The 109,680-nt window shown below is 68.2% G+C and carries 111 protein-coding genes, 4 tRNA genes and 3 rRNA genes (2 of these 118 running past the window's edge); 53 read left to right on the top strand and 65 right to left on the bottom strand.

Annotated elements, in window-relative coordinates; all coding sequences use genetic code 11:
* On the bottom strand, positions 1-25 hold the 5' portion of the coding sequence (locus CyaNS01_RS04525; RefSeq protein WP_186699203.1) for an AbrB family transcriptional regulator. Its footprint begins 341 nt before the window's first position; 25 of the gene's 366 nt are visible here — the first part of the coding sequence; its start codon is at positions 23-25; its stop codon lies beyond the left edge, outside the window.
* A 236-nt stretch (positions 26-261) separates the two neighbouring features.
* On the opposite strand from CyaNS01_RS04525, the gene CyaNS01_RS04520 reads away from it, so the two are divergent.
* Both CyaNS01_RS04520 and CyaNS01_RS04515 read left to right on the top strand, forming a co-directional pair.
* Complete coding sequence (locus tag CyaNS01_RS04520; protein WP_225875804.1) at positions 262-729, top strand: GNAT family N-acetyltransferase; 468 nt, start codon at positions 262-264, stop codon at positions 727-729.
* On the top strand, positions 722-1,252 hold the full coding sequence (locus CyaNS01_RS04515; protein WP_186699199.1) for a Nif11 domain/cupin domain-containing protein: 531 nt from the start codon (positions 722-724) through the stop codon (positions 1,250-1,252). The genes CyaNS01_RS04520 and CyaNS01_RS04515 overlap by 8 nt, the downstream gene beginning before the upstream one ends.
* Here the strand turns inward: CyaNS01_RS04515 and CyaNS01_RS04510 are convergent.
* The 5 genes from CyaNS01_RS04510 to CyaNS01_RS04490 form a co-directional block, all read right to left on the bottom strand.
* Positions 1,188-1,703: a phosphate-starvation-inducible PsiE family protein gene (locus CyaNS01_RS04510; protein ID WP_225875803.1), complete on the bottom strand. Its 516-nt coding sequence runs from the start codon at positions 1,701-1,703 to the stop codon at positions 1,188-1,190. The genes CyaNS01_RS04515 and CyaNS01_RS04510 overlap by 65 nt on opposite strands.
* An 82-nt stretch (positions 1,704-1,785) precedes the next feature.
* A complete protein-coding gene (locus tag CyaNS01_RS04505) occupies positions 1,786-2,034 on the bottom strand; it encodes a hypothetical protein (RefSeq protein ID WP_186699197.1) in 249 nt (82 codons plus the stop codon).
* 39 nt (positions 2,035-2,073) lie between these two features.
* On the bottom strand, positions 2,074-2,403 hold the full coding sequence (locus CyaNS01_RS04500; RefSeq protein ID WP_186699195.1) for a hypothetical protein: 330 nt from the start codon (positions 2,401-2,403) through the stop codon (positions 2,074-2,076).
* A 59-nt stretch (positions 2,404-2,462) separates the two neighbouring features.
* A complete protein-coding gene (locus CyaNS01_RS04495; protein WP_186699193.1) occupies positions 2,463-2,813 on the bottom strand; it encodes a YkvA family protein in 351 nt (116 codons plus the stop codon).
* Positions 2,814-2,852: 39 nt separating this feature from the next.
* On the bottom strand, positions 2,853-3,773 hold the full coding sequence (locus CyaNS01_RS04490) for a sigma-70 family RNA polymerase sigma factor (RefSeq protein ID WP_186699191.1): 921 nt from the start codon (positions 3,771-3,773) through the stop codon (positions 2,853-2,855).
* Positions 3,774-3,968: 195 nt separating this feature from the next.
* On the opposite strand from CyaNS01_RS04490, the gene CyaNS01_RS04485 reads away from it, so the two are divergent.
* Positions 3,969-4,469 carry a DUF2214 family protein gene (locus tag CyaNS01_RS04485; protein WP_186699189.1) on the top strand — a complete coding sequence of 167 codons (501 nt, stop codon included), beginning with the start codon at positions 3,969-3,971 and terminating at the stop codon, positions 4,467-4,469.
* A gap of 212 nt (positions 4,470-4,681) precedes the next feature.
* Positions 4,682-5,326 carry a peptidase gene (locus tag CyaNS01_RS04480; RefSeq protein WP_186699187.1) on the top strand — a complete coding sequence of 215 codons (645 nt, stop codon included), beginning with the start codon at positions 4,682-4,684 and terminating at the stop codon, positions 5,324-5,326.
* 90 nt (positions 5,327-5,416) lie between these two features.
* Here CyaNS01_RS04480 and hisIE read toward each other — a convergent pair whose 3' ends face one another.
* Complete coding sequence (hisIE, locus tag CyaNS01_RS04475; RefSeq protein ID WP_225875802.1) at positions 5,417-6,112, bottom strand: bifunctional phosphoribosyl-AMP cyclohydrolase/phosphoribosyl-ATP diphosphatase HisIE; 696 nt, start codon at positions 6,110-6,112, stop codon at positions 5,417-5,419.
* Positions 6,113-6,146: 34 nt separating this feature from the next.
* Between hisIE and CyaNS01_RS04470 the strand changes: the two genes are divergently transcribed.
* The 10 genes from CyaNS01_RS04470 to CyaNS01_RS04425 all read left to right on the top strand — a co-directional run bounded on the left by CyaNS01_RS04470 (position 6,147) and on the right by CyaNS01_RS04425 (position 14,841).
* Entirely contained in the window at positions 6,147-6,638 is a 492-nt protein-coding gene (locus CyaNS01_RS04470) for a 6-carboxytetrahydropterin synthase (protein WP_186699183.1), read from the top strand.
* Positions 6,635-7,597, top strand: a complete 963-nt coding sequence (locus CyaNS01_RS04465) for a permease (protein ID WP_186699181.1) — start codon at positions 6,635-6,637, stop codon at positions 7,595-7,597. Before CyaNS01_RS04470 ends, CyaNS01_RS04465 begins: the two co-directional genes overlap by 4 nt.
* Position 7,598: 1 nt before the next feature.
* Complete coding sequence (locus tag CyaNS01_RS04460; RefSeq protein WP_186699180.1) at positions 7,599-8,279, top strand: TIGR03943 family protein; 681 nt, start codon at positions 7,599-7,601, stop codon at positions 8,277-8,279.
* Entirely contained in the window at positions 8,276-9,658 is a 1,383-nt protein-coding gene (locus CyaNS01_RS04455) for a hypothetical protein (RefSeq protein WP_225875801.1), read from the top strand. The genes CyaNS01_RS04460 and CyaNS01_RS04455 overlap by 4 nt, the downstream gene beginning before the upstream one ends.
* A 24-nt stretch (positions 9,659-9,682) precedes the next feature.
* Positions 9,683-10,129 carry a transcriptional repressor gene (locus CyaNS01_RS04450; protein ID WP_186699178.1) on the top strand — a complete coding sequence of 149 codons (447 nt, stop codon included), beginning with the start codon at positions 9,683-9,685 and terminating at the stop codon, positions 10,127-10,129.
* A gap of 52 nt (positions 10,130-10,181) precedes the next feature.
* The gene (locus CyaNS01_RS04445; protein ID WP_186699176.1) at positions 10,182-10,643 is read left to right on the top strand and encodes a lectin-like protein; all 462 of its coding nucleotides are present in this window, start codon (positions 10,182-10,184) and stop codon (positions 10,641-10,643) included.
* Between the two features lie 11 nt (positions 10,644-10,654).
* On the top strand, positions 10,655-11,791 hold the full coding sequence (locus CyaNS01_RS04440; RefSeq protein WP_225875800.1) for a GTP-binding protein: 1,137 nt from the start codon (positions 10,655-10,657) through the stop codon (positions 11,789-11,791).
* A 152-nt stretch (positions 11,792-11,943) separates the two neighbouring features.
* Positions 11,944-12,087: a hypothetical protein gene (locus CyaNS01_RS04435; RefSeq protein WP_186699175.1), complete on the top strand. Its 144-nt coding sequence runs from the start codon at positions 11,944-11,946 to the stop codon at positions 12,085-12,087.
* Positions 12,088-12,307: 220 nt separating this feature from the next.
* Entirely contained in the window at positions 12,308-13,267 is a 960-nt protein-coding gene (locus CyaNS01_RS04430) for an extracellular solute-binding protein (protein WP_225875799.1), read from the top strand.
* Positions 13,268-13,356: 89 nt separating this feature from the next.
* Entirely contained in the window at positions 13,357-14,841 is a 1,485-nt protein-coding gene (locus CyaNS01_RS04425) for an iron ABC transporter permease (protein WP_186700246.1), read from the top strand.
* On the opposite strand, the gene CyaNS01_RS04420 is transcribed toward CyaNS01_RS04425, so the two are convergent.
* The gene (locus CyaNS01_RS04420) at positions 14,838-14,978 is read right to left on the bottom strand and encodes a hypothetical protein (RefSeq protein WP_186699172.1); all 141 of its coding nucleotides are present in this window, start codon (positions 14,976-14,978) and stop codon (positions 14,838-14,840) included. The genes CyaNS01_RS04425 and CyaNS01_RS04420 overlap by 4 nt on opposite strands.
* Positions 14,979-15,029: 51 nt before the next feature.
* On the bottom strand, positions 15,030-15,626 hold the full coding sequence (locus tag CyaNS01_RS04415) for a Crp/Fnr family transcriptional regulator (protein WP_186699171.1): 597 nt from the start codon (positions 15,624-15,626) through the stop codon (positions 15,030-15,032).
* A gap of 187 nt (positions 15,627-15,813) precedes the next feature.
* Between CyaNS01_RS04415 and CyaNS01_RS04410 the strand changes: the two genes are divergently transcribed.
* The 5 genes from CyaNS01_RS04410 to CyaNS01_RS04390 all read left to right on the top strand — a co-directional run bounded on the left by CyaNS01_RS04410 (position 15,814) and on the right by CyaNS01_RS04390 (position 20,052).
* Positions 15,814-16,365: a hypothetical protein gene (locus CyaNS01_RS04410; RefSeq protein WP_186699169.1), complete on the top strand. Its 552-nt coding sequence runs from the start codon at positions 15,814-15,816 to the stop codon at positions 16,363-16,365.
* A complete protein-coding gene (locus tag CyaNS01_RS04405; RefSeq protein WP_186699167.1) occupies positions 16,362-17,423 on the top strand; it encodes a hypothetical protein in 1,062 nt (353 codons plus the stop codon). Before CyaNS01_RS04410 ends, CyaNS01_RS04405 begins: the two co-directional genes overlap by 4 nt.
* A gap of 170 nt (positions 17,424-17,593) precedes the next feature.
* Positions 17,594-18,094, top strand: a complete 501-nt coding sequence (locus CyaNS01_RS04400; protein WP_186699165.1) for a hypothetical protein — start codon at positions 17,594-17,596, stop codon at positions 18,092-18,094.
* Entirely contained in the window at positions 18,094-19,086 is a 993-nt protein-coding gene (locus tag CyaNS01_RS04395; RefSeq protein ID WP_186699163.1) for a hypothetical protein, read from the top strand. Before CyaNS01_RS04400 ends, CyaNS01_RS04395 begins: the two co-directional genes overlap by 1 nt.
* Before the next feature lie 198 nt (positions 19,087-19,284).
* Positions 19,285-20,052 carry a hypothetical protein gene (locus CyaNS01_RS04390; protein ID WP_225875798.1) on the top strand — a complete coding sequence of 256 codons (768 nt, stop codon included), beginning with the start codon at positions 19,285-19,287 and terminating at the stop codon, positions 20,050-20,052.
* A gap of 6 nt (positions 20,053-20,058) precedes the next feature.
* Here CyaNS01_RS04390 and CyaNS01_RS04385 read toward each other — a convergent pair whose 3' ends face one another.
* From CyaNS01_RS04385 to CyaNS01_RS04370, 4 genes are read right to left on the bottom strand one after another with little or no spacing between them, the layout of a single operon-like run.
* Positions 20,059-20,949 carry a bile acid:sodium symporter family protein gene (locus tag CyaNS01_RS04385; protein ID WP_186699161.1) on the bottom strand — a complete coding sequence of 297 codons (891 nt, stop codon included), beginning with the start codon at positions 20,947-20,949 and terminating at the stop codon, positions 20,059-20,061.
* Positions 20,950-20,954: 5 nt separating this feature from the next.
* Positions 20,955-21,341 carry a YidH family protein gene (locus CyaNS01_RS04380; protein ID WP_186699159.1) on the bottom strand — a complete coding sequence of 129 codons (387 nt, stop codon included), beginning with the start codon at positions 21,339-21,341 and terminating at the stop codon, positions 20,955-20,957.
* A gap of 15 nt (positions 21,342-21,356) precedes the next feature.
* On the bottom strand, positions 21,357-21,794 hold the full coding sequence (locus tag CyaNS01_RS04375; RefSeq protein ID WP_186699157.1) for a DUF1622 domain-containing protein: 438 nt from the start codon (positions 21,792-21,794) through the stop codon (positions 21,357-21,359).
* A gap of 3 nt (positions 21,795-21,797) precedes the next feature.
* Entirely contained in the window at positions 21,798-22,721 is a 924-nt protein-coding gene (locus tag CyaNS01_RS04370) for a formylglycine-generating enzyme family protein (RefSeq protein ID WP_186700242.1), read from the bottom strand.
* Positions 22,722-22,864: 143 nt separating this feature from the next.
* Here CyaNS01_RS04370 and CyaNS01_RS04365 point away from each other — a divergent pair, with 143 nt between their 5' ends.
* Positions 22,865-24,718, top strand: a complete 1,854-nt coding sequence (locus CyaNS01_RS04365) for a mechanosensitive ion channel family protein (protein WP_186699155.1) — start codon at positions 22,865-22,867, stop codon at positions 24,716-24,718.
* Positions 24,719-24,748: 30 nt separating this feature from the next.
* Here CyaNS01_RS04365 and CyaNS01_RS04360 read toward each other — a convergent pair whose 3' ends face one another.
* From CyaNS01_RS04360 to CyaNS01_RS04315, 10 genes are all read right to left on the bottom strand, one after another.
* Complete coding sequence (locus tag CyaNS01_RS04360; RefSeq protein WP_186699153.1) at positions 24,749-26,251, bottom strand: arylsulfatase; 1,503 nt, start codon at positions 26,249-26,251, stop codon at positions 24,749-24,751.
* 72 nt (positions 26,252-26,323) lie between these two features.
* Positions 26,324-27,199, bottom strand: a complete 876-nt coding sequence (locus CyaNS01_RS04355; protein WP_225875796.1) for a bile acid:sodium symporter — start codon at positions 27,197-27,199, stop codon at positions 26,324-26,326.
* 57 nt (positions 27,200-27,256) lie between these two features.
* Complete coding sequence (locus CyaNS01_RS04350; protein WP_186699152.1) at positions 27,257-28,282, bottom strand: HAD family phosphatase; 1,026 nt, start codon at positions 28,280-28,282, stop codon at positions 27,257-27,259.
* 41 nt (positions 28,283-28,323) lie between these two features.
* Positions 28,324-30,018 (bottom strand): SulP family inorganic anion transporter, encoded by a 1,695-nt coding sequence (locus tag CyaNS01_RS04345; RefSeq protein ID WP_186699150.1) that lies wholly within the window; start codon positions 30,016-30,018, stop codon positions 28,324-28,326.
* A gap of 11 nt (positions 30,019-30,029) precedes the next feature.
* The gene (locus CyaNS01_RS04340; protein WP_370561667.1) at positions 30,030-30,536 is read right to left on the bottom strand and encodes a Fur family transcriptional regulator; all 507 of its coding nucleotides are present in this window, start codon (positions 30,534-30,536) and stop codon (positions 30,030-30,032) included.
* Positions 30,537-30,619: 83 nt separating this feature from the next.
* Positions 30,620-31,657, bottom strand: a complete 1,038-nt coding sequence (locus CyaNS01_RS04335; protein ID WP_225875795.1) for a UPF0104 family protein — start codon at positions 31,655-31,657, stop codon at positions 30,620-30,622.
* Positions 31,654-32,919, bottom strand: coding sequence for a LarC family nickel insertion protein (locus tag CyaNS01_RS04330; RefSeq protein WP_186699146.1), 1,266 nt, complete (start codon positions 32,917-32,919; stop codon positions 31,654-31,656). Before CyaNS01_RS04330 ends, CyaNS01_RS04335 begins: the two co-directional genes overlap by 4 nt.
* On the bottom strand, positions 32,916-33,623 hold the full coding sequence (locus tag CyaNS01_RS04325) for a hypothetical protein (RefSeq protein WP_225875794.1): 708 nt from the start codon (positions 33,621-33,623) through the stop codon (positions 32,916-32,918). Before CyaNS01_RS04325 ends, CyaNS01_RS04330 begins: the two co-directional genes overlap by 4 nt.
* On the bottom strand, positions 33,620-34,357 hold the full coding sequence (locus CyaNS01_RS04320) for a DUF554 family protein (protein ID WP_186699144.1): 738 nt from the start codon (positions 34,355-34,357) through the stop codon (positions 33,620-33,622). The genes CyaNS01_RS04325 and CyaNS01_RS04320 overlap by 4 nt, the downstream gene beginning before the upstream one ends.
* A 1-nt stretch (position 34,358) precedes the next feature.
* Positions 34,359-35,072, bottom strand: a complete 714-nt coding sequence (locus CyaNS01_RS04315) for a hypothetical protein (RefSeq protein ID WP_186700237.1) — start codon at positions 35,070-35,072, stop codon at positions 34,359-34,361.
* A 98-nt stretch (positions 35,073-35,170) separates the two neighbouring features.
* On the opposite strand from CyaNS01_RS04315, the gene CyaNS01_RS04310 reads away from it, so the two are divergent.
* A complete protein-coding gene (locus tag CyaNS01_RS04310) occupies positions 35,171-36,025 on the top strand; it encodes a lipopolysaccharide assembly protein LapB (protein ID WP_186699142.1) in 855 nt (284 codons plus the stop codon).
* On the opposite strand, the gene CyaNS01_RS04305 is transcribed toward CyaNS01_RS04310, so the two are convergent.
* Positions 35,979-36,335 carry a hypothetical protein gene (locus tag CyaNS01_RS04305; protein ID WP_370561666.1) on the bottom strand — a complete coding sequence of 119 codons (357 nt, stop codon included), beginning with the start codon at positions 36,333-36,335 and terminating at the stop codon, positions 35,979-35,981. The genes CyaNS01_RS04310 and CyaNS01_RS04305 overlap by 47 nt on opposite strands.
* Before the next feature lie 69 nt (positions 36,336-36,404).
* Between CyaNS01_RS04305 and xth the strand changes: the two genes are divergently transcribed.
* Positions 36,405-37,235 carry an exodeoxyribonuclease III gene (gene xth / locus CyaNS01_RS04300; protein ID WP_186699140.1) on the top strand — a complete coding sequence of 277 codons (831 nt, stop codon included), beginning with the start codon at positions 36,405-36,407 and terminating at the stop codon, positions 37,233-37,235.
* A gap of 87 nt (positions 37,236-37,322) precedes the next feature.
* A complete protein-coding gene (locus CyaNS01_RS04295; protein ID WP_222934200.1) occupies positions 37,323-38,966 on the top strand; it encodes an alpha/beta hydrolase in 1,644 nt (547 codons plus the stop codon).
* Positions 38,967-38,998: 32 nt separating this feature from the next.
* Here CyaNS01_RS04295 and CyaNS01_RS04290 read toward each other — a convergent pair whose 3' ends face one another.
* The gene (locus CyaNS01_RS04290) at positions 38,999-40,465 is read right to left on the bottom strand and encodes an FAD-linked oxidase C-terminal domain-containing protein (RefSeq protein WP_186700231.1); all 1,467 of its coding nucleotides are present in this window, start codon (positions 40,463-40,465) and stop codon (positions 38,999-39,001) included.
* 286 nt (positions 40,466-40,751) lie between these two features.
* On the opposite strand from CyaNS01_RS04290, the gene hemL reads away from it, so the two are divergent.
* Positions 40,752-42,038: a glutamate-1-semialdehyde 2,1-aminomutase gene (gene hemL / locus CyaNS01_RS04285; RefSeq protein WP_186700227.1), complete on the top strand. Its 1,287-nt coding sequence runs from the start codon at positions 40,752-40,754 to the stop codon at positions 42,036-42,038.
* A 7-nt stretch (positions 42,039-42,045) separates the two neighbouring features.
* Positions 42,046-43,332: an NRAMP family divalent metal transporter gene (locus CyaNS01_RS04280; RefSeq protein WP_186699139.1), complete on the top strand. Its 1,287-nt coding sequence runs from the start codon at positions 42,046-42,048 to the stop codon at positions 43,330-43,332.
* On the opposite strand, the gene CyaNS01_RS04275 is transcribed toward CyaNS01_RS04280, so the two are convergent.
* The 11 genes from CyaNS01_RS04275 to CyaNS01_RS04225 form a co-directional block, all read right to left on the bottom strand.
* A complete protein-coding gene (locus CyaNS01_RS04275) occupies positions 43,319-44,848 on the bottom strand; it encodes a GMC oxidoreductase (protein WP_186699137.1) in 1,530 nt (509 codons plus the stop codon). The genes CyaNS01_RS04280 and CyaNS01_RS04275 overlap by 14 nt on opposite strands.
* 28 nt (positions 44,849-44,876) lie before the next feature.
* The gene (locus CyaNS01_RS04270; protein WP_186699135.1) at positions 44,877-45,476 is read right to left on the bottom strand and encodes a heme-copper oxidase subunit III; all 600 of its coding nucleotides are present in this window, start codon (positions 45,474-45,476) and stop codon (positions 44,877-44,879) included.
* Complete coding sequence (locus CyaNS01_RS04265) at positions 45,473-47,179, bottom strand: cbb3-type cytochrome c oxidase subunit I (RefSeq protein ID WP_186699133.1); 1,707 nt, start codon at positions 47,177-47,179, stop codon at positions 45,473-45,475. The genes CyaNS01_RS04270 and CyaNS01_RS04265 overlap by 4 nt, the downstream gene beginning before the upstream one ends.
* Before the next feature lies 1 nt (position 47,180).
* A complete protein-coding gene (locus CyaNS01_RS04260; RefSeq protein ID WP_186699131.1) occupies positions 47,181-48,137 on the bottom strand; it encodes a cytochrome c oxidase subunit II in 957 nt (318 codons plus the stop codon).
* On the bottom strand, positions 48,134-48,709 hold the full coding sequence (locus CyaNS01_RS04255) for a DUF2231 domain-containing protein (protein WP_186699129.1): 576 nt from the start codon (positions 48,707-48,709) through the stop codon (positions 48,134-48,136). The genes CyaNS01_RS04260 and CyaNS01_RS04255 overlap by 4 nt, the downstream gene beginning before the upstream one ends.
* The gene (locus CyaNS01_RS04250; RefSeq protein ID WP_186699127.1) at positions 48,709-49,206 is read right to left on the bottom strand and encodes a DUF2231 domain-containing protein; all 498 of its coding nucleotides are present in this window, start codon (positions 49,204-49,206) and stop codon (positions 48,709-48,711) included. Before CyaNS01_RS04250 ends, CyaNS01_RS04255 begins: the two co-directional genes overlap by 1 nt.
* Before the next feature lie 115 nt (positions 49,207-49,321).
* A complete protein-coding gene (ggt, locus tag CyaNS01_RS04245) occupies positions 49,322-51,208 on the bottom strand; it encodes a gamma-glutamyltransferase (RefSeq protein ID WP_186699125.1) in 1,887 nt (628 codons plus the stop codon).
* Positions 51,192-55,037 (bottom strand): hydantoinase B/oxoprolinase family protein, encoded by a 3,846-nt coding sequence (locus CyaNS01_RS04240; protein ID WP_225875793.1) that lies wholly within the window; start codon positions 55,035-55,037, stop codon positions 51,192-51,194. Before CyaNS01_RS04240 ends, ggt begins: the two co-directional genes overlap by 17 nt.
* A 121-nt stretch (positions 55,038-55,158) precedes the next feature.
* Positions 55,159-55,605: a hypothetical protein gene (locus tag CyaNS01_RS04235; protein ID WP_186699123.1), complete on the bottom strand. Its 447-nt coding sequence runs from the start codon at positions 55,603-55,605 to the stop codon at positions 55,159-55,161.
* 498 nt (positions 55,606-56,103) lie between these two features.
* Positions 56,104-56,595 carry a YajQ family cyclic di-GMP-binding protein gene (locus tag CyaNS01_RS04230; RefSeq protein WP_186699121.1) on the bottom strand — a complete coding sequence of 164 codons (492 nt, stop codon included), beginning with the start codon at positions 56,593-56,595 and terminating at the stop codon, positions 56,104-56,106.
* Between the two features lie 52 nt (positions 56,596-56,647).
* On the bottom strand, positions 56,648-57,625 hold the full coding sequence (locus CyaNS01_RS04225; protein WP_186699119.1) for a class I SAM-dependent methyltransferase: 978 nt from the start codon (positions 57,623-57,625) through the stop codon (positions 56,648-56,650).
* An 80-nt stretch (positions 57,626-57,705) separates the two neighbouring features.
* Between CyaNS01_RS04225 and CyaNS01_RS04220 the strand changes: the two genes are divergently transcribed.
* The gene (locus CyaNS01_RS04220; protein WP_186699117.1) at positions 57,706-58,137 is read left to right on the top strand and encodes an MAPEG family protein; all 432 of its coding nucleotides are present in this window, start codon (positions 57,706-57,708) and stop codon (positions 58,135-58,137) included.
* A gap of 20 nt (positions 58,138-58,157) precedes the next feature.
* Here the strand turns inward: CyaNS01_RS04220 and CyaNS01_RS04215 are convergent, their stop codons facing one another.
* Both CyaNS01_RS04215 and CyaNS01_RS04210 read right to left on the bottom strand, forming a co-directional pair.
* Positions 58,158-58,670, bottom strand: a complete 513-nt coding sequence (locus tag CyaNS01_RS04215) for a DNA-processing protein DprA (protein ID WP_186699115.1) — start codon at positions 58,668-58,670, stop codon at positions 58,158-58,160.
* Positions 58,671-58,706: 36 nt separating this feature from the next.
* Positions 58,707-59,804 (bottom strand): phosphotransacetylase family protein, encoded by a 1,098-nt coding sequence (locus CyaNS01_RS04210; RefSeq protein WP_186699113.1) that lies wholly within the window; start codon positions 59,802-59,804, stop codon positions 58,707-58,709.
* Positions 59,805-59,896: 92 nt separating this feature from the next.
* On the opposite strand from CyaNS01_RS04210, the gene CyaNS01_RS04205 reads away from it, so the two are divergent.
* A complete protein-coding gene (locus CyaNS01_RS04205) occupies positions 59,897-60,649 on the top strand; it encodes an NAD-dependent epimerase/dehydratase family protein (protein ID WP_186699111.1) in 753 nt (250 codons plus the stop codon).
* Between the two features lie 3 nt (positions 60,650-60,652).
* Here the strand turns inward: CyaNS01_RS04205 and map are convergent, their stop codons facing one another.
* The gene (gene map / locus CyaNS01_RS04200) at positions 60,653-61,510 is read right to left on the bottom strand and encodes a type I methionyl aminopeptidase (protein ID WP_186699109.1); all 858 of its coding nucleotides are present in this window, start codon (positions 61,508-61,510) and stop codon (positions 60,653-60,655) included.
* A 228-nt stretch (positions 61,511-61,738) separates the two neighbouring features.
* Here map and CyaNS01_RS04195 point away from each other — a divergent pair, with 228 nt between their 5' ends.
* The 6 genes from CyaNS01_RS04195 (at position 61,739) to gltX (ending at position 64,716) form a co-directional block, all read left to right on the top strand.
* Entirely contained in the window at positions 61,739-62,041 is a 303-nt protein-coding gene (locus CyaNS01_RS04195; RefSeq protein WP_186700225.1) for a peptidase, read from the top strand.
* A 47-nt stretch (positions 62,042-62,088) separates the two neighbouring features.
* Positions 62,089-62,577, top strand: coding sequence for a 50S ribosomal protein L19 (rplS, locus tag CyaNS01_RS04190; RefSeq protein ID WP_225875792.1), 489 nt, complete (start codon positions 62,089-62,091; stop codon positions 62,575-62,577).
* A 62-nt stretch (positions 62,578-62,639) separates the two neighbouring features.
* Positions 62,640-62,712 (top strand) — tRNA-Trp (locus tag CyaNS01_RS04185).
* Positions 62,713-62,748: 36 nt separating this feature from the next.
* Positions 62,749-62,937: a hyperconserved protein Hcp gene (locus CyaNS01_RS04180; protein ID WP_006043540.1), complete on the top strand. Its 189-nt coding sequence runs from the start codon at positions 62,749-62,751 to the stop codon at positions 62,935-62,937.
* Positions 62,938-63,126: 189 nt separating this feature from the next.
* A tRNA-Asp gene (locus CyaNS01_RS04175) sits at positions 63,127-63,200 on the top strand.
* 52 nt (positions 63,201-63,252) lie between these two features.
* Positions 63,253-64,716 carry a glutamate--tRNA ligase gene (gene gltX / locus CyaNS01_RS04170; protein WP_186699107.1) on the top strand — a complete coding sequence of 488 codons (1,464 nt, stop codon included), beginning with the start codon at positions 63,253-63,255 and terminating at the stop codon, positions 64,714-64,716.
* Here the strand turns inward: gltX and CyaNS01_RS04165 are convergent.
* Positions 64,648-65,940 (bottom strand): cation:proton antiporter, encoded by a 1,293-nt coding sequence (locus CyaNS01_RS04165; protein WP_186699105.1) that lies wholly within the window; start codon positions 65,938-65,940, stop codon positions 64,648-64,650. The genes gltX and CyaNS01_RS04165 overlap by 69 nt on opposite strands.
* Entirely contained in the window at positions 65,937-66,182 is a 246-nt protein-coding gene (locus CyaNS01_RS04160) for a hypothetical protein (RefSeq protein ID WP_186699104.1), read from the bottom strand. Before CyaNS01_RS04160 ends, CyaNS01_RS04165 begins: the two co-directional genes overlap by 4 nt.
* 89 nt (positions 66,183-66,271) lie before the next feature.
* Between CyaNS01_RS04160 and polA the strand changes: the two genes are divergently transcribed.
* Entirely contained in the window at positions 66,272-69,346 is a 3,075-nt protein-coding gene (polA, locus tag CyaNS01_RS04155; protein ID WP_186699102.1) for a DNA polymerase I, read from the top strand.
* Here the strand turns inward: polA and CyaNS01_RS04150 are convergent.
* From CyaNS01_RS04150 to CyaNS01_RS04125, 6 genes are all read right to left on the bottom strand, one after another.
* Positions 69,288-69,749 (bottom strand): DUF6165 family protein, encoded by a 462-nt coding sequence (locus tag CyaNS01_RS04150; RefSeq protein ID WP_222934199.1) that lies wholly within the window; start codon positions 69,747-69,749, stop codon positions 69,288-69,290. The two genes, polA and CyaNS01_RS04150, sit on opposite strands and share 59 nt — an antisense overlap.
* Positions 69,750-69,828: 79 nt before the next feature.
* Positions 69,829-69,945, bottom strand: a 5S ribosomal RNA gene (gene rrf / locus CyaNS01_RS04145).
* Between the two features lie 146 nt (positions 69,946-70,091).
* Positions 70,092-72,979 (bottom strand): 23S ribosomal RNA (locus CyaNS01_RS04140).
* A 495-nt stretch (positions 72,980-73,474) separates the two neighbouring features.
* Positions 73,475-73,547 (bottom strand) — tRNA-Ala (locus tag CyaNS01_RS04135).
* Between the two features lie 9 nt (positions 73,548-73,556).
* Positions 73,557-73,630: transfer RNA gene (locus CyaNS01_RS04130), tRNA-Ile, on the bottom strand.
* A 331-nt stretch (positions 73,631-73,961) separates the two neighbouring features.
* Positions 73,962-75,447, bottom strand: a 16S ribosomal RNA gene (locus CyaNS01_RS04125).
* Together the 16S, 23S and 5S rRNA genes with 2 tRNA genes alongside form the textbook arrangement of a ribosomal RNA operon.
* Positions 75,448-77,004: 1,557 nt before the next feature.
* Between CyaNS01_RS04125 and CyaNS01_RS04120 the strand changes: the two genes are divergently transcribed.
* On the top strand, positions 77,005-77,214 hold the full coding sequence (locus CyaNS01_RS04120) for a hypothetical protein (protein ID WP_186699100.1): 210 nt from the start codon (positions 77,005-77,007) through the stop codon (positions 77,212-77,214).
* 54 nt (positions 77,215-77,268) lie between these two features.
* Positions 77,269-78,753 carry a cysteine--tRNA ligase gene (gene cysS, locus CyaNS01_RS04115; RefSeq protein WP_186699098.1) on the top strand — a complete coding sequence of 495 codons (1,485 nt, stop codon included), beginning with the start codon at positions 77,269-77,271 and terminating at the stop codon, positions 78,751-78,753.
* Between the two features lie 25 nt (positions 78,754-78,778).
* Here the strand turns inward: cysS and CyaNS01_RS04110 are convergent, their stop codons facing one another.
* The 3 genes from CyaNS01_RS04110 to CyaNS01_RS04100 are packed head-to-tail and all read right to left on the bottom strand — an operon-like array spanning position 78,779 to position 81,387.
* Positions 78,779-79,018, bottom strand: coding sequence for a hypothetical protein (locus CyaNS01_RS04110; RefSeq protein ID WP_186699096.1), 240 nt, complete (start codon positions 79,016-79,018; stop codon positions 78,779-78,781).
* Between the two features lie 46 nt (positions 79,019-79,064).
* Entirely contained in the window at positions 79,065-80,423 is a 1,359-nt protein-coding gene (locus CyaNS01_RS04105) for a sodium-dependent transporter (RefSeq protein WP_186699094.1), read from the bottom strand.
* A gap of 40 nt (positions 80,424-80,463) precedes the next feature.
* Positions 80,464-81,387, bottom strand: a complete 924-nt coding sequence (locus CyaNS01_RS04100) for a DUF368 domain-containing protein (protein WP_225875791.1) — start codon at positions 81,385-81,387, stop codon at positions 80,464-80,466.
* Between the two features lie 50 nt (positions 81,388-81,437).
* On the opposite strand from CyaNS01_RS04100, the gene CyaNS01_RS04095 reads away from it, so the two are divergent.
* Together CyaNS01_RS04095 and CyaNS01_RS04090 are read left to right on the top strand one after the other, a co-directional pair.
* Complete coding sequence (locus tag CyaNS01_RS04095) at positions 81,438-82,688, top strand: 1-deoxy-D-xylulose-5-phosphate reductoisomerase (protein ID WP_186699092.1); 1,251 nt, start codon at positions 81,438-81,440, stop codon at positions 82,686-82,688.
* 14 nt (positions 82,689-82,702) lie between these two features.
* Positions 82,703-83,071: a ferredoxin gene (locus CyaNS01_RS04090; RefSeq protein WP_225875790.1), complete on the top strand. Its 369-nt coding sequence runs from the start codon at positions 82,703-82,705 to the stop codon at positions 83,069-83,071.
* Here CyaNS01_RS04090 and CyaNS01_RS04085 read toward each other — a convergent pair.
* The 5 genes from CyaNS01_RS04085 to CyaNS01_RS04065 all read right to left on the bottom strand — a co-directional run bounded on the left by CyaNS01_RS04085 (position 83,037) and on the right by CyaNS01_RS04065 (position 87,374).
* The gene (locus CyaNS01_RS04085; RefSeq protein ID WP_186699089.1) at positions 83,037-84,089 is read right to left on the bottom strand and encodes an alpha/beta fold hydrolase; all 1,053 of its coding nucleotides are present in this window, start codon (positions 84,087-84,089) and stop codon (positions 83,037-83,039) included. The genes CyaNS01_RS04090 and CyaNS01_RS04085 overlap by 35 nt on opposite strands.
* 49 nt (positions 84,090-84,138) lie before the next feature.
* Entirely contained in the window at positions 84,139-85,566 is a 1,428-nt protein-coding gene (locus tag CyaNS01_RS04080) for an NAD(P)(+) transhydrogenase (Re/Si-specific) subunit beta (protein ID WP_186699087.1), read from the bottom strand.
* Between the two features lie 31 nt (positions 85,567-85,597).
* Positions 85,598-85,885 (bottom strand): NAD(P) transhydrogenase subunit alpha, encoded by a 288-nt coding sequence (locus CyaNS01_RS04075; protein WP_186699085.1) that lies wholly within the window; start codon positions 85,883-85,885, stop codon positions 85,598-85,600.
* Positions 85,885-87,072, bottom strand: a complete 1,188-nt coding sequence (locus tag CyaNS01_RS04070; RefSeq protein ID WP_186699083.1) for an NAD(P) transhydrogenase subunit alpha — start codon at positions 87,070-87,072, stop codon at positions 85,885-85,887. The genes CyaNS01_RS04075 and CyaNS01_RS04070 overlap by 1 nt, the downstream gene beginning before the upstream one ends.
* A 122-nt stretch (positions 87,073-87,194) precedes the next feature.
* Positions 87,195-87,374: a hypothetical protein gene (locus CyaNS01_RS04065; protein WP_186700903.1), complete on the bottom strand. Its 180-nt coding sequence runs from the start codon at positions 87,372-87,374 to the stop codon at positions 87,195-87,197.
* Between the two features lie 140 nt (positions 87,375-87,514).
* Here CyaNS01_RS04065 and CyaNS01_RS04060 point away from each other — a divergent pair, with 140 nt between their 5' ends.
* From CyaNS01_RS04060 to trxB, 3 genes are all read left to right on the top strand, one after another.
* Positions 87,515-89,023 (top strand): DEAD/DEAH box helicase, encoded by a 1,509-nt coding sequence (locus CyaNS01_RS04060; RefSeq protein ID WP_186699081.1) that lies wholly within the window; start codon positions 87,515-87,517, stop codon positions 89,021-89,023.
* Positions 89,024-89,190: 167 nt separating this feature from the next.
* The gene (locus tag CyaNS01_RS04055; RefSeq protein WP_186699080.1) at positions 89,191-89,427 is read left to right on the top strand and encodes a hypothetical protein; all 237 of its coding nucleotides are present in this window, start codon (positions 89,191-89,193) and stop codon (positions 89,425-89,427) included.
* Between the two features lie 56 nt (positions 89,428-89,483).
* Positions 89,484-90,884, top strand: a complete 1,401-nt coding sequence (gene trxB / locus CyaNS01_RS04050) for a thioredoxin-disulfide reductase (RefSeq protein WP_225875789.1) — start codon at positions 89,484-89,486, stop codon at positions 90,882-90,884.
* A 26-nt stretch (positions 90,885-90,910) separates the two neighbouring features.
* Here the strand turns inward: trxB and infA are convergent, their stop codons facing one another.
* Positions 90,911-91,180, bottom strand: a complete 270-nt coding sequence (infA, locus tag CyaNS01_RS04045) for a translation initiation factor IF-1 (protein WP_186699078.1) — start codon at positions 91,178-91,180, stop codon at positions 90,911-90,913.
* A 217-nt stretch (positions 91,181-91,397) separates the two neighbouring features.
* Here infA and CyaNS01_RS04040 point away from each other — a divergent pair, with 217 nt between their 5' ends.
* Entirely contained in the window at positions 91,398-92,060 is a 663-nt protein-coding gene (locus tag CyaNS01_RS04040) for a pseudouridine synthase (RefSeq protein ID WP_186700216.1), read from the top strand.
* Positions 92,061-92,102: 42 nt separating this feature from the next.
* Here CyaNS01_RS04040 and CyaNS01_RS04035 read toward each other — a convergent pair whose 3' ends face one another.
* The 4 genes from CyaNS01_RS04035 to CyaNS01_RS04020 all read right to left on the bottom strand — a co-directional run bounded on the left by CyaNS01_RS04035 (position 92,103) and on the right by CyaNS01_RS04020 (position 94,763).
* Complete coding sequence (locus tag CyaNS01_RS04035; RefSeq protein WP_186699076.1) at positions 92,103-92,318, bottom strand: hypothetical protein; 216 nt, start codon at positions 92,316-92,318, stop codon at positions 92,103-92,105.
* Positions 92,319-92,377: 59 nt separating this feature from the next.
* Positions 92,378-93,340 carry an NAD(P)H-binding protein gene (locus CyaNS01_RS04030; RefSeq protein ID WP_186699074.1) on the bottom strand — a complete coding sequence of 321 codons (963 nt, stop codon included), beginning with the start codon at positions 93,338-93,340 and terminating at the stop codon, positions 92,378-92,380.
* A 79-nt stretch (positions 93,341-93,419) separates the two neighbouring features.
* Entirely contained in the window at positions 93,420-93,521 is a 102-nt protein-coding gene (gene petM, locus CyaNS01_RS04025; RefSeq protein WP_186700214.1) for a cytochrome b6-f complex subunit PetM, read from the bottom strand.
* Positions 93,522-93,563: 42 nt separating this feature from the next.
* Positions 93,564-94,763 (bottom strand): N2,N2-dimethylguanosine tRNA methyltransferase, encoded by a 1,200-nt coding sequence (locus tag CyaNS01_RS04020; protein ID WP_186699072.1) that lies wholly within the window; start codon positions 94,761-94,763, stop codon positions 93,564-93,566.
* A 60-nt stretch (positions 94,764-94,823) separates the two neighbouring features.
* Here CyaNS01_RS04020 and CyaNS01_RS04015 point away from each other — a divergent pair, with 60 nt between their 5' ends.
* On the top strand, positions 94,824-95,972 hold the full coding sequence (locus CyaNS01_RS04015) for an alpha/beta fold hydrolase (protein ID WP_225875788.1): 1,149 nt from the start codon (positions 94,824-94,826) through the stop codon (positions 95,970-95,972).
* 67 nt (positions 95,973-96,039) lie between these two features.
* Entirely contained in the window at positions 96,040-96,570 is a 531-nt protein-coding gene (ilvN, locus tag CyaNS01_RS04010; RefSeq protein WP_186699070.1) for an acetolactate synthase small subunit, read from the top strand.
* 5 nt (positions 96,571-96,575) lie between these two features.
* Here ilvN and CyaNS01_RS04005 read toward each other — a convergent pair whose 3' ends face one another.
* Positions 96,576-97,301: a peptidylprolyl isomerase gene (locus CyaNS01_RS04005; RefSeq protein WP_186699068.1), complete on the bottom strand. Its 726-nt coding sequence runs from the start codon at positions 97,299-97,301 to the stop codon at positions 96,576-96,578.
* Positions 97,298-97,870, bottom strand: coding sequence for a photosystem I assembly protein Ycf4 (locus tag CyaNS01_RS04000; protein ID WP_186699066.1), 573 nt, complete (start codon positions 97,868-97,870; stop codon positions 97,298-97,300). Before CyaNS01_RS04000 ends, CyaNS01_RS04005 begins: the two co-directional genes overlap by 4 nt.
* A 245-nt stretch (positions 97,871-98,115) precedes the next feature.
* Here CyaNS01_RS04000 and psbD point away from each other — a divergent pair, with 245 nt between their 5' ends.
* The 3 genes from psbD to CyaNS01_RS03985 all read left to right on the top strand — a co-directional run bounded on the left by psbD (position 98,116) and on the right by CyaNS01_RS03985 (position 101,469).
* Positions 98,116-99,171 (top strand): photosystem II D2 protein (photosystem q(a) protein), encoded by a 1,056-nt coding sequence (gene psbD, locus CyaNS01_RS03995; protein WP_186698428.1) that lies wholly within the window; start codon positions 98,116-98,118, stop codon positions 99,169-99,171.
* Positions 99,155-100,543: a photosystem II reaction center protein CP43 gene (gene psbC / locus CyaNS01_RS03990; RefSeq protein ID WP_186699064.1), complete on the top strand. Its 1,389-nt coding sequence runs from the start codon at positions 99,155-99,157 to the stop codon at positions 100,541-100,543. Before psbD ends, psbC begins: the two co-directional genes overlap by 17 nt.
* 191 nt (positions 100,544-100,734) lie before the next feature.
* Positions 100,735-101,469: a YcgJ family protein gene (locus CyaNS01_RS03985; protein WP_186699062.1), complete on the top strand. Its 735-nt coding sequence runs from the start codon at positions 100,735-100,737 to the stop codon at positions 101,467-101,469.
* Here CyaNS01_RS03985 and CyaNS01_RS03980 read toward each other — a convergent pair.
* Positions 101,456-102,073: a nucleoside triphosphate pyrophosphatase gene (locus CyaNS01_RS03980; RefSeq protein WP_186699060.1), complete on the bottom strand. Its 618-nt coding sequence runs from the start codon at positions 102,071-102,073 to the stop codon at positions 101,456-101,458. The two genes, CyaNS01_RS03985 and CyaNS01_RS03980, sit on opposite strands and share 14 nt — an antisense overlap.
* A gap of 30 nt (positions 102,074-102,103) precedes the next feature.
* On the opposite strand from CyaNS01_RS03980, the gene CyaNS01_RS03975 reads away from it, so the two are divergent.
* Genes CyaNS01_RS03975 through CyaNS01_RS03965 form a run of 3 tightly spaced genes read left to right on the top strand, consistent with a single transcriptional unit; the run spans position 102,104 to position 104,276 of the window.
* Entirely contained in the window at positions 102,104-102,478 is a 375-nt protein-coding gene (locus tag CyaNS01_RS03975; RefSeq protein ID WP_186699058.1) for an Npun_F0494 family protein, read from the top strand.
* A 29-nt stretch (positions 102,479-102,507) separates the two neighbouring features.
* Positions 102,508-104,031 (top strand): cobyric acid synthase, encoded by a 1,524-nt coding sequence (locus tag CyaNS01_RS03970; protein ID WP_186699057.1) that lies wholly within the window; start codon positions 102,508-102,510, stop codon positions 104,029-104,031.
* Positions 104,031-104,276 (top strand): 2Fe-2S iron-sulfur cluster-binding protein, encoded by a 246-nt coding sequence (locus CyaNS01_RS03965; protein ID WP_186699055.1) that lies wholly within the window; start codon positions 104,031-104,033, stop codon positions 104,274-104,276. Before CyaNS01_RS03970 ends, CyaNS01_RS03965 begins: the two co-directional genes overlap by 1 nt.
* Before the next feature lie 22 nt (positions 104,277-104,298).
* On the opposite strand, the gene mnmA is transcribed toward CyaNS01_RS03965, so the two are convergent.
* Entirely contained in the window at positions 104,299-105,456 is a 1,158-nt protein-coding gene (mnmA, locus tag CyaNS01_RS03960; RefSeq protein WP_186700206.1) for a tRNA 2-thiouridine(34) synthase MnmA, read from the bottom strand.
* 58 nt (positions 105,457-105,514) lie between these two features.
* Between mnmA and CyaNS01_RS03955 the strand changes: the two genes are divergently transcribed.
* From CyaNS01_RS03955 to CyaNS01_RS03945, 3 genes are all read left to right on the top strand, one after another.
* Positions 105,515-107,167, top strand: coding sequence for an NAD(P)H-hydrate epimerase (locus CyaNS01_RS03955; protein ID WP_225875787.1), 1,653 nt, complete (start codon positions 105,515-105,517; stop codon positions 107,165-107,167).
* 120 nt (positions 107,168-107,287) lie between these two features.
* Positions 107,288-108,214: a sigma-70 family RNA polymerase sigma factor gene (locus CyaNS01_RS03950; RefSeq protein WP_186699053.1), complete on the top strand. Its 927-nt coding sequence runs from the start codon at positions 107,288-107,290 to the stop codon at positions 108,212-108,214.
* Positions 108,215-108,246: 32 nt separating this feature from the next.
* Positions 108,247-109,161, top strand: coding sequence for a histone deacetylase (locus CyaNS01_RS03945; protein ID WP_186699051.1), 915 nt, complete (start codon positions 108,247-108,249; stop codon positions 109,159-109,161).
* A 21-nt stretch (positions 109,162-109,182) separates the two neighbouring features.
* Here the strand turns inward: CyaNS01_RS03945 and pdhA are convergent, their stop codons facing one another.
* Positions 109,183-109,680 carry the 3' end of a pyruvate dehydrogenase (acetyl-transferring) E1 component subunit alpha gene (pdhA, locus tag CyaNS01_RS03940; RefSeq protein WP_186699049.1) on the bottom strand. It continues 633 nt past the right edge of the window, so 498 of the gene's 1,131 nt are visible here — the last part of the coding sequence; its start codon lies beyond the right edge, outside the window; it ends in the stop codon at positions 109,183-109,185.

The raw sequence follows: 109,680 nt of genomic DNA, 5'->3' as shown, positions 1-109,680 counted from the left end.
CGAGCAGTTCAGATCCAGTGAGCATCGGTCAGGGAGGTGGTAGGGGGAGGTGATAGGGGGAAACTTCCCTCTAAGACTTCTTAAATTTACACCACCGGATGCTGTTGACAAGCTTGCAACTTGAGAATGGTGATCCCAAGCCAATTGGGCGGCCCTCTGTGCCACGGCCACCGCCACCATCAACGAGGTGATAGAACATGCCTTGGGAGGATCGGGTGGATGAACCGCTTACGCATCCTGCGGCCTAGCGACCTGGAACAGTTGCTCCTGCTCTATCGGGACGCCGTGGTCAGCCAGGCTGTTCGGCTCTACAGCCCCGCACAGATTGCAGCCTGGGTTGAGCATGCCTCCCGCAGCAATGGCGTGGCGATCGCCCTGCAGCAGGGCTACGGCTTGGGCAGCCACCCAGTGGATCAACCCAATGAGCTCGAGGCTTTCGGGATTCTCGAACCAGCCGATCGCCTCTCCCTGCTCTACTGCCGCGGCGTGGCCAGCCGACGCGGGCTGGCGAGCACCATTCTCGAACAGTTGGAGGCCCACGCCCGGCGGCATGGCGTCCCCCAGCTGCGCACGGAGGCCAGCCAGCTGTCCCGGCCCCTGCTGCTGAGGCGCGGCTGGCAGGTGGAGGCGGCCGAAACGGTGCAGCTGCAAGGCGTGAGCTTCGAGCGCTGGCGGATGATCAAACCGCTGACCACCGCGCACCTCGGTGCCGCTGCCGCCCGTGGCTGAAGCCCAACTGCAACAGTTTCTGGAGAAGGTGAGGCAACTGAATGCCTTTGTAGAGCTCGCCGAGACAGACCCAGCCCTGCGCCAGACCTTGAGGGACTGTGAGCACCATCACCAGGTCGTGGACCTGGCAAGCCGTTGCGGTTTTGAGATTGGGCGCCGCTGGGGAGAGCCGCCCCAACCCGGAGCTGTGAGCACCAACCTGCTGAGCCAGCCCTGCCCACCGCAGGGGGCTGAATCCTGCAGCGTGCTGGTGAGGGGTGAGGGCTGGAGGCTGGAGCGGATTCACTCCTGCGCGGCCACTACGCCGGGCGATCAGTGGTACGACCAGACGGAGCATGAGTGGATCACCCTGGTGCAGGGTTCAGCCCTGCTGCAGTTCGCCGATGAGCCCGGCGCCAGGGCTCTTCAGCAGGGCGACTGGATGCTGATCGCGCCCCACCGACGCCATCGCGTCGTCGCTACAGATCCTGCCCCCGGCTCCGTCTGGCTCGCACTTTTCTGGAGCGCTTCCTGCGCAGGGTGAGCGAACGCACCAACCAGTAGGCCCCGGCCAGGGCGAGCACGGCGATGCCGAGCCCGGCCAGCAGTTGGGGCTTGCTCTCGGCACCGGCGGGCAACACGATCACCTTCCGGGCCACAGCGGTCATGGCCGTGAGCAGAACCAGCTCGATCTGAACCACGTGGCGGCGCAGATAGGAGGTGATGTTCTGCAGCACCTCCACGGCGATCAGCAGGTTGAGCAGATCGCCTAGCACCCGGTTCAGCTTGTCGCCCAGCCAGGGGGTCTCGGAAACGCTCAGGGCCAACGCCACCTGCCAGATCAACTGCAGGGTGGCCGCCGCCATCACCACGACCAGCACGATGCCGAGCAGCTTGGCCAGCTGCCGCTCGGCGCGGTCGATCACGGACAGGTAGTAGACGTCGTCGAGCAGACGCTGCAGACGCAACACGAGGGGCCGGGACAGGGTTGGCATCCATCAGGCGCCCAACTCTTGCACCACAGGTGGGCCTGGGGCCTGAACACCCCCAAGAACGATGCAGCTCCCGTGGGGAGGCTCAGTTCTCAAACAACTCGAACTGCGGCCTGGCCGGGGTGTCGCCGGCAGGATTTTCCAACTCGGTGTCACAGGTCACCGCTCCATCGGGTGCGGTGACACAGTTGGTGGGCTTCACCCTGGTCGCAGGGCCGACGGAACTGCCTGGACCGAGCAGATAGCCCTCCCGTTGGGCCAGGGCTGCTGGCAGCTCCACCGCTCCCCACGCCAGGCAGAACAGGGCCAGGACCCGGACCAAGGACGTGATCATGCGGATGTGACGCGTTGCGCCCACTCTGGCGACAACGACTCAATCGCGCCGTTCAGAGCGGATCTCCTGCAACAACAGATCCAGCTGGCCGAGGGAAGCACTGCCGTCCTGGGCCGTTGGCGCAGGAACGGTGTCGATGGCCTGATCTTCCAGCTGCCAGCGCTCCTCAATGCCGCAGAGCTGGCCAGCCAGACCCGTGAGCCCCTCACCCGCGTAGGTGTGCTGCAGGGCCTCGAGCAGCACCGGCATCCGGATCGAGCTCGCCTGCAGCGCCCGCCGCAGGTCGGCCTGGGTGCGGCCGCTGTGCCGCAGCCAGTCCTTGAGGAAGGCCTGAAGCCCCTCGAGCTGCTCAGGGCTCAGCGCGGACATGGCAACAGCGAATCACGGCAGGAACGGGACAGCGGGGAACGGGCCAGAAGCTTGACCGATCAGCGTCCCAGCGGGAACCAGCGGTCCAGTCTGCGCTGCGCCCGCATCCTGATGGTTTCGGTGCGGTGGCGACCGCAGATGCCCAGAAGGGCGGTGATGGCCACCAGATCATCACTGAAGCCTGCCACCGGAATGAAATCTGGAATCAGATCCAGGGGCACCAGGAGATAGGTGAGGGCAGCGAGCACCGTGAGCTTGGCCGGCGTGGGGGTGTCCCCATCCAGAAGCATCTCCAGGCATTCCAGAGCCGGCCTGGCAATGCCCCGCCCAGCACGGCGCAGCAGTCTCAGCAGCAGGGCTTCGTCAACGACGGTGCTCTCCAGCACCTCAGCATCAACGGAATTTGACACGTGACATTCAACAGGCCGACCTTGCCATTCTTGACCGAGTCAGGCTTCGACCAGGCCCGTTTCAATGCCGGTTTTCCGCAGTTTGCGCAGGGCGCGCTGCACAACCTGCCGGCAATATTCGCGGCTGCAATCCAGCTGTCGCGCCACTTCCGCCAGGGTGCGCCACTCGTGGCTGCCATCCAGCCCGAAGCGCAGCATCAACACCGTTCGTTCCTTGGGAGTGAGGTTGGAGCGCTCCAGCAACACCCACACCGAGGCACTGCGCTCGGCCAGTTCGGCCCGCTCCATCGGCGCGAGATCCTGGCTTGGCAGCACATCCACCAGCTCGGAGGGGTCTGACTTGGACTTCACCACCCCCTGCAGGCTGACGGTGATGCTGCGCAGTTCGCAGCCCAGCAGCTCCTCCACTTCAGACAGCGGCAGGTTCATCGCCCTGGCCAGGGCTGGGGCGCCAGGGTTGACGCCATGGCATTGCAGGTAGCGGGCCTTGGCGGCCCTCAGGCGGGTGAGCTTCTCATTCACATTGACGGGGATCCGGATCGTGCGGCTCTGGGTGGAGAGCGCCCGGTTCAGACCCTGCCGGATCCACCAGTAGGCGTAGGTGCTGAAGCGGTGGCCGCGGGTGGGGTCGTACTTCTCCACGGCACGGGTCAGGCCCAGGGTGCCCTCCTGAATCAGATCCAGCAGATCAAGCCCCTTGTTCTGGTAGCGCTTGGCCAGGTTCACCACCAGCCGCAGGTTGGCCGTGATCATCTGGTTCTTGGCCCGCTCACCCAGGCGCAGGGCGCGGCGCTCCTGGTCGCTGTACTCACAGGCGGGGCCCTGACCGCCGGCCTCCCGGCAGCGCTCCTGCAACCCGGCCATGGCCTGCACCTTGCGGCCCAGGGTGAGCTCCTGCTCCGGCGAGAGCAGTTGATGGCGACCGATTTCGGCCAGATAGGCGCTCAGGGAGCTTGGCATCAATCGCGGTTTCAGTTCAATGAACCTAAGGAGTTTTTCGGCCAAATGAAGAACCAACGGAAAAGCTTCCAACCTTCCAACTTGCTACACATTTTCAGGAACACTTCATCTTCATCTCCAGCCCCCCTGGCTCGCAGCCTGCGGGATGTCACCGTTAAACTCCCGCGGCTGAACAACCCTGGAGTTCACCCCCACATGCCACTGCTGGACTCGCTTCCCGCTGAAGTGCTGCCCCGGGCCGGGGTGGCTTATCTGCATTACCTGAGCTTCATGGTGTGTTTCGGGGCTCTTGTGCTGGAGCGTCGCCTGATCGCCCCAAACCCCAGCCGGGAGAACGCCACCTTGATGGTGATCACGGACATCGTCTACGGCCTGGCGGCCCTGGCGCTCCTGGGCAGCGGCATCCTGCGTGTGTTGTATTACGGACAGGGAAGCGGCTTCTACACCGAGAATCCCCTCTTCTGGTGGAAGGTCGGGGTCTACCTCTCCGTGGGCGCCCTGTCCCTGTATCCAACAGTCACCTACATCCTCTGGGCGATTCCGCTGCGCAAGGGCGAACTGCCCCAGGTGAGTGAGGCCCTGGCCCAACGGCTGTCCTGGATCCTGAACATTGAACTGGCCGGGTTCGCCCTGATCCCCCTGCTGGCCACCCTCATGGCCCGGGGCGTCGGTCTACCCAGCCAGGGGTTGGGCTGAGACCGCTGAGCAGGATGCATCGCTTGCCGCAACGGCTGCTCCCAGCTGTCCCTGGCGCTCTGGGCCTGGGCCTGCTTGGGCTGGCGATCTCAGCCCCCTTAACCAGCCCCCTCAAGGCCCCGCCCCTGGGCGGCCCCCTCCAGGCCCAGCCGCTACCGGCCGCCAGGCCAGCCGGCCCACGAGCCTGTCCCGTCGCTGAAGCCAGGCGCCTGGTGCCCCGCCCTTCGCCCACTGAGCGCACCCCGCCCCCAACAGCTCCTGCGGTGGCCAGCGATTACCGCCACCTGCTGAAGCCCACCCCCTGGGGCTGGCCCCGGCGCGACCACTGGTGCCTCTGGATCGAGCCGGGCGCCATCGCAGGGCCGGCAGCACGTTGGGATGGCCGCTGGCGCCAGGCGGTGCAGGCCGCCCTCAACACCTGGAGCGCGGAGCTGCCGATCACCCTGGTGGACGATCCCCGCCAGGCCCAGATTCAGCTGCTGCGCCGCCGGCCTCCCCTCAGGGGTGGGCGCGCCAGCCATGGCCGCGCCGAGTTGCAGCTCGTGGCCGTGTTGCGGCAGGGCAGCTGGCAGCTGGAGCCCGAGGTGCTGGTGAGCATCAGTCCAGGGCAGCGGCTGGAGGCCACCCAGGCGACGGCCCTGCATGAGCTGGGCCACGCCTTCGGGATCTGGGGCCACAGCGATGTTGCCGGCGACGCCCTGGCCGCCATTCCCGGACCGGTGCCGGTGCTGGAGCTGAGCGCGCGGGATCGGGCCACCCTGGGCTGGCTTCAGTCCCAGCCTGGGCTCAGCCAGCCGCCGCCCGCAGCCCCGGCGCCAGCCGCAGGATCAGCGCAGACGGTGCTGAGGGCCGATTGAGCGGGCCTGCGATCGGGGCATCGCGGCTCCCGCAACCTCCTGCTGCCTGCGGCCTGAACGAGCCGCGTGCCCATGGATGGCGGAGGGCTCTCATCCCCGGCGTGGGGCGCCCCGGCGAGCCGCCAGAACCTGCTGCACCTGACGCCAGCTGACACCGTGGAAGGCCAGGGCCACCTGCAGGTGATACACGAGATCGGCGGCCTCCCCAGCGATCTCGGCCGGCTGACCGTCTTTGCAGGCCATCACGAACTCGGCACTCTCCTCGCCGATTTTCTTGAGGATGCGATTGTCACCACCCTCCAGCAGAGTGTTGGTGTAGCTGCCGGGCTCGGGCTGGTCCCGCCTCCCCTCAATCACCCGCATCAGCTCCGTGCAGGCATCGGCGGGTGGAGGCGGCGCGGCGGCTCCGCCGGCGCTGGGCTCGGGCCCGTCGTCATAGAAGCAGCTGCGGGCGCCGGTGTGGCAGGCCACATCGCCCACCTGCTCGATGCTGAGCAGCAGCACATCGGCGTCGCAGTCGTAACGCAGACCGCGCAGGTGCTGGATGTGGCCGCTGGTGGCCCCCTTGTGCCAGAGCTCCTGCCGCGAACGACTCCAGTAGTGCACTTCGCCGCTCTCAAGGGTGCGTTGCAGCGACTCCCGGTTCATCCAGGCCAGCATCAGCACCGCCCCGTCCAGCCAGTCCTGGGCCACGGCGGGAATCAGGCCCTCGCCATTGAAGCGCAGCGCCTCAATGAAGCCGGGCTCCGGCCGCTGCCCCGCTCCACGCTGAAATAGACCTTGCAAGGCCACCGCTCTGCCGCTGACCCGATTCTCTCCCATGCCCGCGCCGGCGACCTACACCTGCAGCAAGCACTTCGAGGGCTATCCGTGTTGCCATCGCCAGTGGCGCCATCAGGGCCACTGCCGCTTCGTGCACGGGTACAGCCGCAGCTTCACCTTCTGGTTCAGCGCCACCGCCCTCGATGCCTGCGGTTTCGTGGTGGACTTCTCCAGCCTCAGGCCCCTGGAGGCCCAGCTGAGCCATCAGTTCGACCACACCTTTCTGGCCAATGCCGACGATCCCCTGCTGGAGCAGTGGCAGACCCTGCACAACGCCGGCGCCCTGGATCTGCGGGTGATGGAGAACGTGGGCATGGAGGCCAGCGCCGCTCTGGTGTGGAGCTGGGCCAACGACCTTCTGCAGCGCCGCGACGGCGGCCGCAGTTGCTGCTGGAAGACCGAAGCCCGCGAGAACAGCCACAACGCCGCTGCTTTCGCCGCAACGCCCTCCTGGTTTGACGCCAGCCTCCCTGCGGGGCCGCAAGCGTGAGTCTCACCCGCCTGGCCACGGCCTGGGCCCTGTTTCAGGGGTTGCTGGTGGAGGCGCTGCCCTTTCTGCTGATCGGCGTGGCGATCGCCGCCCTGGCCAGGCGCTTCGCGCCGGGGGGGCGCTGGCTGCGGCGGCTGCCGGCCCACCCCGTCTGGGGGCCCCTCACCGGCGCCGCCCTGGGCTTCGCTTTGCCCGCCTGCGAGTGCGGCAATGTGCCGGTGGCGCGGCGGCTGCTGGTGGGGGGGGCACCGGTGGGCACGGGCCTGGGCTTTCTGTTCGCGGCGCCGGTGCTCAACCCGATCGTGCTGGCCAGCACCTGGGCGGCCTTCCCGGACCGTCCCTGGATGCTGCTGGCCCGGCCCCTCGGGGCCGTGGTGCTCGCCCTGGGGCTGGCCCTGGTGCTGCGGCAGCTGCCGGAGGCGGATCTGTTCCGCACCGACCTGCTGGAGGAGCGGCGCCTGAACCAGCCCCTCAGCAGCGTCAGCCTGCTGGAGCGCCGCACCGGGCTGGTGGGCCTCACCGAACCCGTGGCGCCACCGGAGCCGGTGGCGCGGCCAAGCTGGGCCACCGTGCTGCAGCACGGCAGCCGCGAGTTCATCGACCTGGCCCTGCTGCTGGTGCTCGGCTGCGCCATCGCCGCCCTGGTGCAGAGCCTCCTGCCGCGCCAGTGGCTGCTGGCCGTGGGGGGCGCCCCCACCCTCTCGATCCTGGCGCTGATGGCCCTGAGCCTGGTGGTGTCGGTGTGCTCGAGCGTGGATGCCTTCCTGGCCCTGGGCTTCGCGGCCCAGGTCACGCCTGGGGCCCTGCTCGCCTTCCTGTTGCTGGGGCCCGTGATCGACCTCAAACTGATCGGCCTGCTGGGCCTGTTGTTCCGCCCCAAGGGCCTGCTGGTGACGGCCGCCGGCGCCAGCCTGCTGGTGCTGGTGATCGGCCAGTGGGTGAACCTGTGGAAGCTCTGAGATGGTGAACCTGAGGCACCGCCACCTGCTCCGCCTGCGCCAGGCCATGCCCCTGGCCCTCTGGGCCGCCGTGATGCTGCGCAGCAGCGTGGACGGCCGGCTGGATCTGCTGCTGCGGGCGGTGTTCCACCCGCTGGTGTGGGTCGCCGGGGTGCTGCTGCTCGGCCTGGCCGTGGCCCTGCTGCGCTGCCGGCCGGAACGCCCCCTGACTGGCAGCCACTGGCGCGACCTGCTCACCGTGGCCATCGCCATCGGCCTGCTGCTGCTGCCGCCCAACCCCTCCTTTGCCGATCTGGCCAGCCAGCGTCCCAGCGACGAGACTGCCGATGCCGAGCTCAGCTTCGTGCTGCCCCCGGCCCAGCGCAGCCTCACGGACTGGGTGCGGCTGCTGCGCAGCCAGCCCGACCCGCAGCTGTTCGAGGGTGATCCGGTGCGGATCAGCGGCTTCGTGTTGCCCATGGAGGGGGAGTCCCCCCAGCTGGCGCGGCTGCTGGTGCGCTGCTGCCTGGCCGATGCCACGCCGGTGGGGCTGCCGGTGCGCTGGCCCAGCGACGGACCCAGCCCCCAGACCGACCAGTGGCTGGCCATCCAAGGCCGCATGGCCGTGAGCGAGGGTCGGCTGGAGGTGGTGCCCAGCTCGATTCAGCCGATTCCGCGGCCGGCCCGGCCGCTGGAGCCATGAAACCCAGGCTGGAGGCGCTGCGTTCCCCCGGCAGCCGCGGGCTGTTCGGGGCCCTGGGCGCGCTGGCTGCTGTGGCCACGGTGCAGCAACAGCTGCTGCTGCACCTGCCACCGCGTCTGGAGCGCCTCAGCACGGCCCCGGCCAGCTCCGGCCCCGCGGCGCTGCAGGCGCGCTTCAGCCGACCGATCACGGCCGAGAGCCTGCAGCAAGGCAGCCACCTGGAGCCAGCCCTGGAGCATCGCTGGCTGGGTAGGGGCGACAACCTGCTGCTCAGCCTCAGCGATGGCCAGCGGCTGACCCAGCCCCTGCAACTCGATCTCACCGGCCGCGATGGCCGCGGCCTGGCCCTGCCGCCCAGCCGCTGGCTGTGGGATCCACGCCCCAGGGTGATGGCGGTGGTTCCTGAGGGGGACGGGGAGCAGCTGCAGCTGCGCCACCACGACGGCAGCTGGAGCGCCATCAGCCCGGTGTGGCCCTCGATTCCCGTGGTGATCCCACTCGGCAATGGCTCCGGCGTGGCTGCCGCCAGCCGCGAAACCTCCGGGCAGCTGCGGCTCTGGACCATCGCCCTGCAGCAGCGCAACCTGGCGCCCGCTGAGCGCGGGCTGGCGTCCGTGCAGGCGGCCGCCCCCCAGCCCCTGGGGGAGGAGCCGGTGACCTTCGCCCACCTCAGCAGCAACCGGCTGGGGGAACTGCTGGTGCAGAGCGGCGACCTCGACGCCTCGGGCACCCGCGCCGAGCTGATCGCACCGCGCCGGGATGGCACCCCCCAGGGGTCGCGCTCGCGCCTGCGCTGGCAGGCCACCGGACCGATGCTGCTCCTGCCCGGCGGCGGCGCTGTGGTGGTGCCCGACAGCGAGGGGCTGCATCTGGAAACCCTGCCGCCCCGTCAGCCCCGCCACCAGACCCTGCCGGGAAGCCGCGACCTGAGCAGCTTCTGCCCCCAGGCGGGGCGGGCCCTGCTGCTGCGGCACTGGCCCGACTTCCGCCGCTCCCTGGAGCTGGTGGAACCGGGCCAGGCCCCCCGCCAGCTGTGGCTGGGCCCGGAGGCCCTGGTGGCCAGCGCCTGCAGCCGGGGCGGCGACCGCTCCTGGGCACTGCTGGTGGAGGGTCGCGGCCAGCCCGAACTCTCCCTGCTCGTGCTCGACCGGCAGGGCCGGGAGCTGAGGCGCCGGCGCCTGGGCGGCTGGGAACTGGAGCCGGGCACAGGCCTCTACTACGACCCCAGCAGCGAGCAGTTGCTGGCCGCCCTGCGGCCCCTCTCCCCGATCAACGAGCCGCCGCCGCCGGCCCAACCCGTGCTGATTGACGCGGTGAGCCTGGCCTTGACTCCGCTGCCGCTGGCCGTGAGCCAGGTGCACTGGCTCCCCCCCGGCTAGAACACCAGCATCGACCATGCGCCTGTGGGTCCCACACTCAACGCCAGGCAGACGCGCCTGCTGGACACCCTGCGGCAGACGCCCCAGGAGCTCTCCGGCCAGGATCTGCATGCGCGGCTGAAGGCCGAGGCCGCCCCCATGGGCCTGGCCACGGTCTACCGGCACCTGCGCCAGCTGCAGCAATGGGGCCTGGTGCGCTGCCGCCATCTGCCCAGTGGCGAGGCCCTGTTCGCCCCCACCGAGCGCGACGACCACCACCTCACCTGTGTGGACTGTGGCCACACCCACAGGCTGCAGTGCTGCCCGGTGCACGGCCTGGAGCCACCCCGCCACGAACTGGCCGGCTTCCTGCCCCTGTTCCACACCCTGGAGTTCTTCGGGCTGTGCCAGGCCTGCCAGCAGCGTCAGCAACAGCAAGCCCAGGAAGGGGTGCAGCGAGCGGCGCAGGGAGGAGGCGCAGGCCCCGCCTAGGTTTGGGCTGGGCTTCCTGGCCCATCAGCTCACTCCCACACCGCCTGCGCCCATGAGCGAGACCGTCGACCGCCTGACCGGCCTTGGCTTCCGGGTGTTCCGCCGCAAGCGCAGCGCCTACGTGATGCTCGAAGGACCGCTCAGCTGGAAACGGGCCCGCAAGCGGGCGCGCAGGCTCGGCGGCGACCTGGCCACCGTGAACAACCGCAAGGAAAACCGCTTTCTCACCCGCCGCTTCGCCCCCATCGCCGCCGATGAGTGCGGGCTCTGGATCGGTCTGAAACGCAGCAACAAGACCGGCGGCTACAGCTGGTCCTCAGGCCAGCGGGCCAAGTACCGAAACTGGCTGCCGGCAGGCACTCCCGGCTACCGCCGGCCCGAGCCCAGCCCGGAACGCAACCAGCGGTTCGTGCACCTCTATTTCAACCCGAATGCCCGTGGGCGCTGGAAGAATTCCGACAACACCTACCGCGAGGTGCTGATCAGTGGCGGCATCGCCGAATTCCAGATCTGAGCCCTCCCCCCATGTCCCCGCAAGCCATGAGCACCTCCAGCCCCACAGCCCCCGCCGCCCTGCCGGTGACGATCCTCTCCGGCTTCCTGGGCGCCGGTAAAACCACCCTGCTGAACCACATCCTCACCAACCAGCAGGGGCTCAAGACCGCCGTGCTGGTGAATGAGTTCGGCGAGATCGGCATCGACAACGAACTGGTGATCGCCACCGGCGATGACATGGTGGAGCTCAGCAACGGCTGCATCTGCTGCTCGATCAACGGTGAGCTGCTGGATGCCGTGTACCGCATCCTCGAGCGCCCCGAGCCGGTGGACTACCTGGTGGTGGAGACCACCGGCCTGGCCGATCCGCTGCCGGTGGCCATGACCTTCCTGGGCAGCGACCTGCGCGACACCACCCGCCTGGATTCGATCATCACCCTGGTGGACGCCGAGAACTTCAGCGCCGATCTGCTGGAGGGGGAGGTGGCCCGGGCCCAGATCGTCTATGGCGACATGCTGCTGCTCAACAAGTGCGATCTGGTGGAGGAGGAGAAACTCCAGGCCCTGGAGCGGCAGTTGCGCGAGATCAAGACCGATGCCCGCATCCTGCGCTCGGTGAAGGGGGAGGTGCCGCTGCCGCTGCTGCTCAGCGTGGGGCTGTTCGAGAGCGATCGCCTCGTGGCCCAGCCCGCGGCGGCACCGGCCGCCGAAGACCACAGCCACTGCGACCACGACCACGGCCACTGCGAACACGAACCCCACCAAGAGCACGGGCATCACGACCACAGCCATAACCACAGCCACAGCCATAACCACGACCACGACCACGACCACGGCAGCAATCCCGACCATGCCGCCATCGAGGGCTACACGTCGCTCTCGTTCGAGAGCGAGGGGCCCTTCTCGCTGCGGAAGTTTCAGAACTTCCTCGACAACCAGCTTCCTGCCGGCGTGTTCCGGGCCAAGGGGATTCTCTGGTTCAACGAGAGTGAGCGGCGCCACGTGTTCCATCTGGCGGGCAAGCGCTTTTCAATCGATGACAGCGACTGGCCCACGGCGAAGCGGCAGAACCAGATCGTGCTGATCGGCAAGGAGCTCAACCACGACCAGCTGCGCCGCCAACTGCAGGCCTGCGTGGCCAAGGATGCCGGCAAGGGCTTTGGCTGATCAAGCGCTGCCCCCACCGGGCCGGCCCGCGCCTGATCGCCAGCTTCCGTTTCCGAGCAGCCGGTGTCGGGATCACCGTCCCTGGGAACGGTGATCCCCGTTACACCCGCACCAGACAGCCTGGCTAGCATCCCCACATTCCTGAGAACAACATGGCTGAATTGCTGTTGTGCATCGGCGTTCTGGGCGTTCTCGGTCTGGCGTTCTGGCTCACCACGGATTCCGACGACGACAACGGCGGCGGCGGCCTGATGCAGCCGGCCCTCGTGCCGGTGCGCGTTCGCCGCAACGGCTGATCCCAGGGCCGTATCAATGGTCACGCGCCCTTGCCTCTTAGGCACGGATCCACGCCTGGGCTGATCCCTAGGTTCTGGAGGTTGTTGACGCCAAGCGTCCCGAATGATCTCTTCAACCCTGAGCGGACGTGCCGTTGGCAAACTGGCTCTGGCTCTGGTCGTCTCCCTTGGTGCCATCGGATGCGCCAACCAGAAGCAGGATGCAGCCGATTCCTCCGCCGTGCCGCCTGAGCTGGCTGGTACCGAGGTGGGCGTGTATTCCGGCCGCCACTACAACACCGACAAGGAGCTCTACAAGGAATTCACCGAGCGCACGGGCATCGAGGTGAAGCTGCTGGAGGCCAAGGACGACGCCCTGATCGAGCGCCTGCGCAGCGAGGGTGAGAACAGCCCCGCCGACCTGCTGGTGCTCGTGGATGCGGCCCGGCTGGACAAGGCCACCCGCATGGATCTGTTCCAGCCCACCGAGTCGCCAGCGTTGCAGCAGGACGTACCCGCCGAGCTGCGCGACTCCAAGGGCCGCTGGTTCGGCCTCACCCGCCGGGTGCGGGCCGTGATCGTGAATCCCGAGTTGGTGGATCCCGCCACGATCACCACCTACGCCGATCTCACCAAGCCGGAGCTCAAGGGCCAGCTCTGCCTGCGCAACAGCAAGAGCGTCTACAACCAGTCCCTGGTGGCAGACCAGATGATCCAGCAGGGCGACGACGCCACCAAGGGCTGGGTGCAGGGCATGGTGGCCAACGTCGAGCAGCCCTTCTTCACGTCGGACACCCCCATGTCCCGGGCCGTGGCCAAGGGCGACTGTGGTGTGGCGGTGGTCAACACCTACTACGTGGCGCGCATGCTCTCGGGCGAGAACGGCGCGGAGGACAAGGAGCTGGCTGGCAAGCTCAAGGTGGTGTTCCCCGATCCCTCCCACGTGAACATCAGCGGTGCCGGCGTGACCCGCCACGCCAGCAATCCAGAAGGAGCCCGGCTGCTGCTTGAGTTCCTGGCCTCTCCCACCGGTGGCAAGGGCTACGCCGAAGCCAACAATGAGTACCCCCTCAGCGGCTACGGCGATAATGAGGTGCTCAAGACCTTCGGCACCTTCAAGGCCAACGGCGTCTCAGCTGAACAGATGGGCACCAAGAACCAGGACGCCGTGGCGTTGATGCAGGCCAGCGGCTGGAAGTGATCGCCCATTCCGCAGACGTCCAGGGGCCGGGGGGGCGTCCAGCCCCCTGGCCCCGTTGGCCCACATCCACCCACCTGCCCCAGCGGTCGCTGCTGGGGGCGGGCGTGGTGCTGGTGTCGGGCCTGGCCCTGCTGCCGGTGCTGGCCCTGCTGGTCTTCGCCGTCCAGGAGGGAGGCCTCGAGCAGCTTGGCCTGGGCTACGAAGGTGGCGAGCAGGTGGCCAACACGGTGGCGCTGGTGCTGGGGGTGGGCCTGGCCGGGGCCGTGCTGGGCACCGCCAACGGCTGGCTCACCGCCAACTGTCAGTTCCCCGGCCGGCGTTGGCTGCGCATCGCCCAGCTGTTGCCCCTGGCCACCCCCACCTACCTGCTGGCGGCCACCGCCATCGACCTCGGCAGCCGCCTGAGCTGGCGGGTGCATGGGCTCGGCTGGGCCCTGGTGGTGCTCACCCTGGGCACCTACAGCTATGTGTTCCTGCTCAGCACCGAGAGCTTCGCCGTCAGTGGGCGGCGCCAGCTCGAGGCCTGCCGCTCTCTGGGCGCCGGCCCCTGGGGATCCTTCCGGCGGGTGGCCCTGCCGATGGCCCTGCCCGCGATCGGCGCCGGCGTGGCCCTGAGCGGCATGGAGGTGGTGAACGAGCTGGGAGCGGTGGAGTTGCTGGGGGTTCCCACCCTCTCCACCGGCATCCTGCGCCGCTGGCAGGACCAGGGAGATCCCCAGGGTGCGGTGGCCCTGGCCCTTGTGGCCCTGGCGATTGTGAGCCTGTTGGTGGCTGTGGAGGGTCAACTGCGCCGCCGCAGTCGCCGCTGGCTGATGGGCAGCAGCGGCGACAGCCTCAAGCCCTGGCGGCTGAAGGGCTGGCGGGCCAGCCTCAGCCAGCTGCTCACGGCCCTGCCCCCCCTGCTCACCCTGGGCCTGCCCCTGGTGTGGACGGCGATGAGCTGGGACCAGCTGCGGGGCGAAACCGCGGCGGAGCTGGCCGGACTCACCGGGCGCACCCTGGGTCTGGGCCTGATGGCGGCGGGGCTCACCATGGTTCTGGCGCTGCTGCTCGCCATCGCCCGGCGCTGGATTCACCAGCCACTGCTGCAACAGCTCACCTTCGTGGCCGGAATGGGCTACGCAGTACCCGGCACCGTGCTGGCCCTCGCCCTGATGCTGCTGGGCGGGCCCTGGCTGCTGAGCCCGCTGCTGCTGTTGGTGTGGGGGTACAGCGACCGCTTTCTGGCCGTGGGCAAAGGCGGCCTCGACGCTGGCCTGGAGAGAATCCCCCCCTGCGTGGATGAGGCCGCCACCGGGCTGGGCTGCAGCTGGCCCCAGGTGCTGCGGAGGGTGCATCTGCCGCTGCTGCGTGGGCCCCTGTTGGTGGGAGGTCTCCTGGTGTTCGTCGACACCGTCAAGGAGCTGCCCCTCACCTTTGCCCTGAGGCCCTTTGATTTCGACACCCTGTCGGTGCGGGTGTACCAGTACGCCAGTGACGAGCGGGTGGGGGCCGCCCTGATTCCAGCGCTGCTGATTCTGCTGCTGGGCCTGGTGGCCTCCCTGGCCCTGGTGCCCAGCCTCAAGGAGGACTAGGCCTTGCCGCAGCGGCACTTGCCGCCCTTCCAGTTGGAGCACTTGCTGGTCTTGCAGCCCTTTTTCTTGGGTTCGCTGGGGCCCCGGCGGTTGGCGGAGTCTGGGCTGTCGTTGGCGGGTCCGATCGGCTGAGCCATGGTGCGGATTGACGGGCGAAGAGAGGAAAGAAACGGGGGGATGGGAGCCGGCTAGGCGTTGGCCAGGGGGGCTGACTCCACCAGGGAAGGAGCCAGGCGCATCCCGGCAGACCCAGGGGGCACTTCGATCAACTGGGCCTGGCGGATCCTCGAGATCAGCCGGGTGGTGGTGACCCGGGTGGTGCCGATCAGTTCGCCGATGCGCTCGTGGGTGAGGCGGAAGGGCAGATCACACCAGGGGCCGCAGCGGCGTCCCATGCGGCGCACCAGCATGGCCAGCAGGGCATGGAGGCGCTGCTCCGCACTGCCGAGGTGGCGGATCCGCAGCAGCTGCAGGGTCCACTCGTTCACCGGGTCGAGCCCGGCCTCGGGGTCGAGGGCAGCGCTGCTGCTGAAACAGAGCGGCGTGAGGGCCTCCACGCAGGCGCCCTCGCTGCAGAGGCGTGAGGCGTCGAGCTGATCGCCGGCCTGCAGGAAGGCCAGGGTCATGCCCTCGGTTTCCTCACAGGGGCAGTACACCCGGGCCACACCGTCGAGCACTTCGATGCAGCCAATGCCGGCGCGGCGGGCCGGATCAAGCAGCACCGAGTGCCCGGCCGGCAGCCGCACAGCGCTGAGGGGCGTATCGGAGAGCAATCGGAAGGCCATTGCCTGAGGGGCCTAGTTGCGAATGACTCGCAACCTAAACAAGACCGGCGGATTTTGCAAGCGATTCTCAATAGCGAGTGGCAGCTGCGATTCAGGCCGCCCGCCCTCTGCAACAAAGCCGTGCCGTTTCCGGGCAGCGTCGCCAATCTGCGGAGGTATCCCGCCATTCACAGGGGATTGACCATCCATGCTCACCCGCACACCGCGTCTGCACCGCGGCCCCCTGGGCTTCCTGGCCCGCACCGGGCTCCTGGCCACGGTCGCTGTCGCCTCCACCTGGGCGATGGCCTCCGCAATGGGAAGCCCCGCGGCCCGGGCCGCCGAAGAAACCCTCCATTACCAGCTCGAGACCACCTGCACCGTTCGGGGCGGGGCACCCCTGCCCTGCACGGTGGAAGCCGTCGATGAAGCCAGTGGGGATGTCACCATCTACCGCCACACGATCGGCAAGAACGTCACCTCGATCCGGGTGACCGACGACCCGCTGACGATGAGCGTGATGGCCCCAGGCAGCCAGGACTGGGTGGACATCAGCTCCGCCGGTGCCCGCTTCTCCACCAACACGATCTGCTTCAACGACCGCGATCTCTGCGTGGTGAACCCCAACTACCTCAACAGCGTGCGCGAGGAGCGGCCCCAATCCACCGCCGGCCGTGACCTCGTGGTGGTGCTGTTCGACGACGACGGCCGCGTCAACCTCACCTGTTACGACGACGGCTGTGAGGGGGTGCTGGAATGAAAGGCCTACGTTCCGGCTTCGGTCTGCTGCTGGCCGGCGTCCTGGTGCTGCCCAGCCTGCCGGCAACAGCCAGCTTCGGTTCGCCGAGCCCGGCCCAGCTTGAGTCTGGGGCCAGTGGCGAGCTGATCGCCCGCAAAGGTGGCGGTGGTGGCCGCAAAGGTGGGGGCGGCCACAGAAGCGGCGGCCACAAAAGCGGGGGCCACCGCAGCGGAGGCAGCAAGCACCGTGCCTCCAAGGGACACGGCGGCTTCAGCTCCTCGGGCTCCAGCCTCAACCGCGGCTCCAGGAAGCCCAGTGGTGGCTGGAGCAAGAAGGCCAAGAGCAGCGGCGGCCCTTCCTTGAACCACGGCAAGAGCTCCAAGGCCAAGGGCAGCAAGGGCTCCGGCACCAACCGCAAGGCCAGCAACAACAACCGCGACCGCAACCGCGCCACCGCCAGCAACGACCGCAACCGCAACGGCAACCGCGATCGCAACGGCAATCGTGACCGCAACCGCGACAATCGCGACGACCGGCGGGATCAACGGGGCGACCGGGCGGAAAACAGGCGCGACTGGAAAGATGATCGCCGCGAGGATCGCTGGGACCGGCGCGACAACATCCGCGAGGACCGCTGGGACCGGCGCGACGACCGTTGGAACGACCGCTGGGATCGCCATCCCGGTTGGGCCCGGCCCGGCTGGGGTTACGCCCGGCCGTGGAACACAGGCTGGTATGGCGGCTGGTCCAGTCCCAGCTGGGGCTGGTGGGGCGCCAGTGCGGCGGCCTGGGGGGTGAGCACCCTGGCCACGGCAGCGATCATCAACTCCGCCGTGGACAACGCCGTGAGCAACCAGTCCACCTACATCGTGGTGCCCAACAGCGACTACCGGCTGCTGTACGGCACCGTGGAGCCCGTGGGTGATCAATCGGTCTCGTTCGAGGCGATCAGCGGCGACAACTCGATCACGATGCAGGCCGACTGCGACCGCGGCACCCTCAACGGCAGCACCCCCAACAGTGCCTCCGAAGCGGAACTGCTCAATGCCGCCTGCCAGGTGGCCTACGGGTCGGTCTGAGGTCATCGGCCGCCATCAACGCCTGCCCTCTCAACGAGGGCAGGTTTTTCATGCGACTGCATTCAGGGACGGCAACACCCAATGTGGCCAACTGCTAAGGCACAGCTCCCAGGCGCGGCCAACGGCAGAAGATGACCAGTAGGCCTTCACGGACAGGGAGTAACGACACCATGCCTTTTCGTGTCCCATCCCCCCGTCAGCTGCTTCCCGTCGCACTCACCGCAGCCACGGCGCTGACCTGGGCTCTGCTGCCGGCGCCGGCCCGATCGGAGGTGCTCTACACGCTCGAGACCCAGTGCAGCCTCAAGCAGGGGGCAGCCCAGGCCTGCACGGTGGAAGCCACGGAACAAGACGGCACCACCCTCTACCGCCACACCATCGGCGACCGCGTGGTGCTGATCCGGATCGAGGCTGAACCCAGCCGCATGAGCCTCTGGAATCCAAGCAACAACCTGTGGACCTATCTGACCTCCGCCGGAGCCCTGCTGTCCAGCAACACCGTCTGCTTCAACGGGATGGATCTCTGCGTGGTGAACCCCAACTACCTCAACAGCCTCGTGGAGGAGAAACCTGCGCTGTACGAAGGGCGGGATCTGGTGCGGGTCAAGTTCGGCATCGATGGCCGGGTCGACCTGAGCTGCTTTGACACCGCCTGCGCCGAGGTGAACTGATGAAACGGCCCCTTTCAGCCTTCGGCCTGCTGCTGGCCGCCGTGATGGCCCTGCCGGCCGCACCCTCCTTGGCGGCCTTCAGCTCAGCAGCCGAGGTCCAGGACTCCAGTGAGCTGCTGGCCCGCAAAGGTGGTGGTGGGCGACGGGGTGGCAGCCGCCATGGAGGCAGTCGCAAGCGCGCCTCATCCCGGGGCCACACCGGCTTCAAGCACTCCGGTTCAAAGATGAACCGCGGCTCCAAGCAGCCCAGGAGCGGCTGGAGCAAGTCATCGAAGAGCAAGCGCGGCCCCTCCATGGACCGCTCCAGCCGAAACAGCTCCAAACGCAACAGCAAACGCAACGGAAACAGAACCACAAACAGAAACACCAACCGCAACGTCAACCGCAATGCATCTAGAAACACAACCCGGAATGTGAACCGGAATGTGAACCGCAACAGCAACCGGACTGGCCATCGCGGCCGTGACTACAACCGCGCTGGCAACCGCGGCAGAGCCTATGACCGCGGCTACAACAGGGGCTACCGCCGGGGCTATAACCGAGCCAACAACAATTGGCGGCGCTACGACAGCCGCTATCGCTACAGGGGTGGCTGGGCCCGGCCGGGCTGGGGCTATGCCCGCCCTTGGAATTATGGATGGTATGGCGGTCGGTACAGCTCCAGCTGGGGCTGGTGGGGCGCCAGTGCGGCCACCTGGGGGATCACCACCCTGGCCACGGCAGCGATCATCAATTCAGCCGTGGATAACGCCGTATCCACCAAAACCGAAGTCATCGTGGTGCCAAACACCGACTACGAGCTCTACTACGGCTCGATTCAGCCCACCAATGACGATGATGTGACCTTCCTGGTCAAGGCCGACGACGGGGACTACCAGATCAGCGCCGATTGCAAGGCCGGCACCATTGATGGCCAGTCCCCCAGCAACGCCTCCGAAGCGGAGCTGCTCAATGCGGCCTGCCAGGTGGCCTTTGGCTCCGCGGAGGCCTGACGGCCGATGTGGCCGCAGGCACAGCTGCAATAGACCACCCGCCCCTGCCCCAAGGGCGGATGAGACAGTGGAGCGCCATGCCATCGACTTCGCGTGCGAGCCCCTTGCAGAGCCATGGCACCCATCCCCTTTTGCCTGGCAGCCGGCCTCTTAGTCGCCTCCACGATGGTGGGAGTGAGCGCGGCCCGGGCTGAGGAGATGGCCGACAGCCCTGAACCAGAACAGGCTCCCGACTGGTCGGGCACCCTCGAGATCTACGGCTTTACGCCACTGAGAACCACGGGCACCACCACCATCAACGGGTTCGAGAGCGATGTGGATCTCGATCTCGGCGACATCCTCTCCGCCCTGGACTGGGCCACCTTTGTGCGGGGAAGCGTGGAGCGGGGCCGCTGGGGCCTGCTCACGGATCTGAGCTACGTGAAGCTGGGCGCCCAGAACGGCAGAACGACCCCCCGGGGCCGCATCACCGCCAAGACAGACATCAGCTCAACCCAGGGGATCTACGACCTGGCCGTGCGCTATCGCTTCGGTGACCCCGAATCGGCCGTGGCCAAACCCGGCAGCTTCAGCCTGATCCCGTACATGGGGGTGCGGGTGATTGATGTGGGCCTCGATGTACGGGCCCAACTGCAGAGCAACGGGCCTGAGCAGATTGTGCTCGGCGCCGAGCGGTCGTTTGATCGCACCTGGGCCCAGCCCCTGGCGGGAATCCAGGGCACCTATTTCCTCTCGCCCAAGCTGCGGGCCTTTGCCCGGGCCGATATCGGCGGCTTCGATTTCAGCGGCGCCAAGAATGTGTCCGGCAATGCCCAGATCGGCCTGGGCTACGCGGTGGGAAACAACACCGATCTCACCCTGTCCTGGCGCTACCTGGGACTGCAGTATGGCAATGGCAACACCCCTGCCAGTGGATTCACCAGCTACCAGAATGGCATCGAGGCTGGCGTGAAGTTCTTCTTCTGAATCTGTTCAGCCGGCCCTGACCAGGTCCCGCTTCTGCCAGCGGAGAAACACGGTGGACATGATCACTGTGATCAACACGTAGCTGAGGATGGCCGGAATCAAGTCCGGCAGCACCTCGGGTGGCGCATAGGTGAAGGCCAGTTCCGCCGCCAGGCCCGTGTTGCGCATGCCACTCACCAGGGCAACCGTGCGCCGCTCCAGGGGATCCCGCCCTGCCAGGCCATAGCCGATCGCCAGGGAGAGCACGCTGAGGCCAGCCATGGCAGCCAGGCCAGCGAGGTTCTGCTGCAGGAATGGCAGCAGCTGGCGGGCGCTCAGCCCCAGCAGGGCGATCATCACCAACGCCAGCAGCAGGGTGGCCAGCTTGCCGAGCACCGCACTGCAGCGCTGAGCCAGGAGCGGCCGCCACTGGGCCAGGAGCACCCCGGCGATCACAGGCAGCACCTGCACCTTCAGCACCTGCACCGCCACGGCGATCGGGCTCACCTCCCAACCGCTCACTGGCCAGCCACTCTGGCCCGCACTGGCCTTGAACACGATGGCCAGCAGCGGAATGGACACGGTGGCCAGCAGCGCCGCAGCGATCTGCAGGCGTGCCGCCAGCTCTGCGGTACCGCCACTACTACGCACCCGGAAGAGAATGAGTGGAGCGCTGGGGCAGGCCAGCATCAGGGCCATGGCCACCCAGGCCGGCCGTGAGAACAGGGCTTGCAGGGGCAGCAGCACCAGCGCCAGGCCGGCCAGGGGCACCAGCAGGCAGGTGCCGAGCAGCACCCGCCAGAGGAAGCCGGGCCGATCCCTGAGCAGCACGAAGGGATAGTCCTTCAGGCCCAGGCCGAGGCTGAGCATGAGCGTCACGATCGTGGCCGTGACCAGAAGGCCTGCGGATTGGGGCATGGGAGTTAGATCGCCACAGAGCCAGTGACCAACAGCGCGAAGGCGGCAATGCCGATGATCGTGAGGGCAATGGCCGTGAACGTGGTGATCGAGCGCTGATCCACATACACGAAGTCGTCGCGTCGAATCAATCTGAGCGTGTGCAGGTGCTGCCGGGTGGCAGCGGCCATCGCCAGGATGCCGGTGAGCACGAAGCCCATCGCCACCAGCCGCACACTCAGGCCGGCATGGCCACTGCCTTCGAAGCGGCTTCTGTTGATCGCCCCGATGATCTTGTCGAGGCCGAAACCGAAGCTGATCAGCGAGAGGCAGGTACGAATCCAGGCCATCATCGTGCGCTCCGCCGCCGCTCGGTTGCGCTCCTTGGCCAGTTCGTTGTTGAGGTTTCCCATCGTGGTTGGAGCCCGTTAACCCGGAGAGGTTGGTGTGCTGGGGATACCCCCAATGGCCTTTGCCGATGCAACCTCCTGGCTGGAGAGGGCATCTTCTAGTTTCTGCTCGGCCTCCACTTCCCGGGCCAGGAAGACATTCAGGAAGGTGCGGATCACGGCCACCACCGCCAGCTGAATCAGATTTTCGTTGGAGGGGGCAGTGGTGGTGGCCACGATGTCGGCAGCGAGCTGGAACTCCAGCGCCAGCGAGAGCCAGCTGCCGAAGGTGAGCCGCAGGCTGTTGAACGGGCGGGGATGACGACGGCGGTAGCCCCCTCGGCGCCTCAAGCGCAGGGCCTGGCCCAGGGTCACCGCCAGCCCCAGCGCCACCGTCACCACCGATAGACCTTCCAGCAACAGCCGCAGGCCACCGGACAGACCCTCCAGGGCGGACTCCAGCAGCGCCTGCTCCATTGCTCAGGCCCCTGCCACGCACCGGAAGCCAAGATGACAGGTGGAGGTGTCGATGCCCTGGGCCATGCGGGCCGCTGGCCGGTAGCGGCGGCAGTAGCTGGGGGCGCACAGGAACGAGCCGCCCTTCACCACCTTGCGGGGAATCGAGCCGTGCTGGGAGGTGATGTCGATGCTGGCCTCACGGCCCAGGCCGCGGGGATTCTCGATCGTGCAGCAACCGCCCGCGGCCTTGTGGGCCGACACCAGGGCGGCATGGTCGCCGTACCAGTCGTCGGTCCACTCCCACACGTTGCCGATCATGTCAAGCAAGCCGTAGCCGTTGGGCGGAAACGAGCCCACCGGCGAGGTGCGCTCAAAGCCGTCAAGGTGGCTGTTGTAGTGGGGGAAGGCGCCCTGGAAGGTGTTGGCCATGGGGCGTCCACCGGGGTGGAGCTCATCGCCCCAGGCGAATTCCCAGCCCTCCTGGCCGCCTCGGGCGGCGCGCTCCCACTGGGCTTCGCTGGGCAGGGCCTTACCGGCCCAGGCGGCGTAGGCGAGGGCATCGGCATGGGCGATGTGTACCACCGGGTGGTGGTCGCGGCCCTTGATCGAGCTGCCGGGGCCCTCGGGGTGGCGCCAGCTGGCGCCGGCCACGTACTGCCACCAGCGGTAGGGATCGCCTGTGCTGATCGGGCCCGGAGGCGGCACGAACACGATCGAGGCGGGGGCCAGCAGCTCCGGGAGCGCGTCGGGGTAGTCGGCGGGATCGGCGGGTCGCTCGGCCTCGGTGGTGTGGCCCGTGGCCTTCACGAACTTGAGGAACTGGGCATTGGTGACCGGCGCCCGATCAATCCAGAAGCCCTCCACCTGCACCCGGTGGGCCGGGGCCTCCTCGGGGTAATGGGCATCGGAGCCCATGGTGAAGCTGCCCGCGGGGATCCACACCATCTGCCGCGCCGGCGGCCGGCCGGGCGAGCCCTGAGGAGCGGGTGCGGGCAGCGTGTCGGCAGTGGAAGGGGCCAAGCGGGAGCAGGGGCACTGCCCGCAGTGTGGGAACCGGAGCCGCGGAAGGCAACGCCCCAGGGGTGACCATGGAGCGACAGCGCTTCCGCACGCCGCAGACCATGCTGGACACTCTGCTTCAGCTGACACGTCGTCGCCTGCCAGCCGCAGCGGTGGCCTTCGCCATGGGCCTGGCCACGGTCCTCAGCCTGGGGCCAGGCCTGACCATGGAGGCTACCGCCGCTCTGGATCTCGGCGAGAGCAGCAGAGGCGATGGGCCGCCCCCGCTGGCCAGCAAACAGTGGTGGGATCTGGACCGAGCCAGATCCTGCGGCCGGCTGAAGTGCAGCCAGGTGGTGAATCCCCACATTCCCCTCGGCCCCGGTGAACCGAAGATCACAGTGGCGGTGCTGGCCAGCGACGCCGAAGGGGGAGCGGCGGCGGCAGCGGCGCGGGTGGAGGCGCGGGCGACGGCCGTGGCGACCAGCTTGAAGCGGATCGCCTCCCTGCGGGAGAACCAGGTGGAGCCCGGTTCGGTCCCATCGAGCCGGCGGGGGGGAGGGTTCTGGCTGGACCGCCGCGGCAAGCCTCGCCATCCACTCACCCCCTCGCTGGCGGTGGGCGTTCAGAACCGCAGCCCGGTGATCTATCTCCCCGCTGACGAAGACAGGAACACGCCGCAGGTCACCCTGGTGACCCTGACCGGGCCCGACAGCATCGCCAACGGGCTGGACCGCCAGGCCCTCGCCCAGCAGTGGAAGGCGATCTTCGAGCGCACCCTGAGCGAAGCGCTCTGGGGGGCCAGTTTCGATCGGCACTTCCCCTGGGCCCGCTGGAGCGGTGCCCTGCTCACCCTGGTGCTCGGGTCGCTGGGCGTTGGGCTCAGTACCCGGGCCCTGGGGCAGCTGCGCCGGATCAGCCACAGCTGCGCCCAGGCCATGGAGGAGCTGAAATCGGCGCTGCCTGAGGTGGGACAGGACCTGCAGCTGCGCAGGCTGCAGGGGCTCGAGCAACGCCAGCGGCGCTCCCGCTTCCGCCTGAAGATCCTGCAGGTGGTACGCATCGCCCTGGCGGTGATGGCGGTCACGATCACCCTGTTCATCTTCCCGGAAACACGCCTGGCGGCGATGGCACTGCTGCAGCAATCGGCAGGGATTCCACTGATCTGGATCGGGGTGATCCTGCTGGAAGGGCTGCTGATCTGGGCCGTGATGCGGCGTCTGAATCGCTGGGCCGAAGAAGCCCAGATGGCCCAGCCCAATTCCCTGCGCCCCCAGATCCGCCTGGAGACCAATGCCCGGGTGATCCGGGGCGGCATCGTGATCGGCACCACACTCCTGGGCCTGTATTTCACGGTGCTGCTGTTCGGGATCAACCCCGAGGTGCTGGCTGGGGCAGGGATCGTGGCCGTGGCGGTGGGCTTTCTGGCCCGCGGCCTGGTGGAAGACCTGATCGGCGGCGTGCGCATCCTGGCCACAGACCGCTTTGCCATCGGTGATTCGATCGCCGTGAACGGCCACAGCGGCCTTGTGGAGGAAATGAACCTGGTGCAGACGCAACTGCGAGGGGCTCAGGGGGAGGTGATCACCATCCCCAACGGCATGATCCGGGTGAGCGAGAACCGCAGCAAGGAATGGTCGCGGATCAACTTCGAGATCGACATCGCCTGGGATAGTGATCTGGAGCAGGCCTGCGCGGTGCTGGAAGGGGTGGCCTGCGCGCTTGCGGAGGACCCGGCCTGGCAAGAGCAGATCCTCGAGCAGCCCTCCTTGCTGGGAGTGGACCGGCTCGACCAGAGCGGCGTGCGGCTCAAGCTCTGGATCCGCACCCTGCCCTTGAAGCAATGGGGAGTGGCCCGCGAATTGCGCCGGCGGCTCAAGGGAGCCTTTGATGCGGCGGGCATCGAGCCGGGCAGACCGCAGCAGGTGCTGCGGCGCCCGTGATGGCGTTGTCCCCCCGCTGGGGGGACCAACTCAGGAATGCCCTGTGGTGCTGAGCATCTTCTCCATCACCTCCTCCAGTGAGAAACTGGCCGCCTTCTGACGGGGCGGGAACTCCTGGAAGGTGGCCAGGAAGCGGGCCACGTAGGTCTGGGCAGGCACCAGCATGAAGGCGTGGTCGAGCATCCAGTCCCAGTAGGTGTTGGAGGTGATGTCGGCCCGTTCGTAGGGGTCGGTCTTGAGGTTGAAGATCTTCGGCACCCGCAGGGCCGTGAAGGGTTCCGCCCACACTTGGAGGGTGCCGGTGGCCCGCTGCTCCATGAACACCATCTTCCAGTTGTCGTAGCGCAGACCGGTGAGGTCGCCGTCATCGGAGAAGTAGAAGAACTCCACCCGGGGACTCTTCTCGGTTTTGCCCGTCCAGTAGTCGAGCATGTTGTAGCCGTCGAGATGCACGTGGTAGTGGCGGCTGCCGGCCTGGTATCCGGCCTTGAGCTTCTCCTTGACCTCGGGCTCCCCGGCGGCGGCCACCAGGGTGGGTAGCCAGTCGAGATGGCTCACGATCTCGGTGAACAGGGTGCCGGGCGCAATTTTGCCCGGCCAGCGCACCAGGGCGGGCACGCGGTAGGCCCCTTCCCAGTTGGAGTTCTTCTCGTTGCGGAAGGGAGTCATGCCGGCGTCAGGCCAGCTGTTCATGTGGGGCCCGTTGTCGGTGCTGTACATCACGATCGTGTCATCGGTGACGCCCAGCTCGTCGAGCAGGTTGAGCATCTCGCCGATGCATTCGTCGTGATAGATCATCACGTCGTGGTATTCCGACTGCCAGCGACCGCTGCGGCCCAGATCCTGGGGTCGGGCATGGGTGCGGAAGTGCATGTGGGTGGTGTTGAACCACACGAAGAAGGGCTCACCGGAAGCCACCGCATCACGGATGAAGCGCTTGGCCTCCTTCAGGAACTCCTCGTCGCAGGTTTCCATCCGCTTCTTGGTCAGCGGGCCGGTGTCCTCGATCCGTTGGCTGCCGTCAGGGTTGGCCCAGGAGTGCAGCACCCCCCGGGGGCCGAAATTCTTGCGGAAGTCGGGCAGCTCCTCCGCCGTGGGGTAGTCGCGCAGTTCCGGCTCCTCCTCGGCGTTGAGGTGGTAGAGGTTGCCGAAGAACTCGTCGAAGCCCTGGTTGGTGGGCAGGTGCTCGTCGCGGTCGCCGAAGTGGTTCTTGCCGAACTGGCCGGTGCGGTAGCCCAGCGGCTTCAGCAGCGAGGCGATGGTGGGATCCTCGGTGCTGTAGCCGAGCTCGGCGCCGGGCAGGCCCACCTTGCTGAGGCCGGTGCGGAACACGCTCTGCCCGGAGATGAAGGCCGCCCGGCCGGCGGTGCAGCTCTGCTCGGCGTAGTAGTGGATGAAGCGGCCGCCCTCGTTGGCGACGCGGTCGATGTTGGGGGTGTGGTAGCCCATCAGCCCATCGCTGTAGCAGCTGAGGTTGCTCTGGCCGATGTCGTCGCCCCAGAGGATGAGGATGTTGGGTTGGCCGTTCGGCATGGTGGGTTGGTGCTTGAACCTGCCCTGCATTCTGCGCGCTGCAGCCCCAGGGCTCATGAGCCGTTGCGGTTCTCAAACCCGCGCCAGCAGGCCCTTCTGCCAGCGCAGAAAGGGAGCCGACAGCAGCACGGTGACCAGCAGGTAAGCCAGCACGGCCAGCTTGATGGCGGGCATCCCAGCCCCGTAGGTGGTGGCAAACACCAGGGCCAGGCCGGGATTGCGCATCGAGGTGACCAGAGCCACGGTGAGGCTCTCCCCGGGCGCTGGACCAGCAGCCAGGGAACCGATCACGAGCGCCGTGGCCACCATGACCGCCATGAAACCCAGGGCCGGCAGGTTGGCCCCCACGAAGGGCAGCAACGCAGGGCCAACCCTGATCAGCACCACCAGCACCAGCAGGAGGAACAGACCATTGGCCAGCTTGTTGAGGGGCCCCTCCAGCCGCTCCACCAGGCCCCGCCGCCAACGCCGCAGCAGCAGTCCGGCCAGCAGGGGCAGCACCTGGGCCAGGCTCACCTGCATGGCCACCTGCCTGGGGCCGATGTCCCAGCCCTCGATGCCGAACGAGGCCCGAAACAGATCGGCCAGCAGGGGAATCGACACAATCGCCGCCACCGCCGCGCAGGCCTGCAGCACTGCCGCCAGCTGGTGATCGCCCCCCTGCTTTCCTGCCTTGCGCAAGGTGAGCGGTGCACTCGGCGAGATGGCCATCAGGGCGATGCCGAAGCGCACTGGCGGCGAGAGGGCGGCGCTCAGCGGCAGCTTCAACAGCACCAGCGCCACCAGCGGCACCAGCGGCACCAGCACACAGGAGCCGATCAGCACCCGCAGCACCAAGGCGGGTCGGCGGCGGATCTGCCCCAGGGCCTGGGGCTGCAGGCCAAGCCCCAGGGCAAACATGATCGCGAACAGGGTGAGCCCGGGGAGGGCGGCCGCGAGCTGGGCCAAGGAAGGGAGTCTTGAGCAGGACCTGAACCTATGACCGCCGGCCCAGGCGCGACTGCGTCAGGGGCACTCAGCCTCCAGAGGTCGGGCTGGATGATCGGCAAACACCCGGGCCCAGTCGTCGCGCATCGACACCACCATCCAGCCCCTCCGGGGCGCTTCCTTGAGGGCCCGATCGAGGCGGCCAATGGACGATGGGCTGTCGTAGGCCACCTCCCGCTCCGGGTCGTCGTGGTGCACGATCAGCCCCAGGCTCGCCCCAGGCTGGCTGGTGGTCCACTCCAGCATTTCGAAGTCGCCATCGGAATTGCCGAAGGCGGCAATGGGCTGACGGCCGATCACCTGCTCGATCATCACGGGCTTGATGGCCCCGTCATTGATCAGCTGCACTTCCGCCTGGCGGACGATGGTCGGCAGCCCGTCCTGGAGGGCATAGCGGCTGGCCACGAACGAACCGATCACCTGCTCGGGGGGAATGCCGTAGAGCTCCTCGCTCACGACCCGAACGAACTCCACGCCACCAGCGGAGACGATGTAGGTCTGGAAACCGTGGCTCCTCAGGTAGTCGAGCAACTCCCGCATCGGCTGGTAGGTGAGCGAGCGATAGGAACGCTTCCAGGTGGGATGGCAGGCGCTGGCGAACCAGTTGCCGACCAGCTCCCGGAACGCCTCGGCATCCATACCCGCATGGGTGAGGGCCACCAGCTCCAGCAGCTCTGGGATGCCCATGCTGGGCATTGCTTCTCCGTGACGTGCCGCAGCGGCCGCAGCGAGCACCGGATGGGCGGCCAGCTCAGGTTGCTGACTCACCAGCGTGCGGGCTCGATCGATGGCGAAGGCCAGCTGCACATACATCGGTTGCTCCGCCCAGAGCGTGCCGTCGTTGTCAAACACGGCGATGCGCTCCACCGGCGCCACGTAGTCAGGGCCACCCGGTGTCGTCACCGCCGCCACGAACTGAAGGATGCGCTGGCGCGCAGCGCCCTCGTTCCAGGAGGGCAGGGGTTGGATCTGGGCCGCAGCTGGAACAGCCGGCAGCCAGTACAGCGGGGCCAGCAGCAGGCCTGAAACCAGGGAACGCCACATCCTTCGTGATCTCAGCAGGGCTGGCGCCCATGATGCCCCGCTCAGCAGCCGTCGCCGGCCTCGTGCTGCAGGAAACGCTCCACGGCGCGCTCCACCGTGAGGTGGAGCCGGCCCGGCCCGAGGCGGCTGCCCAGCTCGGAGCGGCGCACCACCTTCAGCACATCCGGATTCAACCCAGCCATCCACAGCTGGGTGCCATCGCGGCGCAACCGGCGCTCGGCCTCCACCAGGGCCTTGAGCGCCGAGTACTCCAGGTCGATCACCGCGCTGCCATCCAGCACCACCACCCTGGGCCTGTCGCGATGGATCCGTTGCCGCATGCGGCTGGACACGGCCTCCGCATTGGCAAAGAAGAGCCGACCTTCGGGATGGAGGATCAACAGCCCTGGCCAGGTTTCATCCTCTGGGTGCTGGGGCGAGACAGGGCGAAACCCATCCGTGCCCGGCTTACGACCCATCTCATACACGGCAGGGTTGACCTCCTGCTGCGCCAGCGACAGCAGCGACAACACCACCGCCACCAGGATGCCCTCCAGGGTGCCGAGGAACACCACTCCCAGAAAGGCCACCACCGCCCAGCGGAACTCCGGGGCCCGCACGCGGCGGATCGCCAGGAATTCAGCCGGCGCGATCATCGCCAGGGCATAGGCGATCACCACCACGGCCAGGGCGGCCTGGGGCATCAGGGCGATCAGGGGCGCCAGCACCAACAGGGTGGCCACCGTGGCGGCCGCCGTGACTATCGCGGCCAGCTGGGTGCGGGCGCCGGCGTTGCGGTTCACAGCGGTCTGGGAGGTGCCGCCGCCCGCCGCCATCGCGCCGAAGCAGGCCCCCAGCAGGTTGGCGGCGCCGAGGGCCAGCAGATCCTGATTGGCATTCGGCGCCGGTTCGTCCATCTCGCGGAAGGCCCGCGAGGCCGCGACGCTCTCGGTGAAACTCATCACGGCGATGCCGGCCGCGGCCGGCCACAGCTGGTTGGCCAGGGCCAGGGGGGATGGGCCTGCGCTGTTGAGGAAAGGCAGTTGAAAGGCGGGCAACCCACTGGGGATGGCCCCCACCACGGCCACGCCGCGCTCCGGCAGACCCAGCGCAGCGGTGAGCAGGATCGCCACCACCACCACCAGCAGCGGCGCCGGCAGACGGGGCCAGCGGCGCTCCAGGCCGATCAGCAGGGCCACCAGCCCAAGGGAGAGGGCCACGGTGGCCATAGACGCCTGGGGCAACGCCGCCACCAGCGCCGCCAGGTCCCGGAACAGCCCCAGCTTGTCGATCGACACCCCCAGCAGTTTGGGCAGCTGGTCGACCACGATCACGACGCCGATGGCGCTCTTGAACCCCACCAGCACTGACTCGGAGATGAAGCTGGCGACGAAGCCCAGCCGCAGCAGCGAGGCAACCAGCAGCATCAGGCCCACCAGCAGGGCCAGCAGGCTGCTGCTCGCCAGCGCCTGAGCCGGATCCTGGGCCACACCGAGCCGGTCCAGCTCGCTGCCCACCAGGATGGCCAGGGTGGTGGTGGTGCTCACGCTCAGGGGCCGAGAGCTGCCCAGCAGCGCATACACCAGCATCGGCACCAGGGCCGTGTAGAGCCCCACTTCCACTGGCAGGCCGGCGATCGTGGCAAAGGCCAGGGCCTTGGGCAGCACCACTGCCGCCGCCGTGAGCCCCGCCACCAGGTCGAAGCGGAGCCATTCAGGCCTGTAGGAACGCCACCAGACCGGGAAGGGGAGAGCCAACGGGACGGGGTTCAGGACTGTTCGGCACAGCGGGGGCAGAGGGCCCGCACCGTGAGCACACAGTCGAGCAGACGAAAGGCGTGGGCCTTGGCCGCCTCGTCGCCGGCAACCAGCACCGCGGTGTTCTCGAATTCCTCGGTGCGACCGCAGCGCACGCACACCAGATGGTGGTGATCGCGGGTGGTGTCACCGGCCAGCTCAAAGCGCCGCCCCTCCGGCAGTTCCAGCTCCTGCAGGCGACCCATCGAGCTGAGCAGCCTCAAGGTGCGGTAGACGGTGGCCAGGGACACCCGCTCGCTGGCTCTGAGCAGGCGTTGATGCACCTCTTCGGCGCTGAGGTGGGTGCCCTCACCGCTCTGCTCAAACAAAGCCAGCACCCGCTGGCGTTGAGGCGTGAGCCGCTGACCGCGGTCATGAAGGCTGTTGCGCAGCCCCTCGCTGTCGCTGAGCAGGCCCTCAGGGCCCCCCGTGGGCCCTGCGGCGGCAGCCCTGGAACCAGGGGTGGGGGGGGAAGGCACCACAGCGAGCCCAGGCTTCTCAACAATAGGCGCAATTGCGAAGCATGGCCATGGCGGCATGGCTCGCAGCTCAGGGGCGCAACTCAGACCACAGGTCGAGCTCCTGGGCCGCTCCTGCCCGTGGGGCGATCCAGGCGCTGGTCCAGGCGAGCCGTGAGGGCCGCCAGCAGATCGGCCAGGGTCACCGCGAGCCGGTAGCTGATGGCGATGGCCAGCAGCGGCGCTTCGGCGATCTGGCCGCCGAGCCGCAGCAGCAGCACCGCCTCGAACACGCCAATGCCCCCGGGAGCGCCTGGCACCACCAGGCCGGCGGTCCAGGCGAGGGCGAAGGCCGCCAGCCAGCCGCCCCACCCCAGGGACCCCTGCAGCTCAAAGGCGAGCACGCAGCAAGCGAAGCCGCCGAAGCGCAGCAGCACGAAACCCAGCTGGGCCAGCAGCGGGGCCACGGGATAGACACCGGGCAGGGGAACGTCGCTCTGGCCCACAGCCAGCGTCTCGGAGCCACTTGCCAGATCCAGCTGGGGGCCCCGGCGCCGTTCGAGGGCCAGCAGCAGGGGCCTCAACCAGCGGGGCAGCAACAGCAACAGGGGCAGCAGCGCCACCAGGGCCACCCCACTGCGCCAGCCATCGGCCGCCACCAGGGCCAGGGCTGCCACGGCGGCAATCATCGGGTCAAGCAGCACGGCCGCCAGGGCCTGGGGCAAAGCCGCAGGGCTGAGCAGCGGACCGGCCGGGTCCCGCAGCAGGGCCAGCCGGCTGGTGAGGTGCCAGATCCCTCCCGGCAGAAACTTGCGCAGGTTGGTGTCGAGATACATCCGCACCAGGGCGGCCCAGCGGGGACGCTGCCCCAGCCAGAGCAACACCGCGCCAAAGCCGAGCCCATTGGCCACCAGGCTGAGCAGGCTTGCCCCCACCGCCAGCAGCAGCCAGAGCCAGCCCTGCAGGTCCAGACTCAGTTGCAGCATCTGGCGGCCGTGGTTGACCAGGGCCGCCAGCAGAAACCCGAAGCTCAGCAGCGTGAACCAGAGCCCCAGCCCGCCGGGCGGGGCAGGCAGGCGGGCCAGCCTGGCCTGAAACTGCCGCTTCAGGCCACTCGCCAGGCCGCCCAGACGCCCGCTCATCGGGCCTCCTCAATGGCGCCAGGCTGCCCCTGATCACACTGGCTGCGCAGGGCCTCCTCAACCACGGCTCGCACCTGCTCAATGCTGAGATTGTGGCTGCGGGCGAGCCCCACCAAGGCATCGTGTTCTGGTTTGCTGCGCCAGCGGCCGTCGGGCAGCAGGGCCTGCTTGATCGGCACCTCCCCCAGTGGGGTGGGGAGCAGCCGCTGGCGCCGGGGCAGCACCCAGCGGGGCTGGCTGCGTTCGCGCAGACCCAGGCTGGTGCTGTGCTGCCACCACACACCCCGCAGACTGACCGCCATGACCGGGTGGGCCAGGGCCGTGACCAGCCAGCCGGGGCGTCCCTTCTTCATCTGGATCGGCGTGCAGAACACCTCCAGGGCGCCGGCCTGGCGCAGGGCCTCCTGCAGCACGGCCAGGTCTTCGGGGGTGGCGTCGTCGATCTGGGCCTGCTGCTCCAGCACGGTTTCCACAGCGGGCCCCAGCTCCTGCTCGCCCTGGGAGGGCCCTGGGGAGGCCCCGGGCCCCTCCACCGGATCGGCCAGCACCAGCCGCAGCAGGTTGGGACGGTCGAGCTGACGGCTGCCCAGGCCGATGCCCACCTGGCGCGGCCGATGGGCCGGGGGCAGGCCGAAGTTCTCCGCCCATGCCGCCATCAGGGCCAGACCCGTGGGAGTGGTGAGTTCGCCGGCGGGGAAGCCGGCCGCGGAGGCCAGGGGAATGCCATGGCAGCGGGCGATCTCCAGCACCGCGGGGGCCGGCAGCGGCAGGAGGCCGTGGGCCGTGGCCACGGTGCCGTGCCCCGCCGGCGGCGGGGTGCACTCCAGCCGGCTGATGCCCAGGTGCAGCAGGGCGGCGCAGACCCCCACCACATCCACCAGGGCATCGAGGGCCCCCACTTCATGGAAGTGCACCTGCTCGGGTGCATGGCCATGAACGCTGGCTTCGGCCTCCGCCAGCAGCTCGAACACGGAGAGCACCCTGGCCCGCAGCGCCTCGGGCCAGGGGGCCGCCAGCAGGGTGCGACGCAGGGATTGCCAGGTGCGCGCCGGGGGGTCGGCGTCCTGGTCCACGACCTCCAGGTGCAGGCCCCGCAGCCCGCCGCTGCGGCGCTCGCTGATCTCGAGCGCGTAAGTGCCCCCAAGACCCAGATCGGCCAGGGGGGCGTGGACCACCGCTGGCGGCACGCCGAGATCGAGCAGGGCCGCCAGCAGCATGTTGCCCGCCAGGCCGGTGGGGCAATCCAGCAGGGCCAGCGTCATCGGCCCGGCTCGGCGCCGGAGTCTTCCGTCGGCGCCGCGGCGCCCGAGGGCGGTTGGTGTGAGCTGTCGGGCGGGGAGCCCCGGCCCAGGCGCGGTGCCGCCGCCAGCAGGGTCTGGGCCTGGCAGTCCAGATCCTCGCGCCGCTTCCGCAGGCACTGCTCCACCTCGCGGCGGGCTCGGCGCTGTTCGCGCTGGGCCGTGTCCACGTCGTGGCCCGAGAGGCCCCAGAGCCGGCCCAGCAGGGCGCGATCATCGGCGCCGCCGACGTTGTCGCCGAAGATCACCTGCTCGGCAACCATGCCCGCCTGCAGCACCCGGCTCCAGCGGCGCAGGTCTTCAAGGGCCAGTTTGGCGCTGGCCGGAGGCTCCAGCTCGGTGGTGCCGCCGGCGCTGAGGCCCACGCGCAGACAGGCGAGGCTGCCCACCAGCACCTGGCGCACCACCATCCCCTCCTGTGCGGCGATCAGCACATGGCCGGCCTCATGGGTGGCGATGCGCCGCAGCCGCAACTGACCGCCTGGCATGGCCTCGGCCAGCAGATGGCCGCCCCGGCCCCCGAAGCGGAAGGCATCCAGGCTCAGACCACCGAGGCAGAGCGCCACCGCCAGGGCGATCCACCAGGGTGAGAGCCCGAGCAGGGGCCCCAGCACCGCCAGCAGACTGATCAGGGCGACCACCACCCCTGCGGCCAGGGGAGAGGTCATGGTTGCATCAGCAAGCCCGCAGCGGGGGCCAGCAGCAGGGCCGCCAGGCCGTTCACCACCGAAGGATGGGGCAGCTGCAACAGATCAAGGGCCAGGGCCAGCACCAGAAGCCCACCCACGGCCGCCGTGAACAGCACCGCCGGCGCCTGGGAGGGATCGCCCACACCAGTGGCCAGCAGGGCGCCGACGCCGGAGAGGCCGAACTGCAACACACCGAGCGGCAGCAGCACCCAGAGCACCACCAGACCCACCCCGGCGGCCAGCACCGCCGCGCTGAGGCCGTCGAGGCCGGCCTTCACCAGCAGGAGATCGGGATCCCCCAAGGCGCCATTGCGCAGACAGCCCAGCAAGGTCATCGGACCGATGCAGAAGAGCACGAAGGCACCGCTCACCACCTCCGCAGCGCCGCGGGATGGGTCAGCCGCGTGGGGGCGGTTGAAGCTGGCCAGCCAGGCCTCAAGCCTGCGCTCAAGGGCCAGGCAGTGACCGAGCCAGGAGCCCAGCACCAGCACCAGCAGGGCCGCCAGCACGGCCGGGAAGGGCCCGAGCCGCAGGCTCCAGAGAGGCTGAACCATTTCGATGGCCAGCAGCAGAGTGATCACGCCGAGCCACTGCTGCCACTGCCCCCTGAGATCGGCGGGCAGACGGCTGCCGAGGCGCGAGCCCAGCAGGCCACCGCTGAACACCGCCAGCAGGTTGATCCAGGTGCCGCCGGTGGCCGCCCAGAAGGCCATCTCAGCCCACCGGGCGACTCACCGCCGTGCGACCACCGCCCCGCTTGGGGGAGGGCTTGCCACCGCCGTCACGGCGGCCCTTGCCACCACGGCTGCCCCGTTGCGCCACCGGTGCCAGCACCTCAAAGCTCTCGAGCTGCAGCTGTTCTCCATGGCGCCGCATGGCCAGCGACACGAAATGGCGCAGATGGTCGAGGGGAACTTCTCCCTTGAGCTGCAGCTTGAACGGAATCGGCCTGCTGCCATCGGAGCGGGGCATCTGCCGCACCTTGACCACCAGATCCCCCGTTTCAGGGCGGGTGTAGATCAGCTCGCCCCGCACCGAGAAGTAGTCATCGCCCTCGGGCAGATCGTCGCTGGCCACAGGGGCCACTGAAGCCTCGCTGACCGCAAGCTCAGGGACCGCAGGCTCGCTGGCCGGCGGCTCAGCAAGGGTGCTGGGTTCCCAGATGCCCACCATCTGCAGGTGCAGACCCTGCTCCTCCCGGGAGCGCGGGTACACCACCCAGAGATGGGGCTGGGAGAGATCGAGGTGCCGACGCATCAGGGTGAGCAGACGGCCGAGCACCACGGCCTCCACCGCCTGGCCATCAGCCGTGTGGATCGCTCCGCGGGTGAGCTGCTCGGGGTCGGTGGGCACATAGGTGCCGCGCACCACGCCGATGGCCCGGTACTGCAGCGGTTCTGTGACCGGTGGGATGGGGTGGTCGCGCATGTCGACCAATGTAAAGGCCATGGCCAGCCGTGCTGCCGGGGCCCCGGGGCGGAGAACCAGGGCAGACTGGGCACCATCTGCAGCGGATGTCCGGCGCCATGCCACCAGCCCCCCGATGGCAGGGTCCCTGGCTCGCCGTTGCCGCCGTGGCCCTCGCCGGCACGTCTCTGACGGCGGGCTGGTGGCTGGGGCAGCAGCGGGGCGGCAGTGGCCCCGTCTCCTCAGCATCGCGGCCGGGGCTGCAGCGCGAGGCCGCCCAGCTGCGGCGCCGCTTCGACAGTGGCCAGGCCAACGATGCCGAGCAGCAACGCCTGCTGGAGTTGCTGGTGGCCCTCGACCGCCGGGCTGAGGCCACACCCCTGGTGGAGCGGCTGGCCGACCAGCAGCCCCAGCGCTGGTCCCTGCGGCTGCTGTTGGCTGAACTGCGCCGCGACCAGAACGACCGGGCTGGAGCCGAGCGGGAACTGCGTCAGGTGCTGAACCAACGCCCCGACCAGGTGGAGGCCCTCCAGTTGATGGCCCTGATCCAGCTGGAAACCGGACGTGCCGCCCAGGCCAGCAGCCAGCTGGAAGCGGCCCTGAAGCGGGCCAGCACGCCCACAGCCAAGCCCAGCGCCGTGCCGATCGGCCTGCTGCTGGCCAACGTGCTGCAACGCAGCGGCCAGGCCGGCCAGGCCGAAGCGGCGTTGATCAAGCTCTCCGCGGCCTTCCCGGACGACCCACGGCCCCTGCTGGCCGTGGCCCTGATTCAGCAGGAGCGCGGCGACACGAAGGCCGCCCACGAGACCTTTGCCAAGGCCCGTCAGCAGGGCGGCAAGGGCGATGATTCCCGGCTGGACAGAGTGGCCGCTGCCTGGGGCCTGGAATCGATCCGGGGCAAGGGACCGGCCGAGCCGCGACCGGAGGTCAGGGAGGGGGCAGCTGGGAGCCAGGAGACGCCGGCTGGGAATTGAAGTCCTGCAGCGCGGCGTCCACGGCATCCCCGGGAGACGTGGCGTCATCCAGTGCGGTGGCCCGCCGCAACCGGTTCATCAGGTCCATGGGGTTGGTGGCATCGAGGATGTTGCCGCCGCTGCTACGGGGGGCGCCGGTGCCGAAGTCCTCGTCGTTGGTGCCCAGCGGGCCGCCGAGGGTCTGGCCGTAGCCAGCCTGCTGAGCCCGGGAGGGTGAGGCCACCAGTCCGGCGGAAGCCCCCGCCAGAGCTGCGGCGACAGCCAGCCCGAGAACCAGGGACGCCGGGCGATTCAGAGCCGTCAGGGCCATGGGGAACGCTCGCGAAGCCGACCTCTGGATGCTAATGGGGTTGGAGCCGCTGCTGAGCCGAACCCGCCGATGCGCATCGCCACCTGGAACGTGAACTCGGTGCGGACCCGCCTGGAGCAGATCCAGGCCTGGCTGCAGCAGGAGCGCCCCGAGGTGCTCTGCCTGCAGGAGACCAAGGTGGCCGATGAGCTCTTCCCCCACCAAGCCTTCGGTGAGCTGGGCTACGGCAGTGCCATCAGCGGCCAGAAGGCCTACAACGGCGTGGCCATCCTCAGCCGGCTACCGCTTGAGGACGTGCAGATCGGCTTTGCGGCCCTGCTGCCAGGGCAGGTGCAGGCCGAGCGGCTCGGCGAGCAGAAGCGGGTGATCAGTGCCCTGGTGGATGGACTCAGGGTGCTCAACCTGTACGTGCCCAACGGCAGCGCCCTCAGCAGCGACAAGTACCAGTACAAGCTTGAGTGGCTGGACTGTCTGGGGCAGTACCTCAGCATCCAGGCACAGCAGGGCGACCCCCTCTGCATGGTGGGCGACTTCAACATCGGCCCCGAAGCCCGCGACCTGCATGATCCCCAGCGGCTCACGGGGGGAATCATGGCCAGCGAGGCCGAGCGCCAGGCCCTGGCCACAGCGCTGGACAACAGGTTCAGCGATGCCTTCCGCCTGTTCGAGGCGGAGAGCGGCCACTGGAGCTGGTGGGACTACCGCAGCGGCGCCTGGGACCGGGACCGGGGCTGGCGGATCGATCACATCTATCTCTGCCAAGAGCTGGTGGCCTGTGCCACCGGCTGTCAGATCCACAAGCACACCCGGGGCAACGAGCAACCCAGCGACCACGCACCGGTGGTGGTGAACCTGGCCTGGCCACCCGAGGAGGAGGACGACGAAGACGGGGAAGGGTGAGTTCAGTAGCCTTCGCCCACCTCTTTTTCATCCTTCATGGCACGGCGTCAGGTCATCTCCAGGGGGATGAAGCGTTGCAGCAGGATCTTGAAGGGACAGCTGGTTGGCCTGGCTCTGCTCGCGGTCGCCGGTTCAGGGCTGCTCAGCCAACCCGCCAGGGCGGAAGAAACGCTCTCCTTCTCCTATGGGCCGCTGATCCGTTCGCTGAAGCTGAGCTCACTGGAGGCCTTTGCCAAGGATGGAACAGTTGAAGAGGATCTCGGTTTTTTCCTGGCGGCGGTGAAGCCCGAGCAGTACCCCCTGCTGCGCAAAGCCCTCACCACGAAGGCCAACGTTGACCCCCTGATCGTTTCGCGATTCTTCAACACGGGAATCGGAGAAGACATTCTCGAGCGCCTCGGCAAAGCGATCACGGTGCTGCGCGGTGAGAACGGGAAACTGGTGCTGCGGGCCGCCTTGGTGAATGCAGCCTTCTCCGAAGAGGGGCTCAGCTTGCTGTCGGTGCTCGACCAACTCCCCACCAACATCCAGATCCATGGCGAAAAGGTGCTGGGAGCTGAAAAGGCCACGGAGCGCGTGATCGCTGCCACCGAGCGCCTGAACACGGTGATGAGCAGCCTCACGGCTGCTGAAGCCGAGGCTCAGCCCGTGGAGGACTACGCCGCCATGGCGAATCCGCGCCAACCGGGTCCGTACACGGTGAGCAAGGACGTCTGGACCCTGACGGATGCCACGCGGGACCGTTCATTCTACGTGAATGTCTACACACCGAAGATCAAGGGATCAACAACGATTCCCGTGATCGTGTTGTCCCATGGCCTGGCCTCCCGTCCGGAAGATTTCGCTGAGGTCATGCAGCAGATTGCCTCCCATGGCTATCTGATTGCCGCCCCCCAACACCCCGGCAGTGATGCGATCTGGCTGCAGGAGATGCTGCGGGGCCTGCACCAGGACATCTTTGACGTCAACGACTTTGCCAACCGGCCCAAGGATGTCAGCTTCGTCATCGATGAGCTGGAGCGCCGTAATGCAGACCAGTTCAACGGCAGACTCGATCTCGAAAGAGTCGGCGTGGCTGGCCATTCCTTCGGCGGCTACACCGCGCTGGCCCTGGGTGGCGCCCAGGTTGATCTCGCCTACCTGAAGCAAGACTGCGAACGTCCCTATGCGGCCCTGAATGTCTCCCTGCTGCTGCAATGCCAGGCCCTGAAGCTGCCGGCCCAGGAGCTCACCGGCCTCCAGGACGGGCGCACCGCAGCGGTGTTCGCCGCCAACCCGGTGAATCGAAGCATCTTCGGCAAGGAGGGCATCGGCCAGCTCAAGGTGCCGGTGGTGATGGCCTCAGGGAGCTATGACCCCGCCACGCCCCCGGCCCTGGAGCAGGCCGCCTCGTTCACCTGGCTCACGGCCCCCGACAAGTACTGGTTGATCGTGCAGGGACAGGCCCATGTGAACTTCACCAAGATTGACCCGGGCATCAAGGACGCCATCCAATCCATGACGGATCTGACCCTGCCCAGCCAGGGCCTGATCGGCGGCTACATGCAAGGCATGGCCTTGCCCTTCTTCGAGGTGCATCTGCAGGGGAACGACACCTACAAGCCCTACCTGCGGTCCTCCTATGCCGACTATCTCAGCAGGGATGAGAGGTTCAAGCTCTTCATGGTGAGCGGCGCCTCCTCAGAGAAACTCAGCGAGGCCATCGAAGCGTTCCGCAAGGAGTATCCATGAGCAAGAACAATCCGTTGGGAAAGCCCAGCGGATCAGAACACCACAGCCTCCTCGGGCAAGCTGACCCCTTCCTGCTTCAGCACCTGCACCCGACGGGCTGATTCCGCGCAGGTGCGCGGGGTGGGAAAGATCTTGCCGGGGTTGGCCCTGCCCAGGGGATCGAAGCAGCGGCGCACCAGCTGCATCGTGGCCAGGTCGTCCGGGCTGAACATCCAGCTGAGGTAGCAGCGCTTGTCGCTGCCCACACCGTGCTCACCGGTGATGCTGCCGCCCGCCTCCACACAGAGCCGCAGGATCTCCGCCCCCAGCTCCTGCACCCGCTCAGCGATGCCCGGCTCACCGGCCCGATAGAGGATCAGGGGGTGGAGATTGCCATCGCCGGCGTGGAACACATTGGCCACCGGCAGATCAAAGCGCTCGCCGAGGCCCTCGATCGCCGCCAGCACCCGGGGCAGGGCGCTGCGGGGCACCACCCCATCCTGGAGGTAGTAGCTGGGGAAGCGTCGGCCCAGGGCCGAGATCGCCGACTTGCGGCCCTTCCAGAGCAGGGCCCGCTCCTCGGGATCCCAGGCTTCGCGCACCCGCCTGGCCCCCGCCTGGCGGCAGAGGGCGGTGGCCAGCTCAGCGGCGGCGGCCACCTCCCGCTGCTGGCCATCCAGCTCGATCAGCAGCACGGCGGCGGCGTCGCGAGGGTATTCGTCGTGGCCGAAGTAGTCGTCCACCGCCTCGATCGTGAGGCGGTCCATCATTTCCATCCCCGCCGGCATCACCCCGGCCGCCGTCACCTGGCGCACGGCTTCACCGGCGGCCTCCATGGAGGTGAAGTCCGCCAGCAGCACGGCCACGCTCTGGGGCGCCTGCAGCAGCCGCAGGGTGATGGCGGTGGCGATGCCGAGGGTGCCCTCGCTGCCGATGAAGGCGCCGCGCAGATCGATCTCGGCCATCTCATCGAGCTGACCACCCAGGGTGGTCACTGTGCCATCCGGCAGCACCACCTCCAGGGCCAGCACGTGGTTGCTGGTGACGCCGTACTTGAGGCAGTGCACGCCGCCCGAGTTCTCGGCCACGTTGCCGCCGATGCTGCAGGCCACCTGGCTGGAGGGATCGGGGGCGTAATAGAAGCCATCTCCGGACACCGCCCGGGTCACCCAGCTGTTGATCACGCCGGGCTGCACCACCACCCGCCGGTTGGCGAGGTCGAGCTCGATCAGCTTGCGCATGCGGCTGGTGGCCACCACGAGGGCCTCGGTTTCGGCCACGGCCCCACCGGAGAGGCCGGTGCCACTGCCCCGGGCCACGAAGGGCACCCCCTCGCGGTGGCAGAGCGCCAGCACATCCGACACCTGCTGGGTGGTCTCGGGCAGCACCACCAGGGGCGGCTGGTGACGGTTCAGGGTGAGGCCGTCGGAGTCATAGGCGAGCAGCTCCTGGGCCGCCGCCACCACGGCACGAGCAGGCAGCAGCCGCAGCAGATCGCGCTCCAGGGCGGGCCAGTCGATGCGCCCGGCGGCAGAGCTGGCCGAGCCGGATCTCAGGGTGCCGGAGCTCACAGTGCCGGAAGATTCACAGGGCCGGAAGGCTTCCAGGGCCGGTTGAACGTGACCCGAAGCTACCCACAAACCGTTCTGCCGGGTCTTGGGCCAGGATGGGAAGCGGTCGTTCCGTAATGCTCCACCGTTACGGCGCACTGCACCGGGCTCTCCCCGGCGGTTGCTCCCCGGCCTCCGACACCCTTCACCCCCCGCGGAATCCGCTTTGACCTCGGCTCCCGTATCGGCCCCCGCCCTGAACACCGCCCGCTCCCAGGAGATCTTCACTGCCGCCCAGGCCCTGATGCCCGGTGGTGTGAGTTCGCCGGTACGGGCATTCCGTTCCGTGGGGGGCAATCCGATCGTGTACGACCGGGTCAAGGGGGCCTACGCCTGGGACGTGGATGGCAACCGCTTCATCGACTACATCGGCAGCTGGGGGCCGGCCATCTGCGGCCACGCCCACCCCGAAGTGATCGCCGCCCTGCACAGCGCCCTCGACAACGGCACCAGCTTCGGCGCCCCCTGTGAGCTGGAGAACGAGCTGGCCCAGCGGGTGATCGAGGCCGTGCCCTCCGTGGAGATGGTGCGCTTCGTGAACAGCGGCACCGAGGCCTGCATGTCCGTGCTGCGCCTGATGCGCGCCTTCACCGGCCGCGAGAAGGTGATCAAGTTCGAGGGCTGCTATCACGGCCACGCCGACATGTTTCTGGTCAAGGCCGGCTCCGGCGTGGCCACCCTCGGCCTGCCGGATTCACCGGGGGTGCCCCGGGCCACCACCGCCAGCACCCTCACCGCCCCCTACAACGACCTGGAGGCCGTGAAGCAGCTGTTCGCCGAAAACCCCGGCGAAATCTCCGGCGTGATCCTCGAACCGGTGGTGGGCAATGCCGGCTTCATCCCGCCGGTGCCGGGCTTCCTGGAGGGCATCCGCGAGCTCACCAAGGAAAACGGCGCCCTGCTGGTGTTCGACGAGGTGATGACCGGCTTCCGCATCAGCTACGGCGGCGCCCAGGCCCGCTTCGGGGTGACCCCCGACCTCACCACCATGGGCAAGGTGATCGGCGGTGGCCTGCCGGTGGGGGCCTACGGCGGCAGGGCCGACATCATGGCGATGGTGGCGCCGGCCGGGCCGATGTATCAGGCGGGCACCCTCAGCGGCAACCCCCTGGCGATGACCGCCGGCATCAAGACCCTCGATCTGCTGCGCCAGCCGGGCAGCTACGAGCGGCTGGAAGCCACCACCCAGCGCCTGATCAAGGGCATTCTCGAGGCCGGCAAAGCGGCGGGCCTGCCGATCTGCGGCGGCTCGATCAGCGCCATGTTCGGCTTCTTCCTCTGCGATGGGCCGGTGCGCAACTTCGAGGAGGCCAAGGCCGCCGATGCGGCCCGCTTCGGCAAGCTGCACCGGGCCATGCTCGAGCGCGGCGTGTATCTCGCCCCCAGCGCCTTCGAGGCCGGCTTCACCTCCCTGGCCCACAGCGACGCCGACGTGGACGCCACCCTCACCGCCTTCCAGGAGAGCTTCGCTGCCATCGCCTGAGGTCCTGATGGACCCCACGCCTGCGGTCAGAGCCCCCGCCACAGACCAGCCGCTCAGCTTCACCAGCCTGCGCCAGGCCCTGGGGCCGGGGGTGCTGCTGGCCGGCGCCGCCATCGGCGGCTCCCATCTGGTGGCCTCCACCCAGGCCGGTGCCCGCTATGGCCTGGGGCTGCTGGCCCTGGTGCTGCTGGCCAACCTGGTGAAATATCCCTTTCTGCTGGTGGGCACACGCTTCACGGCGGTCACCGGCCTCAGCCTGCTGGAGGGCTACCAGCGCCAGCGCCCCTGGTATCTGCCCCTGTTTCTGCTGATCACCCTCGCCACCGGCGTGGCCAACATCGCCGCCGTGACGGCGGTGGCCGGCAGCCTGGCCACCAGCTTCCTGCCCTTCAGCCCGGTGCTGCTCTCCCTGGCCCTGCTGGGCCTGGGGCTGGCCCTGCTGCTGCTGGGGCATTACCGCAGCCTCGATCGGTTCAGCAAGGTGATCGTGCTGCTGCTGGTGCTGTTCACGCTGCTGGCCACGGGGGCCGTGCTGCTGCGGGGGCGCCTGGGCAGTGGGGCCAGCCTGTTCAGCCCCAGCCCCTGGAGCCTCACGTCCCTGCCCTTTCTGGTGGCCCTGATCGGCTGGATGCCCTGTCCGCTGGATCTGGCGGCCTGGTCATCCCTGTGGATCTTCGCGCGGGAGGACGACACCGGCGCCCGCAGCAGCCGTGCGGCCGTGGAGGCCGACTTCAACCTCGGCTACGCCCTCACCACCGTGATGGCCGTGCTGTTCCTGCTGCTGGGCGCCTGGGTGATGCACGGCACGGGCCGGGAGTTCTCGCAGGCCGGAGCCGCCTTTGCCCAGCAGCTGGTGCAGCTCTATACCGCCAGCCTGGGGAGCTGGGCCTACCCCCTGATCGCTGCTGCGGCCTTCATCACGATGCTGAGCACCAGCCTCACCTGCCTGGATGGCTACCCCCGCTCGGCCTCAGCCGGCCTGCGGCTGCTGCGCGGCCACCGGGGCCGCCAGGTGCACGATCGCCGCGATCAGCAGCTCTGGATCGGCCTGCACGCGCTGCTGGCGGCTGCCGTGGTGGGCCTCTGGCCCGGCTCCATGGGCACCCTGGTGCAGCTGGCCATGCTGGTGTCCTTCCTCACCACACCCGTGCTGGCGGCGATGAACCTGAAGGTGATGCAGGGCCGCCAGGTGGCCCCGCAGGATCGCTTCCACGGCGGCCTGCTGCTGCTGGCACGGCTCGGCCTGGGGCTGCTGTCGGCGTTTCTGCTGGTGTTCCTGCTCAGCCTGGGCTGAGTTCCCGGCGCAGGCGTTCGCCCAGCCGCAGGGCCAGGGCGATCACAGTGAGGCCCGGCCCCACCGCCGGACAGCTGGGAAACACGCTGGCATCGGCCACGCTCAGGTTGGCCAGGCCATGGCAGCGACCCTCCAGGTCCACCACGGCCTGGGCCGGATCTGAGCCCATGCGGCAGGTGCCGCTGGCATAGCCCATCACCGCCAGCGGCGCCTCGCCACGGGGGTAGATCGGGGCGGCGCGCACCACCTGGGTGAGGGGGTCGGCCTCCAGCTTCTGGATGGTGTCCAGCCAGCGGTAGACGAGCCGGTCGTGGGCCTCACGGTTGTTGGGCAGGTAGTTGATCTGGATGCTCTCCCCGCGCAGGGTGACGCGGTTCTCGGGCTCGGGCAGCACGCCGCTCATCGCCCACCAGCTCACGGAGCGATCGGCCAGCCATTCCACGGCGCGATCGGGCAGCAACCGGGTGATCAGCGACAGGATGGGCGGCGATTCGGCGAACAGCGGATCCTGCAGCACACCCCCACCGCTCTGGATCGAGCCGAGCGGGAAGCTCACATTGCGGTCGCCCCAGTAGTAGTCGCTGATGCCGAGGCTGCGGGCATAGCGACCCGAGTTGGGTTCGCTGGCCAGCTGCAGCATGGCGGTGAGCTGGGGCTTCATCAGGTTGCGGCCCACCTGGCCGGAGCCGTTGGCCAGGCCCTCGGGATGGCCGTCGCTGGCGGAGCGCAGCAGGATGGCGGCGGAGTTCACGGCGCCGGCAGAGAGCACCACCTGGTGGGCCCGGAACAGCCAGCGCTGGGAGCCGATCTCCGCCTCCACCCCCTTCACTTCAGTGCCTGCGGGGTTCACGTGCAGGCGCCGCACCTCAGCGCCCGTGCGCAGCACACAGGATCCCGGCCCTTCCTCACAGGCGGGCCACACGCCGAACAGCTCAGCATCGCCGGTGGGGTCATCCGGATCGCTCGACCAGCTCAGGGGCAGGGGATAGGGATGGAGGCCCCGCCGCTGCAGGCCAGCCTCAATCGCCTCCATCAACGGCTCGAAGCGCCGCGGCGGATGGGGGTAGGCCGTGCTGCGGGTTGGCTCCGTGGGATCGATGCCGGCACGGCCATGCACCCGGTAGAGCTGCTCAGCGCGGTCGTACCAGGGGGCCAGATCGCCATAGCGGAGGCCCCAGTCGGGGCTGCGGCCCTCCTGCAGGGCCAGGCCGCTGAACTCCGCTTCGCGCATGCGCTCCAGCACACCGCCCCAGATCTTGGAGTTGCCGCCGGGGGCATAGAGCATCTGCGGCAGAAAGGGATCCCCATCGGGGCCAAACCAGCTGCCCGAGGGGTGGTAGCGGCGGCGGCGGAACAGATCCACATCAGCCACGTTCTGATCGGCGAGCGGCAGGGAGATGCCGCGCTCCAGCAACAGCACTGAGCAGCCGGCCCGCACCAGCTCAGCGGCGAGGGTGGCACCGGCTGCGCCGGCGCCGACGATCAGAACGTCGTAATCGCGGTCGTCAATGATCATGGCTCCGGGTCCCAACTCAGCCACCGCGTCAGACCTGCCACACGTAGAGGAGCAGGAACAGCACGATCCAGATCACATCCACGAAGTGCCAGAACAGCGACACGGCCACCACGCCCACCTCGCCGTCGTCGTAATTGCCGGGCCGAAAGGAGCGGGCCAGCATCAGGCCCATCAACAGGATGCCGCTGATCACATGCAGGCCATGGAAGCCCGTGAGCAGATAGAACCCCGCCCCGAACACCCCATCACCGAGGCCGAAGGGCAGCCGCAGCCACTCCATCACCTGGCCATAGATGAACACGCTGCCCATCAGCATGGTGAGCAGCCACCAGGCGCGGAAGCTCCAGAGACGGCGGCGGTGCAGGGCGCGTTCGGCCAGCCAGGCCACACCGCTGCTGCTCACCAGCACCGCGGTGTAGGCCAGCGGTTCACGCACCTCCAGGCCCGTCACCCCCGGCGGCAGCCACAGCGGCGAGGAGGCCTTGAGCACCGCATAGCCGGCAAAGAAGGCCAGGAAGATCACGCTCTCCGAGAGCAGGAAGATCACGAAGCCCGTGAGCGTGTGGTTGGCGTGGCCGTGGCCATGGCTGGCGGCGGCGGCCGTGGTCTGGGAGGAGAAGTCCGTCATGGCTCGATCCGGCCGGCGGCCTCGGCCCAGTCCACGTAGCGCTGCTGGTCTTCCACGAGCGGTCGGTTCAGGCCGTAGCCGTAGGGACCGCTGATCACGGTGGGCACGTGGTCTTCGAAGTTCTCCACGGGCGGTGGTGAGGGCAGCAGCCACTCCAGACCGATCGCCTGCCAGGGGTTGGGCGGCGCCTTGGCGCCCCGGGCCCAGGAGCTCACCACGTTGAGCAGGAAGGGGATCGTGGCCACCCCCAGCAGGAAGGCGCCGAGGCTGGCCAGCACATTGGCCAGGGCGAATTCGGGGTCGTAGGAGGCCACCCGGCGTGGCATGCCCATCAGGCCGGCCCAGTGCATCGGCAGGAAGTTGAGGGTGCTGCCCACGAAGGTGAGCACGAAGTGCAGCTTGCCGAGGCTCTCCACCATCATCCGGCCCGTGAATTTGGGGAACCAGTGGTAGATGGCGGCAAACACGCCGAAGGTGAGGGTGGAGAAGATCACGTAGTGAAAATGGCCCACCACGAAATAGGTGTTGCCCACGTGGATGTCCACCGGCACGGTGGCCAGCATCACGCCGGTGATACCGGCGAAGATGAAGTTCACGATGCCGCCCAGGCAGAACAGCATCGGCGTGCTGAGCCGGATGCGGCCGCGCCAGAGGGTGCCGATCCAGGCAAACACCTTGATGCCGGTGGGCACTGCGATCAGCATGGTGGTGACCATGAACACATTGCGCATCCACTGCGGCGTACCGCTGTAGAACATGTGGTGTACCCACACGATCAGGCTGAGGCCAGTGATCGCGAACGAGGCCACGGCCACCACCGAATAGCCGAACAGGGGCTTGCGGGCGTACACCGGCAGGATCTCCGAAAAGATGCCGAACACCGGCAGGGCCATCACATAGACGGCCGGGTGGGAATAGAACCAGAAGAAGTGCTGATAGAGCATCGGGTCGCCACCGCCTTCAGGGCGGTAGAAGCTGGTGCCGAAGCTGAGGTCGAACAGCAGCATCACGGCGCCGCCGGTGAGCACCGGCAGGCCGATCAGCTGGATGATCTGGGCGGCGGCGGCAGTCCAGCAGAAGATCGGCATCCGAAACCAGCCCATCCCAGGCGCCCGCATGCGGATGATGGTGGTCACGAAGTTCACCGCCCCCAGGATCGAGGAGATGCCGGAGAGGGCCACCGCCAGAATCCACAGAAACTGGCCGTTGAGGAGCAGCCCCAGGGGGTTCTGCAGACTCAGGGGCGGGTAGGCCCACCAGCCCGAACTGGACGGACCACCGGGCACCAGGAAGCTGGCCATCAGGATCACCCCGAACACCGGGAACATCCAGAAGGCCAGGGCATTGAGCCGGGGAAAGGCCATGTCCGGCGCCCCGATCATCACCGGAATCAACAGGTTGTTGAAACCATTGAGGATCGGGAACAGAAACAGGAACAGCATCACTGTTCCATGCATGGTGTAGAGGCCGTTGTACACGGTGGGATCCACCAGATCGGCCGGCGGAGTGATCAGCTCACCGCGCATGATCATGGCCAGCACACCGCCCACCAGCAGGAAGAGCAGGGCCACGGCGATGTACTGAATGCCGATCACCTTGGCATCGGTGTTGAAGCTGAAGAAGCGCCGCCAGTTGTCCGGAGCGCCGGGAACCGGGTGGGAGGCCTTCAGCACCCGGGGATCAAAGGGGGAGGTGGAGGTCATCTCAGGCGTCGTGGGGGGCGGAGGGGTCGGCGCTCACGTTCACCTGCGGCGCTGGAGCCGGTGGCACCGTGGCCCAGCCGCGGTCGCCGCGGGCCTGACGCTGCTTGTAGAGCTCCACGGCAGGGTTGGCACCGGGTCGCAGTGGCTCGCGGCTGGCTGCCTCCAGCCAGGCCTGGAAGCGCTGCGGCGTTTCCACCACCACGTCGGTCTGGTTGGCAGCGAAATAGGCACCGCTGAACATCGAATCGCGCAGCCGGTAGCGGCCGGGGCGGGTGGGGATGAGGCTGTAGTCGATCACGCTGCCGGGGATGAGGTCCTGCTTGAGGCGAAACGCCGGCACGTAGAACCCATGGATCACATCCAGCGACTGCAGCCGGAAGTGGGCCCGTTCATCCACCGGCAGATGCAGCTCGGTGCTGCGCACGCCGTTGGGGTAGATGAACTCCCACGACCACTGGCGCGCCAGCACGGTGATCGGCTCGGGGGCCGCGGCCGGATCGCTGGCGGCCAGGCCAGCGGCCTGGGCCGTGCGGGGGCCGGCCTCCAGCACCGGTGCAGCGGCGGTGGGAAGGCGGAGCTTGCCACCCAGGGTGGCCAGGGTGCGGTTGACGCCGATCGCGTGCCAGCTGATCGCCATCACCACCAGCAGGGGGATCACGGTCCACACCAGCTCCAGCTTGAGGTTGCCTTCGATCGGTGCGCCGTCCTCCATGTCGTACTTCGGCGCCCGGTTGAACAGCAGCGTCCAGCCGATCACGCCGAGGCAGCCGAAGAAGATGAAACTGCCGATGCCCGTCTCCAGGGCGAAGAGGTTGTCCACATGGGGGGCCGCGGCCGAGGCTTGCACCGGCAGCCAGCGGTGCGAGAGCCGGGCCATGCCCAGGCTGAGCCAGCCGTCCAGGAGCACGGCGGCGCCGAGGCCCAGGCCGAGAGGCATCAGACGGCTGCTGCTGGTCATGGCAGGGCCTCGCGCAGATCGAAGCCCCTGGCCAGCAGCTGGTCGGCGGTGACGTGCACGCCGAACTCAGCCGCCAGCTCGGCGCCGAGGGTGCCGTGCAGACCGATCACCCCGAACAGCACCAGGCCGGAGAGCAGGTAGCTCCACTGCACCTGGCGGCCCAGGTCGCGCCGCCAGCGGAAGCGCTGGAAGCCGCGCCAGAGCGTCATCGCCACGATCAGCAGCAGGATCAGCACCCCGCCCACGCCATGCCAGAGCAGGGTGGCGGAGGCCCCCAGGCCCAGGCTGCTGGTGACCCCCTCGATCGGCTGGGCCAGCAGCATCTCGTAGAGGCCCGCAGCCACCGTGAAGAAACTCACCAGAGCGCAGGCGAGCAGGTTGTACCAGCCCACGGCGTGAAAGCCGGAGCGGGTCACCGGCAGGGCCAGAAAGCGGAACAGCCGCTTCTCCAGGGGAAACAGGGCGCCGGCGACGTCGAAGACGATCGCAATCACGAACAGGCCGATCGTGAAGTGCACCAGGTTGGGGTGGATCGGCAGGGCGTAGGGAAGATCGTTGGGGCCGAGGGCCATCAGACCAGGCCTCCACGCACCGCTTCCACCACGGGCACCGTGTGCAGGCCGTAGATCCACACGAGCTGGTTGCCCAGCCCCACCTGCACCACGATCAAGGCGCTGAGCAGGGCGCCGGCGGCCAGGAAGGCCAGGGGCAGGCGCTCGGGGTCCCGGCCCCGGATCACGTAACGCCAGCCGGAGAGCAGCGACAGCACGGCCGCCAACGACCAGCCGATGGTGCTGTGCAGGCTGAGGATGTCGCGGGACTGGCCGTAGGGGTTGGCCAGCCCGGCCTCCACCTGGCCGAAGATGATCGCCACGAAGATCGCCGCGGTGGCGAACAGCAGGTTCCAGAAACTGACCTCAAACAGGGCCGGCTTGCGGGCCACCACGCCGATCAGATCGAACACGAACATCACCAGGCCCATGGCGATCACGAAGTGCACCACGATCGGGTGAATCGTGTCGATCCAGGGGAGGTTGTGGTCGTTGAGGGGGGGCAACAGCTCAAACATGGGGCTGGCTCCACCGAACAGTTCCAGCCTGCTGGCTCGATCGGCGGCGTCGCTGCGGTTGTGATGGATTGCGACAGCCGTGTGGGCAATCCCCCATCTGCACTCGGCTCTGGCCTCACTCCGGCAGGGCCTTGGCCTCGGAGCGGCGCGGATCCACCGCGCCGAGGCTGCCCTCCGCCGTGATTTCCACACTGTTGGCGGAACCCATGGCGCGGCTGCGCCGCAGGCTGTGGCCGCGGGCCGCCAGCAGCCTCAGGGTGTCGGGGCTGAAGCCCTCCTCGTGGGAGAGGCGATCGGGCAGCAGCTGGGCATGGATGCGGGGGGCGGCAACGGCCCCGGCCAGGTTGAGGCCGTGGTCGATGCGGTTGAGCAGCACCTGCAGCACGGTGGTGAGGATGCGGCTGCCGCCGGGGCTGCCTGTGGCCAGCCAGGGACTGCCATCGGGCCGGAACACCAGGGTGGGGCTCATCGAGCTGAGGGGCCGGCGGCCGGGGGCGATCGTGTTGGCGGCGCCCTGCACCAGGCCGAAGGCATTGGGGCTGCCGATCCGCGCCGTGAAGTCGTCCATCTCGTTGTTGAGCAGGAAGCCGGCGCCTGGCACGGCGATGCCGTTGCCGAAGGGGAAGTTCAAGGTGGTGGTGAGGGCCACCAGGCCTCCCTGGCGATCGGCCACGGAAAAGTGCAGGGTGTCCTCGCTCTCCGGCAGGGGAGGCGGGCCCTGCTGCACCGCCGCCGCCGGGCGATGGCGCTCCAGATCCAGGGCCTGGCGCTGGGCCTCCACATAGGCCGGATCCAGCAGCCGCTCCAGTGGCATGGCCACCTGGTCGGGATCGCCCAGCAGGGCGTTGCGGTCGCGGTAGGCCAGGTGCATCGCCTCAGCCATCCGGTGCAGGCTGGCGGCACTGTGATGACCCAGGCCGGCCAGGTCCATGGGCTCCAGGATCGCCAGCAACTGCAGGATCGTCACGGCGCTGCTGGGGGGCGGCGGCACCAGCACGGTGTGACCGCGGTAGCGGCCCACCAGAGGGCGCACCAGCACGGCCCGGTAGGCGGCCAGATCGGCCGCCGTGATCAGGCCGCCGCCCTGGCGCATCAAGGCGGTGAGGGCTTCAGCAGTGGGGCCGGCGTAGAAGCCCAGCTCCCCCTCGGCGGCGATGCGCCGCAGGCTGGTGGCCAGCTCGGGCTGGCGCAGCCGGGCGCCGGCGCGGGCCGCCGGCAGAAAGAGGCGACTGGCGGTGGGATCGGCCTGCAGCCGGGCGGCACTGCGGCTCAGGTCCTCAGCCAGGGCACGACTCACCACGAAGCCCCCCTCGGCCAGGGCGATGGCGGGGGCCATCACCTGCTCCAGGGGCAGGCGGCCGTAGCAGCGTTGGGCCAGCGCCAGGCCCGCCACCGACCCCGGCACGCCGGTGCTGAGCAGGCTGGCCGTGGCGCGCTGGCGGTCCACGCTGCCGTCGGGGCGCAGAAACAGGTCGGGGCCGGCGGCCTGGGGGGCCTTTTCCCGGAAGTTCACGGCCACGGCCGTGCCGCCGCCGATGCGCAGCTCCACTCCCGGCTCGCCGCCAGGCCCAGGGGTGGACCCAGGGGCGCTGCGGCCATCCAGGCAGCCGCGGCCCTCAGCCGGCGATGGACCCGGCAGCCACAGCACCAGAAAACCGCCGCCGCCAAGGTTGCCCGCCTGGGGTTCGGTCACCGCCAGAGCGAAGGCCACGGCCACGGCCGCATCCACGGCATTGCCCCCCTGGCGCAGCACCCGCACGCCAACAGCCCCGGCGATGGGCTCCTGGGCGGCCACCATGCCCCGGGCTGACCACACCGGCTGGAAGCGCTGGCCCCGCTCCTGCAGCACATTGGACGGTGCCACCGAGGCGCCACCCTGGGCTCCAGCCGCAAGGGGAACAGCCGCCAGCAGCGCTGCTGCCACGGGCGCCACGGCCAGCAGCGCCGCTCCCAGCAAGCCGCTCAGCCAGCCCTCGCGGCCGCGATCAGTCCGGTGCGCCATAGCCCCCACCTCCAGGTGTTTCGATCACCAGTCGATCACCGGGCTCCACCGCCACTTCGCAGATCCCGGCAAGCATCACCACTGTGCCGTCCTCCCGCTCCAGGCGGTTGCAGCCCACCCGGCCCGGCTGCCCGCCGGCCAGCCCCGCCGGCGCCACCCGCCGCGCGCCCGAGAGCAGCGACACCGTCATCGGGGCCAGGAAGCGCAGCTCCCGCACCACCCCGTCGCCGCCGGGCCAACGGCCGTGGCCACCGCTGCCGCGCCGGATCGCAAAGCGCTCGATCCGGATCGGCAGACGCTCCTCCATCACCTCGGGGTCCGTGAGGCGGGAGTTGGTCATATGGCTCTGCACGGCGCTGGCGCCGGCAAATCCCTGGCCCTGCAGGTCCCTGCCGCCGCCGGTGCCGCCGCAGATCGTCTCGTAGTACTGAATCTGGGCGGTGCCGAAGCTGAGGTTGTTCATCGTGCCCTGGGCCGAGGCCTGCACGCCCAGGGCCGCGAACAGGGCATTGGCCAGGGCCTGGGAGGTTTCCACATTGCCGGCCACCACGGCCGCCGGCGGGGCGGGATTGAGCAGGCAGCCTGGCGGCACCAGCAGTTCCAGGGGTTCGAAACAGCCGGCGTTGAGCGGAATCGGCTCGCCCACCAGGCAGCGGAACACGTAGAGCGCCACGGCTCGGGTGATCGCCAGCGGAGCGTTCAGGTTGCCGGGGTGCTGGGGGGAGGTGCCCCGGAAATCCAGCAGGGCCAGGCGCCGCTGCCGATCAAGGCGCACGCCAACCACGATGCGGCTGCCGTCATCGAGTTCGACGCAAGCCGAGCCATCCTTGAGGCGATCGATCACCCGGCGCACGGCCTCGGCGGCATGGGCCTGGCCATGGGCCATGTAGGCCCGCACTTCGGCCAGGCCCTTGGCCCGGATCAGGCCCGTGAGCTCCTCCACCCCCAGGCGGTTGGCGGCCACCTGGGCCTGCAGGTCGGCGAGCAGCTGGTCGGGCTGGCGCACCGGATGGGGCCCCTGATCAAAGCGCCGGCGCCAGGCCGTGATGTCGATCTCACCGCGGTGCAGAAACAGCAGGTTGTCGAGCCTGAGCCCCTCCTGCTCGATCGTGCGGCTGAAGGCTGGCATCGAGCCGGGGGTGATGCCGCCCACGTCGGCATGGTGGCCGCGGCAGGCCACGAAACAGCTGGGCGTCAGCGGGTCGCCGCCGGGGGCGAACACAGGGGTGATCGCCGTGATGTCCGGCAGGTGGGTGCCGCCTTGATAGGGGTCGTTGGCGAGCACCACGTCCCCCGGCTCCAGGCGGGGGCGCTCGCCTCGGGCGACGGCCGCCAGCAGGCTGGCCACGCTCTCGCCCATGGAGCCCAGGTGCACGGGGATGTGGGGAGCCGTGGCCACCAGCTGGCCAGCTGCATCGAAGACGGCGCAGGAGAAGTCGAGGCGCTCGCGGATGTTGAGGGAGCGGGCACTCTGCTGCAGGCGCGTGCCCATCTGCTCGGCGATGGCCACGAAGCGGTGGTGGTACAGCTCCAGCAGGGTGGGGTCTGCCCGTGTTGGCAGCGCTGGGGCGGACGCAGCGGCTTGGGGCAGAGAAGGGGCCTGGCCAGCGGCTGGGGCCTGCAGCAGCAGCGCCCCGTTGCTGAGCACCTCTCCAGACCAGCCTGCTTCCAGCACCGATGTGCTGGTGGGATCAAGCAGCACCGCTGGCCCCTCCAGGCGCTGACCGGGCCGCAGCTCAGCGCGGCGCCAGAGGGGCACCGGCTGCCAGCCCTGGACCTCGTCGAGCCAGAGTTTCGTCGTGGCACGGGGTTGCCCGGGAAGCTGGCCCCTGCTGGCGCCAGCTCCAGGGTCAGGTTCGGCCGCAGGGCCATCCGGGGCTGCCGGGGCTGCCTGGTCTGCTGCTGGGATCTGGCCTGGTTCCGGATTCCGGCCTGGGGGTGCTCCTGGCCCCCCGGCCGGCTCCGGCGGAGCCACCTCCACCAGCAGCCGCTGCACCACCAGCTCCGCCATCGGCAGCCCAGGGGAGTAACCAAAGCGCTGGCGATGCTCCTCGCTGAAGGCTGCCGCCAGCGACTCAGCGCTCTCACCAGGCGTCCAGGCCAACAGCAGGCCCTGATCGCGACCAGGTGGTCGCACCTCAAGGGAAAACCAGCAACGCAGCGGCCCCTCGGCGCTGGCCAGGTCACCGGCCTGCTCCAGGGCCAGGGCGGCCTCGTGGCGCAGGACCTCGGCCCGGCGCTGCAGCTGCTCCAGGCTGGCCGGCAGCAGCGGCAGCGCCATGGGGCACTCCAGCAGGCTGCGCTGCTCGGCATGGCCGATGCCATAGGCCGAGAGCACGCCAGCCAGGGGATGGAACAGCACCCACTCGATGCCAAGGCCCTCGGCCAGCCGGCAGGCGTGCTGGCCGCCCGCGCCGCCGAAGCTCACCAGCAGAGCTTGGCGGAGGTCGTGGCCCCGCTCGATCGACAGGCGCCGCACGGCTGCGGCCATGGTTTCCAGGGCGATGAGCAAGGCACCGGCGGCCACCTGCTCCGGCGTAATGCCGGGCGACACCAGCTGCATGGCCGCGGCCAGCTGCTGGAAGCGCTTGGCCACGGCCTGCAGGTCTGGGGGCTGGTCGCCGCTGGACCCGAACACCGCCGGTAGCGCTGCGGCGGGCAGCCGCCCGAGCAGCAGGTTGGCATCGGTGAGGGTGGCTGGACCATCCCGGCCGTAGGCCGCCGGTCCCGGGTCGACCCCTGCGGAGGAGGGGCCCACGCTGAGGCTCTGGCCGTCGAAGCTCAGGATCGAGCCGCCGCCAGCGGCCACGGTGTGGATCGGCAGCATCGGCGCCTGGAGGCGCAGGCCGGCCAGCTCGGATTCGCTCTGGCGCTCCCAGGCCAGGGAGCCGCGGCAGGGATCCCAGTGGAACACGTCGGTGGAGGTGCCGCCCATGTCGAAACCCACCACCGGCCCCAGGGGGGAGCCTGACGCCGCCATCGCCTCGCTGGCCACGGCCACCGCCCCCACCATGCCCCCGGCAGGACCGGAGAGGATGGTGTCCTTGGCCAGCAGCGTGCGGGGATCGGCCAGGGCGCCGCTGGAGCGCATCACCCGCAGGCGCGGCGTGTTGGCTTGGGCTGAGGCGTGGTTCTCGAGCGACTGTTGCAGCTGCTCCAGGTAAACCCGCAGCACGGGCGCCACCGCCGCCTCCACCAGAGTGGTGTGGCCTCGGGGCACCAACCGCGGCAGGGCGCTCAGACGATGCGAGAGCGCCACCTCCTGAAAGCCGAAAGGCTGCAGCCAGGCCTCCAGCTGGAGTTCGTGGATCGGCTGGCGGCAGCTGTGCAGCAGAGCCACCGCACAACTGCTGAAACCGTCGCTGCGGGCCTGATGCACCGCCTGGGCCAGAGCGTCATCGAGGAGGAGTGGCAGCAACTCCTCGCCGCTGGCGCCGAGACGCCCGGCCACTTCCACCACCCGCACCTCCAGAGGTCTGGGGCGCTGGATGGCCAGCGAAAAGATGTCGGGGCGGTGTTGATCGCCGATGGAGAGCAGGTCTGCAAAACCCTGGTTCACCAGCAGCATCACCGGCGCCCCGCCATGCTCGAGCAGGGCGTTGGTGGCCACGGTGGTGCCCAGGCGTACGTCCTCGATGGGGCCTGGGCCTGCCATGTCAGCCATTGCGGCCAGCACAGGGTCCCCCATTGGTCCACTCTGCAAGGAGAGCATCTTGCGCACGTGCAAGACACCCTCGTGGTCGCGGCCGATGACGTCGGTGAAGGTGCCGCCGCGATCGATCCAGAAGCGCCATCCCCGGGGAGCGGAGCCACTCTCAGCGAAAACCAAGGAACAGCAAGGAAACTGGATGAATCCCTAGTTTATCGATCGTCGAAGCCCCAAAGCTCAGGCTCACGGAATGTTCCCTGGCACATCAGGCCCTGGCAAATCAGGGAATGCCCCTGATCCATCAGTTGAGGATGTTCATGACCACCATTTTCGATGGATCAACACCAGGAATCATGAAGCGGCCATCACCCATGCGCCGCAGGTCTCTCTGGCGGACTGTGATACCAAGATTTTTCAGTCTGATGATGTCATTAGAGCCAAAATTTCTGACCCTAAAACGCTGCATATGAACCACTGGGTTTTTGGGAGTTGTATTTCTGAACACGAGAACATCGCGCGCTTCATCATTACGGAAGTCAACAACAGTATTGACCCTCTTGGTGATCGCACCAGCCTGAGGTCCCCAGACAAACCGATTTCGCCCACGTGTACCTCTGACGTCGTAGCTGGCCTGCATCATCCGGTCGAAACGAACGCCTGTGACGTCGTCCTTGCCAGACAGACTCACCTTGATTCGCGCGACAACAGGCTGCCCCTTCCAGGTGGAATTGCCGGAGAAACGGAGCACGCCCTTTCGATTGACTTTGCGATTGACCCATGAGGGCACGTTGCGAACTCTAAAAGTCATTGTTTAGAAAGTCAGAAAAGTTGTGGCTAAAGTGTTGAAGGATACTTAGGACGCCCTTCCAGGGACCAAGGGCATGCCAAGACCTAGAGATCAACTCTTAGAAATCGCCGTCGGATCGACCACAGATTTGCCGGCCCAACCAGAGCCTCCTGCGAGCCGGAGAACACCCCGACTGTTCTCACGCTTCCCCATCCAGGCTGGAAGTCCGCGGAGCTTCCTATCAGACATCGAAAAGCAACAGGTCTTGAACCTACAAGGTAACGAAAGCCACTGAGTTGTCGAGGTCGGACAGTCGATCAACTGGATCAGGATCCCGGATGGAATGCAGCCTTGACATCGCTCCTGCTAGATGGCAAGACAAGACGCGATCCAAGCCAACGGTGGGCACAAGCCTGGGCACAAGCCAACGCCGCCTAGGGGGCTTGCCAGATGCTTGGGTCAACGGTAGTTCTCGAACTGCAGCGGCACCTCCACCTCCTGGTCCCTGAGCAGCTGGATCGCCGCCTGGAGATCGTCCTTGCTCTTGGCGGTGATCCGCAGGCTCTCGCCCTGGATCGCCACGGACACCTTCTTGAGGTTGTCGCGCACCACCTTGCTGAGCTCCTTGGCCAGCTCCTTGCTGAGGCCCTTGCGCAGCTTCACCTCCTGCTTCACCCGGTTGCCGCCCACGGCCTCGGCGGTCTGGAAGTCGAAGATCTTGAGCGAGAGGTTGCGCTTGGTGGCCTTCTGGCGCAGCACGTCCTCCACCGCCTGCAGGGTCATGTCCGTGGCGGTGGTGATGGTGAGGCTGGTCTCCTCCAGGGCGATCTCGGTGGCCGAGTCCTTGAGGTCGTAGCGCTGGCCCACATCCCGGCGCACCTGGTCGAGGGTGTTCACCAGTTCCTGGCGGTCGAAATCCGAGACCACATCGAAGGAATAGGTGTCAGCCATGGACAGGGGAAGCGCGGGGTGCTGGTCTCAGCGTAGAAAACGGCCCTGGCGCTCAGCGCACGGCCACCAGCACCCGGTGCCTCGGGTCGCAGGCCTCCCCCCGCACCGCCTGGAAGCCAGCCTCGGCCAGGGCGGCCGGCAGATCGAGGCGGAAGTAGTCCTCCAGGTAGGGCTCGGTGCTCTTGAGCAGGGTGGCGATCGGGGCGGGCAGGCGGCGGATCACCGCCGAGCCAGGGTCCTGGTCGACCAGGGCGATCACCCCCGACGGCCGCAGCAACCGGAAGGCCTCAGCCAGTACGGCCCTGGTGGCGGCGGCAGGCAGTTCATGGCACACGAACTGCAGGGTGATCAGATCCATGCAGGCGTCCGGCAGGCCGGTGGCCTCGGCCGCCGCATGGTGCCAGGTGTGAATCTCCTGGCCGGCATCGCGCACCCTGGCCACGGCCAGCATCTCGGGCGAGAGATCGAGCCCCTGCACGTTCACCGCCGCCTGCTGGCGCTGCTCCAGCCAGTGCTTGAGGGCGAGGGTTCCCACCCCCACCGAGCAGCCCAGGTCAAGGGCGTCCCGCAGCGGGCGGCCCTGGAGGCTGGGTTCGATCGCCGCGAAGATCGCCTGCCGCAGACGCTGTTGGGCCTGGGACGGCGTGAGGGCTTCATCCGGCCAGACCCGCAGGGCCATGGCATCGGTAGCCTGCTCGGCTTCACAGGCCGCCTGCCAGCAGAGGTTGCCCTGCTGATAGGCGTGAAAGCGGGCCCGGTAGTAGGTGGGGGTGCCGGTGTGGGGGTTGCGGCTCGCCGCCAGCAGGGGCTGAGCCTGCTGCTGCAGCACCTGTCGGCGGGCTCGCCAGGCGATGCCGCGGCCTTCGGCAGTGCGGATGATCAGCCGGCGCGCCTGCAGGAACATCAATCGCCGCAGGGGCTCCACGGCCAGCAGCAGGGCGATCAGGCGCCCGAGGGGATGGCGGTTGTCGATCCAGTTGGGCGGAACCGCCGCTGACGCAGGCGAGGCAGCGGAAGCGGAGGAGGTCATGGCGTGCCGGAGCGCCGCCTGATCCTGGCCGAGGCGGCTGCGATCATGCTGGCGCAACCACCACGCGATCCCGGGCCACCATGAGCGTCACCATCGCCGCTGTTCCCCTGGCCTGGTCCCTGGCGCTGGCTGGGGCCGTGGTGCTGCTGAGCACGGTGCCCCTGGGGGCAGCCCGCTCCCAGGCCGACTTCAGCCTGGACGACCTGCAGGCGCCACGGGCCATGTTCGAGCGGCTGCCGGCCTGGGGCAAGCGCGCCAGCTGGGCGCATCAGAACAGTTTCGAGGCCTTCACACTGCATGCTCCCGCCGTGCTGCTCTGCCTGGTGGCGGGGGCCGCAGGGCCGGCGGTGGTGGCGGCGGCCTGGCTGCATCCGGCCCTGCGGCTGGCCTACCTGGGGGCCTACATCGGCAATCTGGCGCCCGTGCGGGGGCTGTGCTGGGCCTCCGGAGTGCTCTGCAGCGGCATCCTCTACGTGGCCGGGCTCAGGGCTGTGCTCGCCCTCGCCGGCTGATGCTGGTCAACGCATCAGGATCAGTCGAAATAGAGCAGGCTCACCACCTTGCCCATGTCTTCGGCCACCCGCACGCTGGCCAACAGCGTTTCACTGTCATGGAAGGCGTAGCAGATCAGCTGGTCACAGCGGGTGATGATGTCCTGATTGCAGAGGCTGCTGGCCATCGGCAGGGGCAGCTCGTCGTGCTCGGGCTTCTCGATCAGATGCAGCACCCGTTCGAGCTGATCGCGTGACTCACTGGGCTGGCGATCCAGGCTCTGGGGCAGCAGCACGGTGAGACGGGAGGGATCGATCTCCAGAACGCTGCGAATCACCGCGGCGTTCACACCCTGGGCCCCCGAGGTGATCAGATTGTGGCCCTCCTGGGCAAGGGAGCGCGCCATCACCTCCACCAGGTGGATCGACACCACCGGCACATGGCGGCTGCCCAGGATGGCGATCCTGCGCTTGCTGGTGTCCTGGAGCATGGCGAGCTCCTGAGCCAGGGTGTCGATCCGTTCGATGGAGGGAAGATCCAGGGATCGGGTCACCGCAAGATCGCAGGCTGCGCCATGAAACTAGCAGCGTTATTGCGCCATTGCGGGCAAGCGTAGGCGAGTGAAAAGACGCTCGAAATCGAAGTGTTCCTCCACCAGGCGCACCGCATAGGTGGCCTTGACCGCCTCATGCAGCCGCACGTGGCCAAAGGCCCGCTCGATCACTTCCACCGTGGTGAGGGTGTCGTGGTCCACCTTGAGGAGGGGCACATCCAGCTCCTCGGCGCGGGTCAGCAGCTGGGGCAGCGGGTCGCCCGCCCCGGTGAGGATCAGGCACTGGGTGGAGGCCTCCAGTGCAGCCAGCTGGATGTCGGTGCGGTCGGCGCCGGTCACCACGGCCATGTTGCGGCGGCGGCGGAAGAACTCCATCGCCGAATTCACGTTCATGGCCCCGATCGAAAGGGTCTCCACCAGCAGATCGAGGCGGTCACGGCAACAGAGCACCTGAGCGCCGAGACGGCGGGCCAGCTCCTCCACGGTGACGCTGCGCAGCAACGGACTGCGGGGCATCACCGCCAGCACCGGCAGGCCGAGCTGCTCGAGGGCGGGCACGATGTCCTGGCCGAGCTGGGGCACCATGGCGGGGTCCACGGCATTGAGCGCCACACCGAGCAGCTGATCGCCAAGGCGGGCCTTGGCCTCAAGCAGAGAATCCACGCTGCGGCTGTCGGTCCAGGGCTGCACCAGCAGCACCGGGGCGTCCAGCCCCCGGGCCAGCTGGGGCAGGCTGAGCCCGTAGAGCAGGCCTTCATGCAGGGTGCCGGCGGCCTCCAGCAGGGCCACACCGTCAAAGTCCTGCGCCAACCTCTGCCTGAGCTGGGCAAAGCCCACGCCGGGATCCAGATCCGCGGCCAACAGCCGCTGGCGGGCCACGGCGGGCTCCAGGGCATCGAGGGAGGGAATCAGCTGCTGCGACTCCAGCCCGAGCGTGGCCCCCACAAAGCGCACATCCGCATCCAGCAGCGGTTCGCCGGCTGGGGGAAGCTCCTCGCCATCAAGAGTGGTGGCCAGGGGCTTGCCGAAGTGAACCGCCAGACCCTGGCGGCGCAGGCGCCGAGCCAGACCGAGCACCACGGCCGACTTGCCACTGAACGGTTCACAGGAGCCGATCAGCAAGGTGGGGGCCATAGATCAACCTCGCCGAGGGCTGCCGGTTTCGTCAATCTAGGGCTGTCCAGGAGCTCGCCTGCAGAGTTCTGCATTCCCGTGGTCGTGCCTTGATGGCCCCTTCAGCTCCGCGCTCCCAGCCCCCCACGGTGGCGATCACCGGGGCGAGTGGATCCCTGGGCCAGGCGCTGCTGCGCCAGTGGCACCGCCGCGGCGCCCGCCTGATCGCCCTCAGCTCGGGGCCGGCCCGCCTCGACCTGCGCGACAGCGCCGGCCGGCCGATCCCGCTCCAGCAGGTGCTCTGGCAGGTGGGCGAGGAGCAGAAGCTGGGCCCGTTGCTTCAGGAGGTGGACGTGCTGGTGCTCAACCACGGCATCAACGTGCATGGCTGCCGCTCCGAGCAGGCGGTGGCCAGCTCCCTGGAGGTGAACGCCCTGAGCAGCTGGCGCCTGCTGGAGCTGTTTGCCACAGCGACGGCCGAGCGCGGGCGGGGGGGAGCCAGCAGGGAGCGACCACGCCCGGAGGTGTGGGTCAACACCTCGGAGGCCGAAGTGCAGCCGGCCCTGAGCCCGCTCTATGAGATCAGCAAACGCCTGATGGGCCAGCTGTTGAGCCTGCGCTCGCTGGAACTGGGCGACAAGCTGCGGCTGCGGCGCCTGGTGCTGGGGCCCTTCCGCTCCGACCTCAACCCGATCGGCGTGATGCCGCCCGATCTGGTGGCGGCCCTGGTGCTGCGCCAGGCCGAACTGAACTGGGGACTGATCATCGTGACCCCCAACCCCCTCACCTACGTGACAATGCCGCTCTCGGCCCTGGGCCGCTGGCTCTACTTCCGGGCCTTCAGCCGTCCTCAGGCCAGTCCCTGAGGCTCAGAAGTCGCGGTCGGTGAGGATCTCGCAGCCATCGGAGCTCACCACGATCGTGTGCTCCCACTGGGCCGAGAGGCTGCCGTCCACGGTCACCACGGTCCAGCGGTCCTTGAGGGTGCGGCAGGCCTTGCTGCCGGCATTCAGGATCGGCTCCACCGCCAGGGTCATGCCGGCCCGCAGGGTCATGTTGGGCAGATCGCGGGTGCGGTAGTTGAACACCGAGGGCTCCTCGTGCAGGTTGCGCCCCACGCCGTGGCCGGTGTAGTCCTCCACCACCGCGTAGCCATGGGCCTCCACGTGGTCCTGCACGGCGCCGGCGATATCCAGCAGGGTGTTGCCGGCCTTGATGTGGGCGAGGCCCTGCATCAGCGCTTCCTGGGCCACCCGGGCGAGGCGCCGGGCCGGTTCAGGCGTCTCCTCGCCCACGCAGAGCGTCACGCAGCTGTCCCCGTGGTAGCCCTCGAAGTAGGCGCCCGTGTCCACCTTGAGCAGGTCGCCCGCCTTGATCACCCGTCTGGCGCTGGGGATGCCGTGCACCACCTCGTTGTTGATCGAGGCGCAGATGCTGGCTGGAAAGCCGTGGTAGCCCTTGAAGCTGGGCACGGCGCCCATGGCCCTGATGCGGCTCTCGGCATGGGCATCGAGATCAGCGGTGGTCATGCCGGGAGCAGCCATCGCCATGATCTCGCGCAGCACGGTGGCCACGATGCGGCTGGCCTTTCGCATGGTGGCGATTTCCCGCGCCGATTTCACCTCCACGCCACGGCGGCTCTTCTGGATGCGTGGCCCGGCCTGCACCAGGGGCGAGGGGGCGGTGGTGGCGCGGGTGCTGGCCAGCAGATCGGCAAACAGGTTCATTCGGATCGGCGGGGACGGGCACGGTTACCGCTGATTCTGGCGGGCCCGGGCCTCCATGGAGATCCGGCCCCATCTACGGCAGCGGTCCCATCATGGGGTCCGTTGCCGGCAGGCCTTCGGTCCGCCGCCCTGCCAGCCCCCAAGCGCCCTCCGCACCGGCTCAGCGTGAAACCGTCCCAGGCGGAACCCTCCCAGGCGAAGCCGTCCCAGCCCAGGCCCTCCGCGGCGCTGCTGCCGCGCCTGCGCCAGGCCCATGCCGCCGTGGCGCCGCTGGTGCTGCTGCCCCTGCTGCTCACGGTGTCCACAGGGGTGTCCTACCGGCTGCTGCGCGACTGGGCCGGCCTGGGCCGCGACCAGGCCCACGTGCTGATGCTGTTGCACGAGGGCGAGTGGTTGAAGCAGTGGTTCGGACCCAACGGCGAGACCATCTATGTGCTCTTCAACGGTCTGGGGCTGCTGTGGATGCTGCTCAGCGGTGGCGCCATGGCCGTGCAGCGGCTGCAGCGTCAGCTGAATCGCACGGGAGGGTGACCCCCAGCCCGTACACTGGTGGTTTGGCCAGGCGACGCGGAGTTGAGATGGCGGTTGAGGACACCCAGGACCAGCAGATCCAGGACGACACCAGTGAGGAGGCAGAGACCGTGACAGCAGAGGCCACGGTGACGCCAGAGGCAACAGCCGGGGCTGCCGCCCAGGTCACCACGGGCAAGCTCAGCGCCTACGCGCTGATGCAGGCCTTCGAGAACGAGCAGCTCAAGAGCGACCTGCCTGAGATCTACGTGGGCGACACCGTCAAGGTGGGCGTGCGCATCCGTGAAGGAAACAAGGAGCGGGTTCAGCCCTACGAGGGCGTCGTGATCGCCAAGCGTCACGGCGGCCTGCACGCCACGATCACGGTGCGGCGGATCTTCCAGGGCGTGGGCGTGGAGCGGATCTTCCTCCTGCACAGCCCCCAGGTGGCTTCCGTGAGCGTGGAGCGACGCGGTAAGGTGCGCCGGGCGAAGCTGTTCTACCTGCGCGATCGGGTGGGGAAAGCCACCAGGGTCAAGCAACGCTTCGACCGCTGAAGGATTCTCCGCAAGGAGGTTCCGGTCGGTTTCGTCAATGTCTCACTGGGGACATCGGCCCTGCGCCGTTAGTTCAGTTGGTAGAACGCAGGTCTCCAAAACCTGATGTCGGGGGTTCAAGTCCTCCACGGCGCGTTCGATGTCCCCACCTGCTGTTTCCTGGTTCCGGACATGGAGTTGGATCTACAACCCGGTGATGTCGTCAAGGTGCTCGAGTCTGCCGCTCTGGGCTGGGTTCGGGCCCGGGTGATCCGGGTCAAATCCGGTGGCCGGGTGGTTGTACAGAGTGATCAGGGCCGCGAATTCACGGCCCGCGGCAATCAGGTGCGCCTGATCGAGCCGGCAGGCTTTCGTCCCTGAGCCTGCCGCCCTGGCCCACAGCCTGCTGGTCCCCTCACCTGTTGACGTTGGGGCCAGTGATCACAGATACTTTCAAGGTCGAGATCCGGCCTGAGCGCTGGGGACCTTGGTCCTCTCCGCCCAGCCAGCCACCGCGACCACGCCAAGGGTCAGATCACCCGATGGCCCGCCAGGGTCCTTGACCTGTTTGGGACTGTAGTTCAACCGGTTAGAGCACCGCCCTGTCACGGCGGAAGTTGCGGGTTCGAATCCCGTCAGTCCCGTTTCCCCTCCACTGGTCCTGCTCCGGCCGGTGGTTCCCATGGAGTGCAGCAGGTGACTTCAGCTGGCGCGGTACGCGTTCGTCTCGCCCCCAGCCCCACCGGCACCCTGCACATCGGCACAGCCCGCACGGCGGTGTTCAACTGGCTGTTTGCCCAGCACCACGGCGGCCGCTTCCTGCTGCGCATCGAAGACACTGACCGCGAGCGCAGCCGTCCCGAATTCACCGCCAACATCCTTGAGGGCCTGCGCTGGCTGGGCCTGGACTGGGACGGTGAGCCGGTGATCCAGAGCCAGCGGCAGGAAGCCCACCAGGCGGCCATCCAGCAACTGCTGGACTCCGGCCATGCCTACCGCTGCTACGCCAGCGAGGCCGAACTCACCGCCATGCGCGAGCTGCAGGCGGCCAGCAAGCAGGCCCCCCGCTACGACAACCGCCACCGCTCGCTCAGCCCCGAGCAGCAGCAGGCCTTCATCGCTGAGGGGCGGGAACCCGTGATCCGCTTCCGCATCGACGACGGCCGCAGCATCGGCTGGAACGACCTGGTGCGCGGTGCCATGCGTTGGGCCGGCGCAGACCTGGGCGGCGACATGGTGATCGCCCGCCGCGCACCGGCCGATCGGATCGGCCACCCCCTCTACAACCTGGTGGTGGTGGTGGACGATGCCGCCATGGCGATCAGCCACGTGATCCGCGGCGAAGACCACATCGCCAACACCGCCAAACAGCTGCTCCTCTACGAGGCCCTGGGCCTGGAGCCCCCCGTGTTCGCCCACACCCCGCTGATCCTCAACCAGGCCGGCAAGAAGCTCTCGAAGCGCGACGGCGTGACCTCGATCAGCGATTTCCAGGCCATGGGCTACACGGCGGCGGCCCTGGCCAACTACATGACGCTGCTGGGCTGGTCGCCGCCGGAGGGCATGGGCGAGCGCTTCAGCCTGGAGGAGGCGGCGCGGGTGTTCGGCTTCGAGCGGGTGAACCGGGCCGGGGCCCGCTTCGACTGGGACAAGCTCAACTGGCTCAATGGCCAGGTGCTGCACGAGCAGGGACCGGAGGGCCTGCGGCAGCAGCTGCTGCCCCTGTGGGCGGCGCGGGGCTGGCCAGCGCCAGGGAACGACCAGGCTGCCGAGGCCCAAGCCGACCCCCACTGGCAGCGCGAGCTCTGCGCCCTGATCGGCCCCTCCCTCACCCTGCTGCAGGACGGCGTCGACCAGGCCGAGCCCTTTTTCTGTCTGCCGCCTCTGCAGGAGGCCGCCAGCCAGCAGCTGGAGGTTCCCGGCGCCAGGCAGAGCCTGACGGCCCTGGAGGGGCTGCTGCCGGAAGGGATGCTGGAGGCCGATCAGGCTCAGGCACTGCTCACGGCGGCCGCCAAGGGCGCCGGCGTCAAGAAAGGGGTGCTGATGAAGAGTCTGCGCGCCGTGCTGCTGGGCAGCCTGCAGGGCCCCGACCTAGTGGCCACCTGGCTGCTGCTCCACCGCAGCGGGGAGGATCGGCGGCGGATCGCCCGCGGCCTCTGAGGCGGCGCCGGCCTTGGGCTTTTCACTGCCTGACTGATTGAGGCCGAGCCAGCTCACCAGGGGGCCTGCGCTCAAGCCCTGCAGCCCCACCGTGAGCAGGATCGTGAGGAACACCAGGCCCTGCAGCCGGCCGGCACCCACCACGCCCGCCTGCTCCAGGCGGATGGCGAACAGGCTGGCCACGGCGGCGGTCACGATGCCTCTGGGCGCCAGCCAGCTGAGCACGGCCTGCTGAGGCAGGCTGAACCCCATCCCCCAGGTGGCCAGGGCGATCGACAGGGGGCGCAACACCAGCATCAGGCTGAGCACACAGGCCACGCCACCCCAGCCCAGCGGGCTCAGCTGGGCAAAGCTCACGTCGGCGGCCAGCAGCGGAAACAGCATCGTGATCGCCAGCCGGGCCAGCTGGCGGATCAGGGCGTCGAGCTCGGCGGCATCGCTCTCAAGCCGTCGACCCACCACCACCCCGGCGGCCACGGCGGCCGGCAGGCCCGACTCGGCCAGCACCTGCTCGGCACCGGTGAACATCAAAAAGAGGGTGCCGAGGGTGAGCTGCAGCCTCAGTGGCTCGGTGCTCGGCTCCACCGGCAGGCGACGCAACACCTCCGCCAGCAGCCAGCCACAGGCGGCCCCCAGGGCCACACCGCCCCCCAGGCGCAGCAGCAGGCCCGTGGCCAGTTCGCGCCAACCGTGCAGGTTGCCGAGCACCAGTTCCAGCAGCAGCAGGGCGAGCACGGCCCCGATCGGCTCCAGCACCAGCCCCTCCCCCTCCAGCACTTCGCCAAGGGGGGGGCGCAGACCGATCTGGCGTACCAGCGGGGTCACCACCGTGGGCCCGGTGGCCAGCACGATGGCGCTGAACACCGCTGCCAGGGGCCAGTTGAGGCCGGCCAGGCCATGGCCCAGCAGCAGCCCACCCACCAGAGCCAGCACCAGGCGCACCCCCACGATGCGCAGCACGGCCTGGCGGGTGCCGTCGTCCGGCAGGCGCAGGTTGAGGCCGCCATCGAACAGCACCAGGCTCACGAACAGGCCCACCACGGTCTCGAGGCCATCGCCGAGGTCGAGGGGCTCCACCAGGCCCAGGCCAGCCCGGCCGATCAAGAGCCCGGAGCTCAGCAGCAGCACCACCCCGGGCAGACCCGTGAGCCAGGCCAGGGCCTGGGCCACGGCGCCGGAGAACACCGTCACGCCCCAGAGCAGGCCCAGTCGCTCAGGGGTCATGCATCATCAGCAGCGCTGAACCGCGGTTCCACATGGATGCCGATCACGGCGGAGGGGCGCACCACCAGGTATTCCCCTTCGAGCTCGGAGATCGGCACATTCACAAAGGTGTCGGGCGCCGTGGCGGTGAGCAGGCCGCCATACCACTCCTGAAAGCCCTCCAGGCGCGGGAACATCACCGTCTGGGTCTGGCCGCCGCTGAGGTGGAGGTGAACGGCATAGCGCCGGGGGATGCGGGACATGGCAGAGGAGATCACCGGCAAGGCGTGTGCCCAGGATGGCCTAGCGGAGGGTGGATGGCAGGCTGGGGCTTGGAACGATCAGGACAGGCGTGGCAGCAGCGGAACCCGACAGCGCCAGGCCGCTGCTGCTGTTGATCGACGGCCATTCGCTCGCCTTCCGCAGCTACTACGCCCTCACCAAGGGGGGCGAAGGGGGGCTGAGCACCCGCGAGGGGGTGCCCACCTCGGTGACCTACGGCTTCCTCAAGGCCCTGCTCGACCACTGCAAGGGCCTGCAACCCCAGGGGCTGGTGGTGGCCTTCGACACCGCCGAGCCCACCTTCCGCCATCAGGCCGACGACACCTACAAGGCCCATCGGGATGAGGCCCCCGAAGCCTTCTTCCAGGACCTCGCCAACCTGCAGACGATCCTGCAGGAGAGCCTGGACATCCCCCTGTGCATGGCCCCGGGCTACGAGGCCGACGACGTGCTCGGAACCCTGGCCAACCAGGCGGCCAACGAAGGCTGGCGGGTGCGCATCCTCTCGGGCGATCGCGATCTGTTCCAGCTGGTGGATGACAGCCGCGACATCGCCGTGCTCTACATGGGCGGCGGCCCCTACGCCAGGAACAGCGGCCCCCTGGAGGTGCGCCGCGAGGGGGTGGTGGCGAAGCTGGGCGTGACGCCCGAAGAGGTGGTGGACCTCAAGGCGCTCACCGGCGACAGCAGCGACAACATCCCAGGGGTCAAGGGCGTGGGTCCCAAGACCGCGATCAACCTGCTGGCGGCCTACCAGCACCTCGATGGGATCTACCAGGCCCTGGCGGAGCTGGAGCAGGGCGGCGCCAAGGCGAAGGACCCCAAGGGAGTGCTCAAGGGGGCTCTGATCGGCCGCATGCAGGAAGGCCGCGACAAGGCCTACCTGTCTCGCATGCTGGCCGAAATCCTGGTGGACATCCCCCTGCCGCAGCCGCCGCGGCTGCGGCTCGGGGCCGTGGACTGCGACGCCCTGCGCACCAGCCTGGAGGAGCTGGAGCTGCACAGCCTGGCCAGGCAGGTGGAGCGCTTCGCGGCGCTGTTCTCGGCGGAGCCGCCCGCCCCTGAAGCCACGCCAGCCGGGGCCAGCGCTGCTGCAAGCAAGCCAGCGAAGCGTGCAACCCTCGGCAAAGAGCAGGCCTCTCCGCATCCCGAGCCTTCTGGCGCCCCCCACTCGACAGGATCGGAGCAGCCTGGGTCGCTACCAGCGGATTCCGAGCCACAGGACAGGCAGCAGAGCGAACCACCCGCCCTGGTGCCGCAGCTGATCACCACTGCCGAGGCCCTTGCAGAGCTGGTGGAACGACTGCAGGGCTGCAGCGATCCCCAAAGTCCCGTGGCCCTCGACACCGAAACCACGGCCCTGAATCCGTTTCAGGCCGAGCTGGTGGGGATCGGCGTGGCCTGGGGGGAAGGAGTCGCCGAGCTGGCCTACATCCCGATCGGCCACCAGGCCGCCATCGCTGACGATCTGCTCAGCCCGCCACCGCCCCCCCCGGTCCAGCTGCCCCTGGAGCAGGTGCTCACGGCCCTGGCCACCTGGCTGGCCAGCCCAGGCCACCCCAAGGCGCTGCAGAACGCCAAGTACGACCGGCTGGTGCTGCTGCGCCACGGCCTGGAGCTGCGCGGGGTGGTGATGGATACCCTGCTGGCGGATTACCTGCGCGATGCCAACGCCAAGCACGGCCTGGAGGTGCTGGCGCAGCGCAACTTCGGCTTCACGCCCACCAGCTATGGGGAGCTGGTGCCCAAGGGCGCCAGCTTCGCGGCTGTGCCGATCGAGGCAGCCGCCCACTACTGCGGCATGGATGTGCACGTGACCAGGCGGCTGGCGCCGCTGCTGCGCCGGGAACTCGAGGCCCTGGGCCCGGCCCTGCCCGCCCTGCTGGATCAGGTGGAGCTGCCCCTGGAGCCGGTGCTCGCGCTGATGGAAGCCACGGGCATCACCATCGACACCGCCTACCTCAAGGAGCTGGGGAGCTCCCTGGGCACCACCCTGGAGCGCCTGGAAGCCGAGGCCAGAGCCGCAGCGGGGGTGGACTTCAACCTGGCCAGCCCGAAGCAGCTGGGGGAGCTGCTGTTCGACACCCTGGGACTGGAGCGCAGGAAGTCGCGGCGCACCAAGACGGGCTGGAGCACCGACGCCACCGTGCTCGAAAAACTGGAGGACGACCATCCCGTGGTGCCCCTTGTGCTGGAACACCGCGTGCTCAGCAAGCTCAAGAGCACCTACGTGGATGCCCTCCCCAGCCTGGTGGAGCCGGAAACGGGCAGGGTGCACACGGACTTCAACCAGGCGGTGACGGCCACCGGCCGGCTCAGCAGCAGCCATCCGAACCTGCAGAACATCCCCATCCGCACGGAGTTCTCCAGGCGGATCCGCAAGGCCTTCCTGCCCCAGGAGGGCTGGACGCTGATCAGCGCCGACTACTCCCAGATCGAGCTGCGCATCCTCACCCATCTCTGCGGCGAAGAGGTGCTGGTGGAGGCCTACCGCAACGGGGACGACGTGCACGCCCTGACGGCGCGGCTGTTGCTGGAGAAGGAGGAGGTGAGCAGCGAGGAGCGGCGGCTGGGCAAGACGATCAACTTCGGCGTGATCTACGGCATGGGAGCCCAGCGCTTTGCCCGGGAGACCGGTGTGAGCCAGGCCGCCGCCAAGGACTTCCTGAGCCGCTACCGGCAGCGCTACCCCAAGGTGTTCGCCTTCCTGGAACTGCAGGAACGGCTGGCCCTCAGCCGCGGCTATGTGGAGACGATCCTGGGGCGGCGGCGGCCCTTTGCCTTTGATCCGGGCGGCCTGGGCCGCTACCTGGGTAAAGACCCGCTGAGCCTGGATCTGGAGCTGGCCCGCCGCGGCGGCCTTGAGGCCCAGCAGCTGCGGGCTGCGGCCAACGCGCCGATCCAGGGCTCCAGTGCCGACATCATCAAGCTGGCCATGGTGCAACTGCAGGGGCGTCTTGAGCACGAGGGCCTGCCGGCCAGGCTGCTCCTGCAGGTGCACGATGAACTGGTGCTGGAAGCCGCCCCCGAGGCCGCTGAGGCGGTGCTGGCACTCACCCGCCGCACCATGGAGCAGGCCATGCAGCTCAGCGTGCCGCTGGTGGTGGAGACGGGGGCTGGCCCGAACTGGATGGAGGCGAAGTAGGACGGATCTCGCCCTGTCGCTGCGGCAAGGCGTAGAGCTTTTCCTCAATCAGGGGACTGCCGCAGGCGAGATTGATGGCCCGTTTGATGGCGGAACGCCGATCGTTGAGGCGGTAGATGCTTCGGGCCAGCTCCACGAAAGAGGCGCCGAAGTCCTGGGACCGCTCCTTGGCACGGATGCCGTCCTCAGCCTCCCACAGCTGGGTATTGACAGCCTGGAGCTGTTGCTGGAGATCGGTAGGCACAACCAGGGGGGCATCCGCCAAGACCGCCTCCAACAACTGATGCTCCTGACGGACGTGCTCGAAGGCCGCTCCTTCGAGGTGGTTGAGTTTCAACTCAAGGATGGAGAGTTTGTCGATCAACTCACCCACGGATACCGGGATCTGAATCAAGGAGTCCATGGCCACAGAGTAGGCACAAAAAAAGGCCACCCGTTCTTGGGTGACCTTTTGATCATCGGAGCAAAGCACAAAAAGTTTTACCTGGCATCGACCTATTTTCTCAGGGGGCTTCCCCCCAACTATCGTCGGCGCTGCAGCGTTTCACAACCGAGTTCGAGATGGATCGGTGTGGTTCCACTGCGCCATGGACACCAGGATAGAAGACTCATCATGGAGCCTTCTGCTTCTTGTCTTGCTCTCAGGTTGAACCCTGAGAACTGCATAGGTTAGATCAGCTCCAGACAACCTTGATGGTCATCTCTTGCTCATCCTCTGGAAACAAGCTGTTAAGAGCTCGAGTTGATGGTCAAGCCCTCGGTCTATTAGTACTCCTCCGCTTCACACATTACTGCGCTTCCACGTAGAGCCTATCAACGGGTGTTCTTCCCGTGACCTTACTGGGTTAACCCATGGGAATACTCATCTTGAGGTGGGCTTCCCACTTAGATGCTTTCAGCGGTTATCCTCTCCGCACATGGCTACCCAGCGTTTACCGTTGGCACGATAACTGGTACACCAGAGGTGCGTTCCTCCCGGTCCTCTCGTACTAGGGAGAAATCCTCTCAATATTCCTGCGCATGCACCGGATATGGACCGAACTGTCTCACGACGTTCTGAACCCAGCTCGCGTACCGCTTTAATGGGCGAACAGCCCAACCCTTGGGACCGACTTCAGCCCCAGGTTGCGATGAGCCGACATCGAGGTGCCAAACCTCCCCGTCGATGTGAACTCTTGGGGGAGATCAGCCTGTTATCCCTAGAGTAACTTTTATCCGTTGAGCGACGGCCCTTCCACGCAGAACCGTCGGATCACTAAAGCCGAGTTTCCTCCCTGTTCGACTTGTAGGTCTCACAGTCAAGCTTGCTTCTGCTTTTACACTCGTCGGCTGATTTCCAACCAGCCTGAGCAAACCTTTGCGCGCCTCCGTTACCTTTTAGGAGGCGACCGCCCCAGTCAAACTGCCCACCTGATACTGTCCAGCCCCCGGATAACGGGTGGCTGTTAGAACTCTAGCTCGGAAAGAGTGGTATCTCACCAGTGGCTCACCATCACCCACAAGCAATGGTTCATAGCCTCCCACCTATCCTGCGCATTCCGAGCCCGAGCACAATACCAAGCTACAGTAAAGCTTCATAGGGTCTTTCTGTCCGGGTGCACGTAGTCCGCATCTTCACAGACAATTCTATTTCGCCGAGCCTCTCTCCGAGACAGCGCCCAGATCGTTACGCCTTTCGTGCGGGTCGGAACTTACCCGACAAGGAATTTCGCTACCTTAGGACCGTTATAGTTACGGCCGCCGTTCACCGGGGCTTCAGTCGCTAGCTTCGCTTACGCTGACCAGCTTCCTTAACCTTCCGGCACTGGGCAGGCGTCAGCCCCCATACATCGTCTTGCGACTTAGCGGAGACCTGTGTTTTTGGTAAACAGTCGCCTGGGCCTCTTCACTGCGACCACCTTGCGGTGGCACCCCTTCTCCCGAAGTTACGGGGCCATTTTGCCGAGTTCCTTAGAGAGAGTTATCTCGCGCCCCTCGGTATTCTCTACCACCCCACCTGTGTCGGTTTCGGGTACAGGCCATCATGCCTTAACGGGTATAGGGCTTTTCTTGGAAGCTTGACGTCACCCACTTCGCTGCCGTAGCAGCTCGTACTCACGCCTCAGCTCAGGATGTTTTCTCCACCCCTCAACGCCTCGAACGCTTGAACCAGTAACCAACGTCTGGCTGGGCTAGCCTTCTCCGTCCCCCTTCCCAAAACATGACAGGTACAGGAATGTTAACCTGTTGTCCATCGACTACGCCTTTCGGCCTCGCCTTAGGTCCTGACTAACCCTCCGCGGACGAGCCTGCCGGAGGAACCCTTAGGGTTTCGGGGCATGGGATTCTCACCCATGTTTTCGCTACTCAAGCCGACATTCTCACTTCCATGCAGTCCACGCCCGCTTACGCTAACGCTTCACCCCACATGGAACGCTCCCCTACCACTTGATTGTTCCTAAGAACAATTAAATCCGCAGCTTCGGTACAATGCTTAGCCCCGTTCATTTTCGGCGCAGGATCGCTCGACCAGTGAGCTATTACGCACTCCTTTGAGGATGGCTGCTTCTGGGCAAACCTCCTGGTTGTCTGGGCAATCCCACCTCCTTTATCACTCAGCATTGATTTGGGGACCTTAGCTGGCGGTCTGGGCTGTTTCCCTTTCGACCATGGAGCTTATCCCCCACAGTCTGACTGCCTTGCTACACACAGGGTATTCAGAGTTCGTCTCGATTTGGTACCGCTCTCGCAGCCCGCACCGAAACGGTGGCTTTACCCCCCTGCTGGAGCACAAGACGCTACGCCTCAACGTATTTCGGGGAGAACCAGCTAGCTCCGGGTTCGATTGGCATTTCACCCCTAACCACAGCTCATCCGCTGGTTTTTCAACACCAGTCGGTTCGGACCTCCACTTGGTATCACCCAAGCTTCATCCTGGCCATGGTTAGATCACCCGGGTTCGGGTCTATAAACACTGACGATCGCCCTATTCAGACTCGCTTTCGCTATGGCTCCACCATTCCCGGTTTAACCTGCCAGTGCCTATAAGTCGCCGGCTCATTCTTCAACAGGCACACGGTCACCCGATCAGTCGGGCTCCCATTGCTTGTAAGCTCACGGTTTCATGTTCTATTTCACTCCCCTCCCGGGGTTCTTTTCACCTTTCCCTCGCGGTACTGTTGCGCTATCGGTCACACAGGAGTACTTAGCCTTACGAGGTGGTCCTCGCGGATTCACACGGAATTTCACGTGCTCCGTGCTACTCGGGATTCAGCTAGGCCAGTTTCGTTTTCGGTTACGGGGCTTTCACCCTCTATGGCGCGCCATTCAAACGCTTCTCCTAACGTCCCTGGTCCACGTTGCTGTCCCACAACCCCGATGCTCGAAAGCATCGGTTTAGGCTCTTCCCCGTTCGCTCGCCGCTACTGAGGGAGTCGTTTTTACTTTCCTTTCCTCCAGCTACTAAGATGTTTCAGTTCGCTGGGTTGGCTCGCGCCACCCTATGGATTCAGGTGGCCGTTCTAGGGGTTGCCCCATTCGGAAATTCCCGGATCAATGCGTGTTTCCAGCTCCCCGAGACTTATCGCAGGTAACTACGTCCTTCATCGCCTCTGTGTGCCAAGGTATCCACCGTGAGCCCTTTGTAGCTTGACCATTTCATCTCCCAGTGCTTCAGGCTGTTGAGGCCTATTCTCTCAACATTCACCTGCTCCCTTGCGGTTGCGGTTTGAATGAAGGATCAAACTCTTCACTCCTCGGCGGAGTGCTAAGAACACTGGAAGTTCTCGGCTCTTAACTTCATAGAATTGATTTGATCTCATCTGGATCTTTCAATCCATCTGAAATCAAACATCCATGAGATGCTTTATTTCCAGATTCACCTATGCAGTTGTCAAGGTTCTTCGCCAAACCCTCAGCCACTAAAACATCTAAAATGCTCTAGCCACTGGGAGTCCAGCATCATGCCACCACCTGAAACGATGGAGGCATGAGGCTGGAGTCGCGCTTGGGCTCACACCAATACCGGTTTACCGATACTGGCTTGTTACCGATACTGTCTTGGTCACGTCTCCCTCAGGACTGATCTCCTGTTTCTGAGAACTACTCTGAGAATTGATCTGAGAACTAGTCTGAGAACCTACACTTGAATGGAGGTTAGCGGACTCGAACCGCTGACATCCTGCTTGCAAAGCAGGCGCTCTACCAACTGAGCTAAACCCCCAGACATGAATGGGCCATCCTGGACTTGAACCAGGGACCTCACCCTTATCAGGGGTGCGCTCTAACCACCTGAGCTAATGGCCCAGGAGATTTCCAAACCGATCACCCGGCTTGGGCTTACCCTCAGGGGGGTGACCTAGACAACGTTTAGGAACTGAAAAAGGCTTCACGCTCTCCCACACCACAACACTTCCACCAAGGCATCACCTGATCTCAACTCACCTTGCGGTGTGCTGATCCCTGATGACAACCTGGCTTGCATGCCGGATCTGTTCTGCGCTTGCCTCCTTGAGGTACCGATCGACCTTCGAGATGACAGGATCATGGCCTGAGACAAAAGTTGCTTCCTACCAACAGCCACAAAGACTGGATGGTTCTCAGCGCTCAGACATCATAATCAGTTATTGTCTCCCTGTTAGGAGGTGATCCAGCCGCACCTTCCGGTACGGCTACCTTGTTACGACTTCACCCCAGTCATCAGCCCCACCTTCGGCGTCCTCCTCCACAAGGGTTGGAGTAACGACTTCGGGCATGGCCAACTTCCATGGTGTGACGGGCGGTGTGTACAAGGCCCGGGAACGTATTCACCGCAGTATGCTGACCTGCGATTACTAGCGATTCCTCCTTCACGTAGGCGAGTTGCAGCCTACGATCTGAACTGAGCCACGGTTTATGGGATTTGCTAGCTCTCGCGAGTTTGCTGCCCTCTGTCCGTAGCATTGTAGTACGTGTGTAGCCCAGGATGTAAGGGGCATGATGACTTGACGTCATCCACACCTTCCTCCGGTTTATCACCGGCGGTCTCTCTAGAGTGCCCAACTCAATGCTGGCAACTAAAGACGTGGGTTGCGCTCGTTGCGGGACTTAACCCAACATCTCACGACACGAGCTGACGACAGCCATGCACCACCTGTCTCTGCGCTCCCGAAGGCACTCTTCTGTTTCCAAAAGATTCGCAGGATGTCAAACCCTGGTAAGGTTCTTCGCGTTGCATCGAATTAAACCACATACTCCACCGCTTGTGCGGGCCCCCGTCAATTCCTTTGAGTTTCACACTTGCGTGCGTACTCCCCAGGCGGAACACTTAACGCGTTGGCTACGACACCGAGGGGGTCGATTCCCCCGACACCTAGTGTTCATCGTTTACGGCCAGGACTACAGGGGTATCTAATCCCTTTCGCTCCCCTGGCTTTCGTCCATGAGCGTCAGTTATGGCCCAGCAGAGCGCCTTCGCCACTGGTGTTCTTCCCGATATCTACGCATTTCACCGCTACACCGGGAATTCCCTCTGCCCCTACCACACTCTAGTCTTCTAGTTTCCATTGCTGAAATGGAGTTGAGCTCCACGCTTTAACAACAGACTTTCAAGACCGCCTGCGGACGCTTTACGCCCAATAATTCCGGATAACGCTTGCCACTCCCGTATTACCGCGGCTGCTGGCACGGAATTAGCCGTGGCTTATTCCTCAAGTACCGTCAGTTCTTCTTCCTTGAGAAAAGAGGTTTACAGCCCAGAGGCCTTCATCCCTCACGCGGCGTTGCTCCGTCAGGCTTGCGCCCATTGCGGAAAATTCCCCACTGCTGCCTCCCGTAGGAGTCTGGGCCGTGTCTCAGTCCCAGTGTGGCTGATCATCCTCTCAGACCAGCTACTGATCGATGCCTTGGTAGGCTCTTACCCCACCAACTAGCTAATCAGACGCGAGCTCATCCTCAGGCGATTTCTCATTTCACCTCGCGGCATATGGGGTATTAGCGGCCGTTTCCAGCCGTTATCCCCCTCCTGAGGGCAGATTCTCACGCGTTACTCACCCGTCCGCCACTAGCCCGAAGGCTCGTTCGACTTGCATGTGTTAAGCACGCCGCCAGCGTTCATCCTGAGCCAGGATCAAACTCTCCGTTGTAGACCGGTCCTCTAAAACAAACAAGATCTCTCCTGCTCATCATCAACTCGGCTTGCTCACTCCTAAAATCAACTACCAATGCCTTCCTTCATGCCGAAGCATGCAGTCAGCCACAAGCCATCGTCTTAAGCGCTCGCCCCATTCGGTAAAATGGTTTCAAAGAGTGCACTTGATTGCCATCAACTCTCGTTCATAACAACCTGGTGACTTTCCCAGATCTCAGATCCGGTTCGCTTCCAGTATCAAACTGCTTTTCAACAACATGGTCACTCGTGAGAAGCAATCACATCATCAACAGCTCAATACCAGTTGCTATTGTTCTTTTGACGGGACCTCACACCTTCACTGCTCTTTCGTCAATACTCCTTAACCATCCCCGCTCAACCTCGCCCTTTCACAGGCTCAGCTCAGCAAGCACACACTCAAGAAGCACTGACGCAGTGAAAGCGTCAGTTCCTAAACGTTTCGGTTGTCCAGGTTCTGCTACCTCCACTCCCGTTTCCAGAAGCTCTCGGTGGCTGTCGCCTCGCAGCGACCACAGAAACCTACAGCACCGAAGGGCCGCTCTCGCAGGCGCTCTTCCATCTCTGTAAGCCTGCTCCTCTCTGGTTCCAGCCTCGCGGCCTTCCCCCTCGGAGCAGTTCCAAACCATAGCACCTGCTCAGCCCTCCTCTGCCGGTGCTTCAAAGGGCCCTGTCGCCATGCGGCTGAGCGGCTGGAGACGCGCGCGCAGGACGGGGGCCTCTCCTGGGATCAGAGCCAAGGCTGGACAGCCGCGCTCGCTGGTGCCTGAAGCGTTCTGAATCAGACAACATCTGAACCCACCAGAAGGGCACCAGCTGCCTGGGCTAGGACCGCTTGTGCCACTGCGGTGCCGCTGCGGAGAGAAGCTTGCTTCAGCGGCCATGGGTCCAGCCAGAGTTCCGTGACGGCCAAGGCGATGGCCCTCGTTGTCAGAACCCGTGCAAGGGCCTGAAAATGGATCTGGGCCAGAGCATGGGCCACCTCCAGGGCTGGGGCCCCAGGGGCTTGAGGGGCGTGCAAGGACAGCTTTAGAGCTGGTTTGGCACATCATGGCTGTCAGACAGTCAGCCCAGAGCCGCTACAACTTTGGGGAAATTCGGTGATTCGCTGATCCCCCACGTCGACCCTGATGTGGGTGTTGGGACCTTCAGCTCAATGGGGAGCAACGCATCGGCACTGTCTGGCAGCAGGCTTCATCTGGTTGGATGCATGGGGGTCCAACACTTGATCCTCTTGAAAGCCAGCTCTGGTCACTTGACACGCTCTTCAGCACGGCGCACGCATTCACAGCATCCGACCCTGAATCCACCTTCAATGAGTGAGTCCACTGTCGTGGTGGAGCGCTGATGGGATCCACAGGGCGACCATGTTGGTGTACCTGCAACATCTGCCGGCAGGAAAATCGCGCTGCGAAGGATCTCAACCTATATTTGGGGTTCGATCGATACTCCTTGTCTGCCAAACTTCAGTGCACGCGAACCACCCGACGGCGGCCGACGGCCTGGCCTCTCCCGGAGTGACCGTTCTCCAGCGGTGCGCCCGAAGCGCAAAGGCCTGGCCCTGGCCCGCGGCGTGGGCATTGGTGCGCTGCTGATCGCCCTGGTGGTGGGCATTCAGCTGGGGCGCATCCCCTGGCGCTACCGCCGCCAGATCCTGCTGGCCCAGGGGTTTCTGGTGGGGGCACTGGTGGGCTACGTGGTGGGCCGGGTGAGCGGCTCCGGCCCATCAGAGCCCGAGAGGTGATCGGGGCAGCCGCAGGCCTGTGCCACGATCCCAACCCAGCGCCCCATCTCCTCTGTGACCCTGCGGCTCACCAACACGCTCACCCGTCGCGTTGAGGCGTTCGAGCCTCTGGAGCCGGGCAAGGTGAGCATCTACTGCTGCGGCGTCACGGTGTATGACCTCTGCCACCTCGGCCACGCCCGCAGCTACATCGCCTGGGATGTGCTGCGCCGTTACCTGATCTGGAGCGGCTATGCGGTGACCTTCGTGCAGAACTACACCGACATCGACGACAAGATCCTCGGCCGCGCCGCCGCCGAGGGCAGCTCGATGGAGGTGGTGAGCGAGCGCAACATCGAGGCCTTCCGCACTGACATGGCCCGGCTCAACATCCTGCCCCCGGATCGGATGCCCCGGGCCACGGGCAGTCTCGGGGCGATCCGCCGCATGATCACGGAGCTGGAAGCCAAGGGCGCGGCCTATTCCGCCGACGGCGATGTGTATTTCGCCGTGATGGGCCATGGCGGCTACGGCAAGCTCTCCGGCCGCGACCTGGGCGAGCAGCAGGACAATGCCGCCGGCCGGGTGGCGACGGCGGAAGAGGCCCGCAAGCGGCACCCCTTTGATTTCGCCCTCTGGAAGGGCGCCAAGCCGGGCGAACCGAGTTATCCCTCCCCCTGGGGCGAGGGGCGGCCGGGCTGGCACATCGAGTGCTCCGCCATGGTGCGCGAGGAGCTGGGCGACACGATCGACATCCACCTGGGCGGCGCCGATCTGATCTTTCCCCACCACGAGAACGAGATCGCCCAGTCGGAGGCCACCACCGGCAAGCCCCTGGCGCGCCTCTGGCTGCATAACGGCATGGTGAATGTGGGCGGCGAGAAGATGTCCAAGTCGCTGGGCAACTTCACCACCATCCGCGCCCTGCTGGATTCGGGGGTGAGCCCGATGACCCTGCGGCTGTTCACCCTGCAGGCCCACTACCGCAAGCCCCTCGATTTCAGCAGCGAGGCCCTGGAGGCCGCCGCCGCCGGCTGGAAGGGACTCAATGCCGCCCTGGGCCTCGGCCAGCCCAGCGCCGACAGCGCCATCACCCCTGTGCCCAGCGCCGGCGATTCCGGCGCCCTGGAGCCAGAGCTGGCGGCGCTGCGTGAGCGCTTCATCGAGGCCATGGACGACGACCTCAACACCTCAGCCGCCCTGGCCACGCTGTTTGAGCTGGGCCGCCCCCTGCGCAGCCTGGCCAACCGGCTGGAGCGCGGCGACGACAGCGCCGCCGAGGCCGTTGCCAGCCCCGCCATGGCCGCCCGGCTGGGCCTGCTGCAGGAGCTGGCGGCCGTGCTGGGGCTGAAGCCAGAGGCCCCGGCCCCGCCGCAGAACCCCGCCGGCACCGCGGCAGCCCCCGAAGAAGCGGAGATCCTGGAGCGCATCGAAAGCCGCCGCGCCGCCAAGGCGGCCCGCGACTACGCCAGCGCCGACCGCATCCGCGCCGAACTGCAGGCTGAGGGCATCGAGCTGATCGACCGCCCTGGCGGCCACACCGAGTGGCTGCGCCGCTGAGCCGGCTGCCCGCAGCCCGCGCCGCTCACTCCGGCGGCGCCTGATCAGCCATCAGCCGCTCAATGCGGCGGATCCGCACCAGGGTGGTCTGCCACACCTCCAGCTCAAAGGAGCGACCGGCATCGCCGGCCTGCACCGCCTCGCGGCAGCTGACCACCATCGCCTCAATGTCCTGGCGGGCCTCAAAGGCATCCCAGAGCTTGCGCTCCAGCCGGGCCCGCTCGATGAAGTTCCAGCGCTGCAGCCAGCCCGGCCTTGCCGTCATCGTTCCGCCATCCACTGGCGCCAGTCAAACCCCTGGCCGGCGGGGCTCAGCCGCTCCAGCTGCGGGCCAGGTCGAGCACCGACACCACCAGGCCCACCGTGATGGCGGGCGGCGACAGCCAGCGCAGGGCCCAGAGCAAGGGCCGCACCAGGGCATCAGAGCTGCCGGACTGACGCAGATCCTGCAGGAAGCGCGCCGGGGCACCCCAGCCCAGCAGCAGCGCCAGCCCCAGGCCGCCACTGATCAGCACCACCCCGCCGAACACCGCATCCATGCGCTCCAGCACGCCCACATCCAGGGCCGAGGGCAGCCCCAGCACGGCGATCAGCAGCACCAGCAGCCAGGTGGTGCGGCGGCGGCTCCAGCCCAGGCGGTCCATCAGGGAGCTGGTGGGCACCTCCAGCAGCGACACGGCGGAGGTGATCGCGGCGATGTAGGCCAGGGCGAAGAACACCACGGCCACGAGCCGGCCGCTCAGGCCCAGGGAGGCCAGACCGGTGGGCAGGGCGATGAACAGGGTGCCCACGGTGCTGCCGCTCACCACGTCGCCCAGGCCGAAACTCGCCACCACCGGGAAGGTGACGCAGCCGGCCATCAGCCCGACGGCCGTGTCCATCGCCACCACGCTGGCGGCCTCGCGGGGAATGGGGCTGCGCCGCTCCAGGTAGGCCGCGTAGGCCAGGATCGCGCCGATGCCGGTGCCGATCGAGAAGAAGGCCTGGGTGAAGGCGTTGCGGATCGTGGCCGGGTCGAGCAGTTTGGCGGCATCCCAGCGCAGCAGGAAGGTGCGGTAGCCGGCGGCTGTCTCCGGCAGGGTGCTGGCCCACAGCAGCAGGCCGAGCAGCATCAGGAACAGCAGCGGCATGCCCCAGCGGCTGAGCCGCTCGATGCCGCCACGGATGCCTGCGGCCACCACCACACCCGTGAGGGCCAGGCTGAGCAGGTGGCCGAGCACGGCATCACCGCCACTGCTGATCGACGCGAAGAAGGTCTGCGCCGCCGCCATGTCGCCCGGCAGGCCATCAGCCAGGGCATGCAGCAGGGTGCGGCCCGTCCAGCCCATCAGCACGGCGTAATAGGAGAGGATTCCCGTGGCAGCCGCCATGTAGAGCCAGCCCAGCGGCGCCCAGCGGCGGCCCCCCGCCGTGACCGGCGCCAGCAGCGGCGCATGGCCGGTGCTGCGCCCCAGCACCATCTCGGCCACCAGCACCGGCAGGCACACCAGCAGCACGATCAGCAGGTAGAGCAGCACGAAGGCGGCACCGCCGCCCTGGGAAGCCCGGTAGGCGAAGCCCCAGAGATTGCCCAGGCCCACCGCACTGCCCGAGGCCGCCAGCACGAACCCCAGAGCCGAACCCCAGTGTTCCGGGGGCCTGCCGCGGTCGCCGATGCGGAAACGGGTCATGGCAGCTGTGGAGACCGCCCCAGTGTCCAGCACGCGGCCATCAGGCGCCCATCTCCTGGCCACCGGCGCGGGCCTGCAGCTGCTCCAGCCCCGTCACCAGGGCCACCCCGAGGCCCATCAGCAGCAGAGCCACGGCCAGGGCCCCGCCGCTGGTGGGAGGTGCCAGGGCATCGCGCAGCACCACCACCGCGCCCCTGGCGTTGATGACGCTCTCGAGCACGACACGGAACGGCCAGATCTTCCACAGCGAGCCGGCCATGAAGCCCACCAGCAGGGCCACGGTCTGCCCGTGCCAGCGCTGCAGCAGCCAGCGCAGCAGCCGCACAAACAGCAGCAGGCCGGTGATGCAGCCCAGAGCAAAGGGCACCAGGGTGCCGAACTGCAGCCCCTTCACGGCCTCGAGCACGTGCTGGTACTGGCCCAGCACCAGCAGCAGAAAGGAGCCGGACACCCCCGGCAGGATCATCGCCATGATCGCCACAGCGCCGCTCCAGTAGATGGTGAGGGGGTCGTGGGGCATGGTCACCGGCACCCGGGTGACCAGCAGCAGCGCCCCCAGCACCCCGCTGGCCATGGCGATCAGGCCGGAGACGCCCCAGTGGGCGTGGCGGGCGATCAGCACGATCGAGCCCACGATCAAGCCGAAGAAGAAGGCGAACAGCAGCACCCGGTGGTCGGCATAGAGCCAGGTGATCGGCCGCACCAGCAGCAGTACCGACCCCAGCAGCCCCGAGAGCAGGGGCAGCAGGAAGCCGAGGTGCACCCGCGCGGCCGCCTGCCGCCAGGCGCCACGACCCAGGAGGGCCAGGAAGGTGAGGTCGAAGCCGGCCACGGCCTCCAGCAGGCGGCCGTAGATGCCGAGGATGAAGGCCATGCTTCCCCCCGAAACCCCCGGCACCACATCGGCGGCGCCCATCGCCAGGCCACAGAGCAGCACGTAGGGCAGGGAGGGCGCGCGGGCCATGGGGGAATCAGTGGGACACTTGAAGCGCCGCAACCTTAGGGAGCCCTGCCGTGAAAGCCATCAGCGTGCTGGGGTCCACCGGCTCCATCGGCACCCAGACGCTGCAGCTGGCCTGCGAATTTCCCGACCGCTTCAAGGTGGTGGCCCTCACGGCGGGCAACAACCTCGACCTGCTGCTGGAGCAGATCCTGCGCCATGCCCCCGAGGCAGTGGCCCTGGCCGATGGCGAGCGAGTGGCGGAGCTGCGCCAGCGCCTGGCGGCCCTCGATCCGGCCCACCAGCCAGCACGGCTGCCGGTGCTGCTGGGGGGCCTCGACGGCCTCTGCGCCGTGGCCGCCTGGCCCAGCGCCGACCTGGTGGTGACGGGCATCGTGGGCTGCGCCGGCCTGCTGCCCACCCTGGCGGCGATCCGCGCCGGCAAGGACCTGGCCCTGGCCAACAAGGAAACCCTGATCGCCGCCGGCCCGGTGGTGCTGCCGGAACTGGCGCAATCCGGCAGTCGGCTGCTGCCTGCCGATTCCGAGCACTCCGCCATCTTCCAGTGCCTGCAGGGCACCCCCTGGGCCGACACCGCCCGCCTCTCCACAGGCGTGCCCACCCCTGGTCTGCGTCGCATCCAGCTCACCGCCAGCGGCGGCGCCTTCCGCGACTGGCCCGCCGCCGAGCTGGCCCGGGCCACCGTGGCCGATGCCACCAGCCACCCCAACTGGAGCATGGGCCGCAAGATCACGGTGGATTCGGCCTCGCTGATGAACAAGGGCCTGGAGGTGATCGAGGCCCACTACCTGTTCGGGCTCGACTACGACCACATCGAGATCGTGATTCACCCGCAATCGATCATCCACTCGATGGTGGAGCTGGCCGATTCCTCGGTGCTGGCCCAGCTGGGCTGGCCAGACATGAAGCTGCCGCTCCTCTACTGCCTCAGCTGGCCCGGTCGGCTGGAGACCCCCTGGCGCCGCCTCGACCTCACGCAGGTGGGCCAGCTCAGCTTCCGCGCCCCGGAGCCGGCCAAGTACCCCTGCATGGCCCTGGCCTACGCCGCCGGCCGGGCCGGCGGCACGATGCCGGCGGTGATGAACGCCGCCAACGAGCAGGCCGTGGCCCTGTTCCTCGAGGAGCAGGTGCATTTCCTCGACATTCCGCGCCTGATCGAGCGGGTGTGTGACCGCCACCGGGCCGACCTCACCGCCAGGCCATCCCTGGACGACGTGCTGGCGATCGACGCCTGGGCCCGCCAGGCGGTGCGCGAGGCTGCCGCCCAGCTCAGCGCCCGCGCGCCAGCCGCCCTGCCGGTGTGATCCCTGCCATGCCCGTGGCCCAAGCCCCGATCGCCCACCACCTGCTGCTCTGCGCCACCCCCACCAACGCGCTCTGCTGCCCCGATCCCGCCCTGGGCATCGCCAGCTGGGATGTGCTCAAACGCCTGGTGCGGGAGCTGGGCCTGGAGGATCCGGCCCGCCCCGGCGGCATCGTGCTGCGCACCAAGGCCGACTGCCTGCGCATCTGCAGCGAGGGCCCGATCCTGCTGCTCTGGCCGGAGGGGATTGTGTACGGGGCCGTCACACCCGAGCGGGTGGAGCGGATCGTGCGGGAGCATGTGGTGGGCGGCGTGCCCATCGAGGAATGGATCCTGCGGCGGCAGCCCTTCAGCTCAGCTGCCGCTGCAGCCAGCGCAGGGTGAGCTGATCGGCCCAGGTGGCCGATGGGCCATCACCGCGAGCATGGAAGCCGTTGTGGCCGCCCCCGGCCGTGAGCACCACATCGGCGCAAAGGGCGGCCGGAGCGGCGGCGGCCAGCTGCTGGGTGGCCGTGGCGGGCACCCAGGGATCATCCAGGGCGTGCACCAGCAGGGTGGGCGGCAGGGGAGCGCCCGCCAGCAGCCGCTGCAGCGGGGAGGCGTCGCGGTAGTAGGCCTCCACGCTGGGATAACCCCAGCGGGGCGCCGTGATGGCGGCATCGAAGGCGCGGATGGAGCCGGGGGCCCCGGGGCCCTGCAGCCGCGCCTGCTCGGCGGGGTCGAGGCCGAAGGGGTCGTCCTGGGTGAGGGCGATCAGGCGGCGCAGCAGCCAGCGCTGGTAGAGGCGGTTGCGGGGCCGGCCGATCTGATCGGAGCAGGCGGCCAGATCGAGGGGACTGCTGACGCACACCAGCCCCGCCAGCAGGCCTGGCTCGGCCAGGGCGGCATTGAGCAGCACCGTTCCCCCAAGGGACAGCCCCACGCCGAGCAGCGGCGCCGGCGCCGCCAGGGCGGCGATCTGGTGCAGCACAGGCAGCAGGTCGCGATTGCAGGCGGCGGCATAGGTGCCCGCCGCCAAGGGCCGGCCGGGGCCCGCGCCGCGCAGGTTGAGGCGCAGCACGCCGAAACCGGCCCCGGCCAGGGTCTGGCCCAGGCGGCGCACACCGCGGGCCTCACTGCTGCCTCCGAGGCCATGCAGCAGCACCACCAGGGCTGGAGGTGTCGCCGTGGCAGGAGCCGGTGCAACGCTCAGGCCAACCAGAGCCTGGGGCTGTTGCAACGGAGCGGCTCCAGGCGCACTTGGGATGGGATCCAGGGGAAAGCGAACGGTTGCGGCGCCCTCCTCTGGCAGCCGCAGCGGCCACAGCGTGTCGCGCAGGGTCTGCAGATCCGGCCCCCACCAGGGCCAGCGTGGGCCGGGCCATGGGCTGCCGAGCCAGGGGGGACCCACCTCACGGAGCATCGGGATCAGCAGCCGGACCGGGACATCCTCAAGCCATGGCGCCCCCGGCTCAGGACGCCACCTTCTGCCGCCCCACCCCCAGCTCCCGCAGTTCCGACAGCAGGCCGTTGAGCACCACCTTGGCGTCGCCGAACACCATCGCCGTCTGGGGCAGCTCGAACAGGCCATTGGCAATGCCGGCGTAGCCGGCGCCGAGGCTGCGCTTCACCACGAACACCTGGCGGGCCTGGTCCACCTCCAGCACCGGCATGCCGTAGAGGGGGCTGGCAGGATCGGTCTTGGCGTCGGGGTTCACCACGTCGTTGGCGCCGAGCACGATCGCCACATCCGTGCGAGGGAACTCGGGATTGATGGCGTCCATCTCCTGCAGCTGCTCGTAGGGCACATCGGCCTCGGCCAGCAGCACGTTCATGTGACCGGGCATGCGACCCGCCACGGGATGAATCGCATAGTTCACCTCGGTGCCATTGGCCTCCAGCACCTTGGCCAGCTCCCGCAGGGCGTGCTGGGCCTGGGCCACGGCCAGCCCGTAGCCGGGCACGAACACCACCCGCTCGGCGTTCTCCAGGGCCAGAGCGCACTCCTCGGGGCTGCAGCTGGTAATGCGGGTGTAGCCGGCCTCGCTGCCGCCGCCGCCCACCTTGGCCGCCACCCCCAGGGCGCCGCCGAACAGCACGCTCACCAGGGAGCGATTCATGGCGGTGCACATCACCTGGGTGAGGATCAGACCGGCCGAGCCCACCATGGCGCCGGCCACGATCAGCAGCTGGCTGCCCACCACGAAGCCCGCCGCCGCCGCCGCCACGCCCGAGTAGCTGTTCAGCAGCGAGATCACCACCGGCATGTCGGCGCCGCCGATCGGCAGGGTGAGGCCGATGCCGAGCAGGCAGGAGCTGGCCACCAGCACGGCCAGCAGCGTGGGGCCGCCGAAGCTGCTCAGCAGCACCGCCGACCCCAGCGCCACCGCCGCCAGGGCGACGTTCACCCCGTGGCGCAGGCCGCTCTGGGTCCAGCCCGGCGTGCCCAGCCAGCCCTGCAGCTTGGCCATGGCCACGATCGAGCCACTGAAGGTGATCGACCCCACCACCACCGAGATGGCAATCGACACCTGGGACACCAGGTTGGAAGCATCGGCGCGGAACAGCGCCACCCCCACGGCCACCAGCAGCGAGGAGAGGCCACCGCAGCCATTGAACAGGGCGACCATTTCGGGCATGGCCGTCATCGGCACCCGGCGGGCGGTGATCAGCCCAGCGAGACCACCCACGGCGGCGCCGGCGGCGATGCCCGCCCAGGCGATCGGCGCCGGGCGCAGCTGGATCAGCAACCCAGCCACCGCCAGCCCCATGGCCAGGGCGGCCAGGCCATTGGCGGAGCGGGCCGAGCGCACCTTGGCCAGGCCCTTGAGGCCCAGGGCGAGCAGCAGCACGGCAGCCAGGTCGATCACCACGGGAAACGCGGCGCTCAGGGTGTCCATCAGGTTCGGGCGGTAGGGAAGGGGAGTCGGTTCAACGCGGTTTGCGGGCGAACATCGCCAGCATGCGGTCGGTCACCAGGAAGCCGCCCACCACGTTGAACAGGGCGAAGCCCAGGGAGAGGGAGCCCAGCAACAGCAGCACCGGGGCATCCCCGGCCTGGGCAATCAGGGTGAGCGAGGCCAGCACGGTGATGCCGCTGATGGCGTTGGCGCCGCTCATCAGGGGCGTGTGCAGGGTGGGGGGCACCTTGCCGATCAGTTCCAGCCCCAGCAGGCTGCCGAGCAGCAGCACCCAGAGCGATTCGGAGAGGCTGCCCATCAGGCCACCCCCGCCAGCTGGGGTTCATCGGTGGCCACGCCCACCACATCGGGGCGCCAGCAGCGGCCCCCATGGGTGATCAGGCAGCCCGCCACGATCGGATCCTCCCGATCAAAACCGAAGCTGGCGCCGGGCGGCGGGTTCAGGCTGAGCAGATGCTCCAGCAGGGCCGCCACGTTGCGGGCATAGAGGGCACTGGCGTGGTTGGGCACGCTGCTCGGCAGGGCATCGGCGCCGATCAGCTGCACGCCGTGGCGCAGCACGGTCTGGCCGGGCACGGTGCAGGCGCAGTTGCCGCCCTGGCCCACGGCCAGATCCACCACCACCGCCCCGGGACGCAGCCGCTCCAGCATCGCCTCGCTGATCAGCCGCGGCGCCGGCCGGCCGGGCACCTGGGCCGTGCAGATCACCATGTCGGCCTGGGCGAGCTGCTCTTCGAGCTGCTGGCGCTGGGCAGCCAGGAAGGCCTCGCTGGCCGCCTTCGCATAGCCGCCCGCCTCGCCCGGGGCCTCATCCCGCTCAGGCGGCGCCACAAAGCGCCCTCCCAGAGACTCCACCTGTTCGCGGGCGGCGGCGCGCACATCGCTCACATACACCACCGAACCGAGACGGCGGGCTGTGGCCAGGGCCTGGAGGCCCGCCACGCCGGCACCGAGGATCAGGGTGCGGGCCGGCTGGATCGTGCCGGCGGCCGTCATCAGCATCGGCACGTAGCGATCCAGGGCCGCCGCCGCCAGCAGCACCGCCTTGTAGCCGGCGATGTTGGCCTGGGAGGAGAGCACGTCCATGGTCTGGGCACGGCTGGTGCGGGGCAGCAGCTCCATGGCCAGGGCCGACACCTGACGGCGGTTGAGGGCTCCCACCAGGGCGTCGGCGCCGTAGGGGGCCAGCAGGCCCACCAGCACGGCGCCGGGGCGCAGCTGCTCCAGGCGCTCCTGGGAGGGGGACTGCACGCACAGCACCCCATCGAGGTGCTCCCAGCTGGGAGCGTCAGCCGCCAGGAGTTCGGCGCCGGCCGTGGCATAGGCCTGATCGCCGTAGCCCGAGGCTTCACCGGCCCCGGCCTCCACGGCGATGCTCAGGCCCTTGGCGCTGAGTCGCTGCACGGTTTCGGGAGTGGCGGCCACCCGCGCCTCCCCGGGGCGGACTTCCCGCGGAATCAGGAGCTGGGGGGGAGACTGGGACACCGGCGCTGCACATGGTCCTGTCTGTATTAGGAAGCCAGTTGCAGGAGGCGGCAACGGATTTGGGGTCAATGTGCGGGCATGCCCACCTGGCAGGCTCGGGACACACCAGCGGATCGGCGTCACTACACAATCGGCAGCAATTCCTGCTCGATGCAGCGGGCCAGGGCTTCGGCCTGGTAGCGGTGCAGCAGGCGGGCCCGCAGGATCAGCGGGTCGATGTCGCAATCCAGCAGCCAGCAGAGCTCCAGGTGGCGACGTCGCCACGCCGACGAGGCGATCGGCATCCGGGGTGGGGGAACCATGGCCGCGCTCGACTGCCGCTCACCCGGAAGCTAGCCAGCCTGCAGAACCTGCCCATCAGCGAGAACACTTACCTGTAAGGGCGTTTTGGGATAGGAGCGTTCTGGGCCGTTTCGGGGACAATGCAGGCTCCAGGAGTGCCATGGCCCACCCCTCCTTCACCATGTCTGCGGGGAACGGTTCGGCCGCGGCCTGCCCGATCCGCCCGCGCCAGTGGCAGAGCCAGCTGATCCAGCTGTTGCGTGCCCGCCTGGTGCAGGCAGCCGCTGGCGGCCAGGACGTGCTGATCCACGCCGGCCCCGGCGCCGGCAAGACCCTCGGCGCCCTGCTCAGCTTTGAGCGCCTCCAGGCGGAGGGACGGCTGGATCACCTGCTGGTGTTCTGCCACCGCACCACGATCGCCAGCCAATGGCAGGCGGCCGCCGTGCGTCTGGGGATGCAGCTGCAGCTCTGGAGCCCCGACGACGAGCTGGCGCCCCCCCAGGCCGGAGAAGCCCGGCAGGGCCTGGTGCTCAGCTACCAGGCCGCCGCCCGCTACCGCCAGCGCCTCGAGGCCGCCTGGAGCGACCCCTGGAGCGCCGATGGGCCAGGCGCGATCGGAGGGGGCCGCTGGCTGGCGATCGCCGATGAGGTGCACCACCTCGGCATCGATCCGGAGGAACCCGAGGCGGCAGCCTGGGGCCAGGCCTTCAGCCGACTCACCGCCGGTGCCGCCCTGCGGCTGGGCCTCACCGGCACCCCCTTCCGCGCCGACAACCTGGCCTTCTGCGCCGCCCGCCGCATTCAGGAGCGCCAGGGCGATCAAACGGTGGAGCACATCCGCCCCGATCTGAGCGTGGAGCCCCGGGCCCTGATCGCCGCCGGCGATGTGAGGCCGCTGGAGTTCCGCTTCCAGGACGGCTGGGTGGAACATGGCCGCCCGATCGAGGCCAAACCGCTGCAGCACGGCGACACCGAAACCTCGCCCCTCTCGGCCGAGGCCCGCGAGAGCTGGCGGGCCCGCAACCTGCGGCGGGCCATCCGCCTGGGTGATTCCAGCAGCATCGCCCTGCGGCTGCTGCTGCGCGCCCGCGATCGCCTCGAACGGGTGCGGCGCGAGCACCCCGAGGCGGGCGGGCTGGTGATCGCCCGCGACATCGCCCATGCCGGCCAGCTCAGCGCCCTGCTGCGGGAGCAGGGCGATCGGGTGCATCTGGTGCACTCCCAGGATCCCCAGGCGGCGGAGCGGCTGGCGGCCTTTCAGGCGGGGGAGGCCGACTGGCTGGTGAGCATCGACATGTGTGCCGAGGGCTTCGATGCCCCCCGGCTGCGGGTGGTGGCCTACCTCACCACCGTGGTGACCCGCAGCCGCTTCGTTCAGGCGATCACCCGGGCCGTGCGCATGGAGGCCAGCCGGGCCTCCCTGGAAGCCATTCCGCGCCACCCCTCCTATGTGTTTGCCCCCGCCGATCCCCTGCTGATCAGCTACGCCCGCAGCTGGTCGTTGAGTGAGCCCTATCTGCTGCGGAGCCGCTCCACGCCAGCGGCAGCGGCTGGGGCGGGCCAGACCGCGGGGGGCCAGCTGCCGCTGGAGGCGATTCGCCAAGAGGCGGGCGAGATGCTGCATCTGCGAGGGCCCGAGCTGCCCGGTTTTCTGAAGCGGCCCGCCTGAAAGGCCCAGCCGAGCGACCCTTCACCACAAACCTGTACGGATTTGCGCAAAACACTTGCCAAAATCGGCCAAAGGGGCGAAGCGTTCACGACGTTGTGTCAACCACTACCTCAATTCGGCTCGGCAGCCGCCAACGTGGTGCCACAAACGGAATGTGAGTCGGGATCATGGATGCTCCACTGAACCGCCGACTCACCGTTGCCGTGAGCTGGGCCCTCGCCCGCCGGGCCACCCTCGATGCTCTGGAGCATTACGAAGAGAGTTACGCCCTCACGGAGGAGTTCCGCGAATGGCTGCTGGGCGTGGAAGACCATCCCCAGGTGCTGGAGCTGGGCATGCTGATGGTGCCCAACAACCTGGGCAAGGCCGTGAACCCTGAGATCGACGGCATCCTGGAGCTCTGAGCGCAGCAGGCCGCCCCGTCACCTAGGCTGCAACTCATAGTCATTCCGCCTAAGCCGTGTCCGCCGAGAGCAGCCCCGCCGTCCAGAGCCGACCAGAGATCGAGAACCTGGTGATCGTGGGCTCCGGGCCAGCCGGCTACACAGCCGCCATCTACGCCGCCCGCGCCAACCTGCGGCCCCTGCTGATCACCGGCTTCCAGGACGGCGGCATCCCCGGCGGTCAACTGATGACCACGACCCACGTGGAGAACTACCCCGGCTTTCCCGATGGGATCCTGGGCCCTGACCTGATGGATCGGATGAAGGCCCAGGCTGAGCGCTGGGGCACCGAGCTGGTGCTCGCCGATGCCACCGCCATCGACCTCTCCCAGCGGCCCTACCGGGTGAGTGCCGATGGCGCCACCTACATGGCCCACAGCGTGATCCTGGCCACCGGCGCCAGCGCCAACCGGCTGGGCCTTCCCAGTGAGCAGCAGTTCTGGAGCCGCGGCATCAGCGCCTGCGCCATCTGCGACGGCGCCACCCCCCAGTTCCGCAACGAACCCGTGGCCGTGGTCGGCGGCGGCGACTCCGCCTGTGAGGAGGCCGTGTACCTCACGAAGTACGGCAGCCAGGTGCACCTGATCGTGCGCTCCGGCCAGCTGCGGGCCAGCAAGGCCATGGCCGATCGGGTGCTGGCCAATCCCGCCATCAGCGTGCACTGGCACCGTCAGGTGCTCGATTGCAACGGCGGGGACTGGCTGGAGTCCCTCACCCTGCAGGACACCCAGGCAGACGGCCGCGAGCAGCTGGCCGTCAAAGGCCTCTTCTATGCCATCGGCCACACCCCCAATACACGCCTGGTCAAAGACCAGCTGGAGGTGGACAGCCTCGGCTACCTGGTGACCCGCCCCGGCCGGCCCGAAACCAGCCTTGAAGGCGTGTTCGCCGCCGGCGACGTGGCCGATGCCGAGTGGCGCCAGGGCGTCACCGCCGCCGGCAGCGGCTGCCAGGCGGCCCTCGCCGCCGAGCGCTGGCTCACCCACCACAACCTGGCCACCACGGTGAGCCACACGCCCGTGGATCCGCAGACAGTGGGCGAGCCGCAGCGCACCGCCGTGAGCGATGAGGCCAACTTCGATCCCGCCGCCCTGTGGCAGAAGGGCGGCTACGCCCTGCGCAAGCTCTATCACGACAGCGACAAGCCGCTGCTGGTGGTGTACACCTCCCCCACCTGCGGGCCCTGCCACGTGCTCAAGCCCCAGCTCAAGCGCGTGCTCGACGAGCTGGGCGGCGCCGCCCAGGGGGTGGAGATCGACATCGAGGCCGATCAGGAGATCGCCGTGCAGGCCGGTGTCACCGGCACCCCCACCGTGCAGCTGTTCTTCCGCAAGGAGCTGCAGCAGCAGTTCAAGGGCGTGAAACAGCGCAGCGAATTCAAGGCCGCCATCGAAGGGCTGCTGGCCGTACCGGTCTGAGCCGCTGAGCCTGGGCCGGCCCAGGCTCAGCGGCGCCGGGGGCCGCCGGGGCGGTTGCCGCCTGCCCGGGGGCCAGTGGCTCCGGCGTTGCGCTCCCGGTAAGTGATGCGGCCGCGGGTGAGGTCGTAGGGGCTGATCTCCACCAGCACCTTGTCGCCCGCCAGCAGCTTGATCCGGAACTTGGTGAGCTTGCCTGCCGCCCTGCACAGGCACTGGTGACCAGAGGGCTGCTCCAGGGTCACCAGGTAGAACCCGTTGCCCTGTTCCTTCTCAATCACACCGGAGGTCTCAATCATGCAGCGAAGCAGTCAGGCGAAGCAACAGCTCTCTGTAGCTTAGGCGTCACCGGGCCGACCCCGGCCGGCAAGCGGGGCTCAGGGCCTAGGGTCTGCCTCACCTCTGCACCAGGCCCCACCGCCATGATCCTTCCTCCGCTCAGCCTGGATCTTGGCCTGCTGTTGATTTCGATCGGGGTGGTCAACCTCTGGAACGCCCGCCAGTCCTGATGCCGAGCTGACCACCCTTCTCTTCCATAAGCCCTACGGAGTGCTGAGCCAGTTCAGCCCCGAGCCCGGCAGCCGCTGGCGCTGCCTGGCGGAGTTCATCCCGGTGCCCAGGGTCTACGCCGCCGGCCGTCTCGATGCCGACAGTGAGGGCCTGTTGCTGCTCACCGACAACGGCCAGCTGCAGCGGCGTCTCACTGATCCCAGCTTTGGCCACTGGCGCAGCTACTGGGTTCAGGTGGAGGGCCAGGCCAGAGACCACGCCGCCGCCCTGGAGCAGCTGCGCCGAGGCGTGCTGCTCCAGGGACAGTGCACCAGGCCCGCCCGGGTGCGCTTACTGGCGGACCCCGCCCTGCCAGCGCGCCAGCCGCCGATCCGGCAGCGTGCCCGGATTCCAGTGAGCTGGCTGGAGCTGCAGTTGCAGGAGGGCCGCAACCGCCAGGTGCGGCGCATGACCGCCCTGGTGGGGCTGCCCACCCTGCGCCTGGTGCGGGTGGGCATCGACCTGATGGATGGCCAGGAGCCGCTCAATCTGCGCGATTTGGCCCCCGGCCAGTGGCGCCCGGTGACGGCTGTCGAGCAGGGGCGCCTGAACCGCCTGGGGCGGCCCTCACCCGGTCGGGGCGGCCGGGCCGGCGGCGGAAAATCGGGACGGGCTGGTGGCGGCGGATAAGGGGGTTTGGCCAGCGGCTCAGCAGCCAGAGGCTCAGTGGGCTCAGCCCAGGCAATCCCTGATTTCCCGCACCGTCTGCAGCTGGCCGTAGTAGTAGTTGGCCCGGGCGCGGCGATCGGGATCCTCCAGGCTGTCAAAGGCATCGAAGCCCAGGCTCTGCCAGAGCTCGTGGCCGCAGGTGCTGGTGAGGGCGTCACCGGCCTCGGCCTCGAGGTTGGCCAGGCGGCGCTGCAGGTTCTTGATCTGGGCAACCGACATCGGCGAGACGCTTCAACCGCCCATAGTACAGACGAACCAGCCAGGGTGGTGGCGGGCCCTCAGAACGGCAGCTTCTTCTTGGCGTCCTTGTCGAGGTCGGCCTCCATCTCCCGCAGCCGCTTGAGGATGGTGTCGTAATACTCCTTGAGGTAGCTCTCCAGCCCCGTGGTCTCGCCGGGGTCGAGGCCAAAGGCCGCGTAGCTCTCCTCCATGGGCGCATCGAGCTTCACGCCACCGCCGGTGACGGCATCGAAGGCGAGCCGCTCAGCCACGTTGAGGCTGGCCTCGAAGAAGCTGGTGAGGCCCCGCATCATCGAGAGCAGAGCCGGCGGCACCCGGAACACCCGCGCATCCTTGCCGGTGAACCGTTCACAAAGCTGGGTGATCTCGCCGGTGATCCAGGCCCGCGGACCCACCACCGGGAAGGCCCGGCGCACCGTTTCGGGGCGTTCGAGGGCGGCCACCGCGAAGCGGGCCATGTCCTGGGTGTTCATGTAGGCGATCGGCGTAGGCGATCCGCTCACCCAAACGGTCTGCCCCTCCAGCACGGGGATCGCGAACTGGCTGATCAACCCCTGCATGAACGCCACGCCGCGCAGGATCGTGTAGTCGAAATCAGAGGCCTCCAGCCATTCCTCCGTGCAGGCCTTGATGTCCATCAGCGGCACCTCGCGGTGGCGGGCCGCATCCAGCAGCGACACGAACACGAGCCGTTTGACGCCAGCGCGGGAGCAGGCAGCGAAGAGGTTCTGCTTGCCACCCCAGTCGATGTCGTAGGCGCTGCCGGGATCGGTGGCCCGGGCGGTGGCCGCATCGATCACGGCCTCCTGGCCTTCCAGGGCGTAGTCGAGGCTGTCGGGTTCGAGCAGGTCGCCGCGGGTGAGTTCACAGCCCCACTCCTGCAGGAAGGCAGCCTTGCGCGGCGAGCGCACCACGCAGCGCACCTGGTGGCCGGCATCGAGGGCCCGGCGAGCAACCTGGCGGCCCAAGGTGCCCGTTGCGCCCACCACCAAGACCTGCATGCCGCTCGCTCAATCGGCTGAGAGCCTAGGGGCCGGCTCAGCCCAGCGAGATCGGCGAGACCGGCAGCGGCTCAGGGCTTCAGTCTTCGTCGGCGAAGCGCAGCAGCAGGGCGCCGCCGGCCAGGCCCACCGGGATCAGCACCCAGAACAGGGCTGCGATACCGAAGATCTCCGAGGCCATGGGGGAGGCGCGTTGTGCCACCCGTTTTAGCGCGGCGCGGCCTCAGTTCGGACCTGGCGGTGCCAGCGCCGCCGCCAGCTCCAGGATCCGGGCCCAGGGGGCATCGCTGCGCAGCATGCCGGCCATCACACCGCTGCGGTGGGCGCACCAGCCCTCCTGGCGCAGGGCTTCCAGCAGGCCGGCCAGCCGGGGGGTACCCGTGGGAAGGCGGCGGCTCAGCTCCGCCATCGGCCAGCAGCGAGCCGGCAGGCCCGGGTCGGCCATCAGCACCTGCAACAACCGCTGGCTGGCTGGCGCCTGCCAGCCGGTAGGCAGCGCCAGGGCGGCCTGGTGCAGGCGCTCCAGCCAGACCCCGTTCTGCAGTGGTCCGAGCCAGAGAGGGCCGGAAATCGCCAGCGGGCGCCCCCCCTGGCGCTGCTGGGGATCCTCAGGGCAGAGGCAGGGCGGCCAGCCTCGCAGCTTCAGCAGGCTCTGCAGCTGCTGGTCGCCGCAGCCATGGCAGTGGGCCAGGAGCCCCAGCTGTTGCTCCTCGCCGACCCGGGGCCGGCGACGCAACTGGATCGCCGTGCGGAAGGTGCGCCCCTCGCTGAAGCTGAACAGGGGCTCAATGCCCCATCCCTGGGCCCAGGCGAGACGCGCCACCTGGCCGATCTGCAGCCGCAGCGCCAGCTCCCAGCTGGCCGGGTGCGCCCGGGCCGCCGCCCCCAGGGAGCGGATGGCGGCCGGACGGTCGTGGCCGGTTGGGGAGCGGCCATCGCTGCTGGCCAGATACAGCACCCCCTCGAAGGCCACGGCCTCCAGGGCGAGGGGCAGCAGGCCCGCCACCGAGCCGAAGGCATCGAGGTCCACCAGCTCGAAGCGCTGCTGCCGCAGCAGGCATGCCGCCAGCAGCTTCTGGGCCGTGAGGGCCGTGCAGCGATGGGGCAAGGCGGCCAGGCTGGCGAGGTTGGCACGCAGCAGGGGCAGGCGCCCGGGATCGGCGTCATTGGCCCACACCGAGGCCGCCCCTCCCTCCACGGCCAGGCGCAGGCTGCGAATGCCACAGCCGGCCATCAGATCGAGCACCCGCACCGGCGGGTTGGCGCCAAGGCCCTCCCGGCAGGCCACCAGGCTGCGGCAGAGCAGCACGCCCAGGTCGCGGCTGGGCCGCGATTCAGGCCTGAAGAATCCCTGGCCCAACTGCAGGCTCACACCGCCTTCGCGGTAGGCCTCCGGCGCTGGATCGGCCGTGACCGACCTCATCCGCCAGACCGTGCCGGTTCTGTGCTCAATCGCCTGCCGCTCACTCGTCTGGCTGCCCCGGTGGGGACCATCCTGGCGGCTGGGGCATCCCAGCTCCACGGCCAGCGCCACCGCCAGCGCCAGGTGCGGCCTACGTTTGAACTCCGCTCGATGGCCCAGGCGGCCGCCGCACCTCCCTTGTCTTCCCGCCCGGCTGAGGCACTGCCGCATTCAGGGCTGGCCCCCCGTTCAGCTTCGCCCGGCACAGGGACGGACTGGGGGGAGCACGGCACCTGGGTCTGGCGTGGTCTGGCGGTGCACTGGCGCCAGCTCGACCCCCCCGCTGCCCTGATCCAGCACCAGGGAGGTGTGCGGGGAGCGGTGCTGCTGCTGCATGGCTTCGGGGCCGCCAGTGGCCACTGGCGGCGCAACGCAGCCGCCCTGGCCGCCGAAGGCTGGGTGGTGTATGCCCTCGACCTGATCGGCTTCGGCGCCTCCGAGCAGCCCGGCCCTGGCCTGCTTCCCGCCGGGCGGCTCGACAACCGCCTCTGGGCGCGGCAGGTGCAGGCCTTCCTGCAGGAGGTGGTGGGCGGGCCGGCGGTGCTGGTGGGCCATTCCCTCGGCGCTCTGGTGGCCACCAGCTGTGCCACCTTCTTCCCGCGCTGGGTGCGGGGCGTGGTGGCCGCCACCCTGCCCGACCCGGCCCTGATGGGCCGCAGCCGGCCGCGCCCGCCGCGGCGGCGTCCCTGGCGCCGCCGCCTCAAGCGACGGGTGGTGGTGCTGCTCTGCCGGCTCTTGCCCCTGGAGCTGCTGGTACCGCTGCTGGCCCACTCGCCCCTGCTGGCCCTCGGCATCCAGCTCTCCTATGCCATCCCGGTGATCGGCGACCAGGAGCTGAGACGCCTGTTCGCCACCCCCGCCCGCCGGCCCAGTGCCGTGCGCAGCCTGCGCACCATGAGCATCGCCATGGCCCTGCGCCCCCATGGCGCCACGGCTCCTTCGATGCTGCCGCGCCTGCGGCGGCCCCTGCTGCTGGTCTGGGGAACGCGCGACCAGCTCGTGCCGATCCAGGTGGGGGAGGCCCTGCAGCGGTTACGCCCCGACCTGCCGCTGCTCTCCCTGGAGGGCTGTGGCCACTGCCTCCATGACGAGGCCCCCGAGCCCTTCCACGCCGCCGTGATTCCCTGGCTGCACCAGCTGAGCCTCAGCCCCGTGGCGGGCGAGCCCTGAGCAGCCCAGGGGGCCTCGGTGCTGACCGGTAGCTTGGTCCCACCTGCCCGGTTCCCATCCCACAGCCATGAAGCACACCCTCTCGGTGCTGGTGGAAGACGAATCCGGGGCCCTCAGCCGCATCTCCGGCCTGTTCGCCCGCCGCGGCTTCAACATCGAGAGCCTGGCCGTGGGGCCGGCCGAAGGCGGTGGGATGTCCCGCCTCACCATGGTGGTGGAGGGCGACGACCGCACCCTGGCCCAGATGACCAAGCAGCTCGACAAGCTGGTCAACGTGCTGGGTGTGATCGACCTCTCCCAGCTCCCCTCGGTGGAGCGGGAGCTGATGCTGCTCAAGGTGGCCGCCCCGGCCCACAACCGCGGCGCCATCCTCGACCTGGTGCAGGTGTTCCGCGCCAATGTGGTGGATGTGGCCGATGAGGCCCTCACCCTCGAGGTGGTGGGTGATCCCGGCAAGCTGGTGGCTCTCGAGCAGGTGATGGCCCCCTACGGCATCCTCGAGATCGCCCGCACCGGCAAGGTGGCCCTGGAGCGGTCCTCCGGTGTGAACACCGCCTTCCTGCGGGTCACCGCGTCCAACAAGCGGGTGCCCGCCTGAAGCCCCTAGGAGCCTGGCTTCACCAGCTTGCCGCCTGAGGCCACGCTGGCCTTGACGATCTTGTCGCCCTGCTGGATGCGGTCGACCACCTCCATGCCCTGGCTCACCCGGCCGAACACGGCGTAGCGGCCATCGAGCTCGGGCAGGGCCTGCAGGGCCACGTAGAACTGGGCGCTGGCCGAGTTGGGATCAGCGGAGCGGGCCATCGCCACCGCACCGCGCTGGTGGGCCAGCGCCAGCTGACGGGTCACGCCGGGGGCGGTGATCGTCTCGCCATAGCGGGGGGCAGGCTCCTCGCTGAGCTTGAGCTCCAGCGGAATCAGCCGCGCCTCACCACTGGCGGGGTCCACATAGCTGCCGCTGCCGTACTGGTTGGGAGGCACCACGGGGTTGGCACTGGCCGGATCGCCGCCCTGCACCACGAAGGGCGTGGGGTCGCGCACCACCCGGTGAAACACGGTGCCGTCGTAGACACCGCGCTGCACCAGATCCACGAAATTGCCGGCGCTGAGGGGCGCTGCGTCGCCGTCGAGCTGCAGCTGCACCTCACCCCGGCTGGTCTGCAGGGTCACCGTGGCTGGACCCTCCAGGCAGGGCGTGGTGGCGGTGGCGCAGCCCTGGGGGGTCGAGCTGGAACCGCTCGGGGTGCAGGCGGCCAGCACCAGGGGGGTGAGCATCAGCAGGGCAGCCATGGCCAGCCGGGTGGCCAGGCGGCGGGAGAGGCCGCTCATACGCCCTCCAGGGGCACCCCCAGGAAGCGGGCCAACTGGGCTCCGGACTGTTCCAGATCGGCCAGGGCCATGGGCTCGCCCACCCGGGTGAGGGGCAGATCGCGGCGGCCCTGCAGCTTCAGGGCCAGGCGGCGGCGCGGGTTGAGGCCATCGCGCACCTCCACCTTCACCGCCTGGATGTCCCGCAGCCGGATCTCCACGTCGATCAGCTGGCGAAAGGCCTGGCGGCGAATCGTGGCGGTGCCGGCGCGGCGGTCGAAGCGGTTGCTGCCGGCGCCCACGTCGAGGCCGATCACGGTCCAGAGGTAGGTGGCCAGCAGCACGGCCGCCGTGCCGTAAAGGCCCATCACCAGCCCCTGGGGCACGAAGACCAGTTCGGCGGGGTGGCCGATGGGCAGCAGGTCCCGGGCCAGGTAACTGGAGAGACTGGTGAGCAGAAAGCCCACGCCGCCGAGGCTCACCGCCACGGCCATCAGCAGATTCGAAGGGCGGCGGGAGCCGAGCACCGGTTGCTCCAGCAGATCGGAGGTCCCCGTGGTGAAGCCCTCGGGATTGGCAGCGGTCGTCACGGCGGGGTTCAAGAGGGTGGAAAGGTTGGCGTGCGGGGCAGCTGGGCCCGGGGGCTGAACGGTGCGCGGGATCGGCCAGATGCACCGCGAAGGCCCAGGTCATCCTGGCGTCTGGCCGCGACCCAGGGGGCAAGGATCAGAATAAATACTTAAAAGCCTGGCCTCAGCTGGGGTTTCAGCCCATTGCGGCCAACCTCGCGATGCCGAAGAACATTGTTACCATCACCCGGTATCCCGCTTCCTCCATGACGATCGCTGCAGGACGCTTGCCGCAGCGGGGATGGTTCGACGTCCTCGATGACTGGCTCAAGCGCGACCGCTTTGTCTTTGTTGGGTGGTCTGGTCTGCTCCTGTTCCCCACGGCCTACCTGGCCCTGGGTGGCTGGCTCACCGGCACCACCTTCGCCACCTCCTGGTACACCCACGGGATTGCCAGCTCCTATCTCGAGGGCTGCAACTTCCTCACCGCCGCCGTCAGCACCCCCGCTGACGCCATGGGCCACAGCCTGCTGCTGCTCTGGGGCCCTGAGGCCCAGGGCGACTTCGTGCGCTGGGTGCAGCTCGGCGGCCTCTGGCCGTTCGTGGCCCTGCACGGTGCCTTCTCCCTGATCGGCTTCATGCTGCGTCAGTTCGAGATCGCCCGCCTGGTGGGCATCCGCCCCTACAACGCCATCGCCTTCTCGGGCCCGATCGCGGTGTTCGTCAGCGTCTTCCTGATGTACCCCCTGGGCCAGAGCAGCTGGTTCTTTGCACCCAGCTTCGGCGTGGCCGCCATCTTCCGCTTCCTGCTGTTCCTGCAGGGCTTCCACAACTGGACCCTCAACCCCTTCCACATGATGGGTGTGGCCGGGATCCTGGGCGGTGCCCTGCTCTGTGCCATCCACGGCGCCACGGTGGAGAACACCCTGTTCGAGGACGGGGAGCAGTCGAACACCTTCAAGGCGTTCGAGCCCACCCAGGAAGAGGAGACCTACTCGATGGTGACGGCCAACCGCTTCTGGAGCCAGATCTTCGGGATCGCCTTCTCCAACAAGCGCTGGCTGCACTTCTTCATGCTGTTCGTGCCGGTGATGGGTCTGTGGACCAGCAGCATCGGCATCATCGGCCTGGCGCTGAACCTGCGGGCCTACGACTTCGTGTCGCAGGAGATCCGCGCCGCTGAGGACCCCGAGTTCGAGACCTTCTACACGAAGAACATTCTTCTGAATGAAGGCATCCGCGCCTGGATGGCGCCGGCTGACCAGCCGCATGAAAACTTCGTCTTCCCTGAAGAGGTACTGCCCCGTGGAAACGCCCTTTAATTCCGGGCTGGTGGGTGTCGGGGGCAAGGACCTCGACTCCACCGGTTACGCCTGGTGGGCGGGTAACGCCCGCCTGATCAATCTCTCCGGCCGCCTGCTCGGCGCCCATGTGGCCCACGCCGGCCTGATGGTCTTCTGGGCCGGAGCCATGATGCTGTTCGAGGTGAGCCACTTCACCTTCGACAAGCCCATGTACGAACAGGGTCTGATCCTGTTCCCCCACGTCGCCACCCTCGGTTACGGCGTCGGCCCTGGCGGTGAGGTCACCAACCTCTATCCGTTCTTTGTTGTGGGCGTGCTCCACCTGATCAGCTCGGCCGTGCTCGGCGTGGGCGGTCTGTATCACGCTCTGCGCGGCCCTGAGATCCTGGAGAACTACTCCAACTTTTTCTCCCAGGACTGGCGCGACAAGAACCAGATGACCAACATCATCGGCTACCACCTCATCCTCCTGGGTGTGGGCTGCTTGCTGCTGGTGTTCAAGGCCATGTTCTTCGGCGGCGTCTACGACACCTGGGCTCCCGGTGGCGGTGACGTGCGCCTGATCACCAACCCCACCCTGAATCCGGGTGTGATCTTCGGCTACCTCACCCGCGCCCCCTTTGGTGGTGAGGGCTGGATCATCGGTGTCGACTCCATGGAGGACATCATCGGCGGCCACATCTGGCTGGGCCTGATCTGCATCTTCGGTGGCATCTGGCACGTGATCACCAAGCCCTTCGGCTGGGTGCGTCGCGCCTTCATCTGGAACGGTGAGGCCTATCTGAGCTACAGCCTCGGCGCCCTGAGCTTCATGAGCTTCATCGCCTCGGCCTTCATCTGGTTCAACAACACCGCCTACCCCTCCGAGTTCTACGGCCCCACCAACGCCGAGTCCTCCCAGGCCCAGAGCTTCACCTTCCTGGTGCGTGACCAGCGCCTCGGAGCCAACATCGGTTCGGCCATGGGCCCCACCGGTCTGGGCAAATACCTGATGCGCTCCCCCACCGGCGAGATCATCTTCGGTGGTGAAACCATGCGTTTCTGGGACTTCCGCGGCCCCTGGCTGGAGCCGCTTCGCGGCCCCAACGGCCTCAGCCTCGACAAGCTCCAGAACGACATTCAGCCCTGGCAGGTGCGCCGGGCGGCTGAATACATGACCCACGCCCCCAATGCCTCCCTCAACTCCGTGGGCGGCATCATCACCGAGCCCAACTCGGTGAACTTCGTGAACATCCGCCAGTGGCTGGCCTCCACGCAATTCGTGCTGGCTTTCTTCTTCCTGGTGGGTCACCTCTGGCATGCCGGCCGCGCCCGCGCCGCCGCTGCCGGTTTCGAGAAGGGCATCGACCGTCAGGCCGAGCCCACCCTGGCCATGCCCGACCTCGACTGACCCCCCTCAGTCCTCTGCGTCGGCGCAAGCCGCTTGCCCCCGCCCTTGGTGGGGGCTTTTTTGTGCCCAGACAGATCTGGTCAGAACTCCGCTCCAGGCCGTCATGGCTGGCACACACCCGGCCGATACGTTGCGGTGATGCGTTGCCGGCGGGTCTCGCCCCAGCGCCTCTCCTCACTCCGTTGACAGCCATGACCGTGCGATCCCTCAGCCTGCGTCTCAGCAGCACCGCCGCCGTTGCCGCCGCCAGCGCGGGCCTTGGCTTGCTGGCGGGCGCCGCACCGGCGGCGGCCATGCCCCGCTGGCTCTCCAGCCCGGAGGCTGGGGTGGTCTGCGATCAACGCGCCCAGACCTGCTTCAGCAGCAAAGGCGTCTCGTTGGAGGAGACCAGGCGCCAGTTCGGCAGCCAGGCGGCCCGGCGCCTGCAGACCTCCCTGATCGGCCGGCCCGTTCCCCAGGAGTTCCAGCTCACCGATGGCAGCCTCTGCAGCCTGCGCGCCGAAACCTGCTGGGAGCGGGGCTCAGATCGCCAGCGGGTCGAGCGTGAACTGACCCGCGTGCTGTTCGGCCGGGTGTCGCGGAATGACCGCGAGGTGACCACCTACGAGGGCCGCTGCACCCTGGCGCAAGGCTCCCGCCTGCTCCACGACGGCGACTGCTCCCTGCGCCTGGTGGAGCGCAGCAATGGCGTCACCCGCTACGTGGTGACCCAGCCGGATGGACGGCGCTTCAACTTCAGCGACCGCAGCGGACGGCTGGAGGTGCGCGATGCCACCGGCACCTCGCCGGTGACCTTCATCGACCACGGCTACACAGGCGTGTTCCGCTGGCGCAACCTCACCCTGGTGGCCACCCGCGAGAACCGCGGCCTGCGGCGCGGCCGCAGCTCCAGCGACGGCATCGGCGAGCTGTTCAGCGATCGTTGAAGCGGGGATCCTGGAGCCAGCGGCGCAGCAGGGGCAGGCTGAGGCCGATCACATTGCTGAAGCAGCCTTCGATTCGCTCCACCAGCAGCCCGCCCCGCCCCTCCAGGGCAAATCCCCCAGCGCATTGCAGCGGCTCGCCAGTGGCCACGTAGGCGGTGATGGCCGCTTCGTCCAGGGCGGCGAACTGCACCCGCGTGGTCACCACCGCCTGCAGCGGCGGCCCCTGCGGGGCCGTGAGGCAGTGGCCGGTGTGCAGCTCCGCCCACTGGCCGCTCATGCGGCGCCAGCGGGCGGCGGCTTGCTCGGCATCGCGGGGCTTACCGAAGGTCTCTCCGGCGAACACCAGCACCGAATCACAGCCCAGCACCCCGCGCCACGCCGGCAGAGCTGTGGGGGCAGTCTTCCCCAGCTCAGCCGCCAGCTCCACCGCCAGCTTTTCCGCCACTGCTTCGGCCTTCGCCTGGGCCAGCTGGCGCACCAACTGCCGGGCATCGGCATGGGCAAACGCCTCCTCGTCCACCCCACTCACCTGCACCCGGTGGGGGAGGCCCGCCTGCTGCAACAGGCGGCGACGGGCCGGGGAGGCGGAGGCAAGCACCAGCATCTGGGCCGTCAGGTCAGGGAGAATCCCCCCATGAAAGGACAGCCTCACCTCCAGGCCCGCTCCTGGGCCCGGGCCTCCCAGGCGATGCGCTGCCTGCCGTTCCGCCGCACGTTCTATGAGCTGGTGGGCACCACACCGCTCAGCAGCAGTGCCTTCTGCCGCCGGGCCGATGCCGGCCAGCACTGCAGCTGCAGCCTGGGCAGCGAACGGGTGGAGGCCCACTGGATCTGGCTGATCCAGGTGGGGGTGCTGCGCCGGGAGGTGGATGGCCAGGGACTCACCGAGCGGGTGCGTCTCACGCCGATGGGGCGCGACCTGCTGGAGCAGTGGCCGGGCGCCATTCCCGCGGCGTCCCTGCTGGAGCGGCTGCAGCACCAGCTGCGGCGCAGCCGGCCGCGCCTGTGAGGGATCCGGCCCTCGCGCCCAGCCCCCTGATGGTGCTGGGCACCAGCAGCGGCGCCGGCAAGTCGCTGATGACGGCCGCCCTCTGCCGGGTGCTGCGCCGCCGCGGCGAGCAGCCGCTGCCCTTCAAGGGTCAGAACATGAGCAACAACGCCTGGGTGGATGGCGGCGGCGGTGAGATGGCCTACTCCCAGGCGCTGCAGGCCTGGGCGGCGGGGCTGGAGCCCCACTGCAGCATGAATCCCGTGCTGCTCAAGCCCCAGGGCGACAGCACCAGCGAGGTGATCCACCTGGGCCGCTCGGTGGGCACGGCCCGGGCCGAGCACTACTACCGCGACTGGTTTCGCCCCGGCTGGGCCGCCATCCGGGAGGGGCTGGACGCGCTGCAGACCAGCCATCCCGGCGGCCGGCTGGTACTGGAGGGGGCCGGCAGCCCCGTGGAGGTGAACCTGCAGGCCCGCGACCTCACGAACCTGCGGCTGGCCCAGTTCCTGCGGGCCCGCTGCCTGCTGGTGGCGGACATCGAACGGGGCGGGGTGTTTGCCCAGCTGGTGGGCACCCTGCAGCTGCTCACGCCGGTGCAGCGCCCCTTGATCCGGGGGCTGCTGATCAACCGCTTTCGGGGGCGGCGCGAACTCTTTGACGCCGGCAGAACCTGGCTGCAGGAGCACACCGGCGTGCCCGTGCTGGGGGTGATGCCCTGGCTGGATGAGCTGTTTCCCCCGGAAGACTCCCTCGATCTGCTGGAGCGTCGCAGTAGCAAGGGCCGGGCCGAGCTGGAGATCGCCGTGCTGCGGCTGCCCTCGCTCAGCAACTTCTCCGACCTCGACCCCCTTGAGGCCGAGCCCAGCCTGCAACTGCGCTGGATCCGGCCCGGCGAGGAGCTCGGCCAGCCCGATGCCGTGATCCTGCCTGGCAGCAAGCAGACCCTGCGGGACCTGGCGGCCCTGCAGGATCACGGCTGGGGGGAGCGGCTGGCGGCCTACGTGAGCAGCGGCGGCCACCTGTTCGGGCTCTGCGGCGGTCTGCAGATGCTGGGACGGCAGCTGGGCGATCCCCGCGGCCTGGAGGGCGAGGCGATCGGGGGCGGTGGGGCAGAGCAGGCGGGTCTTGGCCTGCTGCCGCTGTGCACCGTCTATGGCGCCAGCAAGGCCCTGCGCCAGCGGCACTGCCCGGCCCTGTGGCCACCAGGGTCACCGCTGGAGCTGCGCGGCTTCGAGCTTCACCGCGGCCACACCGAGCTGCTGGGCGGCGGTCTGGCAGGCGACGGGTCAGAGAGCGCGGCCGCCACCGCTCCGCTGGCCGCTGAGGCCGGCCTGGGATGGTGGCGACCGATCGGAGAGCGGGGCGGCAGCGTGGCGGGCACCTATCTGCACGGGGTGTTCGACAGCGGTGCCTGGCGGCGACGCTGGCTCAACCAGCTGCGCCAGCGCCGAGGACTCCCCCTGCTGAGCGAACATCAGAGCGACCATGCCCAGCAACGCGACGCCCTGCTCGATCGCCTGGCCGATGCCTTCGAGGCCCACGTGAACCTCGCCCCCCTGCTTCACCCCTGATGAGTGCCACTCCGGTTCGCCTGCACTGGCCCAACGGCCACACCAGCCAGGTGGCCAGCGGCAGCTCCTGGCTGGTGGCGGCCGAGCAAGCCGGCGTGACCATCCCCACCGGCTGCCTGGGGGGCAGCTGCGGCGCCTGCGAAATCGAGGTGAACGGCCGGGTGGTGCGGGCCTGCATCGCCACGGTGCCCCCCAGCCGCACGGGCTCCCTCACGGTGGAACTGGCCAGCGATCCCTACTGGTGAGGCGCGGGCTGGTGAGGCGAGCTCAGTTGGGGGAAGCCTGGATCAGCCCGCCACCGAGCAGCACGTCGCCGGCATAGAACACCGCGGCCTGGCCTGGGGTGATGGAGAACTGCTCCTCGGCGAAACGCAGCTGCACCCGGTAAGGCCGGCCCGCTGCCCCATCGGCCTCGGTGGGTTCCAGGGGGGTGAGCAGGGCCGGCTCCGGGGCGCTGCGGTAGCGCACCTGCACCTCCACCTCCAGCGGTTGCTGGGGCGGCTCGATCGACACCCAGTTCACCGCGCCCACCACACAGTCGGGGCGGGCCGCCTCGGAGCGGGGTGCCACCACCACCCGGTTCAGGGCGCCATCGAGACGCACCACATGCAGCGGCTCGCTCCAGGCCACCCCCAGCCCCTTGCGCTGGCCGATGGTGAAGTGCTCCAGGCCGTCGTGGTGGCCCAGCACCCGGCCGTCTCCCAGCACGATCTCGCCCTGGCGCGGCGGCAGATAGGCATCCAGGAAGGCCCGCATCGAGCCGTGGTGGTCGGCCAGGCAGAGGTCCTGGCTCTCGGGCTTGGCAGCGGTGCGCAGGCCGTGATGCTCGGCCTCCAGGCGGGTGTCGGGTTTGGTGAGTTCACCGAGGGGAAACACCAGCCGGCAGAGCACCTCCTGGGGCAGGTCGTAGAGGAAGTAGCTCTGGTCCTTGTGGCGATCCAGACCGCGCAGCAGCTGGTCACGGCCGCCACCGCTGGCCGGGCGGACGCGGGCGTAGTGGCCCGTGGCCAGGCGCTCCAGGCCGCGCTGCTCCCGGGCCCAGGCGAGCATCGGGCCGAACTTCACCTCGCGGTTGCAGCGGGAACAGGGCAGGGGCGTCACCCCGGCGGCATAGCCCTCCACCAGAAAGTCAACGATCTGGGCCCGGAACTGCTCGCGGGAATCCACCACGTGGTGGGGCACCCCCAGCTGCTCACAGAGGCCGGCGGCATCCACCAGCCCCTCGGCGCAGCAGGCCCCCTTGCCGCTCATCAGCCACAGGGTGAGCCCCTCCACCTGCCAGCCCGCCTCCACCAGCAGGGCCGCGGTGAGAGAGCTGTCCACCCCGCCGGAGAGCCCCACGGCCACGCGGTGCTCGCCGGGCCAGGCCCGCAGGCGCTCCAGGGCCTGGGCACCGGCTGGAGTGGCAGCAGGGGCGGAGCTCAGCAAGGCGGGGCGAAAGGCGTCATTGCTCCCATCATGAAGCGGCGCCCCATCGCCTGCCGTGACCCCCAGCCCCACCCCCTGGCCGGCCCGCGACGCCGAACACCTGCTGGTGAGCGGCGCCCAGATGGCCGCCGTGGAAACCAGGCTGTTCGAGAGCGGCCTGCCGGTGGAGGCGCTGATGGAGAAGGCCGGCCTGGCCCTCAGCCAGCGGCTGCTGGAAGCTCACGGCCCCCGGTTGAGGGCCTGCGGGGCCCTGGTGCTGGTGGGGCCTGGCCACAACGGCGGTGATGGGCTGGTGGTGGCCCGGGAGCTCCACTTGGCGGGTATCGCCGTGCAGCTGTGGTGCCCCTTTGAGCGCTGCAAACCCCTCACCGCCACCCACCGCCGCCATGCCCACTGGCTCGGCATCCCCACCCTGGCCGATCCACCAGATCCCGCCGCGGCCAGCCTCTGGATTGAGGCCCTGCTGGGCCTCAACCAGAGCCGGCCCCCAGGCGCCGCGCTCGAAACCCTGCTGGAGCATCGGCAGCAGCAGGCCCCTGGGGGTCTGGTGGCCCTGGATGTGCCCACCGGACTGTGCAGCGACACGGGGCGCTGCCTCGGTGGCGTAGCGGCGAAGGCCATCCACACCTGCACCGTGGGGCTGATCAAGCAGGGCCTGGTGCAGGATGCGGCCCTGGCCTGGGTGGGCCGGCTGGAGCGCGTCGACCTGGGGCTGGCCCGCCAGGCCCTGGACGCCCTGCCCGCCAGCCCGCCGCTGCTGCTGGCTGCCGCCGACCTGAGCACCGCGCCCTGGCCCCGGATCGAAACGGCGGCGGGCAAGTACGGCCGGGGCCGGCTGCTGCTGCTGGCCGGCAGCGCCCGCTTCCAGGGCGCTGCGCACCTGGCGGTGGCGGGGGCCAGTGCCAGCGGCTGCGCCAGTGTGCGGCTGGCCGGAGCCGCCGGCGTGGGGGGGCAGCTGGTGGCCAGGGCGCCGCATGTGGTGGTGAGCGCGGAGCTGGCCTGCGACCCGGCGGGGCACCTCTGCCTGGCCGACCTTCCCGCCACCACTCTTGAACGCCTCGATGCCCTGCTGCTGGGGCCGGGGCTGGGGGGCCAGCCGGAGCCTGCCCTCCGCGCAGGGCGTGAGCTGGAGGTGTGGGAGCGGCTGCAACGCTTGCCCGGCCTGCTGGTGCTCGATGCCGACGGCCTCAACCGTCTGGCCCTGGCGGTGGCCCCAGGCCTGGGCTGCAGCGCGGCGGCCTGGCTGGGTCATCGCCAGGGCCCCACCTGGCTCACCCCGCATGGGGCGGAGTTCGAGCGCCTCTTCCCCCAGTGGGCAGAGCTGCCGCCCCTGGAGGCCGCCGGCCGGGCCGCCGGCGAGGCGGGCGTGGGCCTGGTGCTGAAGGGAGCCCGCAGCGTGGTGGCCGCCCCTGATGGGCGCCGCTGGCAGCTGGGGGAAGCCGAACCCCGCGCGGCCCGCGCCGGCCTCGGGGACGTGCTGGCGGGCTACTGCGCCGGGCTGGGTGCCCAGGCCATCGCCGCCTGCGGCCAGGCCGATCCAGCCGTGCTGGCGGCAGCGGCCCTGGCCCACGCCCAGGCGGGTCTGAGGGTGCGCGCAGGCGCTGGCCCCGGCCACTGCACACCGATGGCGATCGCCTCAGCCCTGGCGGGCCTCGATCCGGCGCCAGGCGGCCAGGGCGAACCCTCCTTGGCAGCAGCAGAAACCTGACGGTGTGACTTCGGCCACAACAACCGTGTGCTTTTGCAAGCAAAACCTAAAGGGTTACTGAAATGACACCGGATCCCCCCATTTGGCGTGGATAGTCTTATTCCTCGACTGGCCGTCCTGATGAACGCCACCACCCAAAGGGCCAGTGATCACAGCCGCAGACGCAGCAGTGATCCGATCAGTTGGTATCTCGCCAGCATCGGCCGGGAACCCCTGCTGACGCCGGCCGAGGAGATCGAGCTGGGCAATCAGGTGCAGGTGTTGATGCGGCTCCTGGAGAGCGATTCGGCCAGCTATTCCGACCACGACAAAAAGCTGGTGCGGGTGGGCCAGCGCTCCAAGCAACGCATGATGAAGGCGAATCTTCGCCTCGTGGTGAGCGTGGCCAAGAAATACCAGGGCAAGGGTCTGGAGCTGCTCGATCTGATTCAGGAGGGATCCCTCGGCCTGGAGCGCGCCGTCGAGAAGTTCGATCCCACCCGCGGATACAAATTTTCCACCTATGCCTTCTGGTGGATTCGCCAGAGCATGACCCGGGCGATCGCCTGCCAGTCACGCACGATCCGCCTGCCGGTGCACCTCAGCGAGCGGCTGAGTGCGATCCGCAAGGTGAGCCTGGAGCTGGCCCACAAGCTCGGAGCCATGCCCAGCCGCCAGGAGATCGCCGAGGCCATGGCCATGCCCCTCGATGAGCTCGATGGCCTGTTGCGCCAGTCCCTCACCACCTCCAGTCTGGATGCGCCGGTGAACGGCGATGAGGGCAGGAGTTTCCTGGGCGACCTGATCGCCGACTCCAGCGAGGAGGAGCCCCTCGACCGGGTCGAGCGCGGCCTCAACCAGGAGCAGCTCCAGCAGTGGTTGAGCCAGCTGGGCGAGCAGGAGCGCCACGTGCTGCAGCTGCGGTTCGGGCTGGAGGGCTGCGAACGTCACACCCTGGCGGAGATCGGCCGTCAACTGGACGTGTCGCGCGAGCGGGTGCGCCAGGTGGAACTCAAGGCCCTGCGCAAGCTTCGCAATCTCACCCGCCGCACCCCCAGCAGCCTCTAGAACAGCCCTTCACGCCTGGCTGAACCGGCAGGGTGCTTCCGCCACTCGTCTATCACCCCGCCTACTCGGCCCCCCTGGCCAGCGGCCATCGCTTTCCGATGGCCAAGTTCAGGCTGCTGTTCGAGCGCCTGCAGACCCTGGACCTGGCGCCGGCCGCCAACCTGCATCAACCGCTGCCCATCCCGCGCCGCTGCCTGGAGCTGGTGCATCCCCGGCCCTATCACCAGGCCTTCAGCCGCGCTGAGCTCCCCAGAGCCGACCAACGCCGCATCGGCCTGCCCTCCACCACCCCCCTGGTGCGCCGCACCTGGCTATCGGTGGGGGGCACCCTGCTCACGGCGCGGCTGGCGCTGCACCATGGCGTGGCCTGCCACCTGGCCGGCGGCACCCACCATGCCTTCCCTGCCCAGGGCAGCGGCTTCTGCATCTTCAACGACGTGGCCGTGACGGCCCGGGTGCTGCTGGCGGAGGAGATCCTCCAGCGGCTGATGGTGGTGGATCTGGATGTGCACCAGGGCGACGCCACGGCGGCCATTTTCGCCGGCGAGCCCCGGGTGTTCACCCTCTCCGCCCATGGAGAGAGCAACTTTCCCCTGCGCAAGCAGACCAGCGACCTCGACATCCCCCTGGCCGATGGCCTGGAGGATCGCGCCTATCTCCAGGCCGTGGGCGATGTCTTGCCCGATCTGCTGGATCAATGGCGCCCGCAGCTGGTGCTCTACAACGCCGGCGTCGACCCCCACCGCGATGATCGGCTCGGCAAGCTCTGCCTCAGCGACGCGGGCTTGCTCAATCGCGACCGCCTCGTGTTCGATGCCTGCCTGCGCCGGAGCATCCCCGTGGCCAGCGTGATCGGCGGCGGCTACGGCAGCCTGCCTGAGCTGGTGGAGCGCCACAGCCTGGTGTTCCGGGCCGCAGCCGAGCAGGCCCGGCTGCACGGGCTGTAGGGCTGCTCAGTTCTGGTCTGCTCAGTTCTCGGCCCAGATGTAGCGGGTGAGCTCTTCGGGGTTGGGCTCGGGGGCAGAGAGGGCGAAGGAGACGCACTCACTGATCTCGGCATCGATCTCTTTCTCGATGGCCTTGAGTTCCTCGGCCGTGGCCAACTGCTGCTCCACCAGCTGGGCCCCGAGCCGTTTGATCGGGTCCCGCTTGGCCCAGAAGGCCTTCTCGGCCTCGGCCCGCAGCTCGTCGGGGTCGGCCAGGGAGTGGCCCCGGTAGCGGTAGGTGAGGCACTCCAGCAGGGTGGGGCCTTCCCCGGCCCGGGCCCGCTGGATCGCCCGCTGGGCTGCCTCCCGAACGGCCAGCACATCCATGCCATCCACCTCTTCCCCGGCCATGCCGAAGGAGGCGGCCTTGCGCCAGATCTCCGGATCGCTGGTGGCGCGGTTGTGGTCCATGCCGATGGCCCACTTGTTGTTCTCCACCACGAACAGGATGGGCAGCTTCCAGAGCGAGGCCATGTTCAG

The sequence above is a fragment of the Cyanobium sp. NS01 genome (assembly GCF_014280235.1).
GTDB lineage: Bacteria > Cyanobacteriota > Cyanobacteriia > PCC-6307 > Cyanobiaceae > NIES-981.
The sequence above is the reverse complement of the archived record's forward strand: the minus strand, read 5'-3'. Positions and strand labels throughout refer to the sequence as shown.

What these genes read in the sequence shown, in the direction of transcription:
- CyaNS01_RS04270 (WP_186699135.1), bottom strand. Translation starts at nt 45,476, where the DNA reads ATGACGGACTTCTCCTCCCAGACCACGGCCGCCGCCGCCAGCCATGGC.
- CyaNS01_RS04365 (WP_186699155.1), top strand. Translation starts at nt 22,865, where the DNA reads ATGGAGCGACAGCGCTTCCGCACGCCGCAGACCATGCTGGACACTCTG.
- CyaNS01_RS04315 (WP_186700237.1), bottom strand. Translation starts at nt 35,072, where the DNA reads ATGCGCGACCACCCCATCCCACCGGTCACAGAACCGCTGCAGTACCGG.
- CyaNS01_RS04225 (WP_186699119.1), bottom strand. Translation starts at nt 57,625, where the DNA reads ATGACCTCCTCCGCTTCCGCTGCCTCGCCTGCGTCAGCGGCGGTTCCG.
- CyaNS01_RS04350 (WP_186699152.1), bottom strand. Translation starts at nt 28,282, where the DNA reads ATGTGGCGTTCCCTGGTTTCAGGCCTGCTGCTGGCCCCGCTGTACTGG.
- CyaNS01_RS04150 (WP_222934199.1), bottom strand. Translation starts at nt 69,749, where the DNA reads ATGGACTCCTTGATTCAGATCCCGGTATCCGTGGGTGAGTTGATCGAC.
- rplS (WP_225875792.1), top strand. Translation starts at nt 62,089, where the DNA reads ATGGCGGTTGAGGACACCCAGGACCAGCAGATCCAGGACGACACCAGT.
- xth (WP_186699140.1), top strand. Translation starts at nt 36,405, where the DNA reads ATGCGCATCGCCACCTGGAACGTGAACTCGGTGCGGACCCGCCTGGAG.
- CyaNS01_RS04490 (WP_186699191.1), bottom strand. Translation starts at nt 3,773, where the DNA reads ATGCCAAGCTCCCTGAGCGCCTATCTGGCCGAAATCGGTCGCCATCAA.
- CyaNS01_RS04445 (WP_186699176.1), top strand. Translation starts at nt 10,182, where the DNA reads ATGAGCGAGACCGTCGACCGCCTGACCGGCCTTGGCTTCCGGGTGTTC.
- CyaNS01_RS04325 (WP_225875794.1), bottom strand. Translation starts at nt 33,623, where the DNA reads ATGACCTCTCCCCTGGCCGCAGGGGTGGTGGTCGCCCTGATCAGTCTG.
- CyaNS01_RS04100 (WP_225875791.1), bottom strand. Translation starts at nt 81,387, where the DNA reads ATGGCCCGCGCGCCCTCCCTGCCCTACGTGCTGCTCTGTGGCCTGGCG.
- CyaNS01_RS04205 (WP_186699111.1), top strand. Translation starts at nt 59,897, where the DNA reads ATGGCCCCTTCAGCTCCGCGCTCCCAGCCCCCCACGGTGGCGATCACC.
- CyaNS01_RS04440 (WP_225875800.1), top strand. Translation starts at nt 10,655, where the DNA reads ATGTCCCCGCAAGCCATGAGCACCTCCAGCCCCACAGCCCCCGCCGCC.
- CyaNS01_RS04420 (WP_186699172.1), bottom strand. Translation starts at nt 14,978, where the DNA reads ATGGCTCAGCCGATCGGACCCGCCAACGACAGCCCAGACTCCGCCAAC.
- CyaNS01_RS04505 (WP_186699197.1), bottom strand. Translation starts at nt 2,034, where the DNA reads ATGATCACGTCCTTGGTCCGGGTCCTGGCCCTGTTCTGCCTGGCGTGG.
- CyaNS01_RS04435 (WP_186699175.1), top strand. Translation starts at nt 11,944, where the DNA reads ATGGCTGAATTGCTGTTGTGCATCGGCGTTCTGGGCGTTCTCGGTCTG.
- CyaNS01_RS04460 (WP_186699180.1), top strand. Translation starts at nt 7,599, where the DNA reads ATGGTGAACCTGAGGCACCGCCACCTGCTCCGCCTGCGCCAGGCCATG.
- CyaNS01_RS04320 (WP_186699144.1), bottom strand. Translation starts at nt 34,357, where the DNA reads ATGGCCTTCTGGGCGGCCACCGGCGGCACCTGGATCAACCTGCTGGCG.
- CyaNS01_RS04055 (WP_186699080.1), top strand. Translation starts at nt 89,191, where the DNA reads ATGGATGCTCCACTGAACCGCCGACTCACCGTTGCCGTGAGCTGGGCC.
- CyaNS01_RS04390 (WP_225875798.1), top strand. Translation starts at nt 19,285, where the DNA reads ATGGCCGACAGCCCTGAACCAGAACAGGCTCCCGACTGGTCGGGCACC.
- CyaNS01_RS04485 (WP_186699189.1), top strand. Translation starts at nt 3,969, where the DNA reads ATGCCACTGCTGGACTCGCTTCCCGCTGAAGTGCTGCCCCGGGCCGGG.
- CyaNS01_RS04020 (WP_186699072.1), bottom strand. Translation starts at nt 94,763, where the DNA reads ATGAGGTCGGTCACGGCCGATCCAGCGCCGGAGGCCTACCGCGAAGGC.
- CyaNS01_RS04405 (WP_186699167.1), top strand. Translation starts at nt 16,362, where the DNA reads ATGAAAGGCCTACGTTCCGGCTTCGGTCTGCTGCTGGCCGGCGTCCTG.
- ilvN (WP_186699070.1), top strand. Translation starts at nt 96,040, where the DNA reads ATGAAGCACACCCTCTCGGTGCTGGTGGAAGACGAATCCGGGGCCCTC.
- CyaNS01_RS04105 (WP_186699094.1), bottom strand. Translation starts at nt 80,423, where the DNA reads ATGACCCGTTTCCGCATCGGCGACCGCGGCAGGCCCCCGGAACACTGG.
- CyaNS01_RS04280 (WP_186699139.1), top strand. Translation starts at nt 42,046, where the DNA reads ATGGACCCCACGCCTGCGGTCAGAGCCCCCGCCACAGACCAGCCGCTC.
- infA (WP_186699078.1), bottom strand. Translation starts at nt 91,180, where the DNA reads ATGATTGAGACCTCCGGTGTGATTGAGAAGGAACAGGGCAACGGGTTC.
- CyaNS01_RS04030 (WP_186699074.1), bottom strand. Translation starts at nt 93,340, where the DNA reads ATGCAGGTCTTGGTGGTGGGCGCAACGGGCACCTTGGGCCGCCAGGTT.
- CyaNS01_RS04265 (WP_186699133.1), bottom strand. Translation starts at nt 47,179, where the DNA reads ATGACCTCCACCTCCCCCTTTGATCCCCGGGTGCTGAAGGCCTCCCAC.
- CyaNS01_RS04470 (WP_186699183.1), top strand. Translation starts at nt 6,147, where the DNA reads ATGCCCGCGCCGGCGACCTACACCTGCAGCAAGCACTTCGAGGGCTAT.
- map (WP_186699109.1), bottom strand. Translation starts at nt 61,510, where the DNA reads ATGAACCTGTTTGCCGATCTGCTGGCCAGCACCCGCGCCACCACCGCC.
- CyaNS01_RS04380 (WP_186699159.1), bottom strand. Translation starts at nt 21,341, where the DNA reads ATGGGAAACCTCAACAACGAACTGGCCAAGGAGCGCAACCGAGCGGCG.
- CyaNS01_RS04110 (WP_186699096.1), bottom strand. Translation starts at nt 79,018, where the DNA reads ATGACGGCAAGGCCGGGCTGGCTGCAGCGCTGGAACTTCATCGAGCGG.
- CyaNS01_RS04410 (WP_186699169.1), top strand. Translation starts at nt 15,814, where the DNA reads ATGCTCACCCGCACACCGCGTCTGCACCGCGGCCCCCTGGGCTTCCTG.
- CyaNS01_RS03980 (WP_186699060.1), bottom strand. Translation starts at nt 102,073, where the DNA reads ATGCTGGTGCTTGCCTCCGCCTCCCCGGCCCGTCGCCGCCTGTTGCAG.
- CyaNS01_RS04065 (WP_186700903.1), bottom strand. Translation starts at nt 87,374, where the DNA reads ATGGTTCCCCCACCCCGGATGCCGATCGCCTCGTCGGCGTGGCGACGT.
- petM (WP_186700214.1), bottom strand. Translation starts at nt 93,521, where the DNA reads ATGGCCTCGGAGATCTTCGGTATCGCAGCCCTGTTCTGGGTGCTGATC.
- CyaNS01_RS04360 (WP_186699153.1), bottom strand. Translation starts at nt 26,251, where the DNA reads ATGCCGAACGGCCAACCCAACATCCTCATCCTCTGGGGCGACGACATC.
- CyaNS01_RS04330 (WP_186699146.1), bottom strand. Translation starts at nt 32,919, where the DNA reads ATGACGCTGGCCCTGCTGGATTGCCCCACCGGCCTGGCGGGCAACATG.
- CyaNS01_RS04220 (WP_186699117.1), top strand. Translation starts at nt 57,706, where the DNA reads ATGAGCGTCACCATCGCCGCTGTTCCCCTGGCCTGGTCCCTGGCGCTG.
- CyaNS01_RS04165 (WP_186699105.1), bottom strand. Translation starts at nt 65,940, where the DNA reads ATGACCCCTGAGCGACTGGGCCTGCTCTGGGGCGTGACGGTGTTCTCC.
- CyaNS01_RS04005 (WP_186699068.1), bottom strand. Translation starts at nt 97,301, where the DNA reads ATGAGCGGCCTCTCCCGCCGCCTGGCCACCCGGCTGGCCATGGCTGCC.
- CyaNS01_RS04210 (WP_186699113.1), bottom strand. Translation starts at nt 59,804, where the DNA reads ATGGCCCCCACCTTGCTGATCGGCTCCTGTGAACCGTTCAGTGGCAAG.
- CyaNS01_RS04180 (WP_006043540.1), top strand. Translation starts at nt 62,749, where the DNA reads ATGGAGTTGGATCTACAACCCGGTGATGTCGTCAAGGTGCTCGAGTCT.
- CyaNS01_RS04060 (WP_186699081.1), top strand. Translation starts at nt 87,515, where the DNA reads ATGGCCCACCCCTCCTTCACCATGTCTGCGGGGAACGGTTCGGCCGCG.
- CyaNS01_RS03965 (WP_186699055.1), top strand. Translation starts at nt 104,031, where the DNA reads ATGAGTGCCACTCCGGTTCGCCTGCACTGGCCCAACGGCCACACCAGC.
- CyaNS01_RS04160 (WP_186699104.1), bottom strand. Translation starts at nt 66,182, where the DNA reads ATGTCCCGCATCCCCCGGCGCTATGCCGTTCACCTCCACCTCAGCGGC.
- CyaNS01_RS04335 (WP_225875795.1), bottom strand. Translation starts at nt 31,657, where the DNA reads ATGAGCGGGCGTCTGGGCGGCCTGGCGAGTGGCCTGAAGCGGCAGTTT.
- CyaNS01_RS04260 (WP_186699131.1), bottom strand. Translation starts at nt 48,137, where the DNA reads ATGACCAGCAGCAGCCGTCTGATGCCTCTCGGCCTGGGCCTCGGCGCC.
- ggt (WP_186699125.1), bottom strand. Translation starts at nt 51,208, where the DNA reads ATGGCGCACCGGACTGATCGCGGCCGCGAGGGCTGGCTGAGCGGCTTG.
- CyaNS01_RS03985 (WP_186699062.1), top strand. Translation starts at nt 100,735, where the DNA reads ATGACCGTGCGATCCCTCAGCCTGCGTCTCAGCAGCACCGCCGCCGTT.
- CyaNS01_RS04385 (WP_186699161.1), bottom strand. Translation starts at nt 20,949, where the DNA reads ATGCCCCAATCCGCAGGCCTTCTGGTCACGGCCACGATCGTGACGCTC.
- CyaNS01_RS04395 (WP_186699163.1), top strand. Translation starts at nt 18,094, where the DNA reads ATGAAACGGCCCCTTTCAGCCTTCGGCCTGCTGCTGGCCGCCGTGATG.
- CyaNS01_RS04305 (WP_370561666.1), bottom strand. Translation starts at nt 36,335, where the DNA reads ATGGCCCTGACGGCTCTGAATCGCCCGGCGTCCCTGGTTCTCGGGCTG.
- CyaNS01_RS04035 (WP_186699076.1), bottom strand. Translation starts at nt 92,318, where the DNA reads ATGTCGGTTGCCCAGATCAAGAACCTGCAGCGCCGCCTGGCCAACCTC.
- CyaNS01_RS04255 (WP_186699129.1), bottom strand. Translation starts at nt 48,709, where the DNA reads ATGGCCCTCGGCCCCAACGATCTTCCCTACGCCCTGCCGATCCACCCC.
- CyaNS01_RS04400 (WP_186699165.1), top strand. Translation starts at nt 17,594, where the DNA reads ATGCCTTTTCGTGTCCCATCCCCCCGTCAGCTGCTTCCCGTCGCACTC.
- CyaNS01_RS03950 (WP_186699053.1), top strand. Translation starts at nt 107,288, where the DNA reads ATGAACGCCACCACCCAAAGGGCCAGTGATCACAGCCGCAGACGCAGC.
- CyaNS01_RS04310 (WP_186699142.1), top strand. Translation starts at nt 35,171, where the DNA reads ATGCCACCAGCCCCCCGATGGCAGGGTCCCTGGCTCGCCGTTGCCGCC.
- CyaNS01_RS04230 (WP_186699121.1), bottom strand. Translation starts at nt 56,595, where the DNA reads ATGGCTGACACCTATTCCTTCGATGTGGTCTCGGATTTCGACCGCCAG.
- CyaNS01_RS04080 (WP_186699087.1), bottom strand. Translation starts at nt 85,566, where the DNA reads ATGGACACCCTGAGCGCCGCGTTTCCCGTGGTGATCGACCTGGCTGCC.
- psbD (WP_186698428.1), top strand. Translation starts at nt 98,116, where the DNA reads ATGACGATCGCTGCAGGACGCTTGCCGCAGCGGGGATGGTTCGACGTC.
- CyaNS01_RS04275 (WP_186699137.1), bottom strand. Translation starts at nt 44,848, where the DNA reads ATGATCATTGACGACCGCGATTACGACGTTCTGATCGTCGGCGCCGGC.
- CyaNS01_RS04500 (WP_186699195.1), bottom strand. Translation starts at nt 2,403, where the DNA reads ATGTCCGCGCTGAGCCCTGAGCAGCTCGAGGGGCTTCAGGCCTTCCTC.
- CyaNS01_RS04075 (WP_186699085.1), bottom strand. Translation starts at nt 85,885, where the DNA reads ATGGGCAGCCTCTCCGAATCGCTCTGGGTGCTGCTGCTCGGCAGCCTG.
- CyaNS01_RS04455 (WP_225875801.1), top strand. Translation starts at nt 8,276, where the DNA reads ATGAAACCCAGGCTGGAGGCGCTGCGTTCCCCCGGCAGCCGCGGGCTG.
- CyaNS01_RS04250 (WP_186699127.1), bottom strand. Translation starts at nt 49,206, where the DNA reads ATGTTTGAGCTGTTGCCCCCCCTCAACGACCACAACCTCCCCTGGATC.
- CyaNS01_RS03970 (WP_186699057.1), top strand. Translation starts at nt 102,508, where the DNA reads ATGGTGCTGGGCACCAGCAGCGGCGCCGGCAAGTCGCTGATGACGGCC.
- CyaNS01_RS04415 (WP_186699171.1), bottom strand. Translation starts at nt 15,626, where the DNA reads ATGGCCTTCCGATTGCTCTCCGATACGCCCCTCAGCGCTGTGCGGCTG.
- CyaNS01_RS04085 (WP_186699089.1), bottom strand. Translation starts at nt 84,089, where the DNA reads ATGCTCCGTGAGGTGGGTCCCCCCTGGCTCGGCAGCCCATGGCCCGGC.
- CyaNS01_RS04370 (WP_186700242.1), bottom strand. Translation starts at nt 22,721, where the DNA reads ATGGTGTGGATCCCCGCGGGCAGCTTCACCATGGGCTCCGATGCCCAT.
- CyaNS01_RS04510 (WP_225875803.1), bottom strand. Translation starts at nt 1,703, where the DNA reads ATGCCAACCCTGTCCCGGCCCCTCGTGTTGCGTCTGCAGCGTCTGCTC.
- CyaNS01_RS04375 (WP_186699157.1), bottom strand. Translation starts at nt 21,794, where the DNA reads ATGGAGCAGGCGCTGCTGGAGTCCGCCCTGGAGGGTCTGTCCGGTGGC.
- CyaNS01_RS03975 (WP_186699058.1), top strand. Translation starts at nt 102,104, where the DNA reads ATGAAAGGACAGCCTCACCTCCAGGCCCGCTCCTGGGCCCGGGCCTCC.